We start from the raw sequence: 109,951 nt of genomic DNA, 5'->3' as shown, positions 1-109,951 counted from the left end.
ACCGATTTGAAGACGATTCGTCGCCCGCCCGCCAGAACCCGACCGTGACAGCACCCACCCACAGCCGTAGCCGGGCACGATGATTTCAAGAATTAGGAAGCCCAGAAACGCGGCTTTGCGCGTTTCTGGGCTTTAGAACAAGATTTTTGAAGCGTAACAGGTTATTACGCGAAGCTAACCGAGGGTCCAGGGGGATCATCCCCCTGGCGGGTGCAGGGCAGCGCCCTGCCAGGGTCTGGGACGGAGTCCCAGTATGGCTGGCACGGGCGGAGCCCTCTTTGCCGGCCGGAGGCGTCTTCCCCTCAACAAACAGGATAATTGCCGTGAAACCCAAGCATATACTTCTGGCGCTTGTCGTCGCCGCGCTCTGGGGCTGCAACTTCGTGGTCATCCGCATCGGCCTGGACTCGTTCCCGCCGCTGCTGTTGGCGGCGCTTCGCTTCGTGCTGGCCGCGCTGCCGGTGTTTTTCCTGCCGCGCCCGAACATCTCCTGGGGCCGCATGATTGCGCTGGGCCTGGCCTGGTTCGTGGGGCAGTTCAGCCTGCTGTTTTTGGGCATGGCCTGGGGCATGCCGCCGGGGCTGGCCTCGGTGGTGCTGCAATCCCAGGCGTTCTTCACCGTGGTGCTTGCGGCCGCCGTGCTGGGCGAGACCCCGACCTCGCGGCAGATGACGGGAACCTGCGTGGCCCTGGCCGGGCTTACGTTCCTCTCGCTCACGGCAGGGTCCGGCGGCGTGACCGTGCTGGGGTTCTCGCTGGTGATGGCGGCGTCGTTCTTCTGGGCCATCGGGAACATCATCATGCGCGGCGCGGGCAAGACGGACATGCTGCCGCTCATCGCGTGGCTCTCCATCATCCCGCCGCTGCCGCTGCTTGGCATGTCCTACCTGTTCGAGGGGCAGGAGCGGATCGTGCAGGCCATGACCCACATGAACTGGATGGGCGTTGGGTCGGTGGTGTATCTGACGGTGTTCGCCACATTCATCGGCTACGGCGGTTGGGGCAAGCTCCTGAAGACCTATCCGGCCAGCATGGTGGCTCCGTTCTCGCTGCTGATTCCGGTGTTCGGCACCGTCAGCGCCTATCTGGTCATGGGCGAGACCTTCGGCCCCATGCGCCTGCTCGGGATGGCCCTCATCCTGGCTGGCCTCGCCGTGATCGTCCTGCCGCGCTTCTCCCTCCGCCCTGCCCAAGCCAAACGATAATTCCCGCGTAGCTAACCGAGGGTCCAGGGGGATCATCCCCCTGGCGGGAGAGTCCAGAAGGGGCGGAGCCCTCTCTGGCCGCCGGAGGCATCCCCTCCCCCTCTTACTCTTTCACGCCAGCCATGGCCTCGATGGAGAGTTTCAGGAACTCGTCCAGCTCCAGCCCGGCCTGGGCGCACTCGTGTATGTTCTCGCGCCGGACGCTGCGGGCGAAGGCCTTGTCTTTCATCTTCTTCTTGATGCTTTTGATCTCCAGCCCTTCGAAGCCGGTGGGGCGCATGAGCACTGCCGCCTGGATGATGCCGGTGACGGACTCGGCGCAGCGCAGGGCGTAGTCCAGCTCTGATTCGGGCGCGACGCCGGTCATTTCGCTGTTGTGGGCGGCGATGGCGTGCAGGGCGTCGTCGGGGAGCTTCCCGGCCAGCAGTTCGCGGCTTACCAGGCCGTGGCGTTCGGGCTGGTCCTTGGTCTTGGGGTAGTCCAGGTCGTGCAGCAGCCCGGTGAGGCCCCAGAGTTCCTGGGTGGGTTCGTCCTTGCCCAGGCGCGCGGCCATGGCCCGCAGGATGGCCTGGGACTGGAGGGCGTGGAGCACCATGTGCTTTTCGGGTTCCTGGGAATTGACGAGCGCCAGGGCGTCGCGTGCGTTCATGTGTTCTCCTTGGACGCGGGATGTGTTAGGGAGCGGGTCATGCTGTCGTCAAAAAAGTTGTGCATCATCCACGGAAACTGTCAGGGTGAAACTCTGACGGCGCTGCTTGGGGCATCGCCGGAGTTCATGGCCGGCTATGAGGTGGAGTATTACGTCAACTTCACCCGGCATGCCATACCTGCGCGGAGCCTTGCGCGCTGCGGGCTGCTGTTGCACCAGCATCTGGGCGATGAGTGGGGCGAGCTGTCCTCGGCGAGCCTGAAGGCGGCGCTTGGGCCGGGTGCGCGCAGCCTGTGCATCCCCAACATGCTGTTCAAGGGGTACTGGCCGTTCTGGAGCAGCAAGCCGGGGTTCGATTACTCGGACGTGATGCTGGACAGCCTGCTGGAGCGCGGCCTTGGCAAGGACGAGGCCATGCTGGTGGCGGTGCGCGGCAACCTGGACCAGATGTTCGGCCTGGAGGCGCTGCTGCGCGAGACCCTGGCCGTGGAGCGGGGCAAAGAAAGGCTGTGCGACGTTCAGTATGTGGACATTATTGAAGAACGTTTCAGGAAGGAGAAGCTTTTCATGAGCGTGAACCACCCCGGCAGGACGCTCATGCTGCACGCGGCGGACGCGGTGCTTGCGAAGCTTGGCATGCCGGGGTTGCCGGAGAGCTACCGGCAGGCTTATCCCGAGGTCCAGTACGAATTCGAGCTGCCCATCCACCCGCAGGTGGCCGGGTTCCACGGGCTGGAATTCGTCCCGGAGGGGGCCACGTACACTATTTATGGCCACCCCATGACATATATTGAGTATATCGGGCTGTATCTGGATTGCAAACTGGCCGGGCGAAGCGACTTCATCCGGTATCTGCAGGGAAGATGAGCAACATTTTCACCAGGAGGGCAGGTATGGACGCTCCCAAGACCGTGTTTCCGGACATAATCTCGTCGAGGCTGGAAGACCTCTGGAACGCGCCGATTCCCGGCGAGGAGGCTCCCCAGTATTTCGAATCGTTGCGCAAGGCGGGCGAGAAGCTCCTGGAGCTCGTTCCGGAAGAGAGCACGGCAGAGGCCCAGATCCTCATGAGTGAGATGGAGGGCCTGACGGAGCGCATCCGGCACCTGTACGTGCGCTTCGCGTATATCCAGGGGCTCCAGGACGGCGGCAAGCTCAAGGAAGTGCTGGGCAGCACGGCGCGCTGAGGCGTGACGACGGAAAGCAGGAACATGCGCCGGGGACACGCGCGGCGCTTTTGCCGTGAAAAGGCTGGACGGGCATTGCCACGGGTACGAGGACGGGGCCGAAGCGTCAGCTTGGACGAAAGACGGGGCTCTGGTTGAGCTGGTCCCAGCGCCAGTACTTGTCGCAGACGTGCAGGGAATTCACGAACAGGTTGCGGTAGTCGCTGTCCGGGTTGGTGCAGCGGGCGCGTTCGTTCACCTCGGCGGTGACGCGCTCCTGGCTGAAGGCCTTGCGGGCCCCGGTCCAATAGTGGCAGGTGGCGCAGCAGCGACGTTCCTTGTCGAAGGACATGGCCCGGGCCGGGCGCGCCGGAAAAAGCGCGCCCCCGGACGCACACGCCAGGCAGAAGGACAGGAAGTCGCGGCGTTTCATGCGGTTTGACGCCTGCGGAGACTCCCGGCGCGTTGCGCAGGGTCAAACGTGCGCGCCCGAAGCGCGGCGCATGAGGCGCGAGGCAGGGTCATCCTTGGGCCTTCAGCGCGTCCAGGTCCGCCCGCACCGCTGTGGCCACCTTGTCGGCGAAGGCCAGGGCGATCTTCTGGGCGTCCTCAAGCGACGCGAACTTGTCCTTCAGGGTGCGCTGGCCCACCTGCACCTTCCATCCCGGCGGCGTGAGCCGCTCATAGACCACCGCCACCAAAAGGGCCTTGCCAAGGCTCATGTAGTAGGTCGAGTCGTCGTGCTTGGTCCATTCGATGCTCATGGGCGCTCCTTGATGCTTCCGGGCGGCGTGTACCATGCCCTGTGGGCCTGGGGAAACGGTCCTCTTTTCCCTTTATGTAGACAGGCTGCGTGACAAAACCGTGGTGAAGCGGTCCACGTCGGCGGCGCTGACGAACAGGTGCGGGGCCAGGCGCAGCGTGCCGCCGCGCGGGCTGACGTACACCTTCTCGCGGGCCATGGCCTCCGCGACCGGCTTGGCCGGGCCGTGGGGCAGGCGCAGCCCCAGCATGTGCGGGGCGCGCTCGGCTGCCGGGGTGGGGGTCAGGCCGAAGGCCTGCCCGTGCAGGGCCAGCTTGCGGGTGATTGTGCTCAGGGTTTCGGCGATGTTGGCCACGCCCCACTCGGAGAGGAGGCGCAAAGATTCGGTGGCCATGGGCAAAAGCACCGAGTTGGTCACCTCGCCCAGGTCGTAGCGGCGCGCGCCGGGGCGGTATTGGTTCTCGTATTCGGTCAGGCGCGAATAGTCCTCACTGCCCAGTCGGTTCTTCCAGTTCTCCTCGATGGGTTCGCCTTCGCGCCACTTGGGGGCCACGTAGCAGAAGCCCACGCCGTGCGGACACAGGAGCCACTTGTGGCCCGTGGCGGCCACGAAGTCCGGGCGCGCGGCCTCGAAATCAAAGGGCATGGCTCCAAGCGACTGGGTGGCGTCCACCACCAGATGCGCGCCCACGCGGTCGCAGGCGGCGCGCACCGCGCCCAGGTCGAACACGGTGCCGTCCATCCAGTGGCAGTGCGGCAGGGCCACCAGCCCTATGTCCCCGGTGATGGCCTCGATCACGGCCTCGGACCAGGTGCCCTCCTTGGGGCGCGGCAGGGCCTTCACGCGGCCCGGGGCCATGCGCAGCCAGGGGAACACGTTGGAGGGGAACTCCTCGTGCAGCACCAGCACGTTGCGGTTGGCGTCGAGGGGGAGGTTGCGTGCCGCGACGGCCATGGCGAAGGACACGGAGGGAACCAGGGCCACGCCCTCGGCGTCGCAGCCCAGAATTTTGGCGAACCCGGCGCGGGCGGCTTCCGGGCCGTTCGGCAGGCCCTCAGGCCCGATGAGCCAGGGGGTGCGCTTGAAAGCCATGGCCTCGCGCCCGGCCTGTTCCGCCGAGGCGGGCAAGGGGGAGGTGGAGGCGCAGTTCAAGTAGACGACGTCGTCGGGGATGGCAAAAAGCTGGCGCTGACTGGGAATCATGGCTTCTCCTGGCTGCGTGATGCGGGGCAGGATACCCGGATGCCTGGGAAGTTCAAGCGGGGAAAGCCGGACGGAGCCGCCGGATAGGCTGCGGGAGCGCGTCGGCACTGCCCGCAGCGTGCGATGCGCCTGGAGCGGCTACCAGGAGAGGGTCTTGGTGCCGTCCTTGAACAGTGCCGGGCCGGTGATGTCGGGGCTGGTGATCTTCGCGCCTTCAATCAGGTCCGCCTCGGCCACGCCGAATTTCTTGCTGCACATGGGGCACACGAGGACCGCGCCGCCCTTGGCCGCGATGTCCGAGAGCATCTTCTGCTGCTCGGCGAACTGGGCGGCGTTCTTCCTGCTGGCCACCAGCACACCCTTGTCGTTCAGGTACACGGTGAGCGCGTGCCCGCGCTGCATCTGGGCCTGCCCGAAGCCGATGGCCATGAGCGTGCGGTGCGGGTCGTCGCTGGTGAGGTTTATGAACAGGGGGTCGTCTTTGCCCGCCAGTGCCGGGGCTGCGAACAGGACCAGGGCCAACAGGACGGACAGCACGTTCAGCTTGCGCATGGGGGTCTCCTGTGAATGAGTTATGCCAGGATATACAGAGGCGCACGGCGTGCGGCAAGCTTTGTCTGCCGGGTGGAGGCGACGTCGTCGGGAATGGCGAAAATCTGGCGCATGGCGGCAATCATGGCTTCTCCTGGCTGCGCGCTGCGTGCGGCTTTGCCGCTCCCAGAAAGGCCAGCACGGAGCCGAACAGGCAGGTGCACCCGAAAAGGGTAAGCAGCAGGCGCATGGCCGTGTGATACTGCGCGAACACCTCCGCCCCGAGGGGCCTGTTCCCAACGAAATGCGAGATGACAAGCGTGATCAGCACCATGCCGCAGGTCATGCCCAGGGTGCGGGTCTGGCCGGTGAGGGCGGAGGCTACGCCGTAGCGTTGCGGGGCCACGCCGGACATGACCCCGGCCATGTTCGGCGCGGCGAACAGTCCGATGCCGAGCCCCACCACCGCCAGGACGGCGATGACCGTTCCCTGACCGGACCCTGCGTCCAGGGTGGAGGCCAGAAGCAGTCCGGCGGCCACGAACAATGCCCCGGACCCGGCCATGAGGTGCACGGGAAGCCTGTCTGAAAGCCGTCCGGTGAACGGGGAAACCAGACATTGCACAAGGGGCTGGAAGGCCAGCAAAAGTCCTGCTTCGGACGGATTCATGTTGCGGCCGTATTGCAGGTAAAGGCTCAGCAGGAAGCTCGCGCCGAAGGCTGAGGAATAGATCAGGAACATGGCCGCCATGCCGAGCGAGAAAGCGCGGTTGCCGACGAAGAGCCTCAGGTCGAGCAGCGGAGATGGGCTTGCGCGCTCCACCAGCAGGAAGGCGGCCAGCGTCGCCGCGCCACCGGCCATGGACATCCACCCCGCCATGCTTTCCGTGTGCGCGCTGCCGTACGTGAGCAGGCCGATGCACACGACGCACAGCACCGCGCCCGTCCAGTCGAAGCGCTCGCCCGGCTTGGGCCGCAGCCGCCAGTCCAGATTGCGCAGGCATATGGCCAGCGAAACCAGGCACGGGAGCATGCCCAGATAGAACACCCAGCGCCAGCCCAGGTGCGTGGTTATCACCCCGCCCAGGAAAGGGCCGCCGGAGATGCCCAGGTAGATACCCGCCACGCTGATGCCCAGGGCGCGGCCCCTGGTCTGCGGCGGGAAGGCGTCGTAGAGGAGCGCCAGGCCCGTGGCCAGGGTCATGGCCCCGCCGAACCCCTGCACTGCGCGCAGGGCCAGAAAGCCCGCCATGTCCGGGGCGAAGGCCAGCGACAGCGAACTCGCGGTGAAGATGGCAAGCCCCGCCAGGAAGACGCCTCCGCGCCCCAGAATGTCGGCGGCGCGTCCGAGAGGCAGCAGGAACATGGCGTTGACAGCCAGGAACACGGACTCGACCAGGGTGAGTTGGATGGCCGTGGCGCCAAGATCGCGCCCGATGGAGGGCAGGCAGACACCCACGGCCGACAGCATGAAAGGCACCGCGCACTGGGTAACGACCACGGCGGTAAGGATGGCCCATTGTTTCGATGTATCGGTGTTCACGGCATTCTCGTGTTGGGGAGTTTCCTTTCGGAAACGCTTGCGGATGGTACAGTCCAGGACCGCTGCTGCGGCCGTCTGGTTACCGGATGGAATAAAAAGGCCGCCCGTATCCGGGCGGCCTCCATGCGTTGTGAATCGTCTGAATCGCCTGATCGGGCAGGCTACAGAATGGGCAGGTAGCGCTCGATCTCGTACTCGGTGATCTGCATGCGGTACTTGTCCCACTCGTCGTACTTGTAGTTCACCAGGGCGGCGTGCAGGTGGTCGCCCAGGATGTCCTTCATGAGCGCGGACTTCTCCAGGTTCTCCACGGCCTCGTGCAGGCTGCCGGGCAAGGATGAGATGCCGTGCTTCTTCATCTCGCGCTCGTCCATGTGGAAGATGTTGTCCTCCACGGGCTTGGCCAGCTTGTAGTTGTCCTCGATGCCCTTGAGGCCCGCGCCCAGCATCACCGCGAAGGCCAGGTAGGGGTTGGCGGCCGGGTCGGGCGAGCGCAGCTCGATGCGCGTGGCGGACTCCTTTCCGGGCTTGTACATGGGCACGCGGATCAGCGCCGAGCGGTTGCGCTGCGCCCAGGCGATGTACACGGGGGCCTCGTAGCCGGGAACGAGGCGCTTGTAGGAGTTCACCCACTGGTTGGTGACCAGGGTGAACTCGGGCGCATGCTTGAGTAGTCCCGCGATGTAGGCCTGGGCCTCGGTGGAGAGGTGGTTGGGGGAGGAGGCGTCGTAGAAGGCGTTTTTGGATCCCTTGAACAGCGACTGGTGCACGTGCATGCCCGAGCCGTTCTCGCCGAACAGGGGCTTGGGCATGAACGAGGCGTAGCAGCCGTGCTTGCGCGCCACTTCCTTGACCACCACGCGGTAGGTGATGGCGGTGTCGGCCATGGCCAGGGCCTCGTTGTAGCGCAGGTCGATCTCGTGCTGGGAGGGGGCCACCTCGTGGTGGGAGTACTCCACGCCGATGCCCATGGATTCCAGGGCGAAGATGATGTCGCGGCGCACGTCGTTGGCCAGGTCCAGGGGCGGAGCGTCGAAGTAGCCGCCACGGTCCAGGATTTTGGGCTCGGAGGAGTTGGCGAAGAGAAAGAACTCCAGCTCAGGGCCGACGAAGTAGGTGTAGCCGAGATCCGCCGCGCGCTTGAGCATGCGCTTGAGCACATAGCGCGAGTCTGCGGCAAAGGGCGTGCCGTCGGGGTTTCGCACGTCGCAGAACAGGCGCGCCACCGGGCGGTCGCTGGGACGCCAGGCCACCAGTTGGAAGGTGGAGGGGTCCGGGAAGGCCACCATGTCGGATTCGTGGATCTTGGTGAATCCGGTGATGGACGAGCCGTCGAAGCCCATGCCCTCGTCGAAGGCGGCTTCCAGCTCGCGCGGGGTGATCTGGAAGCTTTTGAGCATTCCCAGGATGTCGATGAACCAGAACTGGACGAAGGAGACGTTATAGTCCTTCACAGCCTTCAGAACATCGTCGGCATTCTTGCATTTGAAAACCGCCATGGCAGTCCTCCATGTGGGGTCGTTTGTTTCGCTCCCCGAAACCGGGGCATGAATTTGCTATTTTTACCCGAAAGGGGGGGGCGCTTCAAGGCGAAAAGGGGGGCGTGAGTAACAAAAATGTAAGAAGGCTTGAAGGCTACTCCAAGGAGCTGATTTCATGTGTTTTCTGGTCTCTTCATCGCGCTTCGGCTGTCAGGCTGAGGCCTGTTCGCCGGTCCAATGTCCGCCTGCGGGGAGAGCGCCGGATGCCGCTGCCGTCCGCTTGAGCGGCCCGGCAGGCAACTCATTGCCTGGAGCCGTCCAGGAAGGCCCGGAGCAGCCGCTCGATCTGCGCGGGCGTGCGTTCGTCGAAGCGGGTGATGCCCGCCTGTTCGGCCTGCTGGCGGGCCTCGCGGAACTCCTCCGGGGTCAGGGGCCGGTCCAGGGGTGGATTTCCGGGGGCCTTGGCGCAGGGGCGGTACTGGTCCATGAGGTTCACGTAGGTGTCGGGCGAAATGTCGCGCGCCAGATACTCCATCCAGTCGCACGTTCCGGCCAGCCCGCCGGGCAGCACAAGGTGGCGCACCAGCAGGCCGCGCGTTGCCAGCCCGTGCGAGTCCAGGCGCAGGTCGCCCACCTGGGCGTGCATGGCCTTCACGGCCCGGCGCGCGGTGGCCGGGTAGTCGGCCACGCCGCACAGGGCGCGGGCGGTTTCCGGGTCCGCGAACTTCACGTCCGGCATGTAGATGTCCACCACGCCCTTCAGCAGGGCCAAAGTCTCCAGGCTGTCGTACCCGCCTGTGTTGTAGACCAGGGGCAGTGCGAGGCCCCCCTGCACGGCCAGGGGCAGGGCCTCGAGCACCTGGGCGGCCACGTGGCTGGGGGTGACCAGGTTGATGTTGGCCGCGCCCTGGGCCTGGAGCGAGAGCATGATGTCGGCGAGCTCGCGCGGGGTGACTTCTTCGCCGCTTTCGGGTTGGCGGCTGATGTCCTCGTTCTGGCAGAACAGGCACTCCAGGTTGCAGCCGCTGAAGAAAATCGCGCCGGAGCCGCCTTGGCCCACCAGGCAGGACTCTTCGCCGAAGTGCGGGGCGTAGCTGGCCACGCGGGCCAGACGCCCCACGCCGCAGGCTCCGGGCTCGCCCTCCAGGCGGTTCACGCCGCACTCTCGCGGGCACAGGCGGCAGGAGCGCATGAGGGCAAGCGCCGCGTGCGCCCTGGGAGCCAGCAGGCCCTGGCCGCTCATGGGGATGTAGGCGGGAAGCATGACTGGACCATAACGCACGCGCAAAAATCAGGGAATGGGTTTTTGCCGGTGCGGGGTGCGTGAACGCCCGAGGTCGCCGCTTTGAAAATCAGAAACCGGTTTTCGGCAATCAAAGCAGTGGTTCTTTTTGATCGGGTTCATGCCCTTCGGGGGTGGATGGTGAAACGCTCCCCTCGCTCCGCACGCAGTTTCTTCCGGCGGATTTTGCGGCATACAAAGCCTTGTCCGCCCGGCGCAGCAGGTCTTCGGCGACGGCGGACGCGCCATCCCATGGCGTTCCTCCCTGGGGTTCCAGCGCAGCACATCCGAAGCTGGCCGTCACCCGCAGCGCCCCGCCCTCGCGCGTGGAGAACTCCGTGCCTTCCAGCGCGGCGCGGATCTTCTCGGCAACGGCGCACGCGCCTTCCATCCCGATGCCGGGCAGAAGCAGCAGGAACTCCTCTCCGCCGAAGCGCACCGCGAGGTCCGTCTCGCGGATGTGCTCCCTCATGAGTCCGGCCAGTCCTGCCAGCACGTGGTCCCCGGCCTGATGGCCGAAAGTGTCGTTGACGGCCTTGAAGTGGTCCACGTCCAGCATCACGGTGCCCACCGGAATTTTGTAGCGGGCGGCCCGCGCCGCCTCCTCCCTCAGGCGCTCGAAGAGGAAGGCGCGGTTGTACAGCCCGGTGAGCGGGTCCGTGAGGGCCATGGACTCGAGTTCCTGCTGGGCCGTGCGCAGCCTGCCCATCAGCTTGAAGATGAATACGTAGAGCGTTCCCAGGAGCAACACCAGCGTGCCCACGCACACCAGTATTATCGCGGTGCCGGACTCGGTCTGGGCGCGGTGAACGCCGCTTATGTCGAAGCGCACGCTGATGCCGCCGCGTACCTCCCCGGCCTTGTAGCCCTGCTTGGCATGGCAGGGCAGGCAGTCGCTCTCCACGTAGAGCGGGGCCATGAAGCGGAAATAGGTTCCGTCCTGCCCTGCCTGCGTGATGGAGACCTCGGTCGCGCCGGACTCGAAGCTTTTCAGGGCTTCGCGCTCGAAGGTGTCCGGCACGTTGGCGGGATTGAGGGGGTTCAGGCTGGTGATGTGGAAGGTGAACATGCCGTGCTTGTCCGCCAGCCCTGAAATCTCGCGGGTCATGAGCGAGGGGTTCTTCAGGGTGAACACCCTGCCGTCGCTGGTGGTCAGGTCCGGGTGCTCCAGGTAGGGGTTCGATTCGACGCCGGGGCCTTTCTCCACGTAAACGCTGCCATACATGGCGTTCCATTCGCGCATGAGTTGCACGTCGTGAATGTGGGCGCGGGCGCGGGTCGTCACCTCGTCGCGCAGGGCGTCGCGGTTGCGTAGGAACAGCACGGTGAAGATCGCCAGCACGATCACGGAAACGGCGAGGCTCACGCTCAGGGTGAAGCGCTTCCAGATTTCAGGCTTCGCGGTGACCGCGCGGGAGGGCGCGGCCTGGGCTGCGGATGCGTGCACGGCGGATACCCTGGCCCGTTTGGAGGTGGACGCCTGTGTGTGGCATCCTCAAAATGAATGTACGTTTATGTGCCGTTCGCGCATCAGCGCGGGCCGTTTTCTATACTTTCGTGGTCCGCATGTCCACGGAGGGCGCGCTTCCCCATTTTCCATCGGCGCTGTTTGTGTTACCGGGTGGACATGCAGGAACCGCAAACCCCCGGCGAGCGCCTGGCGCGCGTGAACGAGCGCATCCTGCGGGCCTGCGCCCGCTCCGGGCGCGATCCGTCCACAGTGTCGCTGGTGGCCGTTTCCAAGACCCACGAGGCCTCCGCCGTGGCCGCCCTGGCCCAGGCCGGGCAGGGGCTTTTCGGCGAGTCCTACGTTCAGGAAGCCTTGCCCAAGATGGAATCCCTGGCCGGGCTGAACCTGCGCTGGCACTTCATAGGCCGCTTGCAGAAGAACAAGGCCAAGTACGTGACCGGGCGCTTCGAGTTGATCCACTCAGTTGATTCGATTGAGCTGGCCCATATGTTGCATAAAAAATCCGGAGCTTTGGGCCTGATCCAGCCGGTGCTTGTGCAGGTCAACCTGGGGGGCGAATCCCAGAAGGCCGGATGCTCCCTGGACGACACGCTGCCCCTGGCCGAGGCCGTGGCCGCCATGGGCGCTCTCGCGCTCAGGGGCGTGATGCTGCTGCCGCCCTGGGACGAGAACCCCGAGGCCAATCGAGGGCTTTTCGCCCAGGCCGAGCGGCTGCGCCAGGATATTTCGGCGCGCCTCGGCATGGCCCTGCCCGAGCTGTCCATGGGCATGTCCCACGACCTGGAGCAGGCCGTGGAGGAAGGGGCCACCCTGGTGCGCGTGGGCACCGACCTGTTCGGAAGCCGAAACACCTGATCTGATTTTTACTGTGGCGTTCTTAAATACGCTCACACAAGTTATGAAGCTGAACCAAGAGAACCATTTTTTTTATTTTTGAAAAACATATTCATGTTTTTCAAAAACGCGACACTAGGAGCCGGAAATGGCCAAGATCGAAGAAGAAGACGACGGCGCAGCGCCGAAAAAGAAAAAAAGCAAGCTGCTGCTCATCATCATCCTGGTGGTGCTCCTGGCCGCCCTGGGCGGCGGCGGCTATTTCGCGTACCTGAAGTTCCTCGCGCCTCCTCCGCCCGAGACTGCCGAGGCCGCGCCCGCCGAGGGCGAGAAGAAGGACGAAAAGAAGAAAGAAGAAAAGAAAGACGAGAAAAAGGACGAGAAGAAAAAGGAAGAGGGCGCCAGCCACGGCAAAAAGGACGACAAGGGCGCCAAGCCCGTGACCACCATACAGAACATCGTCACCAATCTGGCTGATCCGGGCGGCAAGCGCTACGTGCGCCTCTCCGTGGAGTTCGACTTCAAGGACGAGCACGTGGCCCAGGAATTCGGCGAGAAATATCAGGCCAGGATCAAGGACACCATCCTCACCCTCTTGTGGTCCAAGACCAGCGAGGAGCTTTCCAGCGTGGACGGCATGATCGCCTTCCGCACCGAGCTGCAAAGCCGCGTGAACCAGATCATGGGGCCTGGAGCGGTCAAGCAGGTGTTCATCACCGACAGGGTCATCCAGTAGGGAACAGCCATGAGCAAGATTCTCAGCCAGGACGAGGTCGATACCTTACTGCGCGGCCTCACCGGCGGCGAAGTGGAGGCCGACTCCGAGATACTGGAAGACGATTCCGGCATCGTCGCCTTCGACCTGTCCAACCAGGACCGGATCATTCGCGGGCGCATGCCCGTCATGGAGATCATAAACGACCGCTTCGCGCGGCTGGCCACCAACGCCCTGGCCAACGCCATGCGCAAGCGCGTGGACGTGAACCCCATCTCCATCGACATGTCCAAATTCGGCGACTTCATGCGAAGCCTCCCCGTGCCCACCTCCATCAACATCTTCAAGCTGGACCCGCTGCGCGGCAACGCCATCCTGGTGGTGGATTCGCGGCTGGTGTTCGCCCTGGTGGAGAACTTCTTCGGCGGCGCAGGCAGCCAGCCCAAGGTGGAAGGCCGCGACTTCACGCCCATCGAGCAGGCCATCATCCAGAAGGTGGTCAAGATCGCCCTGGCCAACCTGGAGGACGCCTGGAGGCCGGTGCACGAGGTGCACATCGAGTTGATCCGCTCCGAGATCAACCCCCAGTTCGCGGCCATCGTGCCGCCCTCGGACGTGGTGGTCGTGGTCACCTTCGAGGTGGAGCTTGAGAACGCGATCGGATCCATGATCGCCTGCCTGCCCTACGCCACCATCGAGCCCATCCGCTCCAAGCTGTACGCCTCCTTCCAGTCCGAGCGCCTGGAAGTGGACCACGCCTGGATCAGCCGCTTCAAGGAGCGGCTCATGGAGACTCCGGTGGAGGTGGTGGTGGAGTTCGGCAAGACCCAGCTCTCCGGCAGGCAGCTCCTGTCCCTGAAGGAGGGCGACATCATCCTCCTGGACACCGACGCCGAGGACCTCCTGAAGGCCGAGGTGCAGGGCGTGCGCAAGTTCTGGGGAATTCCGGGCAATGTGAAGTCCAACAAGGCCTTCCAGGTGCACCGGGAAGAGGAAACGCATTTCTGACGCTCCGGGGCGCGTATGCGCCTCGCGGCCTGAGGACGGTATTTTGCGGCGCGCCCAGCGCGCCGGCGCACACTTAAGGGGAGGTGGCTCTGATGGCCCCCGACGATATCGATCAGGATCAATTGGCAGCCGAATGGGCCGCCGCGCTTGAAGACGACAAGGGCGGAGGCGACGTCGACCCCTTTGAGGCCGCCATGGGCGCGGTTGCCGCTGGCGCCGGAGGCGGTGGCGACGACGCCCTGGCCGAACAGTGGGCCGCCGCGCTGGCTGGCGAGGAGGAGAGCACGGTCAAGCGCGAGCGCGAGCAGGCCACGCTCTCCGCCAAGAGCCGCGAGGCGTCGTTCAAGGATTTGACGCAGGAGTCCAAGGCTCCGCGCCCCGAAACCGGGCGGCGCGACCTGGACTTCATCCTGGACATCCCCCTGGACGTGTCTGCGGAACTCGGGCGCACCAAGCTCCTCATCAACGAGCTGTTGCAGCTGGGCCAGGGCTCGGTCATCGAGTTGAACAAGCTGGCTGGCGAGCCGCTTGAGATCTACGTCAACGGCAAGCTGGTGGCGCGCGGCGAGGCAGTGGTGATAAACGAGAAGTTCGGCGTGCGCCTGACCGACATCATAAGCCCCATTGAGCGGGTGAAACAGCTTGGCTGACGTCACCGCACCCATTACCGCACCCACGTCGCTGGGCGCGGGCGGCGCGGCCATCCAGATGGCCGTGGCCCTGCTGCTGATACTGTTCGTCATTTTGCTGGCGTATTACCTGCTCAAGCGCTTCGGCCCGCGCCTGGGGCTTGGCGGGGCCGCAAAGGCCCACGGCATGCGGGTGGAGAGCTATCTCACCCTGGGACCCCGGAAGAATATTATGGTGGTCCGCTTCTTGAATAAGCTTTTGGTGCTCGGGGTCACGGACCAGAGCATCAATCTGCTGACAGAGGTGGACGCACACGATGGACAAGAGAATTTCCAAGCCGTTCTCGAGAACGCCAGCCGCAGCCCTGACCCTGGCGGAGAACCCGGCGGTCCTGGCGCTGGCGGCGCTTCTGGGGCTGGCGGCGGTCCTGGCCCTTCCGGCCCTGGTACAGGCGGCTGAGCCCACCCTGACGCTCAATCTGGCAGCCGGGCAGCAGCAGCCCGAAAAGGTCAGCCTGACCCTCCAGATTCTGTTCCTCTTGACGGTGCTGTCGCTTGCGCCGTCCATCATCCTCTGCGTCACGTCCTTCACCCGCATCATCGTGGTGTTCTCGTTTCTGCGCCAGGCCATGGGCACCGGCCAGATGCCGCCCAACCAGATACTGGCAAGCCTCGCCATCTTCATGACCGTGGTCATCATGTATCCCACGGGCAAGCAGATCTACGAGGAAGCGCTCAATCCCTACATGGAGGAGCGCCTGGGCTTCACCGAGGCCCTCAAGAAGGCCGAACAGCCCCTGCGGACCTTCATGTTCAAGCACACCCGCGAGAAGGACCTCTCCGTCTTCTACAGCATCACCAAGATCGACCAGCCCAAGGGCAAGGACGACGTGCCCACGGTGATGCTGGCCGCCGCCTACATGATAAGCGAGCTCAAGACCGGCTTCACCATCGGGTTCCTGGTGTACATCCCCTTCCTGGTGCTGGACATGGTGGTTTCGAGCGTGCTGCTGGCCATGGGCATGATGATGCTGCCCCCGGCCATGGTGTCCATGCCCTTCAAGCTGCTCCTGTTCGTCATGGTTGACGGCTGGAGCCTCATGACGGCCTCGCTGGTCAACAGTTTCGTCTAACGCGCCAAGGAGATAACGTCATGACCCCCGAAGTAGTCATAGGGTTCGCCCGCTCCGCCATCGAGACCACGCTTTTGCTCTCCATGCCCATGCTGGCGGTGAGCCTGGTGGTGGGCGTGGTGCTCTCCGTGCTCCAGGCCGCCACGCAGATCCAGGAGGCCACGCTCACCTTCGTGCCAAAGATCGTGGCCATGTTCCTTGCCATCATCATAGCCTTCCCCTGGCTCATGGACACCATGATCACCTTCACGCGCGACTTGATGCTCAATCTTCCCGCATACATAAAATGACAAAAGCAAGGCCCGGACGGTACGAGAACCGTCCGGGCCTGTATCGAACCCCTCTGGCAGGAGGTGGTGTCGGGCTGGTGACGCCTTGCGGCGTCTGGCGCGGGATGCTTGAAGCGTCCCGCGACTCTTGTTTCAGCAGTTCGTCCTACGACTTTGCGATCAAAATTGCGGCACGCTCTGGATGCGCGTCCGCGAAATCAGTCCGTACAGCCCAGTCGCGCAGACAGGGAAACCCTGTCGCTTTGTTATCCGTTGGAAAGCAAACGCATGCTTTTCCAAGGACGCCCGACAGAGTTTCTCTGAGCATCGCTCGGTATCGCCACATTTCCGCTCTTCCTGAATCCCCGCCGGAATACGCAATAACTATAAGGGATTCCAAAGGGCGCAGCCCTTTGCCCGCCGGAGGCTGTCTTCCGTCAGCCTCGCCGCCCCGCCCCATCACCTACTGGTCGTACTTCTTCGCATAGGCCGCGTCGTTGTACAGGGCCTCCCCGTACTCCGCCTTCCCGAATCCCCGAATGATGTCCTGCCCTTTTTCCGACGCAACAAAGTCGATGAACGCGGCGGCAGTGTCTGCGCCAGCTGTCGCTCCCGCGGGCTGGGCCAGGGCGTGGTAGGTGTTCACCAGCATCTTGTCGCCCTGGAAGAGGATCTTGAGCCCCGGCAGATTCTTCTTCTCGGCCACCCAGGTGCTGGAATCGGTCATGAAGTAGCCGGACTCGGACTGCGCGCGCTTGAGCGTGGCGGTCATAAAATCCTTGGTGACGATGTACCAGGGGCCAGAGGGCTCGATACCTGCGGCCTTCCACACGGCCATCTCCTTCTGGTGGGTGCCGGAATTGTCCCCGCGCGAAAGGAAGGGGGCCTTGGCCTTGGCGATGTCCTGGTAGGCCTGGACGGCGGTCTTGGCTGTGGCGATTTTGGCCGGGTCGGCGGCGGGACCCACGATGAAGAACTCGTTTGAGCCGATGAGCGTCTTCTTAACGGCCCAGCCGTCCTTCACGGCCTGATCCACCTTGGCCGGGGCGTGCACCATGACCATGTCCACGTGTTTGGCCTTGAGGAGGTCCAGCGACTCGCCGGTCCCGGCCTTCAGCCACTTGAGGGTCGCGCCGTTCTGCTTGGCGAACGCCTCGCCCAGTACTTTCAGCAGGCCCAGTTCGCCGGGGCTGCCGGTGGCCAGCGTGAACACCTTGGGGCCGTTGCCGTAGGTCTCGATGGTGGCGGACTGCGCCAAAGCCAGACAGGGGGTCAGGAGCAACAGCAGGGTAGCCAGGAAGGGGCGCGCGAGGTGCATGGGTCGCTCTCCTATGTCAGTGTTGGCATAGATGTAGCCTGGGCCAAGCGGCGGCGTCAAGGCTGGGGCGCATTGTTGGCGCTCCTGGACGGCGGAGTGTGGCACGACGGCCAGCACCGCTGGGCGCTCGGAGCCGCTCGAGTCTTTGACTTTTGCCCCAAAGCGGCTAGGTTGCGCGCATGAAGGTTCCCGCAAACGCCATCAAGCTTCGTGTCGACGTCCAGGAAGAGGACGCGACCAGGACCTTTCCGGGCGATCTGGCCCAGGCCTCCATCGGCGGGGCCTCGGGCAACCTGTTTTTCATCGGCCTGCCCGGCGTGGGACGGCGCGATCTGGCCCGGGCCTCTGCCGGGGCGCTTGGCCTTGCCTTTGTGGACGCCGATTCGCCGCACGCGCTGAAGGCTGTCCTGGGCGGCTCCGGGCAGTCGGTGGCCGTCACGGGCGTCGCCCTGAACGACGCGCTCATCCAGGCCCTGCGCTCCTCCGGCAAGGTGTTCTACATCATGACTGCGGCCCCCATCCTGGCCAAGCGCCTGGGCGACGTCTCGCGCCTGGAGGAGCTGGCCGCCGAGGTGGAGCGGCTGGACCCCGTGTTCATGCGCGCGGCGCACTTCATCATGCCTCTGGCCGCAACGCCCGAGGAGATGCTCGAGGACGTGCGCGAGAAGGCGCGGCTCTGATGCGCATGCTCGGGGAGCTGATCGTGGGTTTCGCCAGCAGGCAGGACGCCGCGACGGGATTCAGGCTGGCCATGCTCTGGCCGCGTTGGCGCGAGGTGCTGGGCGACGCCGCGCCCTATGCCAGGCCGCTCGGACACAGGCGCACGATCCTGCTTCTGGGCGTGGACGATCCCATCGCCATGCAGGAGTGCCAGTACGACGCGCCGCTGGTTCTGGAGCGGGTGAATGCGTTTCTGCGGCAGCAAATCTTTGACAAAGTCCAATTCGATCTGCTACAGGGCAAAACCCCTCTGGATGCAGTACCCGGTACGGCGCCCGCCTTCTGGCGGCCACCGCCGCCGAGGATCGCCCGTCTGGGGGGACTTAGCCTGGATCCGAACACTGCTGTGGGGCGCTCGTACGCGGCCTACGTCCGCCAGTTTGGCCCCGGCAGGTGACAAATCTATTCCCCTTTGGAGGCGGAAAATGGCCGAAGAAATCACTATTGAACTGAAAAAGCCCCTGGACAAGATGACCGCGAAGGAACTTCGCGACCTCATCATCAACCAGCTCCCCATGATTCAGGGCGCATCCGGCATGGACAAGGACGCGCTGGTCGCGGCCATCAAGGAAGTCCTGGGCATCACCGACGAGAAGGGCGCTCCGAACCCCTACAAGGCCCAGATCCTGAACATCAAGGCCCAGATCAAGGAAATGCGCGTCAAGAAGGCCGCCGAGGGCACCACCCGCAAGGAAAAAGACATCCTGCGCCGCAAGGTGAACCGCCTGAAGAAGCGCTCGCGCAACCTGGCCAAGACCGCCTAAGTCTCGCGACGAAAAAGACCGCAGTCTCGACCGCCCGGCCGGATTTCCCGGCCGGGCTTTTTGCGTCGCCGCCAGAGCATCCACCCTTTTACAGTCGCCGTATTCGGTGTATCTCCGCCCTATGGACGCCCAACCCTTCCAGTTGCCGCTCTTCGTGGACCTTGCGGCCGTGTTCCTCATGGCCATCACCGGGGCCATCGAGGCCATCCGCCGCGAGTTCGACATCATCGGCCTGTTCGTGCTGGCCCTGGCCACGGGCGTGGGCGGGGCGCTCATACGCGACGGGGTGTTCCTGCAGAACGGGATATCCCCAATTCTCCTGGACGACCGCTACCTGATGGCCGTGGCCGCTGCCGCCGTGGCCGGGCTGATATTCGGCACCAGGGCGGTGCTCTCCACGCGCCTGATCGCCTGGGTGGACGCCCTGGCCCTGGGAGCCTACGCGGTGGTCGGCGTGGAAAAGACCCTGGCCCTGGGCCTGGGGTTCGTCCCCGCCGTGGTGGTGGGCGTGGTGAACGCCTGCGGCGGCGGCGTGCTGCGAGACATCTTCATCGGCGAGCGGCCCATGGTGTTCCGCCCAGGCCAGTTCTACGCCTTTGCGGCCCTGGTGGGCTGCCTTATCTACGTGCCGCTGCGCACGCACACCGACCTCCCTCCGCTGGCCGTGGCCATGGGCTCCATCGCGGTCACTTTCGGGCTGCGCGTTTTGGCCATCAGCCTGAACTGGAGCACCGTTCCCATCGGCGAGAAGGGCATCCTGCGCAAACGTCCGCGCCGCTGAGGCGTCTGGATGCTTTACGGCGCGACCACCCGAAGCGGGGCGAACCAGCGGGGGTGCTGGCGCACGAAGTCCATGGCTGCGTGGAAAGCCTCGTCCGAGTGCGGCTCGAAGGTGACCGACGGCGTCAGGCCGCGCTGCTCCAGCCCCTCGAAGAAGGCCTGCCAGGGAATATCCCCCTGACCCAACCCCTTGTGCTGGTCGAAGCTGCCGTCGTTGTCGTGCAGGTGCAGGTGGCTTAAGAGCGGCGCGAAGTCGTCAAGCCACGCGTCCAGGTTGCACAGCCTGCATCCCTCGGAGAAGCTGTACCAGTGGCCGATGTCCAGGCACAGGCCCGCGCGCTCGCCGTGGACCTCGCGCAGCGCGCCCACCACGCCGGACACCGTGGCCGGGTCCGGCTCGAAGGTGTTCTCCAGGTACAGCGGCGGATGCTCCGGCCAGCCGGACAGCACCGAGCTCCAGGTGTCCACGGCCCGTTCGCGCCAGAGCGGGTAGGTGTTCATGTACAGCAGGTGGTCGTACTTCACGTGGCCGATCATGTGGGCCGGGGCGTAGATGCGGGCCACGTCCAGGGCGCGCGCCAAGCGCTCACGGCAGGCCTCGCGCACCAGATTGTCGGCGCTGCCGGGCTGGAGGTCGAAGAACGGCAGATGCAGGGACGGCGTCAGCCCCTCGCCGCGCAGGCGCTCGGCCATGTCCCGGTGCCAGGAGTCGTCCACCATGTCCATCAGCACCGGGTCCAGGCCCAGCTCCGGGTTCACGCCGCGCGCAAGGAAGCGGTCCAACACCGTGGAATCCTTGCGGACAGCCCTCAGGTTCAAGTTCACGAAAAACATGTGCGCTCCTGTCGACAATCGTGGAAAATTCACTATTATGGTGTCTTCACTGTGAATACAACCAGGGAGCATCCCATGTCAGAATCCCGCAAGGTCACCTGCCCGCATTGCCACACGCGCAACCGGGTCATTCCAGGCAAGGAAACCCAGGCCACCTGCGGCAAGTGCCGCGAGAGCCTGTTTCCAGGCAAACCCGTCGAACTGACCCAGGACACCTTCGGCAAGCACGTCATGGACACCGACGTGCCCCTGCTGGTGGACTTCTGGGCGCCCTGGTGCGGTCCCTGCCGCGCCATGGCCAACGATTTCGAGAAGGCGGCCCAGCGCCTGGAGCCGGACATCCGCGCCGCCAAGGTGAACACCGAGGCCGAGCAGCTGCTGGCCGCGCAGTTCAACATCAAGAGCATCCCCACGCTGATCCTGTTCAAGAACGGCAAGGCCGTGGACTCAATCTCCGGGGCCATGGACGCCAACAACCTGGAGAGCTGGGCCAGATCGCGGGCCATGTACTGATCCGCCGGGGAACGTGAACGCTCGGGCCGGGAAGAGGAGACTCTTCCCGGCCTTTTTGCGTTCTGGAGGTGGTTGTTTCGGATGGTTTCTCAAAGTCAGTTTTTCCGCTCTGCTCGCTCGGCGCAAGGAATGGCCGGATAATAGACGGTGTCATGAAAATATTTTTTTGGCTTTCGTCGCCCAGGCAGAATATTTGATTTGCAATATTATGGGCGCACGGGTCGGGTGCGTGTTTCCCTACATTGTTGGACGAGTCTCATGAATGGATTGACAGTATTCGTGTGCTCTGAGTATTTTTGTAAAAAATATTGGGGTGTTGTATGAGAATGACGTTGATGTGCTGTGCGATAGTCTCCTTGTTGTCCCTCATGGGGTGTTCAGCCTCCAGCCACAAGGCCGCAGTCCAGAACGACACCACCGACCGCATATCGGTGGGCACCGTCCAGAGAGAGATCCGTGTCGGCATGAGTTCCGCAGACGTCGTCGCCGCGCTTGGCTCTCCCAACATGGTCACCACCGACGACCAGCGTCGCGAGGTGTGGGTTTACGACAAGATTTCGACCGAAGTCAGCTATTCCGCCAGCAGCGGCTACGGAACGCTGCTTCTGGTGGGCGGCACAGTCGGCTCGGGGGCGGCTTCGCGTTCGCAACGCACCCTGACCGTGGTCGTCAAGTTCGACAATGAGCAGAAAGTGCGCGACTTCGCCTATCGCCAGTCCAGCTTCTAGCGGGTGCAGCATGCTGAAGAAGTGTTCTGCCATTGTGCTGTTAGTGGCGATGCTATCCGGCTGCGTGGCCACCAAGGTCCCCAAGCAGGCATTGGTTCTGTCCCAGGAGGATCTTTCGAACAAGCAACTCCAGACCAAGATATTCGATACGTCTGACGAAAAGATGGTGCTCGCCGCTTCGGCTGGCTTGCTGCAGGATCTCGGGTTCAACCTCGATGAAAGCTGCACGGATCTCGGGCTGGTCACCTCCTCGAAGAACCGCACGGCGGTCGATTCGGGCCAGGTGGCAGGGGCCATCGCGATGGCCATCCTGTTCGGGGTCGTTGTGCCCATCGACAAGGAGCAGAAGATTCGGGCATCCCTCGTCACCAGACCGGTCGGCGAGAAAAGCGAGCGCGTGGCGGTCCGGTTGACGGTTCAACGCGTGATCTGGAACGATCAGAACGCCGTGACCAAGGCGGAAACGGTCAACGATCCGCAAATCTATCAGGAATTCTTCAACAAGCTGGCTCAGTCCATCTTTCTGGAGGCGCACGACATATGAAACTGAGCCGTTCTCTCGCACTCCTTCTCGGCATCGTGATGCTGGCGTCCATGTTCGGATGCCAGACCGCATCCAGAAACCAGGTCATGGCCGTGTCCGCTACGCAGGTGGAATTGCGCAACTACCAAAGCCGCAGGTTCGAGACCGAGAACAAGGAGAAAACCCTCCGCACGGTCATCTCCACGCTCCAGGATCTCGGCTTCATCATCGACAAGGCCGACATGGTGCTCGGTTCCGTCAGCGGCACAAAGCTCGGCGGGTACAGCCTGCGCATGACCGTCACGGTCCGCCCCAAGGCCCAGAACCAGATGGTCGTGCGCGCCAATGCCCAGTACAACCTCACGGCGGTGGAAGATCCCGAGCCGTACCAGCAGTTCTTCGCATCCCTGGAGAAATCGATGTTCCTCCAGGCGCACATGGACGAATGACGGCGATCATGAACTGAGAAGCCTTGCCGGGTATTTCCGCCCTTGCCCATGCCTTGAGGAAGTTGGCTCCGCCACCGGAGCAGGCTGCTTTCCGATTCAAAACAGAAGCCCGGCCCCCTCGCGGGGACCGGGCTTCTACGTATCTGTTAGTCCGGCGCTCGCACCGTCAGGCTATCCCTTCAGGCTCTCGATGCGGGCCTTCAGCTCTTCCAGCTTCTCCACCTTGCCGCGCAGCATCTCGTCCTTCTCGCGCTCCTTGGCCACCACCTCGGCGGGGGCCTTGGCCGTGAAGTCCTCGTTGGCCAGCTTGCGGCCCACGATCTCGGCTTCCTTGGAGGTCTTGGCCAGCTCCTTATTGAGGCGCGCCAACTCCGCGTCGAAGTCCACGGCTCCGGCCAGGGGCACGAACACCGCGTTGCCGCCGGCAGCCGCGCTGGCCGAGGCCTTGGGCGCGGTGACGTCGGGGCCTGCGGTGAAGCCGGACAGGCGCGCCATCTGCACGATCATGCGCTCGTTGGCGCGCAGCGTGGCCAGGTCGGCGGCGTCGCCGGTGCGCACCATGCACTCGAGCTTCGCTGCCGGGCTTATGGACAGCTCGGAGCGGATGTTGCGCACGCTGACCACGATCTCCTGCAGGAGCGTCATCTGGGCCACGGCCTCGGGCTTGACGTGCTGGGGACGCGCTTCGGGGTAGAGCACCTTGGAGAGGTCTTTTTGCTCATGCTCGGGCTGCTCGTGGCCGGGCAGGTGGCTCCAGATCTCCTGGGTGACGAAGGGCATGATGGGGTGCATGAGGGTCAGAAACTCGGACAGGACGGTCCACAGGCACTTCTGGGCTGTGGCCTTGGCGTCCTCGTCCTCGCCGTTCAGGTCGGCCTTGGCCATCTCCAGGTACCAGTCGCAGAACTCCAGCCACAGGAAGGAGTAAAGCCCCTGGGCGGCCTCGTTGAAGTGGTAGCCCTCGATGGCCTTGGCCGTGGACTGCTTCATCTCTTCCAGACGGTGCAGAATCCAGGCGTGGTGCAGGGGCAGCTCGCCGTCCAGGGACGCGGCGGGGATGGTCTCGGGCAGGTTCATCATGCTGAACCGGGCCGCGTTCCACAGCTTGTTGACGAAGTGGCGGTAGCCCTCGATGCGGTCCTCGGAGAGCTTGATGTCGCGCCCCATGGCCGCGAAGGCGGTGAGGGTGAAGCGCAGGGCGTCGGTGCCGAACTTGTCGATCATCACCAGGGGGTCGATGACGTTGCCCGTGGACTTGGACATCTTCTTGCCCTCGGCGTCGCGCACCAGGGCGTGGATGTACACGTGCTTGAAGGGGACCTCGTCCATGAAGTGCAGGCCCATCATCATCATGCGGGCCACCCAGAAGAACAGGATGTCGAAGCCCGTCACCAGCACCGAGGTGGGGTAGAAGGCCTTGAGCTCCTTGGTGCTGTCCGGCCAGCCCAACGTGGAGAAGGGCCACAGGGCCGAGGAGAACCAGGTGTCCAGCACGTCGGGGTCGCGCTGGAGCGCGCCGCCGCAGGGGCAGGCGTCCGGGTCCTGGCGGCTGACGATCAGCTTGCCGCAGGCCTCGCAGGTCCAGGCCGGGATGCGGTGCCCCCACCAGATCTGGCGGGAGATGCACCAGTCACGGATGTTGTCCAGCCAGTGGTAGTAGGTGGTGGTCCACTGCTCGGGGATGATCTGGGTCTTGCCGGTCTCCACGGCGGCGCGGGCCACCTCGGCCAGGGGGCCGGCCTTCACGAACCACTGGGGCGACACGTGCGGCTCCACCACGGTCTTGCAACGGTAGCACTCGCCCACGGAGTGGTCGTGCTCTTCCACCTGCACCAGGAACCCGGCGGTCTTCAAGTCCTCCACCACGCGTTTGCGGCAGGCTTCGCGCGAGAGGCCCTGGTAGGCAGGCCCGGCGGCCTCGTTCATGTTGCCTTCGCCGTCCATCACCTTGATGACTTCCAGGTTGTGGCGGCGTCCCAGGTCGAAGTCGTTCATGTCGTGGGCGGGGGTGACTTTCAGCGCGCCGGTGCCGAACTCGCGGTCCACGTAGGCGTCGGCGATCACCGGGATTGTCCGGTCAGTGAGCGGTAACTTGACGAATTTTCCGATGTAATCCTGGTACTTTTCGTCTTCCGGGTGCACCGCCACGGCAGAGTCGCCCAGCATGGTTTCGGGCCGCGTGGTGGCCACCACCAACTCTCCCGAGCCGTCTGCCAGGGGGTAGCGGATCTGGTAGAGCGCGCCCTTCTTGGGGCTGTGCTCCACTTCCAGGTCAGCCAGCGCCGTCTGGCAGCGGGGGCACCAGTTGATGATGTAGTCACCCTTGTAGATGAGGCCCTCTTCGTACAGGCGCACGAAAACCTCGCGCACCGCCTTGGAGAGGCCCTCGTCCATGGTGAAGCGCTCGCGGGTCCAGTCAACGCTGGCCCCCATGCGCCTGATCTGGTTCAGTATGCGCCCGCCGTAATCCTTGCGCCATTCCCATACGCGCTCAACGAACTTCTCGCGGCCCATTTCGTGACGCGAGGAACCCTCGGCAGCCAGGGCGCGCTCAACCACGTTCTGTGTGGCGATGCCTGCGTGATCGGTGCCGGGAACCCACAGGACCTTGCGGCCCTGCTGGCGCATGTGGCGGCAGAGGATGTCCTGCACGGTCAGGTTCAGGGCATGGCCCATGTGCAGGGCCCCGGTGACGTTGGGCGGCGGGATGACTATGGAAAACGGCTCGCCCGGCGCGTCCGGGTCGGCGGTTCCCGCTCCGGTCTCGGCCCAGAAAGTAAGCCAGCGGGCTTCGACCTCTTCAGGTTCGTAGCCCTTGGCCAGTGTGGTCTCGGACATGGATGTCACTCCTTAGCGAACGCGGGCGCAATAGCGTTTTTTGCGGCGATTGTCACCCGGGCCGCAGTGGGGCGGTCCGCGTCTGCGGCACCCACACGGCAAGCACCCTGGAAGAACATCCGGAAATGGCCCGAGGATCGAGCTTCCAGGCGGCGCGGACGGTTGTCAGTGGCGAAGGGATGAGGCACAAGGGGCCATGGTTTTCATCCTGCTGGACGAGGCTCACCTGTGGGGCGTGCTGCTCATCCGCGCCCTGAGTGCGTGGGGGATGCCAGCCCGCATCGTGCGCGCTCATGAGCTGGCCAGGGGACTCCTGGAGGCCGCGCCTCCCGCTGCTTTGGTGACGCCCGGCGGCTTCGCCAGCCGCAAGGCGGCCTGCCTGGGGCACACGGGCCTGGACGCCATCCGGGCCTACGTGCACAGTGGCGGCTCGTACCTGGGGATCTGCGGCGGCGCAGGCCTTGGGCTCACGGTTCCCGGCGGGCTTGGGCTTTGCCCCTGGACGCGCGCTCCCTTCGAGCATCGTTTGCAGCATTTCGCCAGCGGCAACGTGTCGCTTGTGCCCATGGACGGCCCGTTCACGCCTTCGGGCATGGCCGTGGACCAGCGCCCCCTGGCTCCGGTGTGGTGGCCTGCGGCGTTTCGCCCCCAGGGCGGCGACGTGCAGGTGGTAGCCGCCTACGGCCAGCCCGGCCCCGGCTTCATGATGGCCGACATCCCCCTGTCCATGGTGCCTGTGCAGGCCCTGGACGACTGGGAGGCCATGTACGGCGTGCGCCTGGCCCCTGCCTTCTCCGAGGGCGACCCGTGCATCGTGGCCGGACGTTTCGGGCAGGGGCGCTACGTGTTGTCGCACGCCCACCTGGAGACGCCGGGCGCGACAGAGGCCAATCTCTGGCTCGCGCACATTTTGGGCGAGCTGACCGGCGCTAGCGTGGCTTTCGGCGAAGCGCCGGCCTGGGTGATCGGCCATGGAAATACGGCGGAGCCCGTCTGGGACGACCCGGCCCTGAAGCGTGCCATGGACCTGATGCTTGGCGCGGTGGACCTGGGGATCTCCCACGGCCTGCTCAGCTGGCGCGAGCCCTGGCTCCTGGGGTGGCGTCAGGGCTTGCCCGGGGCGCAGCTCTCGGGCATCCTGGCCATGCTGGACCAGACCCTGCGCCTTGAGCCCTCACGGGAATGCCTGAAATTTTTCGAGCGCCGCAGGCAGGAGTTCAGCCGCACCATGGAGCTTCTGGCCACGGGCCTCTCCGGCTATCTGCTGGCGGAGCGCCTGGCCCTGACGCTGTCGCGCGTGGACCCGGAGGCCGTGCCGGAGCGAGGCCTGCGTGAAGCCCGCCTGAACCTGTTCGGCCCGCCACCCGGCGCGGGGGGAAGCGCCGGCGGGCTGTGCGGCCGGGTTCTCGGGGTGTTGGAAGAGTGCATCGCGCTGACCGGAAAAGAGGGGATATCCGCATGGCAGTGTTGAAACTGGTCGTTGGATTTCTGGCCTTGCTGTGGATCGCGGCGGTCGCGTACCTGTACCTCGCGCAGGATTCCATCCTCTACCAGCCGCGCCCCGTGGACGCCATGCAGGAGACCACGCTCATGCAGGACGTGCCCGGCCTGGAGGTCTTCCTGGTGCCCACCAGGGACGGGCAGTCCCTGTCCGGCTGGTACCTGCCCAGGAGGCTTGGGCGGGGCATAGCGCCCGCGTTGGTGTACTTCGGCGGCAACGCCGAGGACGCGACGGACTTCATGAAGCAGGCCAAGAACTACCCGGACGTGTCCATCGTCGCCGTGAACTACAGGGGCTTCGGGCGCTCCACGGGCACGCCGGGCGAGCAGGCCCTGAAGGACGACGCGCTGGCCGTGTACGATCAGGCTGTGGCTGAAACGGGCCGCGCGGCCTTCGTCATGGGGCGCAGCCTGGGGTCAGGCATGGCCGTGCACGTGGCCGCGAACCGGGAAGTGCTCGGCGCGGTGTTGATCACTCCGTACGACTCCATCCTGGCCGTGGCCAAGGAGCATTATCATTTCCTGCCCGTGACCTGGCTGCTGCGCGACCACTACGACTCCCTGCCCGACGCGGCCAAGGCGCTGGCCCCGGCCCTGGTGATCGCCGCCAACCTGGACGGTACGGTCTCCCCGGAGCGGGCGCGCGCCCTGCACGACGCCTGGAAAGGCCCCAAGCGGTTCCTGAACGTGCCAGGCGCCGGACATAACGACATCACCCAGTATCCATCATATCACGGGGCCACGGTGAACTTCCTCAAAGAGCATCTGAAGTAGGGCGCCTGCGGCTGTCCGCTTCATGAAAAATGGAGAATACGACCATGAAATCGCGTTTCCCGGCCATCAGGTTCGCTGCGGCGACCGCAATCGTCCTCGGCCTGTGCCTCATGCAGGCCGCGCCTTCGCCGGCTCAGTCCACCAGCGCGAGCGGGCAGACCCAGACCCAGAACCAGGTGACGCAGCAGAACCTGCCCCCAGCGTCCACCTGTTTCAACTGCGACTGCAACACCCAGGACTTCGCCTGCCGGACCGCCTGCACCGCCATCACCGACTTCACGCGCCGCCAGCAGTGCGAGGCGGCCTGCGGCCAGACCCAGGCCGACTGCCTGTCCCGGGCTCAGCGGTTGCAGCGCGCCCAGGACGAACAGCGCAACCTGACCCAGCAGAGCACAGCCAGCGGGCGTACGAACTAGACCAAAATTTCAAGGGCCTCATCGCATAGGGGGCAAGGTGGCGGGTGCCACGCTGCAGGCGGATGATCTGCGTAGAAACCGTCAAGAACGAATGTCGTACACGTTGTTCTTCCGGAGATCATGCGGAGCAATGTGCTGTTGCGAGTTTCTTTCTGTGCAACGCATATGAAGAATAGTCAGAATTCAGCAAGTCCTGGGCACGGTGCGTCGTCATAAGAAACCCCGCTTCGCACGGGGTAGGGGGGATTCGAATTTGTAGAGACTGACGACGGTATTTGCAGCGATGAGATCAGCAAATTTAGAAGTGTTTCAGTTTAATGTTCAGATCAACAATTGATTTGTGGCTGAGAAAGAACAGGCCTGCAAAACGGGTGAAAGACAATCCTTCCTTGATGGGCTCAATTCACAAGAAACGAAATAGGATAGTCCTGGTTGAACCAAAGCTGACCGGATCCGTGTAGAATGAACTTTAAATAAACTACATGTGAGTCTGGAGAAAAAGTAAATTCACTTCTTGCGTCGATAAATCCTTTCTTGTCATCGTCCGGTGATCCTGTATGCATATATACAGGGTGGAAACTTGTTTTATCAGTAGACCATCCCGCAGTTATCATGTTTCCGTCGCCGATGTGCCTAACTAGTGGAACGAGGGCAACTCGAATAGAATGCATCGTCGTTGTTGATTCAAGTTTAAAGATGAATGTGGCCGTTTGACTTGATTCGTGTTTGGTGAGCGAAAATGCGTTGTACGAGGCGGAGACGTATGATCCCGTAATGTCATCCAGTGTTAGGGTAAGGCCCTCTTGCAAGACAGCTTTGTCGGTAGGGACAGAGTACTTGATAAGGCGTCCTTGGAGTGGCGTACAAATCTTGGTCGCGCCAACGTTGGCGCTCACGGTATAGGAATCGTAGAGGTTCCATTAGAATGAGGGCGCCACAAAGGATGATCCTACGACGACGGCGTCATATTTCCTGTTTCTGATGTCCTCATATAATTGTGATTCGTTTCCTTTCCACAGTTTCGACTGTTCAAAAAAGGAGAGGTCAAATCCGTCGAAAAAGGTGAGCTTGACCCGATCTGCGAGCTTCAGCAGGGTAGAGCCTGCTTCGGAATTGATAAGTACATTGCGATAGCCTGCTGTTTCTATCATGCCGGGAAGTCTCTCGACGGTTTCGTTTTGTATCTTGTGGAGGTCAAACTGGTGTGCGAGAGTGCTGTAGCTTGGCGTTGTCGCGAATAAGAGAATGAGTATCGGTGCTGCATGCAGAGTCCAGCGTTTGTATTTAATGCGTAACTCGCCAAGATAGCAGCCAACTCTGGTGTACATTAAAGCAGTGATTCCCCAGTAGTAATTGTCTGCGGCGCCCCAGTGCATCAATAGCCGGATGACAAAAGGTATGTGAACAAGGATCATCCAGTTTAGCGGATGAAATTTCTTGCGGATGACATCGTGAAGGATGATGGCGAATGTGATGAGCAGTATGCCCATATTTGTTACTGCGAATTGGATCGCTCTTGGTTCGGCGTTTGGCCACGTCGAGATGAGTGGGTTTTTCGCCATGGCAAGGGGATACAGGAGTACATGGGTCAGAAATCCTCCATCTGAGGAGTACTGAACGGCAGCAAATAATGCAGCGCAGATCACTCCGGACAAGAACAAAAGCGCGAGGCATTTTCTCCAAGAAGACCAAGAAATAATACAGGCAGACACGCATCCAATCAGGATTGCCGCCACCTGCTGTTTGATGAATACGCTCGCGCCAAGTAAGGCGGCGGCTGCGTACTGCCATTTGCTGTCTTGTTTCTTGTTGAAAAATAGATATGCGCCGGAGAGTGCAAAAGCCCAGGCCAGGAGATCAGACCTGACATGCACGGCGGAGTTTATCATTACGGGGTTTGATAGGTATCCGATAACAGCAAGAGCGCCTGTCACTGCTGTTCGCGACTCCCCGTATATCCAGAGTGCCATGATAGAGCATATAACTAGGAGTGATAGTCCGTTTACGACAAGTGCAGAAAGATACGTGTTGTTCAAGATTAAGTCGACTGCTGCAGAAAGCAGGTAGTATCCTGGAGTATAAATACTGACTAAATACTGGTATTTGTTGTTTTGAGGGTAGATGTTGATCCCATTTTTAAAAAGCCAGATCTTTACAACTTGGGCTCCGTCCGTCAACAGGTTCTGGCATTCCTTGTAGTTAATGTTGATTAGGCTCGTTACAACGTATGTGGTGGAGGCAACAAAAAGCACACCAGCCAGTGCAAGTAGCCCAATGGAAAGCCATTCTTGTGTATTTCGAAGTTTGTTGGACCGTATTTTGAAAAATGCAAAAGACACTGTGGATAGGCAGATCAGGCCGACATTGGCTCCAAGAAATAAATGTGACGCGGACCAGTAATAGAAAAAAGCTGCAAAAGCACAGCATGCGGCAATGGATGACAATTGGAGGACGATACGGATCGGGTTCACGATTCGTTGTCCCGTGTTGATTTATGCGCAGCGCAGTGTTTATCCCGTATTCCTCGGACATAATACTGTCCGCCGAGAGGAACCCATCCGAGCAAGGGTTCAAGAATGGCGAGGCAGGACAAGACGGGAGGGAAGAATGTGGTGTAGCCGTGTGCTGAGAGGGTGAAACGCCTGCGGACCAGTGCGAGTGACTCCGCCAAAGGGAGCAGGACCGCGTTTCGATCCAGTGGACAGTTCTTTACGACACGTCTGACCAGCGGATTGTAGGGGTTGTGTTCGAACACGATAATCGAGCCTCCAGGGCTCACCATTTCGTAGATCGTGTCCAGCACCTGGTTTCGCTCTCCCGGAGCCACATGGTGGAAGACGTTGGGGACAACTACAGCATCAAAACCTCCCTTGATCGGAGGCTCTTCTGATAGTGAGAAGAAATGGACATCGGGATTGTGGGTGCGAGCAATCGAGAGCGATTCCAGCGAAAGATCACATCCTGCCACAATCGCACGTGGGAACGTCAGCCGCAATTGAGCCACGGTGCTGCCGATGCCGCATCCGAATTCAAGTATGGACCCGACACTGTCACCCATCATTCTCCGCACAAGACGTGACTTCGCCCGTGCATAATAGTCAAGGTCTTTGCCAAGATATCCAAGACTCTGCTTACGTATCTCGTCGTAATTGGCGGCAAATTCGTCGAATTCCGGGCGACTCATCTGGGTGTACCTTGTAGTGGGATGCGGCCTGGGCGGGTCGTAGGCCGCCAGACCTGTCAAATCAACCCTTCGTCGAGGCAATGCTGCAACGTGCGAGGATTGAATTTCAAGTCTCTTTGAGCGGACCGGATATCCGAGCATTTACGGCAGCACAACCTCGGAATCTGGTCGCATACCAATGGGGGGCGCTTGAATCCGAGCATGCGAAAAGCAAGTGCCGCCAAACGAAGCAAGGCAAGTGGCGTGGGGACGAAGATTGGCCTGCGACCGTGGTGGCGCGCGATGTCTCCTGCAATTTCCCGGTACGTCGATTCCTGTGGGCCTGCCAACGTGTATATCTGGCCAATCCCGTTTCCAGTGGTCAGTGCGTTTGTGAACGCGTCGACCACGTCGTCCACGTGGACAGGCGCAAGCAGATGGTTTCCGCTGCCTGGCAGGGGGATTACGACAGATTTCTTTGCCAAGGCAGCCAATGACGTCATAGCCTCTTTCCCCGATGCGCCGAATATCTCTGCCGGGCGTAGGATTGTCCAGCGCAGGTCGCTATGTTGCACGAGTTCTTCGGCTTGAGCCTTGGAGTCCCCATATGCGCCGCATGCGATACCGAGCGCCCTTGTGCTTACGTGCAGAAATCTGCCGGTAAAACCTTGAGATGTGGCCTCATCTACCAGGCGTCTGGTTCCTTCCACGTTGATACGATGATAGGCGCGCGAATCGTTGGAGTGCGTGAGGGCTGCGAGGTGGCATATGGCGTCAGACTCACATATCGCGTGCGCGTATGATTCGGGCTGGAGAATGTCCCCATGCAGATATGTCAATCCGGGACGGTTCGAGGTGAGCGTTGTGCGGGTCAATGCCACGACCCGGAAGCCCATGCCGAGAAAGCGATTTGTCAGGCACGCCCCGATTCCACCCGTTCCTCCGGTAATGAAAATATTCATTTTTTAGAGAAGAATTCCTTCAGCCGCGCAAAAAGAAGGTTGCGAAGGAATTCGAAGATTGCGCTCGGGCACACAAATGATTTCCGGTCAGGGCTTCGGTGGAACACGGTAGGGATTTGCGCTATCTTGACGCCAAGGCGTCTGGCCAGGATCACTATTTCCGCATCAAGGAACCAGTCGTCGGAAGTTAGGACTATTCGGTCGTAAAACGTTCGTCTCAAGGCCTTCGGCTTCGAATTGACATCCATGACGCCGGTGCCTGGGAATAATATGTTGAATATTGAGTTGTAAAGCTTGCTGTTGATGCGACGCAACAGTCCGTCATGTCGCACGCACCTGTAAGTCATCGCAAGGTCGCAGTTCTGGTCCTGGATGAGTTTGTATACGCTTAATACATCTTCCGCCGGCATCTGGCTGTCTCCGTCTATGAAGATAAGTATATCTCCCGAGGCGGCCTCGAGGCCTTTGCGTGCATCCCACCCCATCATTCCGTGTTTTTCAAACGTAATAGCCTTGATCCGATGGTCTGTTGCAGCTATTTCGCGTACGATTTCAGGGGTTCTGTCGGCAGATCCTGCGTGATAGTTGCCAACAAGGATTATTTCCCAGTCGTCAGTCACGGCGCTGATGGAGTCCTGAACTCGTTGTACGTAGGGATAGACTCCCATCTCGGCTTTATAGCATAGTATTACAATGGAAACCATGGCGCCTACTTGGGATTGGAGCGGTGTGGAGCAAGCATTTTGTAAGAATAGTATTCTCTTTACTCGTGAATGCGACCGCTTGTCAACTCTCGCTCCGTGTCACAAGTTCGCAACAAAGCGTGGTTGGCATGCCGATGTCAGTGGCAATCGAACGTATCGCGTAGATGCTATGAGGATTTATACGCAGATCAGTTGCGAATGTTGTATAAATGAGCTCGCATTTTTCAGGCGGATGCCACACGAACCCCCAGCGCCCTCAGGTCGTCCCCCCGCCCGAGTCTTGCAACGGCAACCGGATGACGAAGCGCGTGCCCTGGCCCGGAGAAGACTCCGCCTCCAGCGAGCCGTCGTGGTTGTTGGAGATGATGTAGTAGGACACCGACAGCCCGAGCCCCGTGCCGTCGCCTGGCTTTTTGGTGGTGAAGAAGGGCTCGAAGATGCGTTTGCGTGTGGTTTCGTTCATGCCAGGCCCGTTGTCCTCTATGTCAATGCGGGCCATGTCCCCGTCGCGTCGCGTGCGCAGGGCGATACGCGCGGGCGCAGCGCCCGGTTCACGTTTTGCCATGGCCTGGGCGGCGTTGCGCAGAATGTTCATGACCACCTGTTCTATCTGGGTGGGCGTGCAGGGCACGGGGGGCAGGCTGGTGTCGTAGTCGCGTTCCAGCGCGATGTGGCGGAAATCGTAATTTTTCTGCAGGTCGTAGTCGCTGGCGCACAGTTCGAGTGCCGCGTCCAGGAGCACGTTCAGGTCGAAGGGCATCTTCTCCCCGTCGCCCCGGCGACTGAAATCGAGCATGTTGGCCACGATGCGCGCCGCCCTGGCCGCAGATTCCCGTATGCCGGCCAGCATGTCCAGCACGCCGCGCCGCTCAAGGTACTTGCTCATGGCGTCGAAGTCGCACCCGACGGCCTCAGCCTGGACCCGGTTGGCGTGGAGGTCGTCCTTGAGGCGCAGGCTCATCACCTGGGCGCTTTGCAGGATGCCGCTCAGGGGGTTGTTGATCTCGTGGGCCATTCCTGCGGCCAACCCGCCCACGCTCATCATTTTCTCGTTCTGGACCATGGCCTCCTGCATGTGCCTGCGCTCGGAGATGTCGCGCACGAAGGCCCACAGCCCGACGGGATTGCCGAGCGAGTCGCGCAGCAGGTAGGTGCGCAGCTCCACGGGGATGATGCTCCCGTCCTTGCGGATGTATTCCTTCTCGTAGAAGTCGGAGTAGCCCCGCTTCATGACCAGATCATCGATGATCCGCGCCTCCTGCGCATGCCATTTGGAGGGAGTCAACTGCTGGTAGGTCAGCAGGCGCAGTTCCTCGTCGGAGTATCCGAGCATGTCCCGGTAGGCGGGGTTGAACTCGGTGATGGCCCCCTCCTGGGTTGTGTTGACGTAGCCTTCCAGCATTCCGCCCAAGACCCTGCGAAACTTGGCCTCGCTTTCGCGCAGGGCCGCTTCGGCCTGCTTGCGCTCGGTAAGGTCGGTCAGCACCGTGACCAGCCCGCTGGTGTTGCCGTCGGCGTCCAGGTACGGGGCCTTGTTGAACAGGAAGGTGCGTTCGCCGGAACGTGTTAAGAGCGGCAGTTCGCAGGCCTTTGCGATCCCTGTCGCCAAGATCCCCATGTCGATGGAATGGGCTGTCCGTGCTATCTCGGGCTTGGCCAGGTCGAAGACGGTGCGCCCGACAATTTCATTCCTGGTCAGGCCCAGCAAGGTCTCGAAGGCCTTGTTGCATCCCTTGTAGACGCCGTGGGCATCCTTCAGGAACAGCGGGTTTGGCATGGCTTCCAACAAGGAGTTGACCATGTTGAACTGCCCCTGAAGGCGGCGCTCCGCGTTGCTGCGTCGCATGATATTTACCGCCAGCACCACAAGGCAGATCAGCAGCAGGAAGGTGAACCCAAGATAGCTCCACACCAGGATTCTATTATTCTCGTAAAAGCTGGACGGGTGGTTGATCTCGCGGCTGCCGGGGGGAAGCTGCGACGCATCCACGTTGAAACGGATAAGCGCGTTGTGGTCGAAGATGAACCGGTTGGGGCTGTCGGTCATCACCGGGATGGCGGCGGGGTCCTTTCCGGCCAGGATGTCCTGGGCAATCTTGCCTGCGGCCTGTCCCTGCGCTGTGGAGGAGACCACCTTGCCGCCCAGGGGGCCGTGCCCCATCCAGAAATCCCATCCGGCCAGCACGGGCACGGGGCTTGCGGCGCTTATGCGCGCGGCGGCTTCGGGCAGGGGGAGAAGGCCGTGGTGGTCGCCCGGGCGCACCATGGGCAACACCAGCCACTCCGGGCCGAGCTGCGCCACGCGGGCCTCGATGTCCTCGATTCGGGTGCTGATGAAGTATTGGACCTCGGGGGGAGAAGGCAATCGCGCCAAGGCCTTTTCCAGAAGCGCCCGGTTGGAGCGGAACGTGACGTTGTCCTCGCCGAGCACCAGGAGCTTTGTGGCCAAGGGATACAGGCGCATGCCCGTTTCCAGGGTCTCGGCAAAAGACGGGGCCTCGACCACGCCCGTGACGAGCGCCTGTCCTGCCGTCATCTCGGGCTGGTAATTGTTGACGCCGCAGAACACGAGGGGAACCCCTGGAGCCAGATCCTCCCGGTGCGCCAGGAAGAAGTCCAGGGCGGGGTTGTCCGCCACGATCACCACGTCCACGGGCATGGCCGCGAGTTTGGTCTTGAGCATGGCCAGGAACAGGGGGTCGAACCGGTCGCGTAGTCCGGCGAGCCCCAGGCGGGCCGCATCCAGGTGTTCCGTGACCAGCTCGACGGGGTTGTCGCTTTGGTTCAGGGCATCGAAAACGCCGCTCTGGATGCCTTCGCTCCACTCCAGGTCCTGATGGTAGGAGTGCAACAGCAGGACCCGGTGATCGGCCCAGGCAGGGGGGGACGCTGTTGCGAATGCCTGCACCGTACATATCAGCACAAAAGCCAGGGCGTACCTGGCGAAATTACACCGGCGGAGCACGCCGAGCGTCTTTTGAGCGTTCATGTCGGGGGGCCTCAGGGCGCGTATGGCCACAGCAAAAACGCGCCTGAATATCGTCTACTCGTAAGTGAAGCAACGGGCAAGTGGCTGGCCCGGCTTTGTTGCCTGCGGCCAGCGCTTGGGCTACATTTGCCGCCTGAAGTGAACCTGAAAAGCGAGCCAATCATGAATCATCCGGCACTTTCCGGACCCGTGCGCTTCTTCGGCACCTGTCTGGCTGACGCCGTCTTCCCGGACGCCGGGATGGCGGCCATGCGTATCCTCGATCACCTGGGGTGCTCCGTGGTCTATCCGCTGGAGCAGGGCTGCTGCGGCCAGCCCGCCTACAACTCCGGCTTCCCCGAACAGGCCAGGACCGTGGCCATGCAGCAGGTGCGGGCCTTTCGCGGGGAGGGGCCAATTGTCGTCCCGTCCGGCTCCTGCGCGGGCATGCTCAAGTTCCACTATCCGCGCCTCTTCGCGGACCACCCGCAGTACTTCGAGGTTGCCGCCTTTTCCGAGCGCGTTGTGGAGTACTTCGATTTCCTGGTGAACGTCCTGGACGCCCGCTTCGAGGACAAGGGGCCGCCGGTGCGCGTCACCTGGCACTCCTCCTGCCACGCCCTGCGCGAGACCGGCTCCACCCAGGCGGCCAAGGCCCTGCTGGGCAAACTCTGCAACGTCGAACTGGTGGAGCTCTCCCGCGAGTTCGAATGCTGCGGCTTCGGAGGCACCTTCTCGGTGAAGCGCCCGGAAGTCTCGGCGGCCATGGCGCGCGACAAGGTGGAGGACATCCGGGCCACCGGCGCGCAGGTGGTGCTCACCGCCGACTGCGGCTGCCTCATGAACATCACCGGTACAGCCCGGAAGCTGGGCTACGACATCACAGGCATGCACCTGGCCGAATTCATCTGGGGGCGCATCAATGAAAAGTGATTCCTTCGACTTCACCGCCGCCCTGCAGAAAGCCCTGGCCGATCCCCAGATCGGGGGCAACTTCCGGGGCGCGCTGGACGGGCTGCGCGGCAAACGCCTGGCCCTGTTCAATGATGCAGAAGAGCTCGCCAGCCTGCGGGCCACGGGCAAGGCTCTGAAGGCGCGTGTGCTCTCCAGGCTGCCGGAGCTGCTCACCCAGCTTGAGGCCAACTGCGAAAAAAACGGCATCCGGGTGCACTGGGCCGAGACCACCGAACAGGCCAACCGCATCGTGCTCTCCATCCTGCGCGAATGCGGGGCGGACATGGTGGTCAAGGGCAAGTCCATGGTCTCGGAGGAGATGGGGCTCAACAGGTTTCTGGAGCAGAACGGGGTGGAGCCCGTGGAGACCGACCTGGGCGAGTTCATCATCCAGCTGGCCGTTGAGCCGCCCTCGCACATCACGGCCCCGGCCCTGCACAAGAACAAGCTCCAGGTGGCAGAGATATTCCACCGCTGTGTGCCCGGCGCGCCCTACACCGAGAACGTGGAGGAGCTGAACGCCATCGCCCGGACCACCCTGCGCGAGAAGTTCCGCACTGCCAAGGCCGGGCTCTCCGGCGTGAACTTCGCCATCGCCGAGACCGGCACCCTGGTGCTGGTGGAGAACGAGGGCAACGGCCGCATGTGCACCCACGTGCCGCCGGTGCACATCGCGCTGATGGGCCTGGAGAAGGTGGTTGAGAAGCTTGACGACCTGCCGCCGCTCATGCGCCTGCTCACGGGCTCGGCCACGGGGCAGCTTCTGTCCACCTACGTCAACGCGATCACCTCTCCCCGCGCCGAGGGCGAGTTGGACGGGCCGCGCGAAGTGCATCTGGTGATCCTGGACAACGGGCGCTCCACCATGTTCGCGGACCCGGAGCTCTCCGGAGCGCTGCGCTGCCTGCGCTGCGGCGCCTGCCTGAACAACTGCCCGGTGTACGTGCGCGTGGGCGGCCACGCCTACGGCTCGGTGTATCCCGGCCCCATCGGCGCGGTGATCACCCCGCAGCTGGAGGGCATCGACAACAAGGGCGATCTGGCCGGGGCGTCCAGCCTGTGCGGAGCCTGCGAGGAGGTCTGCCCGGTGAAGATCCCCTTGGCCGGGCACCTGCGGCGCATCCGGGCCGAAGGCCAGGCCGCGCCCGGCGAGGGCTGCGTGCGTGGAGCCGGGGCCAAGCGCTCGCTGGTTGAGCGTCTGGCCTGGACGGCCTGGGCCTACACCGAGACGCACCCGCGCCTGCGCGAGTATCTGCTGCGGGCCGCCGCCCTCATGGGCGACAAGCTCCCAGAGGTCGGCCCCCTGAAGACTTGGACCGCCGCGCGCACCGCCCCCAGGGTCGCGCCCAAAAGCCTGCGCCAGCGCGTGCGCGAGGAGGGCATCCGCCATGAGTAGCACACCCGCCCGCGAGGCGATTCTTACGCGGCTGGCGGCCGCCTGCCGCACCCCCGCGCCCGTGCCCGCTCCCGCCGACATCTGGGACGCGCCGGAGTTGGACGCGCCTAAACGCCTGGAGCTCCTGGCCAAGCGCCTGCAAGCCGTGCGCACCGAGGTGCACGTCACGCCCGAGAAGCAGTGGAAGGCCAAGCTGGCCGAGCTTCTGGCCGCGCGCAAGCCCGCCACCCTGGCCCACGGCACTGGAGCCTGGTTCGCGAAGGACCTGCCGGGAATCTGCAAGAAGCCCGGCATGCCCGCGCTCACGCCCTATTACGAGGACGTGGACCAGTTCAAGGACGCCCTGTTCGGCGTGGAGGCCTCCATCACCACGGCCAGGGCGGGCATCGCCGAGACCGGGGCGCTGCTCCTGACACCGGACGCAGGCGAGCCGCGCCTGCTGTCCCTGGTGCCGCCGGTGCACTTCGTGGTGCTGCGCGCCCGCGACATCGCCGCGAGCTTCGCCGGGGCCATCCGCGACCTCAAGCTGGCCGAGGCCATGCCCGCCAACCTTGTGCTGATCTCCGGGCCGTCCAAGACCGCCGACATCGAACTGACCCTGACCTTCGGGGTGCACGGCCCCAAGGAACTGATCGCGCTGATCCTGACCTAGACCGCAATAAGGGCACTGTCCGCATCACGGGGCAGTGTCCTTTTTTTGCGCGCAATGGTATGCTTCGCAACACATCCCACCCGCCATGAGTAAGCAGGCGCAATTGGGCGAGTTCGCAACCGTCATCCAAGGAATCCACGCAATGAGTTCCATACTGGTCGTTGACGACAGTAAGACGTTCGGGGCGCTACTCAAGCGAATGGTCGAGCGCGAAACCGGCTGTGACTGCGTCTGGGCCAAATCCTACGCGCAATGCCAAAGTGTCCTGGAAGCCGCTGCGGAGCCGTTTGCGGCTGCGCTTCTGGACCTGAATCTCCCCGACGCCCCCAATGGCGAGGTGGTCGATCTGGCCTTGTCCCGCGAGGTGCCGTCCGTGGTCTTCACCGGCGAGCTGTCCAGGGAGTTGCGCGAGCACATCTGGTCCAAGCGGATCGTGGACTACGTGCTCAAGGAAGGCATGCACAACCTCGACTACGTATCGCGCCTGCTGAAGCGACTGCTGCGAAACCGGGGCCTCAGGGCTCTGGTGGTGGACGATTCCAGGGCCATGCGCGCCCAGGTCGTGAGTCTGCTGCGGGCGCACGCCTACCAGGTGTACGAGGCCGGAGACGGTCCCCATGCGCTGGGCATTCTGGATGCCGACCCATCCATCCGGCTGATCTTCACCGACTGCACCATGCCCGGCATGGACGGCGTGGCTTTGACCAAGGCAATCCGCAAGATGGAGACGATGCAGCGCACGGTGGTCATAGGTGTGTCCTCCCTGGACGAGTCCTCCACCACGGTGGGCTTTCTCAAGGCCGGAGCCAACGACTTCATCACCAAGCCCTTCCAGACCGAGGAGTTCTACTGCCGCATCGGACAGAACATCGACATGATGAACATGATCGAGGACATCACCAACATGGCCAACCTCGATTTCCTCACGGGCCTTGGCAACCGCAAGTACCTGTTCGAGACAGGCCGAAAGCTTTTCGCCAGCCAGGAGCGCGGCGGCCTGCATCTGACCGCCGCCATCATGGACCTCGACCACTTCAAGAGGGTCAACGACACCTACGGCCACGAAGCCGGTGACGCGGTGCTCAAGCACTTTTCGACCCTTCTCGCCGGGCGTTTCCGGGAAAGCGACGTGGTGGCGCGCATGGGCGGCGAGGAGTTCTGCGTCGTCACCGTGAACATGAACGCGGAAAATGCCCTGGATGTGTTTGATACTTTCCGGAGGGACGTGGCGAACCGGCCCGCTGTCTACGACGGGCGGGAGATCCCCTGTTCGGTGAGCATCGGGGTATACACCAAAGCCGCCGGAAGCTTCGAGGAGCTCATCAAGGCCGGGGACGACCTGCTCTACCAAGCCAAGGAGCAGGGTCGAAACCGCGTCGTTGTGGGCTGACGAGCACCTCGGGAGGCCGCACGTGCACACACCGGTCGAATATCTCGGGCTCATGGCCCTTGGGCTCGGCGCGGGCGTCTTCGGCACGCTCATCGGCGCGGGCGGGGGCTTCGTGCTCATGCCGCTGCTCATCATGCTCTACCCGAACGACTCCGCCGCCACCCTGACCGCCATCTCCCTGGCCGTGGTGTTCTTCAACGCCCTGTCAGGCTCCGAGGCCTACGCCCTGGCCAGACGCATCGACTACCGCTCCGCGCTGCTCTTCTCTGCGGCCACCCTGCCCGGAGCCGTGCTCGGGGCGTTGAATACCCAGGCCGTGCCACGGCAGACCTTCGATTTCGTGTTCGGCGGGGCCGTCCTGGCCCTGGCCGTGTTCCTGGCCTTCAGGAAGGCCGGGCCAAACTCCCCGAACTCCCCAGACGGTCGACCCCCGGCGGGCGGCGTCACCCGCTGCCTCACCGACGCCCACGGGCAGACCTTCACCTACACCTTCAACCCGGCGCTCGGAGTCGGCCTGTCGCTTGTGGTTGGCTACGTGTCCAGCTTTCTGGGCATCGGCGGCGGCATCATCCATGTGCCGCTGCTGGTGTATCTGCTGCATTTTCCGGTGCACGTGGCCACGGCCACCTCGCACCTCATCCTGGCGTTCATGGCCTTCACCGGCACGCTCACCCACGTGTTGTCCGGCAGCTTCGCCACCGGGGCGCACCGCACAGCCGCGCTGGCCATTGGCGTGGTGGCCGGGGCGCAGATCGGGGCCAGGCTGTCCGAGCGCGTCGGGGGCATGGCCATCGTGCGGCTGCTGGCGGTGGGCCTGGCCGTGCTCGGGGTGCGCATTGTGCTGCTGGCGCTTGGCTGGTGGAATTAATTTTCAGTTTTTTTTCTTCATGTGACGCACGTCACAGGCCGCCGCGCGAGGCGGGCATATTGTCTGCTCACCAACGAGCGGAGGACACAAGAATGAAAGCGACACGCAAGATCGTAGAGATAGACGAAGAACTGTGCAACGGCTGCGGCGAATGCCTGCCCAACTGCGCCGAGGGCGCCATCAGCATCATCGACGGCAAGGCCAAGCTGAAGGCCGACAAGCTTTGCGACGGGCTTGGCGCGTGCCTGGGCCACTGCCCCATGGGCGCGCTCAAGATCATCGAGCGCGTGGCTGACGAGTTCGACGAGGAAGCCGTGCACCACGAACTGGAAGCCATGAAGGCCCCCCAGCCCAAGAAGGCCCACGGCGGCTGCCCCGGTTCCGCGGCCATGACCTTGGAGCGCCCCGCCGCTACGGCTCCCCAGGCCCCCCAGACTTTGGGTTGCGGCTGCCCCGGCTCCAACATGATGACCCTGAACCGCGCCCCGGCTGCCCCTCAGGCTGCCCCCGCTTCGGCCACCCAGGCCCAGGCCTCGAACCTCGGCCACTGGCCCGTGAAGCTGCGCCTCGTCCCGGCGGAAGCCCCCTTCCTGCGCGGCGCGGAAGTGGTCATCGCGGCGGATTGCGCCCCCGTGGCCCTGCCCGATTTCAACCAGCGTCTGGCCGGGAAGGTGGTCATGATCGCCTGCCCGAAGTTCGACGACCCCCAGCCGTACCTGCAAAAGCTGGTGCAGATGTTCACCCACTCCGGCATCAAGAAGGTTCAGATCCTGCGCATGGAAGTGCCCTGCTGCACGGGCCTTTCCGCCCTGGTGCACCAGGCGGCGGAGCTGGCCGGGACCAACATCCCCGTGGAGGACCTGGTGGTCACCCGCATGGGGAAGGCCGTTCCCGCCGATCAGCTGGGCATGATGCGCTAAGCGGCGAGCGCTACACAAATGTGCAGAGGCAGGCAGGGACGGTGCGACCGTTCCTGCCTGCCTCTTTTACGTTGGCTCGTTGCCGGGCTCCGCCCGGACCCGCCAGGGCTCTGCCCTGGACCCGCAAGGGGAGAGGCCTCCCCTTGACCCGGCTTTCCGCTTCGCGTCGTGTGCGGCAATTCGGGCCGGGGCTGGTGGCTGTCCCGCTCGTGTCCTGGCGGGCGGGCTCGAACCGATTTGGAGACGATTCGTCGCCCGCCCGCCAGAACCCGACCGTGACAGCCACCAGCCCCGACCTTCATCGACGACAGCGATTTCAAGCATCAATGAGCCCAGAAGCGCGGCTTTGCGCGCTTCTGGGCTCTAGATTGACAGGAATCTGAACTGTTGCGGGGCGTTACGCGAAGCGGATGCAGGGTCCAGGGGGATGATCCCCCTGGCGGGAGAGTCCAGAGAGGGCGGAGCCCTCTCTGGCCGCCGGAGGCATCAGCCTCTTATCTTCTCTTCACCGCGTAGCCGTACTGCGTGGGCCAGCCCTGTTCGCCGCCCAGCGCCGCCTGGGCTTTCAGCGCCCAGTACGGTTCGCGCAGCATCTCTCGTCCCAAAAGAATCAGGTCGGCCAGCCCGGCTTGCAGGATGTCCTCGGCCTGCTGCGGCTCGGTGATGAGGCCAACGGCGCTGGTCATGATGTCGGCCTGCTTGCGGATGTCGCCCGCGAAGGGCGCCTGGAAGCCGGGGGCCACGGGTATTTTCGCGTGAGGCACCAGCCCTCCGGTGCTCACGTCGATGAGGTCCACCCCGACCTTTTTCAGTTCGCGGGAGAGGGCCACGGACTGGGGCAGGTCCCAGCCTCCCTCCACCCAATCCGTGGCCGAGAGGCGAACGAACAGCGGCATGTCCTTGGGGATGGCGGCGCGGATGGCGGCGGCTGTCTCCAGGGGCAGGCGCATGCGGTTCTCCAGGGAGCCGCCGTAGGCGTCGGTGCGCTGGTTGCTGATGGGTGAGAGGAACTGGTGCATCAGGTAGCCGTGGGCCGCGTGCAGTTCGATCACCTGGAACCCGGCTTTGACGGCCCGGATCGCGGCGTCCACGAAGGCCTGTTTCACGGCCTCGATGCCTGCGGCGTCCAGGGGGGCGGGTGCGGGCTCGTTGTCGGCGAAGGGGATGGGGCAGGGCGCGACTGTTATCCAGCCGCCCTCGTCCGGCGTTGCGAGCTTGGCTCCCCCCTGCCAGGGCGGCTGGCAGCTGGCTTTGCGTCCGGCGTGGGCCAGCTGGATGGCTGCCACTGCGCCCATGCGCTTGATAAACGCGGCCACGGGAGCCAGGGCCTTGGTGTGGGCGTCACTCCACAGGCCCATGTCGCCGGGGGCGATGCGCCCCTGGGGCGTGACGGCGGTGGCTTCCACGAAGACCACCCCGGCTCCGCCCACGGCGCGGCTCCCCAGGTGGACCAGATGCCAGTCGTCTGCCAGCCCGTCCTTGGCGCAGTACTGGCACATAGGGGAAACGCCGATCCGGTTCCGGAAGATGATGCCGCGAATGGCGAAAGGGTCGAGCAGCTTAGGCCCGGACCCAGGTTCGATTCTCTCAGGGGCCATATGAAATCCTCGCGATGTTGGCGGTTGTCAACGGCTCCCGGGTGGGAGCCAGCTGCTTCATAGCACGCCCTCACGTGCAAGGCATCAGGAAACAGCTCCGCGTTGACCCCGGGCGTGGATTTGATTTACGCCAAAAGCTGGACTCCTTGCGCAGCCGCCAGAGTGCGGCGCGCCGGGACCTGTATGGAAAGAATCAAGCCGCGCCAGGCGCGCAAGGAGTGAAGGTTATGGCAAATCCGTTCGTGCATGTGGAACTGGCCACCGACGACCTCGGCAAGGCCAAGGAGTTCTACCAGGGACTATTCGATTGGAAGTACGTGGACATGCCCCAGTTCAACTATACCGGGATCGAGGTTGGGGAAGGAACCGGCGGGGGCATGATGAAGAATCCCGTGCCGGGCGTTCCCTCGCACTGGCTGCCGTATGTGCTGGTGGAGGACGTGCGGGCGTCCACCGAAAAGGCGCGTTCTTTGGGAGCGACCATCGTGAAGGACGTCACGGAGGTTCCGGGGTATGGCTGGTTCAGCGTGCTCATCGACCCCACCGGGGCCGCTTTGGGCATGTGGCAGGCGGCGCAAGGCATGTAGCGGTCATGCTCCCGGCGCAACGCGAGAGGCCGCCCGAAGGCGGCCTCTCTAGTTGGGGGGGGTTATAGGGTTTTGAAGACTATGCTTTCTTCTTGGACTTCTTCATGGACAGGCCGATGCCGTCGAACATGAAGAAGATCGCGTAGCCATACCACATGGTGTAGATCACGTAGAAGATCAGCAGGAAGCTCAGCAGGAAGATGTTCTTGGTAACCGACTCGCCTTCGATGCCGTAGAAGTTGTAGCCGGGTTCCAGAGCCTTCTTCATCACGGCGTCCAGGGCCTTGGCCTCGGCCACCTTGCCTTCCTTCTGCAAGGGCTTGATCAGGGCCGAGAAACCGGTCCACAGGTCCTTGAGGAGCTTGTGGTTGGCCTTGTTCTCGGGGGTTTCAGCGGCAGGGCCGACAACCATGAACACGTCCTTGGCCTTGGTGGCAGCGAAGCTCAGCATGGAGCCCAGGTCGCCCTTCACGTTGAGGACGTTGTCCTTCACGTCCACGGTGGCGCCAGCTGCGGTCAGGGCCTTGGCCACGTCCGCGGCCTTCTTGTTGGCGATGGCGGTCGCCTTGGCCGGGTCGGCCTCGTCCTTCGGGTCGGGCTTGGCGATAGTGGCGGTGACGGCCAGCTGCTTGCCCTTTTGCTTCTCGATGCCGGTCTTGACCTCCTCGAAGTAGTCCGAGGAGTTCTTGGAGAGCCTGTTGAAGAAGTCATCGGAGAATTCCAGGCCGGTCTTGCCGCCGAACAGGGGCGACATGATCAGCATGAAGACAACCAGGAAACTCACCATGAGCAGCACACCCTTCGTGAAGGTGCCCTTATTGACTATCATCATCGCTTATTCCTCCCCACGCAGCATGCCGATGTTGGCGAAGAACTTCCCGAACACCCACACGCCGAAAAGACCCACGCTGACCCAGAATACGATGTTGCCCACATACTCGATGTTGTTGTTCAACTCGGGCGACCAGCCCAGGTAGCCAAGCTCGGTGAGCTTCTTGGGCAGGGTGGCCGCGCGGTTGATGAAGCCGGAGATGATGGACAGGGCGTAGAAACCACGGATGTGCACGCCCTTGACCACCTTGGTGACCAGCGCGCCGACCTGGATGCCCAGCAGCGAGCCGATGAGCATGCCCATGGCCAGGGTGTAGAACACGAAGCCGTACACCGCGTACTGGGTGATGCCCGCGAAACCGGCGGTGAAGATGATCTGGAGGATGTCCGTGCCCACGGTGGTCATGGAGGAGACGCCGAAGACGTACACGAACATGGGGAAGGTGATGAAGCCGCCGCCCACGCCCATGATGGAGGCCAGCGCGCCGACCACGAAGCCGCCAGCGGCCAGCACCCACATGGAGATCTGGCGTCCGCCGGGGACGAAGTCCTCGTCGAAGGTGATCATGGGGGGGATCTTCAGGGCCTGGACCTTCTTGGCCAGGGGAGGCACGCCGCCGCCGGCGGGGCCGCCGTGGGAGTCGCCGCCGTCATCGCCCTTGCGCGACTTCAGGAAGTCGTACGCGCCGTAGAAGCCCAGGAAGCCGAGCAGCACGGCGTAGATGGAGGAGATGAACAGTTCCGACATGAGGGGGTCGGAGTCGTAGAGGGCCTTGTTCAGGTAGCCGCCCGCCACAGCGCCGAAGCCCGAGCCGAGCAGGAAGCCCATGGCCAGCTTCACGCTCACGTTGCCCAGCTTCTTGTGGACGGCGGTGCCCATGATGGCCTTGGCGAAGATGTGGAACAGGTCCGTGCCGACGGCCAGGATGCCCTTGACGCCTGCGGCCATGAGCGCCGGGGTGATGATGAAGCCGCCGCCCGCGCCGATGCAGCCGGTGATCAGGCCCGCAGCCAGGCCCACGCCGATGGAGGCCAGGAAGATGGTGGTGTTGTAGTAGGAGGGCATGTACGCGGTCTTGCCGCCGATCACGTCCGCCGCCTCGACCAGACTGAAGCCCAGGATGGGCAGTGCCAGCACCAGAAGCATCAAGAGTTTTTTGCGGTTCTTGATGATGCTCATGGAGACTTCGTAGTCCCACTTGGCATGGGCTCTCGCCCCTTCCATCATGAATTCATAGACTTCCCTGAAAAATCGCATTCCACTCCACCTCCGTTTCCGTCGTGCGTTTGTCCCTTCGGATTCTCGCATCGAAGCGCAAGCCCTGCGCCTCACCCCTGCCACGTCGTCCGGCCCCACGTTCATGAAAGTCCGGTCATCGTCTGAAAAGCATGCCGCGCACCGCCCGGACCAGCTGCTCCGGATCGTCCCCCTTGTGGACGAAAAACACCTCCGGTTCCTTCAGGCAGGGTGCGGCGTCTTCCTCTTCGTATGCGTATACGGCCACAGGCAGCTTCGGGCGTGTCGTCCTCACCAGTTGGATCACCGAGAGCGCGTCCATATCGGGCAGCTCGGTGTCCACAACCAGCAGGTCGGCCCGGACAGCGGCCAGGCTGGCGGCGAGGCGTCCCAGCCCGCAGCCCTTCACCTCGAACCCTTCGCGGATGAGTTCCCTGGACAGAAGCTCCCGGATGTGCCGGTTGCGGTCGGCCAGGATGACCGTAAAGGATTGTGACGCCGCTGTTGCCATTCCCCTTATTCGCAAACATCGTGCCGGAATGGATAATGTGTAACATGCTGGAATTGTGAATAAAAAAGGCGGCGCGCAAGGGGGCGCGCCGCCTGGGGTGTCCATTTTTTTTACACCCGGTAAAGGATCATGCCCCCAGGGCCTTGGCGCTGGAGGTGCAGGCTTGCTCCTCCAGGCCGCCGATGACGCTGGAGAGTTCGCGCACGTGTCCGGCCATGCCCTGCACGGTCTGGGAGAAGTCGTCCATGCCCTTGGTGAGGTCCTGGGAGAAGCTGCTGATGCCGGACACGGAGCGGGCGATCTCCTCGCTGGCGGTGGATTGCTGCCCGGCGGCCTGGGCGATGCCCCGCACCTGCCCGGTGGTGCGGTCCACCAGCTCCACGATGGAGCGCAGGGCCTCGCCGGACTGTACGGCCAGCTCCGAGGCCACGCCCACGGCCTGGGCGGCCCGGTTCACGTGCTCCACGTTGCGGGCGGTGCCCTCCTGGATGGTGGCGATGGCCTGGCCCACCTCCTGGGTGGAGTGCATGGTCTTCTCGGCGAGTTTTCGCACCTCGTCGGCCACCACGGCGAAGCCGCGCCCGGCTTCCCCGGCACGCGCGGCCTCGATGGCCGCGTTCAGGGCCAGCAGGTTGGTCTGGTCCGCGATGTCGGAGATCACGGTCATCACCTGGCCGATGGCGTGGGCCTGCTCCCCCAGCTGGCTCATGCCCTGTTCCAGCACCTTGGCCAGCTCATCCACCTGGGTGATGGCCCGTCGGGCGTCCTCCACCACGGCCTGCCCGCGCTGGGCTTCGGTCCGGGTCTGGTCTGCGGCCTCGGAGGCTTCGTGGGCGTTGCGGGCCACTTCCAGCACGCTTGAGTTCATCTCGTCCATGGCGGCGGCGGTTTCCGCCGTGGTGGATTCCTGGCCGGTGACGCCCTCGCGCAGGGAGTCTATCTCGCCCAGCAGATCCTTGGAGGCGTCCCCGATTCCCTGCACCACGCCGCGCAGCACGTCCACGGCCTGCAGTATTCCCTCGCACTTGGCCCGCTCGGCCTGGTTCTGGGCCTCTTCGGCCCTGGCCAGGGCGTCCTTGGCCTCCCCGACCGCCTTGTCGGCCAGCGCGTGCTCCTGGCGGGCCTTGCCCAGGCTGTCCTTGAGGGCGTCCACCATGGCCCGCATGTCGTCGGCCATGCGGCCCAGTTCGTCCTGGGAACGCACGGAGAGGTCCGCGTCCAGGGTCCCTCCCGCCACTTCCCGCGCATACGCGCCGCAGGCGAACAGCGGCCGCAGAATCAGGAAGCGCAGGCAGGCCATGATGACGGCCATGAAGGCCAGGGTCAGCCCCCCCGCGATGAGCATGTTCTGGCCGTTCAGGCGCTCCACCATGGCTTGGAGTTCCTGGTGCGGGGCCATCACCACGAAGCGCCAGCCGGTCAGTGCGTCGGCCAGCACCGTGGCCATGCCCGCCTTGCCGTCCTGCGTGAAGGAAATCTGCTCGACGCCCTGGACCTTCATGGCCCGGCGCATCCATTCGGGGGGATTGTCCTCGTTCTTCATGCGTTTGGCCGGGTCGGGGTGGGCCACCACCATGCCGTCGCGGTCCAGGATGAAGGCGAACCCGGTGTCGCCGATCTTGGTCTTGGAGACTTCGTTGGTGAGGTATTCCAGGTCGATGCCTGCGTTCAGCACGCCCACGAGCTTTTTGGCCTTGTCGCGTATGGGCACGGCCAGCACCACCACGGCCTTGCCTACGGTGCGGCTCATCAGGGGCTTGGAGACCACCTTGTCCTTCGCGTCCTTCGAGACAGCCAGGAAATAGTCCCGGTCCGCCACGTTGACCGTGCCCTTCAGGATTTCCGAGGAGACGACGGCGTCGCCTTTCAGGTCGAACACGTTCAGGTAGAGCATGCCCTGTGTGCTTTTGGCCAGGAAGGCCAGCTGGGGCTGCAAGGTGGAGGGCACGTCCACGGAGGCCGCGATCACGACGCTCTCCAGCCCGGCGATGCCTGAAAGCAGCGTGAGCCTGTCCTCCATGCCGCCCACCACGTCGCGGCTCAGGGCCTGTCCCAGGAGCCGCATGTCCTGTCCCATGAGAGTCTCCATGCTGGTGCTGGCCTGCCGGGCGTTCACGATCACCAGGCAGACCATGCCCAGCACGATGGCGGAAAGGGCGGGAACGAGGAATTTCAACTGGAGGGATCGATTCATACAGGCTCCTTGTTACTGCGATGCGCCAGAAGAGGAGCCCGGTCATGAGGTGGCGCGATGCAGAGCCAACCAGCATGAGCGTAACGGCTGAAAGGGACAGGCTCCGATAGGTATGAATACTTACTGTCCCGAAAGACTGGAGAAGTAAAGCGCGGAGTGTGGCCACGTGCGTCCAGGTTGCACCCGTGTGCGCCCGGATACGTGCACGTTTACGCATGCACGCCCGTGTGCGCCCACGGTTCACTGGTTCGCGCTCCCGGAGTGTGTCCGGGCCGGACGCTAAATGACCGGCAGCCTGATGATGGTCTTCAGCTCCTCGGGCGGGGTGGTGGCCGGATCAGTGAGGTATATCTCGTGGTGGCGGCCCACCACGGTCAGGCCCTGCTGCTCCATGAAGGCGTGCATGACGGCCAGGGTTGCGGCTTCCTGGTCGTAGGGGCCGGTGTGGAGCATCTGCACGCAGCGTCCCTCCTCGAAACCGGCCAGGCCGACGCGGGAGACGATCCGGGGCCGCCCCTCGGCCAGCAGTTTTTCCACGATGCGGTCCAGATCGTTCTCGCCGATGATGTCCGGCGTGCGCAGGCACAGGGTCCAGTTCCAGGCGGAGCGGGGCGCGGTGTCGAAGTCGGTGTAGCCAGGGTCCAGGTGCCACATGGCTTCGAGCGAGGCGAGCTCGTAGACGCGCCCGGCCTGGGCGTTGTCCTGGCGCAGGGCTTCGGCCACGGCGTACAGGGCCGCCAGGCAGTCCTTGAACTCGGAGTCGTCGGGGTGGCCTTGGCCGTCTATGGCCAGAAACCAGCCCGAGTCGATATCCACCACGGCGGGCGTGTCGGTGGCGGCGTATTCGTCCTCGGGCAGCGCGAAAATGTCGGCGTGTTCGGTGGTCATGGATTCCTCCTGGCGGACGGCGGCGGACGCGGATGGGCAGGATTCATACCCGGCCCGGGCGCGCATGAAAAGCCCGAATCGTTCGCCGCCAGGGAGTCACGCGCACCCCTGCGGAGTTTCTGCCAGTAGCCCTACTTTGCTGGGAGGTGTTTTGTACTCCTAGGTTTTTTTTCGTCAAAACCTGCAAAGTGTTGACAGTCCTGTTACAGGGGCGCAATAGTCGCCCGGGGCATTCATACGTCTGTTGGGAGGGTGTCGTGGGGCTGTACACACTGTTGTTGTCGTTCGTCGTTCCGTTGTTTCTCGCTTCCTCACTGCTTGTCATTCAGCCAGAGTCCTGCCGGGCAGCCGACGAGCCATCGTATGTAGGCTCCAAGGCATGTTCCCAATGCCACGAAAAGCAGTACGAGAACTTCTCCAAGTATTCCAAGAAAGCTCACGCCTGGGACTCCATCGCCATAATGAAGCCCAAGCTGAAGGAGCAGGAGCTCAAGCAGTGCTACGAGTGCCACACCACGGGCTATGGCAGGAAGGGCGGCTTCGTGAGCAAGGAAGCCACGCCGCACCTGGCCGACGTTGGCTGCGAGAGCTGCCACGGCCCAGGCGGGGAGCACGCCGCCTCCGGCGATCCCAAGCAGATAAGACGCCGCCCTGCGGTCGAGACCTGCACCGCCTGCCATAATCCGCAGCGCGTGGAAGACTTCAACTTCAAGCCGCTGCTCTTCTCGGGCGCCCACTAGGAGATGGACATGAACATCTCCAAGTCCATCAACGCCAAGCTTACCCTGACCATCGCCGCAATCTCCCTGGCGGTCATCGCCGCCATCATGATCATCGAGGGCTACGGCGTTCGCTCCATGATGTCCCAGCAGATCATGCGCTCCGCCGAGGCCGAGGCCGACCTCGCCTACATGGGGCTCGAGAAACCCATGATCGTGGGCGACAACAAGGGAACAATCGCCGAGTTCGCGGCCATCCGGGAGAAGTTCAAGGGGCTCTCCGCCTCCATGACCTCCTACACCGGCAACGTGACCTACAGCACGGACCCCTCCCTGGTGCGCAAGGACTTCGCCGCCGCAGCGGGCAGCGAGGAGTTGGCCAGGCTGCACCAGCGCGGCCTGAAGGAGAACATCCGGCAGTCCATCTTCATCGACCAGGGCGGCAAGCACCTGCTGGCGCGGGTTATCTCCGTGCCCAACCAGCGCAAATGCCATCACTGCCACGGCTCCTCGGAGCCCATCCTCGGCCAGATGGTGCTTATCCAGGACGTGAGCGCCGAGTGGAGCGCCATGCGTTCGCAGCTCATCACCTCCGCCTCGGTGGGACTTGGCGGGCTGGTGCTGCTGGTGGGCGTGTCGGTGTGGGCCATCGGGACGGTGCTCATCAGGCGCGTCAAGCTGCTGGTGTCCGCCACGGAGCAGGTGGCCGCAGGCAACCTGAAGGTGTCCTTCGACGTGCACGGCCAGGACGAGCTGACCGTACTGGCCGGGGACCTGGAACACATGGTGGCCCAGCTCAAGGACAAGCTGGGTTTTTCCGAGGGCGTGCTGAGCGGCATCCCCGTGCCCTGCGGCATCGTGGGGCCGGACTTCACCATGCTCTGGGTCAACCAGCTCATGTGCGACCTGCTGGAAAAACGCGAGGCGCCGCAAGCCTTCATCGGCATGCGCTCCGGCATGTTCTTCCGCAACGATCCCAACAGCGAAGGCCTCTCCGACCGGGCCATCAAGCAGCGCACCCCCCTGTCCGGAGAGACCGAACTGCCCCTGCCCTCGGGCAAGACGCTCCAGATCGCCGTCACCACCACGCCGTTCTTCGACATGGACGGCAACCTGCTGGGCTCCATAACCTTCTGGCGCGACGTGACCGAGCGCCGCGAGCAGCAGCGGCGCATCGAGAACCAGAACGCGGTCATCTCCAAGGCCGCCGAGCAGGCCGAGGGCGTGGCCCATCACTTGGCCGGGACAGCCAAGCACCTGCTTTCGCGCATCGACGAAACCGAGCGGGGCACCGACAACCAGCGCCACCGCATCCAGGAGACGGCCACCGCCGTGGAGGAGATGAACGCCTCGGTGCTGGAGGTGGCACGCAACGCCTCCGAGGCCGCGCGCTTCGCGGAGAACGCCCGCGAAAAGGCCGAGCATGGCCGCAAGGTGACCGAGGATTCCATCGAGGCCATCATGAACGTGCGCGAGCAGACCCGGCGCATGAGCCAGAGCCTGCACGAGCTGGGCGAGAAGGCCCAGGGCGTGGGCCGGATCATGAACCTCATCACCGACATCGCGGACCAGACCAACCTGCTGGCGCTGAACGCGGCCATCGAGGCCGCGCGTGCGGGCGATGCCGGACGCGGCTTCGCCGTGGTGGCCGACGAGGTGCGGAAACTCGCCGAGAAGACCATGGACGCCACCCGGGAGGTCCATGAGGCCGTCAGCGGCATCCAGCTTGGCGCGAAGCAGAACGTGGACCTCATGGAGGCCGCAGGCAAGGACGTGGAACTCGGCGCGGACCTGGTCAAGAATGCCGGAGACGCCCTGCAGGAGATCCTGGGGGCCTCGGTGGCCACGGCGGACATGGTCCGCTCCATCGCCACCGCCGCCGAGCAGCAGTCCGCCGCCTCGGAGGAGATCACCCACACCGTGGACGACGTGAACGCCATCGCGGTCCAGGCTGCGCAGGCCATGAAGGAGCTCGCGGAGACCTCACGCGAGGTGACGCAGGTTGCCTCCGAGCTGCGCGAGGTCATCGGCGCAATGAGCCAGGGAGCGGGCGAGCCAGCGAAACGGCTTGGTTAGTATGGCGTCCACAACGTATCTGACTTGCGGCTGCTGCCCCTGAGATACGCATTCATGCTTTTCAGGGGCGCGGCACGAGGTTCCGCCGGGGCGGGCCAAGCGGACTGGAAGCAGCATTCTTCATTCCATGCGAAAGGGAGGGCATGCCCCTCCCTTTTTTTATGGCCGAGAATGGCGGAGTATGGCAGTCTTTCCGCATAGGCATGAAGTGAAGCACTGGATGTCCGTGAATACACGAACGAATGAGGAGCCCGGAACAATGAAGAAGGTTTTGCTCGCGGTCTGTGTGATGGTGTTGGCGGCGGGAGCCGTTCCTGCGTTCGCAGAATCGAAAATCGCCCTGGTCAACATGCGGGAGGTCCTCTCCAGGTGCGACGCGGGTGCGAAAGCGGTGGGGGAAATGCGCGGCATGTTCTCCGCGAGGCAGCAGAAGCTTAACGAGATGAAGCAGGAGGCCATGGCCTTCCAGGAGCAGCTGAAGGGGAAGGCTCCGGAGAAGTCGCCGAAATCCGCAGAGCTGGAAGCGAAGGTCCGCAAGATTGCCGAGGAAGACGGGCAGCTTCGCAAGGACATCGCCGCCGAGGAGGAAGCCCGCCTCAAGCCAATCGTGGAGAAGGTCACGGGCGTGGTCCGGGCTTACGCGCAGGAGAAGAAGCTTACCGGAGTTCAGGACCGGGCGCTGTTCCTGTATTTCGACCCCGCACTGGACATCACCGAGGAAATCATCAAGCGCGTGAACCAGGCCCAGTAACGCTTTCAGAGTGACGCTCCGTTCAGGGAAACCGGCCTGGACGGAGCGTCCGTTTATCAGCCAGGAGCGCCCGGACGAAGTCTTGCCCGGATCGCCAGGGCTGACGCCTCAGTCTTTCCCGTCTCCCTGCCCTGCCTGTTCCCCCCAGGCGTCGCGGCTTCTGGCGATCTTCTTGCGAACGCCCTGCCAGGTGTCCGTCCTCAGGTAGCTGTCGGGCCAGCGCTCCAGGAAGCGCCCGTACATCTCGTAGGGCACGGTGAAGGTCATCTCGTCGGTTTTCAGGAATTTCCTCTCCGAAGGGTCGAATCCCCCCAGCACGGCCTTGAGCCGTCCCTGCCCCAGGTAATGAAGCGGCCAGGACGTCAGGTAGGAGCAACCGGCTCCGAAAGGCGACATCACGGCCTCGAAGTCGTCCGTCACGAAGCTGGCCAGGAAAACCAGCCCGGACAGGACTTCCGCCCGCCCGAAAAAGGTGACGGTCTCGGGCGTTTCGCCGGGCGCGAACTGGCTCAGGGGCTTGAACACGCAGAAGCGCTTCGGAGCGGGCCTGGGGGCGATCTCCGTGAAGAAGCGCCGCACGGTCTCCGGCGAGCGCAGGTAGCGCTCTCCGTGCACCTGGGTGCCGGGAATGCCCGTGGACACGTAATGGGTGATGAAGTCGAGTTGCGGCTGGTGGAAGCCCAGATAGAAGGAGCCGCCCATGCAGCCGTAGCGTGCGGCCTCGAAATACGCCGCCGTGTTCTTCTTCCTGGCCAGCCAGATGGAGCCGATGACGCAGGAGAATGATCCCCAGACCTCCTGCCAGTTGATGGCCCCGCTCTGTTCGAGCTCCATGGAGAGCGCAGGTCCCGGCTTGGGGGCGAAGCCCGACGGGGGCTCCTGGTCGGTGTAGAACATGCCGAAGGGTTCGCCGTCGTAATCCAGGGCCTCCAGGAATGCGCGCAACGATTCGTCCATGTCTGTGCCTCCCGCTCGCGGGTTGAGGTCTTCAGGACTTTCAGGACAGGGTGTCGCCGATCTTCACCTGGGTCTGCACGGTAAGTCCCAGCTTTTCCATCTTGGCCAGAAGCGTCGGGCGCGACAGCCCCAGGAGCTTCGACGCCTGGGTGCGGTTGCCGCCCGTTATGCGGAGCGCCTCGGCCAGCACCAGGGCGGCGAAGCGGTCCGTGACCTGGCCGAACAGGTCCGGCCCTCCGGCGGCCACGGCCTGGCGCACGTATTCCTCCACGGCCTGCACCGCCTCGGCGCCGATCTCGTGCGGCGCTTCAGGGGAGCGCCCGGCCAGGGCCGCGCGCACGTCGTATTCGCCGATGGCCAGCCCGCGCGAGAAGATGAGCGTCTTCTGGAGCACGTTGGAGAGTTCGCGCACGTTTCCCGGCCAGTCGTGGTCGGCAAGCGCGGCCAGCGCCTGGGGGGTGAGGCCAGGGCTCTGCACGTTCATGGCCGCCGCGTGCAGGCCCAGAAAATGGGTGGCCAGTTGGGGGATGTCCTCCTTGCGCTCGCGCAGCGGCGGCAGCACGATGCGCACCACCTGCAAGCGGTAGTAGAGGTCCTCCCGGAAGCGCCCGTCGGCCATGGCGGCTTCCAGGTCGCGGTTGGTGGCGGCCACGATGCGCACGTCCACGGGGATGGGGCCTTTGCCGCCCAGGCGCTCGATCTGGCGCTCCTGCAAGAGGCGCAAAAGCTTGGCCTGGATGGGCAGCGGCATGTCGCCGATCTCGTCCAGGAAGACCGTGCCGCCCTGGGCCTGCTCGATCTTTCCGGCCCGGCGCTGCGTCGCGCCGGTGAAGGCTCCCTTTTCGTGTCCGAACAGCTCGCTCTCCAGGAGCGTCTCCGGGATGGCCACGCAGTTGACCACCACGAAGGGCCTGGACTTGCGGTCCGAGTAGCTCCACAGGGCGCGCGCGGCCAGCTCCTTGCCGGTGCCGGACTCGCCCTGCACCAGCACGGTGGCGTCCGTGGCGGCCAAGCGTCCCAGTTGCTTGTACACGTCGCGCATGGCGCGGCTCTGGCCCACCAGGGCCACGGCCGGCCCTTCGCCGGGGCTTGGCTGGGCCTTGTGTCCCTTGGCCTGGCGGGACGCGTCCAGGGCCTGGGCGATGAGCCCAAGCATCTCGGGGATGTCGAAGGGCTTCAGGATGTAGTCGAACGCGCCCTTGTTCACGGCCTCGATGGCCGTGTCGGTGTTGCCGTAGGCGGTCATGATGATCACCGGCGTGGCCGGGTCCTTGGCCTTCATGCGGGCCAGGGCCTCAAGGCCCGTCATGCCCGGCATGCGCACGTCCATGACCACCAGGTCGGGGCGGTCGCTCTCCAGGCGGGCGATGCCCTCCTCGCCGTTGGCGGCGGTCAGGGGAACGTGTCCGTCCTGCTCGATGAGCCGGGCGAAGCTGTTGCGCAGGCCCGGATCGTCGTCCACGATGAGAATCAGTGCCACCGCGCGCCTCCCTGGGTCTGCGCGTCGAAGGGCAGGGTGATGGTGAACTTGGCCCCGCCGCCCTTGGCCTGGGTCAGGGACAGGGTCCCGCCATGTTCGGTCACGATGCGCCGCGCGATGGGGAGCCCCAGGCCCGTGCCCTCCTCCTTGGTGGTGTGGAACGGCTCGAACACCCGCTCACGTTCCTGTTCAGGCACGCCCGGCCCGGAGTCGGCCACGGAGATGATCGCCACCCGCCCCATGGGCTCGATGAACCCCTCGCTCTCGGCGATGAACACCTGTCCGGGGCCGTCCAGCGCCTCCATGGAGTTGCTCAAGAGGTTCACCAGCACTTCCTTGAGCTGCTCGGGGTCGATCAGGATGGGGCGCAGGGGGTCTTCGCGCTCCACGGACACGGCCACGCGCTGGGAATCCAGGCGCAGCTGGAGCAGGTTCAGGGCCGCGTCCGTCACGGTGGAGGGGCTCACCCGCGTGAGCGAAAGCTTGGGCGGCTTGGCGTATTCCAGGAAGTTCTGGATGATGAGGTCCAGGTGCTTGATCTCCTGCGAGATCACCTGGAAGTCCTCCTGCTGGTTCTCGCTCAGGGCCAGGGACCGTTGCAGGGAGAAAAGGCGCATCTTCACCGAGGTCAGCGGGTTCCTGATGGAGTGGGCCACGCCCGCGGCCATCTTGCCCACGGTGGCCAGCCGTTCGGTGGCCATGAGGGTGGCCTGGCTCTTCTCCAGCTTGGAGCGGGCCTGCACGGCGCGCTCCAGCAGGCCGTGCATGCGGGTCTCCAGGGCGGCGACTTCGTCCGGGCCGACCAGATCGTCCTCGCCCTGGGCCAGGCGGCGGATGGGGCCGAGAATCTGGCGCGAGATGACCGCCGCCAGGATGAGCCCCAGCAGCAGCGAGACCGGCAGGAAGGCCGTGGCCATGGCGTTCACCAGACGCATGCGCCCGATGCCGTCCTCGCGGTCGCGCTCCAGCCCGCCGCGCAGGGAATCCAGGAACAGCTCGCACTGGGTTATCAGGCCGTCGAAGCGTTTTCGCGCCCCGGCCTGGATGGCGTTCGCCCCGTCCCGGTCGCCCGCGTTCAGGCGCTCCACCACGCGCTCGCGCTCCACGGTGAGGCGCAGGAAGCCTGACTCGATGTCGTTTAAGAGCTTGCGGGCCGCCTCGTCGTCCACGAAGGCGCGCACCTTGTGCAGTTCGCGCTCGAAGGCCGCCTGCTGCTCGGCCAGGCGCGACAGCCAGAGCCGGTCGAAATCCAGCGAGTAGTAGGTGAGGTAGCCGCGCTGGGCGGCCAGGGTGCTCTCCAGGCGCATGGCCGCGTCCAGGGCGTAGACCTGGCGCTCGAACAGGCCGGTGAAGAAGGTCTGCAGGCGCGTCCCGTACCAGAGCATGAACGCTCCGCCCCCCACGGTGGTGGCCATGAGGAGGCCCAGCATCAGGTAGATGCGCAGGCGCAGGGACACGTGCAGCTTCATGGATTGATGGTGCAGCCCTGAGGGGAGGAAGTCAAGCGCGGGCGGGGAGTTGTCCCCTGATTGCGGCTTCCGGGGAACGCGCGGGGGCTAGTACCCGTCGTCCTGCTGCCCCTCGCCGAACATCTCCTTCTTGAGGGGCACAAGCTCCTCCCAAGTGACGTCGGAGAGCCCCATGGCGGAAACGCGCCTGGGCTCCACCATGAGCGCGCGTCCCAGGCGCGAGCTCACCATGTCGTCCACCACCTCGCCGCCAGGGCGTCCGCTGTCGTCCATCCGGTGGATCATCACGGCCACCTCGCCTCCTGCGGCCACGGCCTTGGGCGCGTAGGAGGCCACCAGGGCGGCGGCGTCGGCCAGGGCGGCCTCGTCCCAGAGCGCGCCGGGCATGGGCCGGATGAGCCCCAGCGGGCTCATGTGGTCGCGCACGATGACCAGCGTGTCGCCGGGCCGGGCCAGACGCTCCAGGGCCTCGTTGCCTTCGCGGTTGCGGCCCATGGACAGCCAGTGCGGGCCGCTCCAGAACTGGCGGCCCACGTTGGCCAGGTGGAAGTCGTCGGCGGTGGGGGGCTTGCCGTATTGGAAGAGAAACACATAGCGCTTGGCCGAGTCCATCTCGGTCAGCTTGCAGCCCCCGGCGGACTGCGGAATCTTGGCGATGCCAAGCTCCCGGGCCAGCCGGAACTGGGGTTTCCTGGTGCGTCCGCCGAAGTTGTGCAGGCGCTCGCGGTCCACCAGCCCGATGTCCTCCATGCGGGTGGGGGACAGGTTTTTGGCCGAGAGCGGGCGCAGCAGGACGTCTCGCACGCTGGCCTCGCGGCTTATGATGTCCAGGGCGTCGCGGCGCTGGGACATGGGGCGCTGGCCCTTGACCTCGCCGGTGATGATGAACTTCGCGCCGTACTGCTCCAGCATCAGGCGGCAGCGGCGCAGCATGAGGATCTTGCAGTCCACACAGGGGTTCAGCACCTTGCCCACGCCGTGTTCCGGGCGGGCGAGCATCATGTTCACGTATTCGGGGCCGACGTCCACGGCCTGGATGTCCAGTCCGTAGTCGGCGGACCACTGGGCGATGCGGTCGGGGTGGCCGAAAAAGGGGCTTATGAAGTGCAGGCCCAGCACCGAGAGGCCCTGCGCGGCCACGGTGCGCGCCGCCAGGATGGAATCGAGGCCTCCGGAGAACATGGCCAGGGCGTCGTATTGTTTCGTGGACAGGGTAGGTGTCTCCTTGACGCGAGATGAGGGCGGAGGCGCATCGCTGCGCCGCCCACGGTATTCCTACCAACGAAGGCCGCAAAAGGCGAGACTAGGCCTGCCGTGCCTTGAGGAGGTCGCGGATCTCCGTGAGCAGCACCACGTCCGCAGGCGGAGGCGGCGGCGCGGCAGGCTCCTCGGGCTTTTCCATCCTGCGTTTGAGGGTGTTTATGCCCTTCACGATCAGGAAGATGCAGAACGCGACGATGGTGAAGTCGACCAGCGCCTGGATGAAGTTGCCGTAGTTCAGGGTGGCGCTCTTCATCCCGTCGATGGGGGCGGCGAGGTTGAATTTCAGGCTGGTGAAATCCACGCCGCCGAGCAGCATGCCCACCGGAGGCATGATCACGTCCGCCACCAGCGACGAGACGATCTTTCCGAAGGACGCTCCGATGATCACGCCCACGGCGAGGTCCATGACGTTGCCGCGCATGGCGAATTCCTTGAATTCACGAAGAACGCCCATATGATGCCTCCTGCGAGTTTGCCGGGAACGTATCCCTTCCTGGGTGTCCAGACAAGCTCCTGACGGAAAAATCGTCCAGCAGCGCGCAACAAATGGCCGTTGCCCCGCGCGGGCGCTTTTGCTATGGCCCTTGGGCATTTCACATAAATGATCAAGGATGTGCCTCATGGCCAAGAAATCCGCCGGATCGCCCCAGGACGCGCGCCTGGAGGCCCTCACCACCGCTCTGAGCACCATCGAACGCAAGTACGGCCAAGGCTCCGTGATGCGCCTCGACGAGGAGACCCACGCGGCCATCCCCTCCATACCCACCGGTTCCATCGCCCTGGACCTGGCGCTTGGCATCGGCGGCATCCCCAAGGGGCGCGTGGCCGAGATTTACGGCCCGGAGTCCTCGGGCAAGACCACCCTGGCCCTGCACCTGATCGCAGAAGTGCAGAAGCAGGGCGGCACCGCCGCCTTCATCGACGCCGAGCACGCGCTGGACGTGAACTACGCCAAGCGCCTGGGCGTGAAGACCGACGAGCTGCTCATATCCCAGCCCGACTACGGCGAGCAGGCCCTGGACATCGCCGACCTTCTGGTGCGCTCCGGCGCTGTGGACGTGGTGGTGATCGACTCGGTGGCCGCGCTCATCCCACAGAGCGAGCTTGAGGGCGAGATGGGCGAGACCCAGGTTGGCTCGCAGGCCCGGCTCATGAGCCACGCCCTGCGCAAGCTCACCGGCACCATCCACAAGTCCCACACCTCCGTGGTGTTCATCAACCAGATCCGCATGAAGATCGGCGTGACCGGCTACGGCAGCCCCGAGACCACCACCGGCGGCAACGCGCTGAAGTTCTACGCCTCGGTGCGACTCGACATCCGCCGCATCCAGACCCTGAAGGACAAGGAAGAAGTCTACGGGTCGCGCTGCCGGGTGAAGGTGGTCAAGAACAAGGTGGCCCCGCCGTTCCGCGAGGCCCAGTTCGACATCCTGTACGGCACGGGCATCTCCCGCGAGGGCGAGATCATCGACATGGGCGTGGACGCGGGCATCGTGGACAAGTCCGGCGCGTGGTTCGCCTACGGGACCGAGCGCCTGGGCCAGGGCCGCGAGAACGTGCGGGCCTTCCTGATGGAGCACCCCGAGATGCGCCAGGAGATCGAGGACAAGATCTACGCGCACCTGGGCGTGCGGACGCCCGGCTCCGAGCCTGCGGCCGCCGTTGCCAAGGAAAAGGGCAAGGATAAGGACAAGGACTAACCCAAGCCCCTCCGGGCTTCTGCCTTATGCTTCACGCTCCTTCCCGACATATGCCGGAAACGACGCGAAGCGGAATGAAAGTTTTTGAAGGAGAGCTCGAGAGGAAAACTTTTTCCAAAAAGTTTCCTCTCGAATCTTCGTCTTCAAGGAGAGAGAAACCGTGATCACCGCCACTGAAATCCGCCGCAGATTCCTGGACTATTTCGTCGCCAACGGCCACGCCGAGGTCTCAAGCTCCTCGCTTGTGCCGCGCGAGGACCCATCGCTCCTGTTCACCAACGCGGGCATGGTGCAGTTCAAGAAGGTCTTCCTGGGCCAGGAGAAGCGCGACTACACCCGCGCCGCCACCTCCCAGAAGTGCCTGCGCGTTGGCGGCAAGCACAACGACCTGGAGAACGTGGGCCGCACCGCGCGCCACCACACCTTCTTCGAGATGCTGGGCAACTTCTCCTTCGGCGACTACTTCAAGGAAGAGGCCATCCGCCTGGCCTGGGGCTTTTTGACCGAGGAGATGAAGCTCCCCAAGGACAAGCTCTACGCCACGGTGTTCCGCGACGACGACGAAGCCATCGAGCTCTGGAAGAAGATCGCCAACCAGCCCTCGGAGCGCATCTTCCGCCTGGGCGAGAAGGACAACTTCTGGTCCATGGGCGACACCGGCCCCTGCGGCCCCTGCTCGGAGATCCTGATCGACCAGGGCGAGCACATGTCCTGCGGCCCCAACTGCGGCATCGGCAAGTGCGACTGCGACCGGTTCCTGGAAATCTGGAACCTGGTGTTCATGCAGTACGACCAGATCGAGCCGGGCAACCGCGTGAGCCTGCCCCGGCCCTCCATCGACACCGGCATGGGCCTGGAGCGCATCGCGGGCGTGTGCCAGGGGGTGTACTCCAACTTCGATTCCGACCTGTTCAGCCCGATCATCGCGGCCACGGCGGACCTCGCGGGCGTGAAATACCGCACCGACGAGGAGACCGACACCGCGCTTCGGGTCATCGCGGACCACTCGCGCTCCATGGTATTCCTGATCGCCGACTCCATCCTGCCCTCCAACGAGGGGCGCGGCTACGTGCTGCGCCGCCTGATCCGCCGCGCCTTCCGTTTCGGCCGCCTCATGGGCCTGCGCGATCCCTTCCTGCACCGCGTGGCCCCGGCAGTGGTTGAGGTGATGGGCGTGCAGTACCCCGAGATCGTCGAGGGCATGGACTTCATGACCCGCGTGGTGCGCGAGGAGGAAGAGCGCTTCTCCACCACCCTGGACAAGGGCCTGGACATCCTCGAAGAGGAAATGGCCGCATCCAGAAAGAACAACGTGGCCGTCATCTCTGGCGAGGCCGCCTTCAAGCTGTACGACACCTACGGCTTCCCCCTGGACATCATCACCGACGTGGCGGGCAAGCAGGGCTTCTCCGTGGACGAAGAGGGCTACACGTCCTGCATGGCCGAGCAGAAGGCGCGGGCCAAGAAGGCCTGGAAGGGCTCTGGCGAGTCCGACATCGCCGGGCAGTTCAAGAAGCTTCTGGAAACGGGCGTGAAGTCGCGCTTCGTGGGCTACGACACCCTGGAGGCCGAGTCGCGCGTGATCGGGCTCATGGGCGAGGACGGCCTGCCGCGCGAGCGGCTGGTGCAGGGCGAGGGCGGCTACGCCGTGTTTGCGTCCACGCCCTTCTACGGCGAGTCCGGCGGACAGGCGGGCGACCGGGGCAGCGTGGAGACCATGACCGGCTCCGCCGACGTGCTGGAGACGCTCAAACCCGCAAGCGAGCTGACCACACATCAGGTGTTCGTCAACGAGGGCGAGCTGCTGCTGGACCAGGAAGCCAAGCTCATCGTCAACGAAGAGCTGCGCATGGCCTCGGCCCGCAACCACACCACCACCCACCTGCTGCAGGCGGCGCTTCGCAAGGTGCTGGGCGACCACGTGAAGCAGGCCGGATCGCTGGTGACGCCTGAGCGCTTGCGCTTCGACTTCACCCACATTTCCCAGATCACCCCCGAGGAGTTGGCGCGCATCGAGGACGAGGTCAACCAGGCCATCCTGGCGGACATCGGCGTCACCCGGGAGGTCATGGCTTATGCGCAGGCCCAGGCCAAGGGGGCCACGGCCCTGTTCGGCGAGAAGTACGGCGACGAGGTCTGCGTGGTGGAAGTGCCGGGCGTCTCCTCCGAGCTGTGCGGCGGCACGCACCTGCGCGCCACCGGTCAGGCGGGCGGGTTCGCGATACTCAGCGAGACCGGCGTGGCCGCTGGCGTGCGCCGCATCGAGGCCGCCACCGGCTGGAACATGTTCAGCCAGTTCCAGGCCGCGCGCCAGGAGCTGAATGAAGTTGCCGACCTGCTGCGCGCCAAGCCCGGCGAACTGGCCGAGCGCCTGAAGGCCCTCCAGGCCCAGGTGAAGAGCCTCACCAAGGACAAGGAGCAGCTCCAGGGCAAGCTGGCCTCGGGCCAGGGCCGCGACCTGATGGACTCCGTGGAGGAGATCGCCGGGGTCAAGGTGCTCACCGCCCAGGTGGACGGAGCCACCATGAAGTCGCTGCGCGACACCATGGACGACGTGAGGAGCAAGATGCCCTCCGGCGTGGCCTGCCTGTGCGGCGCGGGCGAGGACGGCAAGGTGGCGCTGATCCTGTACGTCAGCAAGGACCTGCACGGAAAGTTCACGGCCCAGACCCTCATCAAGGACGTGGCCGCCCTGGTGGGCGGCTCCGGCGGCGGCAGGCCGGACCTGGCACAGGCCGGCGGCACGGACCCGGCGGGCGTGGCTGCGGCGCTTGAGAAGGTCAAGGAGCTGGTGGCGAAGGCGTAGAGCGCCCTCCGCTGCCGCGATCATAACGACAACGACTCGCGGGCGTTTCGGTTACGCCGTCAGGCTCATCCGAAACGCCCGCTTTTTTCCTCTCCAGAACGCAACGCGAAGGAGCTCCCCATGCCCATCCAATCCCTGGCCCCCAACCTGATGGTTGAAGACGTGAACCGCTCGGCGGATTTCTGGTGCGGCCTTCTGGGCTTTGGCTTCGCCGGCTCCGTGGACACGGAGCACGACTTCCACAAGGAGCGCCACACCCCGGAAGAGGGCAAGCCTGCCCTTATCTGGGCGCAGTTCATCGTCGGTAAGGCCGAGGTGATGGTGCAGCGGCGCGACAGCCTCACGGAGGAGCTTCCCCTGTTCAAGGACAAGCCCACCGGGGCCACCGCCACCGTCTACCTGGGCGTGGACAACCTGGACGAACTGCACGCGCGCCTGAAGGACGCCGTCCCCACGGTGCGCCCGCTGCAAACGGCCTTCTACGGCATGCGCGAGTGGTACATCCAGGACCCCGACGGCTACGTGGTCTGCCTGGCGCAGCCTGCGTGAGCGCCTCTAGAACTTATTTGTTCCCCAGGTCCAATCATCGCTTACCGTAATGAAGAGTTTGCCCTTAACTCCGCATTTCTTCATGCATGCTAGGGCTTTACTGCGCATGTCTTCTTTGACTGTTTTAATGTCCACTCCATCGAATTGTCCTGCGGCAGTGGTATTTGGCAGTTTATTCTCTTCGTTGCCCAGGATGTTTGCCGTGGTATCGAGTAGTCCAATTTTCTTAAGGCATTCCTTGACACACTGATAATCTTCGGAGTCTGCTTGATGAAGATCGTACGTGACAACAACTAAAAAACTCATATGAACCTCCATTTTTTTTGAAGATACTATTCTTGGCGTTGTATTTCAACATGAATATCGCTTGGGGCGCCATGGCTGGCAGGGTGCCGAACCTGGCCTGGCGCCATGTCAGTGTTTATTTGGCGTGAAACAATATTTTAAAAAGATATAGCTTCTGCGGTTGGTGCGCGCATGCTTTGTTAAGCTATCTCGTCAGCCGGTGCATCTCGGCGACATCCCCTATGGGGAATTTTCTCGAGCTGGCCCAGAACTGGCTCGGCTTGGATGTCGGTGTGTCACCCCGGCGCATGAGGGAGACCGTGTGGGGCGAGCGTTGTGTCACTGGCGACATGGCACAGTGCCTAGCCCGCAATTTTGCAATCTTCGGTGTAGGGCTCCAGATGAATTACGACCTGGATATGGGGATTGTCTTGGGAACGCATCGTACGCGAAGTCTTGTCTGCGACATTCCTGCTAGGCCCGTCCGGGCCTGACTCATCATCCCACGGTGCGCCCGCTGCAGACGGCCTTCTACGGCATGCGCGAGTGGTACATCCAGGACCCGGACGGCTACGTGGTCTGCCTGGCGCAGCCTGCCTAGCGTCGCCTTGTTATCTCGGAACGCCTGAGAGACTCCCGTGGCGGGCGGACGCGCAAGGCGTCCGTCCGTGCGTATTCGCCGTCTGACGCCCGCCGCACTTGCCCGCGCCGCCGCCTCCGGGTATGGACGTTTCTCCCATCTTATCGAAGGAGAAGCGTGCATGTCCCTGTCCTCGACTCTCTACGCCAAGGCCCAGTCCATCATTCCCGGCGGGGTCAACTCGCCCATCCGCGCCTGCAAGGCCGTGGAATCCGAACCGCTCTTCATCGCCAGCGCCATGGGCTCCAAGCTCTATGACGTGGACGGCAGGCAGTACGTGGACTACGTGATGAGCTGGGGCCCCATGCTGCTCGGCCACGCCAACCCCCGCGTGCACGAGGCCGCCAAGGCCGCACTCGACGCCGGGGCCAGCTTCGGCGCGCCCTGCCCCGCCGAGGTGGACCTGGCCCAGAAGATCGTGGACCTGATGCCCTCCATCGAGATGGTGCGCATGGTCAACTCCGGCACCGAAGCCACCATGAGCGCCCTGCGACTGGCCAGGGGCTTCACGGGCCGCGACTACGTCATCAAGTTCGACGGCTGCTACCACGGCCACGCCGATGCCTTCCTGGCCGCCGCCGGATCGGGCGTGGAGGTGCAGGCCGCGCCCGGCACGCCGGGCGTCCCTGCGGCCACCGTGGCCCACACCATCGTGCTGCCCTACAACAATCTGGACGCCGTGAAGGAAGCCTTCCGCCAGAAGGGCAAGGACATCGCGGCCATCATCGTGGAGCCCGCCCCCGGCAACATGGGGCTGGTGCTGCCTGGCCCCGGCTATCTGGAAGGCCTTCGCGCCGTGTGCGACGAGTACGGCGCGCTGCTCATCTTCGACGAGGTCATCACCGGGTTCCGCTGGAGCCTGGGCGGCGCGCAGGCCCGCTACGGCGTGCGCCCGGACCTGACTACGCTGGGCAAGATCATCGGCGCGGGCTTCCCCGTGGGAGCCTACGGCGGCCGCCGCGACGTGATGGAGAAGCTCTCCCCATGCGGCCCGGTGTTCCAGGCCGGGACGCTCTCGGGCAACCCCGTGGCCATGGCCGCAGGGCTCGCCAACCTGCGCGAACTGGAGCAGCGCGACTACGCCGCCCTGGAGAAGCGCACCGGGGAGCTCGCGCGCGAGTTCGCGGACATCGTGCGCTCCAAGGGCGTGCCCGTGCAGCTGAACCACGTGGCCTCGGCCTTCACCATGTACTTCACGGAGCAGCCCGTGAACGACATGGCCGCCGCGCGCACCTCCAACGGCAAGATCTACACCGCCATCTACAAGCAGATGCGCGAGCAGGGCGTGTACCTGGCGTCGCTTGCCTACGAGTGCACCTTCACCTCCTTCGCGCACAGCGAGGCCGACTACGAGCTGACCCTGAACGCGGCCCGGAATCTGAAATTCTGATGACCGGACGGGTCGCGGTCTACGCCTTGACTCCCCAGGGGGCGCGGCTGGGCCGCGCCCTGGCCCGCGAACTTAACGGAGCTTTGGGGGCGGAGCTCTATCTGCCGCGCAAGCTGGCAGATCCAGGTGAGAAGGCCTTCGATTCGCTGCCAATGCTCGTGGCGGACACTTTCCACACGTATGCCGGGCACGTGTTCGTGGCCGCCATAGGCATCGTGGTGCGCGCCGTGGCCCCGCACCTGCTGGGAAAGTCCCGCGACCCCGCCGTGGTTGCCCTGGACCAGGATGGACGCCACGTGGTGAGCCTCCTCTCCGGGCATCTGGGCGGAGCCAACGAGCTGGCCCGGCGCGTGGCCCAGGTGACGGGCGGCACGCCGGTGATCACCACGGCCACGGACACGGCGGGGCTGCCCTCGCTTGATATGCTGGCGCGCGACTCGGGGCTTGCCATTGAGAACCTGGACGCGGTGAAGACCGTGAACGGGGGCCTCCTGGCCGGGCAGGTGGTGCAGGTGTTCGATCCGGAAGGGCATCTGGCGATCCCGCCGGAGCACGGCGCGCGCTTCGAGTGGGTGGCCGCGCCGCACCTCCTGGAGCCGGAACGCCCGGCAGTGGCCGTCAGCTGGCGGGAGGTTTCCGTGCCTTCCGGCACCCTGATCCTGCGGCCCCGCGTGGTGGTGGCCGGGGTGGGCTGCCGCAAGGGCGCGGGAGCGGCTGAGGTCGTGTCGCTCCTGCACGAAATCTTCGCGGCAAAAGCCGTGGCCTTGAAAAGCCTGGCCCTGCTGGCCAGCATCGACGTCAAACGCGACGAGCCGGGCCTCCTGGAGGCCGCGCGCGAACTCGGCGTGGACATACAGTTCTATCCGGCAGAGCGGCTGGCCGGGGTGAAGACCCCGAACCCGTCGCCCATGCCGCTCAAACATGTGGGAGTTGAAAGCGTATGCGAGGCAGCCGCCCTGCTGGCGGCCGGGACCACCCGGCTTCTCGTTCCGAAGATGAAATCGAAAACCGTCACGGCGGCGCTGGCCCTGGCAAGCTGACCGTCATCGGCCTCGGCCCCGGCGATCCGGCCCTGACCGCGCCCCTGGCCGTCCAGGCCCTGGCGGATGCAGGCGTGGTGGTCGGGTATTCCACCTATCTGGACCTTATCCCAGCCCAGCTGCTGGCGGGCAAGCAGGTCGTCTCCACGGGCATGATGGGCGAGGTGGCCCGCTGCAACGCGGCCATCGACGCCGCACTGGCGGGGGGCGACACAGTGGTGGTCTCCAGTGGCGATGCAGGCGTGTACGGCATGGCCGGACTTGTGCTGGAGCTTCTGGAGACGCGCGGGTTGCTGGAGGCCGTGGAGTTCGAGGTGGTTCCGGGCATCCCTGCGGTGATGGGCGCGGCCGCGCTCCTGGGCGCGCCGCTCACGCACGATTTCGCCTGCGTGAGCCTCTCTGACCTGCTCACGCCATGGGAACGTATCGAGAAGCGCCTGGACGCCGCCGCCGGAGCGGACTTCGTGCTGGCGCTGTACAACCCGCGCTCCAAACGCCGCTCGGGCCTTCTGGAGAAGGCCCTGGCCATCATTTCACGCCACCGCGCACCGGAAACCCCGGTGGGCGTGGTGCGACAGGCCTGGCGCGAGGGGCAGTCCGTGCAGGTGGGGACGCTCGAATCCACCGACCCCGAGAGCGTGGACATGCTCACCATCGTGGTGGTGGGCAACTCCCAGACGCGCATCGCGGGCGGGCGGATGCTGACCCCGCGCGGCTACGCCGGAAAGTACGGCCTGGGCGGGTAGAAGAGGAAAATCGGCCCTGCGCCTTGACACGCCGCCGATTCTGGACGTAGATGCTATGTGAATTTTTTCATTCAACTTTTTTTGGTGAGGAGGTGGATGGGAATGAGGAAACCGTTTTTTGTCCTGTTGATGTGTGCGGCTCTGGTTGGCGCTTTCTGCCTGCCGGCGCTGATGGCTGCGGACGCGCCCAAGGGCGCCATGGAACTGAAGGTGCCTGCCGGCGCGACTGCGACCAAGGCTCCTGTCAAGTTCAACCATGAGGGCGCTGGCCACAAGCCCGTGGACTGCAAGGCTTGCCATCACAAGGAAGGCAAGGACATGAAGTGCTCTGGCGCCGGTTGCCACGATGTGGTTGATCCTGCGGACAAGACCAGCGACAAGAGCTTCTACATGGCTTTCCACAAGGGCGAGTCCACGAAGAGCTGCGTCGGCTGCCACAAGAAGGCCAAGGCCGAGGGCAAGAACGCCCCGATCGCCTGCAACGCCTGTCACCCCCAGGCACAGTAGCATCCCCGGACGCGGCGGGAAGATTCCCTGCCGCGTCCGGCTTTCATCGGGCGGAGGGCCCACATGTCCAACTCTCCGGAAGACATCATCGAGCTGACCGACATCATCGAACACGGCCCCGGCACGGACGGCAAAAGCGGTGCTGACGGCGGTGTCGATCTGAGCTTCGAACGGGAATTGGAAGACCTCTTCGCCGAATCCCCCACGGACAAGCCTGCCCAGGGCGCGCAGAAGAGCCCCGGCCTCCCTGATCTTTCCGACCTGCCCGGTCTGGACGACCTGCATCTGCCCGAAGAAAACGCCAAGAGCGGAGCGGGGGACGACATCGACCTGGACGGACTGGACGCCTTGCTGGCCGAGGCCGAAAAGAGCGGCGCAGAGGCCTCCGGCGGCGCTTCCAGTGGCGCTTCCGGCCTGGGCGACCTGCCCGAGCTGAACGACGATTTTCTTTCGGACGCTGCCTCCACGGCGGCAGCGGGCGATTCCGATTCTTCCGATCTTTCGATGTTCGACACCCTGGCCGCACCTGCTGTCGCGGCGGGAGCAGCGGCAGTGGTCGCCGCGAGCCTGGGTGAGCCTGTTTCCGGCCCGGCCCTGGACACCTTGAGCACCCGGCTGGACAGCCTGGAAGAGAAGCTTCAGGACATGGGCGATTCCCTGGCCGCGCTCCTTGCCGCGAGCCGGATGGAGCCCCAGGCCCCGATCGACGAGGCGGCCCTGGCCGAGCGTGTGAAGCAGGAGGTTCTGTCCGCGCTGCCTGAGCCCGCCGCGCAGCCCGAGCCCGTGGACGCCGAAGCCCTGACGGCCCAGGTCGAAGCCCGCGTGGACGAAAAGCTGGCGGACCTTCAGGCCGCGTCCGAATCCCAGGCAGAGTCCCAGCCCGATGTGGCCGCCATGATCGCGGAGCTCAAGGAGAGTCTGGAGCAGCAGAACGAGGACCTGAAGGCCGAGCTGTTCGCCCTGGCGACGCCTGCGCAGGAACCACTCGACGAGGCAGCCCTGGCCGAGCGCGTGAAGCAGGAGGTCCTGTCCGCGCTGCCCGAGCCCGCCGCGCAGCCCGAACTCGTGGACGCCGGAGCCCTTGCCGACCAGATCGCCCAGATCGAAGCCCGTGTGGACGAAAAGCTTGCCGACCTTCAGGCCGCGTCTGAATCCCAGGCCGATCCCGCATCCATGATCGCGGAGCTCAAGGAGAGCCTGGAGCAGCAGAACGAAGCCCTGAAGTCCGAGTTGTCCGCACTGGCGACGCCTGCGCAGGAACCACTTGACGAGGCAGCCCTGGCCGAGCGCGTGAAGCAGGAAGTCCTGGCCGCGCTGCCCACACCTGAGGCCGCAGGAGCAGGCGCAGGCGAGGCCCTGGTGCAGGTGCAGGAGCTCTCGGGCAGGGTCGATGCAGAACTTTCTGAGGTCATGGCCCGCATTGAGGCCATCCCGGCCCCGGCGGACACGGACGCCCTTGCAAGGCAGTTGGAAGACCTGGCCGCGCGCCAGGAACAGATTCAGGCCCGCCTGGACGCGCTGGAAACCAAGCCAGCCGCGCCGGACCTGAGCGGTCTGGTCTCGCGCGAGGAGCTGGCAGCGCTTCGCCAGAGCATCCTGGACGAGATGCAGAAGGCCGTTCCCGCCGTTGCCGCCAGGATAATCCGCGAAGAAATCCAGGCCCTGGTCCGGGAGATGGACTAGACCCGAACAGGAACTCCACCACAGGACGAAACGCTCATGAGTTCGGCTGTGCGCGAAGCCCTGGGGCTGTGCCTGGGCGCGTCGTCCATCGGATTGGTCCGCCTGGCCGCGTCCGACGGCGACGTGCGAATCCTCCATGCCGAGAACCGCTCCCACGGCGGCAATCCCACAGACACCCTGCACGCCATGCTCGACGCCGAGCCCGGCTGGCGCTCCCTTCCCCTGGCCGTCACCGGCAGAAAACTCAGAAACCTCGTCCGCCTGCCCTCGCTCTCCGAACCGGAGGCCGTCGAACTGGCCGCCGCTTTCGTGCTGGGCGCTCAGGTGGGCGGCGTCACGGTCCTCTCCGTCGGCGGCGAGACCTTCATGGCCTACGGCCTGGACGGAGCTGGCCGCGTGCGCGACATCCGCTCCGGCAACAAATGCGCGTCGGGCACCGGCGAATTTCTGGCCCAGCAACTGGGGCGAATGGGCCTCTCCGTCCCGCAGCTCGGCGACCTGGACCAGCAGGCCGACCCGTACGCCGTGTCGGGGCGCTGCTCGGTGTTCTGCAAGTCCGACTGCACCCACGCCCTGAACAAGGGCGCGCCCCGCGACTCCATCGTGGCGGGCCTTGGGCGCATGATGGCCGGGAAATGCCTGGAGCTTCTGCCGGACAAGGCGCGGGGCCGGGTTCTGCTGGCGGGCGGCTGCTCGGCCAACGCCTCCATGGCACGCTTCCTGCGCGATGACATCAGCGACCTGATCATCCCCGAGTCCGCTCCCTGGTTCGAGGCGCTTGGCGCGGCCCTGTGGGCCATGGAACATCGTCCGCAGCCGCCTGGGGACGGTTCGGTGTTCACGGCGCGTCCGGCCAGCTTCACCCTGCTTGCGCCGCTGGCCAAGTCGCTGCATCTGGTCGATTTCAAGGAGCACCCGCGCGGGGAGGCCCAGCCCGGCGACGAGGTGCTCCTGGGCCTGGACGTGGGCTCCACCACCACCAAGGGCGTGGTGCTGCGCTGCAGCGATCTGGCCGTGCTGGCCGGGGAGTACCTGCGCACCGAGGGCGATCCCGTAGGCGCGTCCCGCCTGGTCTACGCGAGCCTTGCCCGCCAGCTTGGCGCGCCGGTGCGCATCGTGGGGCACGGCGTCACGGGCTCGGGGCGGGCCATCGCCGCGCTGCACGGCCAGGCCACGGCGGCCATAAACGAGATCGTGGCCCACGCCGCCGCCGCCGCGCACTACGACCCCCAGGTGGACACCATCTTCGAGATCGGCGGCCAGGACGCCAAGTACACCTTCCTCTCCCAGGGCCACCCCTGCGACTCGGCCATGAACGAGGCGTGCAGCGCGGGCACAGGCTCCTTCCTGGAGGAGTCCGCCCGCGAATCGCTTGGCGTGGACACCCGCGACATTGCGGGCCTGGCCCTGAAGGCCGCCACCACCCCCAACTTCAACGACCAGTGCGCCGCGTTCATAAGCTCCGACATCAAGCTTGCCGTGCAGGAGGGCCTTGCCCTGGAGGACATCCTGGCCGGGCTGGTGCACTCGGTCTGCCTGAACTACGTAAGCCGCGTGAAGGGCAGCCGCCCCGTGGGCCAGCGGGTCTTCATGCAGGGCGGCGTGTGCTACAACCGCGCCGTTCCTGCGGCCATGGCCATGCTCACGGGCAAGCGCATCGTTGTGCCGCCCGAGCCAGGGCTCATGGGCGCGGTGGGCGTGGCCCTGGTCATCGACCAGCGCATGCGCCAGGGGCTGCTGCCGGAGTCGTCGTTCGACCTGGACGATCTGGCCGGGCGTGAGGCCGTATCCAGGGAGCCGTTCACCTGCCGGGGCGGCAAGGGCGGCCAGGAAGGCTGCGACCGGGGCTGCCGCATCGCGCGCATCGAGGTGGGCGGCAAGGTCCACCCCTTCGGCGGCATCTGCAACCGCTTCGAGAACCTGCGCCAGGGCAGGTCGCCGGACGCGGCCAGCCTGGATCTTGTCCAGGCCCGCCAGCGCCGGGTGTATCGCGGCTACGTCCCCCCAGAAGGGTCAGGGAAGCCAGTGGTGGGGCTTTCGCGCTCCTATCTGGTGAACACCTACTTCCCCCTGTTCCGAGGCTTCTTCGCGGAGCTGGGCTATGATGTTGTCCTCCCGGAGCGCGTGGACCCGGCAGGCGTGCAGCGCCGCACCTCGGCCCTGTGCTTCCCGGCGGAGCTGGCCCACGGCTTCATGGGCGATCTGCTTTCCAAAAGCCCGGACGCGGTGTTCCTGCCGCACGTGCGCTCCGTTCCGGGCGCGCCGGGGCAGGACGCCTCCTGCACCTGCGTGCTCCTGCAGGGCGAGCCCTTCTACCTGGGCAGCGCATTCCCGGAGCTTGCCGCGTACGGCCCGCGCCTGCTGGCTCCGGCGTTGGATTTCGCACAGGGTTTGTCCGGCGCGCAGGGTGCGTTCCTGGAGACGGCCCGCGCCCTGGGCGCCGACGCCTTCCGGGCGCGCCAGGCCTTCCAGGCCGGGCTCGAGGCCCAGATCCTCTGTCGCCGCGACATCGCGGACATGGGGCGCGAGGCCCTCACGCGCCTGGAGGACGAGCCGGACCTTATGGGCGTGGCGCTGTTCGGGCGCAGCTACAACGCCTTCGCGCCCGAGGCCAACAAGGCCGTGCCGGAGAAACTGGCCACGCGCGGGGCCATGGTCATCCCCTGCGACATGCTGCCCATCAGCCAGGAAGACGCCGCGATCCCAGCCATGTACTGGGGCCAGGGCCGGGTGATTCTCTCCTCAGCCCGCTATGCGGCGGCCCACCCCAAGCTCTTCGGCGCATACATTACCAACTTCTCCTGCGGGCCGGATTCCTTCCTGCTGGGCTATTTCCGCGACGAGATGGGCGGCAAGCCCTCCCTCACCCTGGAACTGGACAGCCACACCGCCGACGCGGGGCTGGAGACGCGCCTGGAGGCCTTCCTGGACATCGCGGACAACCACCGCAGGCTGGAGCAGCGCGCCGCAAGTTCAAAGCGTGTGGTGCGGCCCGGCTCCAATGGCACTCCCGTGGCCCGCATGGAGTCCCGCAACAGGCAGGCGGGGATCGCCCTCCCTGGCGGCGTGTGGCTGCCCCTGACCCATGAGCGCGTCCGGCTGGCCATCCCCAGCATGAACCCCTACGGAACGGCCCTGGCGGCCAGCGCCCTGTCCGGATGCGGCGTGCGCGCCGTTGCGCTGCCACCCGCAGGCGAGGCAGCCCTGGCTCGCGGGCGCGGCAACTCCAGCTGCAAGGAGTGCCTGCCCCTGCAACTGACGGTGGGCACGCTGCTGGACTATCTGGACGCCCGCCCCGCAGGCGAGGCCACGGCCTACTTCATGCCCGGCGCAAAAGGCCCCTGCCGCTTCGGCCAGTACGGCGAGTTCACCTCGCGGATGCTCAAACGGCTGGACATCCAGGACGTGGCCGTGCTCTCTCCCTGCGCGGACAACGGCTACGCCGGGCTGCCCAGCGTCGTGACCCTGGCCATCTGGCGCGGCACAGTGACCGGCGACTTCTTCGAGGAGATGCGCTCCAGCCTGCTGGCCGGGGCTGCTGATCCCGTGGAGGCCCTGAGCCTGCTGGAAGCATGCCTCAAACGCGTGGAAACGGCTCTTGGCGGCTCCTGGAAGGGTGCGTTGGCCCAGATGCGCCTCGTGGCCGCAGAGCTGTCGCGCATCCCCATGCGCGTCTCCCGCGAGCACATCCCCACCGTGGCACTGCTGGGCGAGATCTACGTGCGTCACGACCCCATCTCCCGCCAGGGGCTGGTTGAACGGCTGGCGGCCAAGGGCGTCGCTGTGCGCACCTCTCCGGTCAGCGAGTGGGTGTTCTACACGGACTGGCTGCAAAATGCCGGAATCACGGCGAAAGCCGGTTTCCAGGGGCGTTTCAAGCAGTGGTTCAAGAAACGCTGTTTCCAGCAGGTGCGCGAAGCGCTCCTGCCAAGCGGCCTGATAAGCCCGCACGCGCCGGAGACGGGCGAGCTGATCCGTGCGGGCGCGCCCTACGTGTCGCCGCTGCTCACCGGGGAGGCCATCCTCACCGTGGGCGCGGCATTCCACGAAATTCTGGCCCCGGCCTGCGGGGTCATCGCCGTGGGGCCGTTCGGCTGCATGCCCACGCGGCTGGCCGAGGCCGTGCTTGCGCGCTCCTTCGACACGGACGCGCTGGCGCAGCTGTACCCCTGGCGCACACGCAAGCTTCCGCCGCAGGCGCGCGGCACGCTGCCGTTTTTGGCGTTGGAAACGGACGGCAACCCCTTCCCGCAGTTGATAGAAGCCCGGCTGGAGGCGTTCTGTTTGCAGGCGCTGAGGCTGCACGCGTATCTGGACTGAGTAAGGGGAGAAGGGCGGGGGAGTGAGCCGGGGAAGAAGCCTCCGGCGGGCAAAGGGCTGCGCCCTCTGCACACCCTTATAGGTCTGCGTGTTCCCGGCGGCGTTGTCGATGGCAGGATGAAAAAGAGAAAGGCTCCCGGACGGTTGCACCGTCCGGGAGCCGTGTTCGTTGCGTGGCGGGGGACTATTTCTTCTTGAGCGAGGCCAGTCGGTCGGCCAGGCTCTGCTGCTGCGGCTGCGAGGTCTCTCCGGCGGCCTCCTTCAGGGCCTGGGCCAGGATGGGGTCCTCGGACTTGGGCGGGGCCAGGAGCTGGGTCTTTTGGGCGGACACCTCGGCCTTGCTCTCCATCTCGTGGGCCTTCTGGGTCATGGCGTCAAAGGCTGTGCCCAGGTTGTTGGCCTGCTGCTTGATGCCGGCCACCACCTTGGCGCGCTCTTCCTGCTCCTGGGCGCGCTCCATGCGCACCTTGGCCACGTCCATGCGCCGCTTGGCGTCGGACAGGCGCTCGCGGGCGGTCTTCAGGCGCTCGGCGGCGGATTTCACGGCCTGGGACAGCTCGTCGTAATAGACCTTGGCCTCGTCGGCTTCGCGCTGTTCGCGGTCGATCTCCGGGACCATCTTTTCCAGCTCGCCCAACAGGTTCGCCAGACTGGCCTCGATCTGGGCCTTTTCCTCGGGGGAGGAGGCAGCGTCGGCCTTGGCCTGGAGGCGTTCAGCCGCGGAGAGGCGCAGGTCGTAGTTCTTCTGGATCTCCTGGGCCTCGCGCTCTTCGCGCGCCCAGGCGTTCTTGGCGTCCACCATCTGCTTGGTCAGCTTGGTCAGCGCCTCGTCCAATTCGGAAATCTCGGCCTCGGAGGCGGTCTCCGGGTCGAATTCGACCAGCAGCTTCACGAACCCGGACTGGGCGTCCTGGGCCTTCTTCACGAAAAAGTGCTTCACGAAATTGATCATTCAAATCTCCTTGAGGGGTCATGCGCCACGTCCGCCGTGGCGGGAGCGCTTGGTTTGACCGGTCAGAGTTGAGAAACGCGAAAAATGCGGGATCAGCCGCGCCTGCGGTTGAACATCCAGAGCGCGCCGCCGCCCAGCACCACCATGGTGGCGATGGGCCAGAACAGCCCGCCCGAGGACTTTCCGGAATCGCCCATGGACTCGTCAATCTTGGGATCGGCCAGGGCGATGTTGGGGTCCACGTCCTTGGGCACCGTGCCGGGTTCCACCGGGACGCCTTCCTTCTTCATGCCGTCCAGCTTGGCGTTCATCTCGTCCAGCTGCTTCTTGAGGTCCGCGTTGGATTCGGCCAGCTTGGCAGCCTCTTCCTTGAAGGCCTTCACGCCGGGATCGCTCTGGTTGTTGTGGAAAAAGCCCGCCCCGGAGGTCAGGTTGGAGAGCATGAACCACATGAACATGGCGTCCCACATGCCGAACCGGGAGAAGCTGTTGAAGGCGTAGCCGGGGGCTGCGTAGCCGCGTCCGGCGTAGTAGTTGTCGCGGTAGCCGTTGTAATCCTTGTAGGAGCCGAAGGTGCGGTTCTGGTTCAGGATGGGCTTGCCGGTGCTCACCTGGCCAGGGACCGCGTTGCCGGACTTGGAATACAGGCCCTGGTAGCCCTGGTAGGAGCTCGTGGCGGCCTGGCGCTTGGCCGCGTCCGCGCCCGAAGACGAGAAGGCCGACGTCCCGGCGGACTTGGAGGCTGCGCCCGACGTCGCTCCGGTCGTGTTGGAGAAGCCGCCGGACGCCGAGGGGGAGCTCTGCGCGGGAGCGCTCGGCTGCCCGGAAGGAGCGGACTGTGTGGGAGCTGGCTTGCTGGTTGACCACCCGGACGAGCCAGACGAGGGAGAAGACGGCGCCGGGGCCGGAGTGCTCGGGCGGCTTGAACTGGACCAGCCCGAGGAGCCGGAACGGCTGCCGCCGGAGGAGAAGGAGCCTCCGCCGCTTTTCTTGGCGAAGACGAGGCCCGTGGGGCCGACAACGAGCATCAGGGCCACGGCCAGGGCCAGAATCGAACTGGGTCGCATGTCTGGTCTACCTCTTGAAACGTTTCATGAACACGGGAAACGGCTTTGGGACGCGTGTCCTTGGGGGCAGCGTCCGTGACACTTTGCAGCGCGAAAATGCTTTCTCAAAATACGTTCATACAGTGTATGAGCCTAAGACAAGAGAACCATGTGTTTTGTTTGTAAAAACATGGTCATATTTTTAAAAACGCGACACTAGAAAATCTTCAGGGCCTGCGGGGTCATCACCACGCCGGTCAGGCAGCGCACCAGGGCCTGGCCTGGCTCCTCGTCTGCGGAGAGGAGCATGAACTCCTGCGTGTCGGCGATCTCGCGGCTGTAGAGCATCATCTTGTGGTTCACCACGATGGGGGCCGAGTCCGGCGCGGTGAAGATCTTCTCCTGCGCGTCGAAGGGCGGGGAGTAGCTCCCGTCGCCCCAGTCGCGCGCGTAGGTCGCTCCCTGGGGGGAGGTCAGGTCCGCGCCGCCGATCAGCCCGCCCTCGCCCAGCCACTGACCCCAGTCGGACTCGCTGCCGGGATAGATTTCCTGAAGCACCTGGAGGCAGTTCACGTCGATGACCGTGCCGTCCTTTTGTTGCTGGAACTGGAACAGCGCCTGGCGCTCGCCGGTTTTCACGTAGGCCCGGATGATGGTGAGGCCGAACAGCTCCATGCCGGAGACCGCCTCCACCACCATCTCGCCCTGTGGCAGGGGCAGGGCCAGGTCCAGGCCCTCATAGCGCAGGGCTTCGCCCGGCTCGATGGACACGATGGCGCCGATGCGCAGGGTGTCTGGCAGGGTGGGAAAGCCGGGATAATTTTTCTTCTCCTTGCTGGTCTTCCAGAACATGCATGCTCCTTGTCTCTTTGGACGCAATTCAGTTTAAGACTCCCGCTGCAAAGCGCAAGGGGGCCGATGCAGGTCGGCGGAGCCGGAAGCAAGGGTAATCACTAGAGCAAACAGGGGCGGGGACAAAATGAAATCCTGTTCATGATTTCACGAGGGTGACGAATAAAACGTCCTGTACCGTCGTTTGGGGCTGGTCGGGACCACTGTCCCGACAGGAAGGGCGGCGCGGCGGACGCTATGCCGGGAAGGTTCGGGACGCTTCGGAAAACGCGGGGGGCAAGGCCCGCGTCAGCAAACCCGCAACCTGGAGGTTCCAGGCGGTCCGGAGTAAGCCCCCGGTCAGGAGGCGTCCGGCACGAAATCGTATGCTCCAACACCCTGCACAAGCAGCACCCGGCAGGGTCCGGGACCCAGGCAGCGCACCCGGTGGGCGCGTCCGGGCGCGACCTCGCGCCAGTCGCCGCATTGCAGGGATGCGGACTCTTCGGGGCCGCGAAAATCGAGGCTCACGTTGCCTTCCAGGCAGAAGGTGGCGTCCGTGACCGTGGTGTGGGTGTGCCAGGGGACTTCCTGGCCGGGGGCGTAGGTCATGAGCGTGACCTTCACGTCCGGGGTGGCCACGATGGGGAGCTTGTCCGCGATGGTGTAGGGGGGCTTGGAATCTGTCATGGCGTCTGCCTCCAAACGCCGGGGTGGGAGGCGTCCCCGGCGGCTTTCGGCAACTCGCGTGCGATGTCCCCTAGCGGCTGGCAATGCCTTGGACAGCGCCCGGGAGTCCTGCGACTGGCGGGGGATACCCCCGACCGGTTCGCCCGTTACGAATTAGGCCCGGCGATGGTGGCGCGGGCGTGGGTGAAGCGGTACACTTCGCCTTCCTGCAGGAAGGGGGTCTCAACGAAGGTCTGCATCTTGGGGGTCTTGTAGCGCAGACGCCCGAATCCGCCGCACAGCGCCGTCAGGTTGACGGTCTTGCGCTGCCAGGGGTTGAAGAAGATGCGTCCCATGGACACGCCGGTGGCCAGGTCTTCGATCTCTACGGCCCTGGGGAAGGAGCTGTGGTTCTCGAGTTCCACGCTCATGACGACTCCGGCGAAGAACTGGGCGTAGTCCATGAGCTTGCCGTAGCGGAACTTGTAGTTCTCGCGCACGACCTCGATCTTGGACGCCAGGTCTTCCACGTCGGCGTCGGAGAGCTGCTTGAAGGTGTTTTTCAGGTGGGTTCGCAGGGTTGTCGCCTCATCCATGTTGAGCCTCCTTAGATAAGCGAGTCGCAGTTTCTCATCCCAAACGGGAGCGTCCTGGGCATCGATTCCGGTTGCGGCCAGGGCGGCCCCAGTCAAGAGCGGCAGTGGAGCCATTACGTACGCCTGATTCGCCTTATGCGGGCTTTCACGGTGAAGAAAAGGGGAGCCGCCGTGTGGCGACTCCCCATCAAACATCACGAAGAGAGCGGATTGTAAAGCCTATTTGCCGTTCACCAGCGAATAGGTCTGGGTGAGCGCGCACAGCCGTCCAGGCGGCTACCTCTCGCCAAACACTTCGGTGAGCAACGTTGGTGTCGGCACCCCGTAAACGCCTGCCCCGTCCAGATTCCAAACATTCCAAAAGCCTGCCCTTTCGCATTTTTGCATAAATATGTAGGCGACATCATCAAAAGAACCGAATGCAACCACATGATAATATAAGCCCTCGGCCGTATTCATCGGGCAAGTGTCCATCTGGATACTTAGCTGACTAAAAAAATCTTTAATTACGTTCTTGTCAGTAATAACAACTGGAAGCTGGCGGTTAAACTCGTCAAGTGTAAGAAACATGCCCCTTTGTCTTGTCCTAACTATAGAAATTTTTTCGACCCTTGCAATGTCAGCATTAGTCGAAAGACTCGACAAGCCTTCAGACCACCCTCGTCTGAATTTCCAGGGGGCCCACCCACTGCATGTGATATCGCCTGACATGACTACTGTTAACAACAAGAATGCGCATAGTGCCGTGAGAGACACTTTGATTTTCATTCATCACCTTCTTTGTGGGATATTGTTCCTTCAAATCTTGTCTCAAAGGGAGTTCCTGGAAGCAGTGCCCCAATTCTAGTTGATACTTCTTTGGGATATGGAAATCCGCCCGGATCACGCTCGCCCCATTCTTGCTTGTCGAAATCAAAAACATCAGGTTTTGCTACGATGTCCCCATTTTCAAGTCGCTCGAGTACGATTCTTCCGACAGGACCATGCGTGTCAAATCCTGTCCGGTTCTTGTCGTTAAATACAACTGGCTCCCCGTGGTAAACATCTTCAATATTCGCAATAATCGGGGCTCCTTCTCCAACAAAATAATGCCACATATGTTTACCCAAGAGAGCTTACCCGAATGCGTGGTTCCGTTGGAGTCGCCTGCCTGGCCCTCATGCCTTGTCTGAGCCTCCCCATGTATCGTACCTGTCTGCCCGTTCGTCTCTCTCTGGGGAACGGAGCTTGCGGCCTTTCCCGCATCCACGAAGCTTTTGACCCGATACACCTCGTTCGACTGGAGCCGCTGCGAGGGACTTCACCCGCTGATCCAGCCATCGGGGCCTTGAGTCCCGGAAGCGCCGGAAAAGTACTTCCCGACGCCGGTTCCCGCGTCGCCATCTTCCGCGCTCTCTGCGCCGGGCGACTGTCCGGCCTTCACGAACTCCAGCACGTTGTTGGCGAAGTTTTCCCTGCGACCTCCGTCATTCGCGTCCGCCAGCAGGTTGCCCAAGCCCCAGCCTTGGCTGGCCGTGTTGTTCTTTCCTCCAAGATCGCCGCCGAATCCCCAGACCATATGCTCCTCCTGTATGCAACCTTGCCGCGTGAATTTCAGGGGATCATATGCAAAGGAAGAAATATTTCACCCCACATAGCGCTATATGGGGTGAATCATATTCCTAATCTGGTATCCTTTCCGGTCAAGCGGCTACGGCCGAAACCCATCCCACAGGAGGATACCATCATGAATTGTCCGCATTGCCGGAGGGAACTTCCCTTCCAAAGGCCGTCCACCGATCCGGCCCGCTGCAAACTCCACGGCCACCATGGCGAAATGGACCTGGACATGGACCAACTTCGGGCCATGGCCGAGTGCGCGGCCAAGTATCAGGCATACGGGCGCGAGATTCGCACCGCCCTGGACATGCTAAGCCGCTACCGGGAGGTGGCCGGGCGCATGGAGATCGACCCGGTCTTCGCCGAGCATGTGCTCTCATACGACGGGGGCGACGGTTGGCGCTGGTTTCCGGGGGCGGCCCGCCAAGCCCGCATCGCGGCCATCAAGGAGCGGTTCGCCTCTGGACGGGCGCGCAAAGACGATTTGGTGCGCTACATGGAACTTGTTGACCCAAGGTGATTCCCTTGGAGGACGAAAAAGGGGAGCCGCCATGTGGCGGCTCCCCATCAAACATCACGAAGAGAGCGGATTGTAAAGCCTATTTGCCGTTGATGAGCGAATAGGTCTGGGTGGCGATCTCCAGCTCTTCGTTGGTGGGGATGATGTACACGGCCACCGGGGAGTCGTCGGTGGAGATCTTGGTGATCTGGCCGCGCTTGAAGCCGTAGTTGCGGTCGCGGTCGATCTTCACGCCCACCGCGCCCAGGGTGTCGCAGGAGAACTGGCGCACGTCGGGGTCGTTCTCGCCGATGCCTGCGGTGAACACCACGGCGTCGCAGCCGTCCAGGGCGGCCAGGTACGCGCCCACGTAGTGCTTCACGCGGTAGCAGAACATCTTGAGGGCCAGTTCGGCCTTCTTGTCGCCCTTCTCGCGCGCGCTGTGGATGTCGCGCATGTCGTTCAATCCGCAGATGCCCTTCAGACCGCTTTCCTTGTTCAGCAGGGTGTCCACCTGGGCGATGGTCATGCCCTTGTTGGCGGCCAGGAAGGCGTGCAGCGAGGGGTCCACGTCGCCGGAGCGGGTGCCCATCATCAGGCCCATGAGCGGGGTCAGGCCCATGGAGGTGTCCACGCACTGGCCGTTCTTCACGGCGGCCATGGAGCAGCCGTTGCCCAGGTGCACGGTGACGCAGCTGGTCTTCTCGAAGGGCTTGCCGATGATCTGGGCCAGCTTCTTGGCGACATAGCCGTGGGAGGTGCCGTGGAAGCCGTAGCGGCGGATTCCCAGCTCTTCATACAGGTCGAAGGGGATGGGGAAGAGGTAGGCGTAGTCCGGGATGGTGCCGTGGAAGGCGGTGTCGAACACGGCGGCCTGGGTCACGCCGGGGAACAGGGCCGTGGCGGCCTCGATGCCCATGAGCCCGGCGGGGTTGTGCAGCGGGGCCAGCGAGCAGAACTTCCTGATGGTGGCCACCACTTCGGGGGTGATGACGGTGGGCTCGCGGAAGGCCTCGCCGCCGTGCACCACGCGGTGTCCGATGGCGCCGATCTCCTCGGGGGTGGCCACGGGGGCCTCGCCGCCGGTGATCATGCCCGCGCAGCGGCCCAGGGCGGCGGTGTGGTCCGCGAAAGGCTCCTCCACGGTGAGCACCTTCTGGTTGTCCGCGCCGGGGAAGGACTTGTGGGTGATCTTGCCCATGGACTCGCCGATGCGCTCGGCAAGGCCGGAGCAGAGCACGGCGTCGGAGTTCATGTCGATGAGCTGGTATTTCAGCGACGAGCTGCCGCAGTTCAGTACGAGAACCTTCATGAGGTCGAATCTCCTTGGGAGGGCTTAGTGTTGCGCCTGGATGGCGGTTATGACGACGGTGTTGACGATGTCCTCGACGGTACATCCGCGGGACAGATCGTTCACCGGTTTGTTGAGGCCCTGCAGGACCGGTCCGATGGCCACGGCCTGGGCGGCGCGCTGGACGGCCTTGTAGGTGTTGTTGCCGGTGTTCAGGTCGGGGAAGATGAACACGGTGGCCTTGCCCGCCACTTCCGAGCCGGGGAGCTTCAGCGCCGCGACTTCGGGGTCGATGGCTGCGTCGTACTGGATGGGGCCTTCGAGCTTGAGCTCGGGGGCCATCTCCTTGGCGATCTTGGTGGCCTCGCGGACCTTGTCCACTTCCGCGCCCGATCCGGACGCGCCCGTGGAGTAGGAGAGCATGGCGATGCGCGGCTCAACGCCGAACGCGGCGGCGGTCCCGGCGGACTGGATGGCGATTTCAGCCAGCTGCTGCGCGTTGGGGTTGGGGTTCACGGCGCAGTCGCCAAACACCAGCACCCGGTCGGAGAGGCACATCAGGAACACGGAGCTCACGATGGACATGCCGGGCTTGGTCTTGATGATCTGGAGTGCGGGGCGGATGGTCTCCTGGGTGGTGTTGATGGAGCCAGACACCATGCCGTCGGCCTGTCCCATCTGCACCATCATGGTGCCGAAGTAGGTGGGGGAGAGCATCTGGTCGCGGGCCATCTCCTCGGTGACGCCCTTGGCCTTGCGCATGCCGTAGTAGGTGGTCCAGTACTGCTCGTAGAACTCCGACTTGGAAGGATCGATAAGCTGCGCGGCGGACAGGTCCAGGCCAAGCTGGGAGATGAGCGGCTGGACCTCGCTCTCCTTGCCCAGGATGGTCAGGTCGGCCACGCCCCGGCGCAGCAGGATGTCGGCGGCCTTGAGGATGCGGGGCGAGGTGCCCTCGGGCAGGACGATGTGCTGCTTTTCCTTCTTGGCGCGGTCGATGAGCGAGTACTCGAACATCTTGGGCGTGATCTTGGAGGACTTCTTGGACTCCAGGCGGGAGCGGAAGTCGTCGCCCTTGACGTGGTGCTCGAAGGTGCCCAGGGCGGACGCGATCTTCTTCTGGTCGTCGGCTTCGATGCGGCCATAGAGGTCCATGAGGATGCGCGTCACCTTGTAGGTGTGGCCCTCGGCCAGCAGCACCGGCAGGGGGATGCCGGTCCAGCCTTCCACCAGTTTCTTCACGTTCTTGTGGGGGTCCAGGCCGCCGGTGAGCACGATGCCCGCGATGTCCTGGTAGGCGGTTGACAGGCGCGAGGCGTAGCAGGCCAGCACCACGTCGGCGCGGTCGCCAGGGGTGATGACCAGCGCGCCCTTCTTGATGTAGTCCATGAAGTTGCCCACCTGCATGGCGGCCACGATGTAGTCGTCCACGGGGGTGTCCAGCTGGTCCTGGCCGTAGAGCACCTGCGCGCCCAGCCACTTGGTCACGTCGCCCACTGTGGGCTTGCCCAGGGTGGCGTCCTCGGGGATGGCGTAGGTCAGGCAGTCCTGTCCGCCGATGTACTTGCAGGTCAGCCCGTCCAGGACCTTCTGCTCGAAGCCGGGGTCCACGCGGTTGACGATGGTGGCGAAGATGTCCAGGCCCTTTTCCTCGAAGGTGTCGATGGCGATCTGGGTGGCGGCCACCAGCTTCTCGGGGGTCTTGTCCAGGCCGTTGGCCACGATGATCACCGGGCAGCCCAGGTTGGAGGCGATCTCCGCGTTGATGTCGAACTCGAAGGCGGAGTCGGTGCCCATGAAGTCGGTGCCTTCGCAGAGCACGAAGTCGTAGCGCGATTCCAGCTCCTTGAACTTGGCCAGGATGTTCTCAAGCATGATGGTGTGCTTGCCCTGGTTGATCATGTCGCGGGCCTGGTCCAGGGTGTAGACGAAGGAGTCCTCGTAGCGCTGGTTCAGGTAGAACTGGGAGAGGATCAGGTTGATGTCGTGGTCGCGCTTGCCCTGGGCGGAGCCGGAGATGATGGGGCGGAAAAAGGCCACGCGCTGGAAATCCTTGAGCAGAAGCTGCATCACGCCCAGGCAGATGGCGGACTTGCCGCTGCGGGCCTCGGTGGCGATGATGTAGAGGTTTTTAGACATGGGCGTCTCCTCGGATGAGTGATTGGTGGGGGGCGCGGGCGGGAAGAGAAGGATGCCGCCTGACAGGAAGAAGAACCTTGGAGCGGGCCGGTTTGCAGCCGCGCGAAACGATATGCTGGCCAGGGCGCGACGATGCGGCCCCGGCCTGGGCGTCATGGAAAGGATGTGGATGACCGGACCGGCGTTGGCCGTCCGGACGTTCAGAGGTGGTCATGTGCGTTCACGCGCTGTTTCACGCCTGCCGGGCTCAGGGCCGCCGGTCAGGCTGGATGGAGGTTCCCTAACAAGGACCGTGCCACGTGTTGCCAAATGTCAATGTCTAGTGATGTAAAGCATTTACTGAGGCGTGTTGTCCAGAGGATATCCCGGTTTTCCAGACAAAACCAGCCTGGAGCGCCTCAAAGAGCAAAAAAAGATGCTGAAACGTATGGAGACCGGGGGCCAAGCGTGCCTGCGTGTTCCCGGCAAAGCAAGCCGGGCCGGGAACTTCATGTCTTCGGGGCGGAGAGGGCGGCGAGGTTGTCTGGAAAAGCGGACAGGTCTGAATTGCGAGACGTCCGCTCCGTCAGCGTCCGCAGGAATTGTTGCCTCTGTGATGGCATAGTGTTATCAACATGGTGTCACGTAAGGGGGCATTATGGGAGTCGCAAGCACGATACGCACGGACGGTGAAACCCTGGTCAGGCTGGACGCCGTCGCAAAGCAGATGGGGCGCAGCCGCAACTGGGCCTTGAACAAGGCCATTGAAGACTTCATCGAATACCACGAGTGGTACATCGCCAAGGTGAATGAGGGCATCAAGGCCGCCGAGGAGGGGCGCTTCGCATCCAAGGACGAGGTGGACGCCGTGTTCGCCGAGTTCGGGGCCGGTTGATGGTCGTCTGGACCGTCACGGCCAAGGAGGACCTGCGCGGACAGCTCGAGTACATCGCCCGAGACGACCCCGAGGCTGCACGGGCCATGGCCGTGCGCATCAAGGCCTCCTGCGGGGTGCTTGGGCAGTTTTCCAGGGTAGGACGGGAGGGCATGGTGAAAGGCACCAGGGAACTGGTGATTCCGGGCTCGCCCTACGTGTGCGTTTACCGCGTGGCTCAGGGCCGGGTGGAGATTTTGCGCCTTTTGCACACCAGGATGATGTGGCCCGCCTAGTGTCGCGGTCAGCGCGACAAGATCGTCTGCGCCTCTTCGTCCGTGAGAGGGCGGCCAAGCCTCTCTCCTTCGGCGCGCACGGCCTGGACCAGGGCTTCCAGGTCGCGCCCGGAGGCGTCCAGCCCGAATTCGGCCAGTTTAGCGGCCACGGCGGCGCGTCCGCTCTTCTTGCCCAGGGCCGTGCGGCGCGTGTGTCCCAGCAAGGCCGGGTCGTAGGGCTCGAACAGGGACGGGTCGCGGGCCAGCCCGTGCACATGCAGCCCGGTCTCGCAGGCGAACTGTCCGGTTCCTGCCACTGCCTTGCGCGGCGAAATCTCGATCCCGGCGGCCCGGGCCACTACGGCGCACAGTCCGGGCAACTCCTCCACGCGATAGTCCAGGCCCCTGCGCATGTGCAGGTACGCGGCCACCTCCTCGAGCGCGGCCAGTCCGGCTCGCTCTCCAAGGCCCAGCACCGAGGCGTCGGCGTAGTCCGCCCCGGCCAGGAGTCCGGCCAGGGCGTTGCCCGTGCCCAGCCCGAAGTCGTTGTGGCAGTGCACGCCCACGGCGATGTCCAGCCAGGATTTCAGGTCCCCCACCAGCCGGGCCACTTCCAGGGGATTCCACACCCCCACTGTGTCCGACAGGCGAACCCGCAGGGCTCCTGCCTCCTGGGCGGCCAGCGCGGCCTGCACCAGGAAATCCGGGTCGGCGCGCGAGGCGTCCTCCAGCCCCAGCGACACCCGCTGCGCTCCGGCCTCCAGGGCCAGCTTCACGTGCCGGGAAAGGTGCTCCAGCAGCTCAGCGGGCGTGAGGCCCAGGCGCTTCTCCATGTGTGCGGCGGACACGGGCAGCCCCAGGTGCAGCCAGTCCGTCTTCAGGGCTGCTCCGGCCAGGATGGAGTCCTCCCGGCAGGCGGCCCACACGGAGGTCTGGGGCGCGTTCGCAAGTACGCGGGCCTGCGCGGCCAGACCGGCAAGCGAGGCGTCGCGCCCGGCAACGCCGAGCTCCACCTCGTCCACGCCAAGGCGCGCAAGGCGCGCCAGGATGTCCGCGCGGATCTCGGGGGCGAGGTACACCCCGAAGCACTGTTCGCCCTCGCGCAGGGTCGAGTCGATGATCTTCATGTGCGCTCCGGTTCCGGCAGCAGATATGCGCCGCGCCGCAGCAGGGCCGCAAACTCCATGGGCGGCACGGGCCGGGCGAACAGATAGCCCTGGAAGCCGTCGCAGCAGTTCAGCGAGCGCAAAAATTCCAGCTGCCTGAAGTTCTCCACGCCCTCGGCCACCACCTGCATGCCCAGGGTGGCGGCGATGGACACCACCGCCGTGACGATGCCCGCGTCGTCCGCGTCGTCGGGCAGTCCGTCCACGAAGGATTTGTCGATCTTGAGCGTGCCGATGGGCAGGCGTTTCAGGTAGGTCAGCGAGGAATAGCCGGTGCCGAAGTCGTCCAGGGCCACGGTGATGCCTGCGGCGGCCAGATCGCCCAGGCAGGTGCGCGCGGTGTCGAAGCATTTGAAGAACACGTTCTCGGTGATCTCCACCTCCAGCTGGAAGGGCGACAGGCCGGTGCGCTCGAGGATCGCCAGCACCCGTGCCGCGAATCCGGGAAGCTCCAACTGGCGCGGCGAGAGGTTCACGGACACCTTGGGCTCGCCAAGGCCCTGCCCGGTCCAGAAGTGCGTCTGGCGGCAGGCTTCCTCCAACACCCATTCGCCAAGCGGCACGATGAGTCCGGTCTCCTCGGCCAGGGCGATGAAATCGCCCGGCCCGACCAGCTGTCCATCCGGGCGCTGCCAGCGCACCAGGGCCTCCATGCCCTTGATCTCGCCGGTGAACACGTCCACGCGCGGCTGGTAGTGGAGGACGAACTCCTCCCGGGTGAGGGCCTTGCGCAGGGCGTTCTCCAGCCTGAGGTTGTGGGAGACGCGCTCGCCCAGGTCCTCGGTGAAGAACTGGAAGTTGTTGCGGCCCTCTTCCTTGGCCCGGTACATGGCTATTTCGGCGTTCTGCAGCAGCTGGGCGGGGTCGATCCCGTCCGTGGGCGCGATGGTAAGGCCCAGGCTCGCGCCGATGTGCAGATCCTGCCCCTGGAGGGACATGGGCTCGGCGAGGCTGGTAAGGACGCGCCCGGCCACGTGCGCTGCGTCCTGCGGGTCGCGCAGTCCGGTGAGCAGCATGGCGAAGGCGTCGCCGGAGAGGCGCGCCAGGGTGTCGGCCTGGCGCAGCAGTTTCGTGAGCCTTACGCCCACCTCGGAGAGGACGATGTCCCCGACCACGTGTCCCAGGCTCTCGTTGACGGCCTTGAAGCGGTCCAGGTCCAGGCAGATGACGCCCAGGGTCTGGCCGTCCTGGCGGGCCTGTCGCAGGGCCATGCCCAGGCGGTCCAGGAAGAGGTCGCGGTTGGGCAGGCTGGTGAGCCCGTCGTGGTAGGCGCTGTGGAGCAGGAGTTCCTTGTGGAGCTTCACGTCGGAGAGGTCGCTGAACACGGCCACGTAGTGCTCGAGGCGCCCCTCGGGCGAGAACACCGCCTGGATGGTGAGGCGCTCGGGGTAGGTCTCGCCGGATTTGCGGCGGTTCCAGATTTCGCCTTCCCAGTGGCCGAGTTCGATCAGCTCGTCCCAGAGGGCGGTGTAGAAGGCTTTGTCGTGGCGTTCGGACTTGAGGATGCGCGGAGTCTGGCCAACGGCTTCGTGCGGTTCGTAGCCGGTGATGGCGGTGAAGGCGGGGTTGACGCGCTCGATGCGTCCGTCCGGGGCGGTGATCACCACGCCGCATGGGTTGGCGTCCATGAGGCCCTCCAGCAGACGGACGGCCTCATGGTCATGCGAGCAGAGGGAGAGATCATTCATGTAAGGCTCCTGAGCATGACGCTCCCTCTACCTGGATTACAGAATCTGGAACAGCATTCTGGTGGCCATGATCAGCAGGAAGGCCGCGAAGACCTTCTTGAGCTTGGCCACGGGCAGCTTGTGCGCGATCTTTGCGCCGGTGGGGGCGGTGAGCATGCTGAACACCACCAGGCCCACCATGGCGGGCAGGTAGATGAAGCCCAGAGAGTAATCGGGCAGCCCGGCCTTGTCCATGCCGCCGAAAATGTATCCCACGGTCCCGGCAACGGCGATGGGGAAGCCGATGGCCGCGCCAGTTCCCACGGCCTGGTGCATGGGGATGTTGCAGAAGGTCATGAAGGGTACGGTCAGGGTGCCGCCGCCGATGCCCACCAGGGCGGAGATGACGCCGATGAAGCCGCCCACGCCGGACGTGGCGCCAAAGCCCGGGATCTCGCGGCTGGGTTTGGGCTTGAAGTTCAAAAACATCTGGGCGGCGACGAAGTACAGGAAGCAGACGAAGAAGCCCTTCAGGAATCCCGAGGACAGCCAGGCCGCCAGCTTGGAGCCAAGCAGCGTGCCGATGACGATGCCGGGGGTGATCATCTTGACCACGTTCCAGCGCACCGCGCCGTGCTTGTGGTGGGCGCGCATGCTGGAGATGGACGTGAACATGATGGAGGCCAGGGACGTGCCCAGGGCCATCTGCATCAGGTATTCCGTGGGAAGCCCCTGCCACACGAACAGAACCGACAGCACCGGCACGATGACGATGCCGCCGCCCACGCCCAGAAGTCCGGCCAGCACTCCGGCCGCAGCGCCCGCCAGGGCGTAGAGCATCAGATACACAAGCATCATGGCAAAAATCTCCTTGTGAGGAAGGCAGTTTGGCCTATGGCGCACACGCGGCGAGCAGGCGCCTGGAAGGGCCGGGTTACCGCCTTTGGCCTGGCTTGTCGACTGGTCCGGGCCGGTGGACGCCCGGTGGACGCACCGCTGTCCGGCCAGCCCCCGCGCGGGAGTCCGCGGCTCTGTCGCGCTGATGCCGGTCAGGATTCCCCGCAGGGCTTCATCTGGCCGGGATGGTCCGTTCCAGGCCGTCCTGCCAGCGTGCTTCCGTGTGGTTCCAGGTCCTGATTACTATTTTGTCATTGTAGAGAAAGATGGAATTGGACCAGATGGTCTTGCGGTTCATGTCCGTGTTGTGAACGCCAACGACGCGGCCATGGTACAGGTTCACATCGGACAGGAAGCTCGGTTGCGCGGGGGGCGTGTGGGTGTGGCCGGAGACCCAGGCCTTGACCTGCGGATTGGCCATGAGCACGTCGTGGATCGCCTGTTCCGGCTGGGCCACGCGCTGGGGGGAGTTTATCTTCTCGCTGTAGGTGTCCAGGGTTCCCTTGAGCGGCGCGTGGAAGAAGATCAGCGTTGGGGAGCCCGGATGCGCCCGGAGCGTGTCGGCCAGCCAGTCCAGTTGGGCGGCCGAGATTTCCGTGAGGAACTCGCCGTCGGTCACGTCCGGGGAGAGAAACACCAGGAGGTACTGGCCGAGCGCGACCGTATAATGAAGTTCCGGCACGCCCAGATCACGCCTGAAGCGTTCGAGCTTGAGGCTGCGTTCCTGAGGAGTGGCCCGGACGAGCTTCCCGCCCTCGGGGGCGTCGGCGTACATGTATTCGTGATTTCCCGCGATCACGGCCTTGGGCTTGCGGATGGCGCGTAGAAAGCGCGCCGCCCGCGCGTACTCCTCTTCGCTGCCGTACTTGGCCACGATGTCGCCGGTCACGGCCACGAGATCGACATCCTCCCACGAGTTCACGTCCTCCACCGCCCGGAGCTTCAGGTCCGGGGACGGCTCTTTCCCGCCGGAAGTGCCGCCGGCCTGGGCGCGCCCGTAGTGGGGGTCGCTCAGGACCACCACTCGCTGGTAGTCGCGGCCTGTTTCGCGGGCGCGCGTGGCCTGCGGCGCGGCGCACGCGGCCAGCAGGAGGGCGAACAAAAGCAGGAGAAGCGGTCTCTTCACGGCAAGCCTCACTTTGGGCCGACACGCTGATGTTACATTTTCGGCCCGCAAAAACTTACAAAATGGGAGACATTTTTGTAGCGTTTCGTGTGTGTCATGTCCTGGGCCAGTGGCCCGCCAGAATCGCCATCCGTCAGCACGCCCCGCCAATGCTCGATATTTTGCAAATTTGCAAAAATCGGCACATTTGGCACGCCGTTTGCCTTTACCTCCGCGTATCCCACAAACAACATCTTCCTTCGGAGGTTATCATGAGAAAGATCGCTATTTACGGAAAAGGCGGCATCGGCAAGTCCACCACCACCCAGAACACCGTAGCCGGTCTGGCCACCCTGGGCCACAAGGTCATGGTCGTGGGTTGCGATCCCAAGGCCGACTCCACCCGCCTGCTCCTCGGCGGCCTTCAGCAGAAGACCGTTCTGGACACCCTTCGCGAGGAAGGCGAGGACGTCGAACTCGAAGACATCCTGAAGCCCGGCTTCAAGGGCACCATGTGCACCGAGTCCGGCGGTCCCGAGCCCGGCGTCGGCTGCGCTGGTCGCGGCATCATCACCTCCATCAACCTGCTGGAGCAGCTGGGCGCCTACAAGGAAGACAAGAAGCTCGACTACGTCTTCTACGACGTCCTGGGCGACGTTGTCTGCGGCGGCTTCGCCATGCCCATCCGTGAAGGCAAGGCCCAGGAGATCTACATCGTCGTCTCCGGCGAGATGATGGCCATGTACGCCGCCAACAACATCTGCAAGGGCATCGTGAAGTTCGCCGAAGCCGGCGGAGTACGCCTGGGCGGCCTGATCTGCAACTCCCGCAAGGTCGACCGCGAAGAGGACCTGATCAACGCCCTGGCCGAGCGCCTTGGCACCAAGATGATCCACTTCGTCCCCCGCGAGAACCAGGTGCAGCGCGCCGAGCTCAACCGCAAGACGGTCATCGAATTCTCGCCCGAGCACGCCCAGGCCGACGAGTACCTGGCCCTGGCCTCCAAGATCCAGGACAACCAGAATTTCGTGGTCCCCAACCCGCTGTCCATCGAAGAGCTGGAATCCCTGCTCGTGAAGTACGGCATCGCCAACTAGGCATCAGCGAAATAATCAAGAAAGGCAGGAGAATACAGCATGTCCCTTATCATGATCCGCTCCATCGTCCGCCCCGAGAAGGCTGACGACGTCATGGCCGCACTCATGGAATCCGGCTTCCCGGCCGCCACCAAACTGGCCGTGGCCGGTCGTGGCAAGCAGCGCGGCATAAAGATCGGCGAAGTGACCTACGACGAAATCCCCAAGGTCCAGATCATGACCGTCGTGTCCGAGAAGGACAAGGACTACGTCATCAAGACCATCGTGGACGCCGCCCGCACCGGCGGAAAGGGCAACTTCGGCGACGGCAAGATCTTCGTCTCCCCCGTTGACGAGATGTTCACCATCAGCTCCGGCGTGAAGGAGACCGACCTGTCTTCGATTGGGGAGGCCAGGCCATGAAGGAAGTCATCGCAGTCGTTCGCATGAACAAGATGAACCAGACCAAGCAGGCCCTCACCGACGCAGGTATCGCGGCCTTCTTCGCCCACGAGGCCTGGGGCCGGGGCAAGGGCCTGGTGAACGCGGAAGTGGCCGCCGCCGCCGCTGCGGGCAACCAGGAAGCCGCCGAGATCCTGGGCAGCAAGGGGAAGCTCTTCGCCAAGCGCATGGTGACCGTGGTCGTCCCCGACGAAAAGGTCGGCACCGTGGTTGAAGCGATAAGCTCCGTCAACAAGACCGGAAAGCCCGGCGACGGCAAGATCTTCATCCTGCCCCTGTCGGACTCGGTGCGGGTGCGCACCGGCGAATCTGGCGCCTGCGCCATCGAATAAACGGCCCAAGCGCCAGCCATCATAAGAGGGAAGCATCATGGACGCCCCGATGAAAGACCACCTGGTCAGCCCGACGCTCGACCCGGAAGAAGCCAAGAAGGAGCTTCTGGCCAAGTACCCGCCCAAGGTCGGCCGCAAGCGCTCCCAGCAGATATTCATCAAGGAAACCGACGGACCCGAGGACCGCGAGATTCTCTCCAACGTCCGCACCGTCCCCGGCATCATCACGCAGCGCGGCTGCACCTACGCGGGCTGCAAGGGCGTTATCCTTGGCCCCACCCGCGACATCGTGAACATCACCCACGGCCCCATCGGCTGCGGTTTCTACTCCTGGCTGACCAGGCGCAACCAGACCGACGCCTCCGCCCCCGGCGCGGAGAACTTCATCCCTTACGCGTTCTCCACGGACATGCAGGATGAAGACATCATCTTCGGCGGCGAGAAGAAGCTGGCTGCGGCCATCCAGGAGGCCTACGACATCTTCAAGCCCAAGGCGATCGCCATCTTCTCCACCTGCCCCGTCGGCCTCATCGGCGACGACGTGCACGCCGTGGCCCGCAAGATGAAGGAGAAGCTCGGCATCAACATCTTCGGCTTCTCCTGCGAAGGCTACAAGGGCGTGTCCCAGTCCGCTGGCCACCACATCGCCAACAACAAGATCTTCACCGAGGTCGTCGGCACCTCCGACAAGCCCGAGCGCACCGGCAAGTACTCCATCAACATGCTGGGCGAGTACAACATCGGCGGCGACGCCTTCGAGATCGATCGCATCATGGAAAAGTGCGGCATCACCGTGAACGCCACCTTCTCCGGCAACTCCACCTACAATGACTTCGCCTCCGCCCAGATGGCCGACCTCTCCTGCGTCATGTGCCACCGGTCCATCAACTACGTGGCCGACATGCTGGAGACCAAGTACGGCATCCCCTGGATCAAGGTGAACTTCATCGGAGCCAACGCCACCGCCAAGTCGCTTCGCCGCATCGCCGCCCACTTCGGCGACAAGGAGCTCATCGACCGCGTGGAGAAGGTCATCGCCGAGGAAATGCCCATCGTCGAGACCGCCCTGGCTCAGATCAAGCCCCGCACCACCGGCAAGACGGCCATGATCTTCGTGGGCGGATCGCGCGCCCACCACTACCAGGAGCTCTTCCATGAGCTTGGCATGACCACCCTGGCGGCGGGCTACGAGTTCGGACACCGCGACGACTACGAAGGCCGTCACGTCATCCCCACCATCAAGGTGGACGCCGACTCGCGCAACATCGAGGAGCTGGAAGTCGAAGCCGATCCCAAGAACTACCGCGCCCGCCTGACTCCCGAGGAGATCAAGGCCCGCGAGGAAGCCGGACTGAAGTTCAAGGACTATGAAGGGCTCATCCCCGACATGCCCAAGAAGACCATGATCATCGACGACCTGAACCAGTACGAAACCGACAAGCTGATCGAGATGTACAAGCCCGACATCTTCTGCGCAGGCATCAAGGAAAAGTACTCCGTGCAGAAGATGGGCGTGCCCTTGAAGCAGCTGCACTCCTACGACTACGGCGGACCCTACGCCGGATTCAAGGGCGCGGTGAACTACTACAAAGACATCGACCGCATGGTGAACAGCAAGGTCTGGAGCAAGGTGAAGGCCCCCTGGCAGTCCGAGGGACCCGAACTCACCGCCTGCTACGTGGCCAGCTAGGAGGATAGGATCATGGCACTCTTACGGCATACCCCGAAAGAAATAACGGTGGAGAGGAAGGCCCTCTCCATCAACCCGGCAAAAACCTGTCAGCCCGTCGGCGCCATGTACGCCGCCCTGGGCATCCACGGATGCCTGCCGCACTCCCACGGCTCCCAGGGCTGCTGCGCCTACCACCGCTCCGCCCTCACCAGGCACACCAAGGAGCCCATCAGCGCCGCGACCAGCTCCTTCACCGAAGGTTCCTCGGTGTTCGGCGGGCAGGCCAACCTGCTCACCGCCATCCAGAACATCTTCGAGGTGTACGAGCCCGAAGTGATCGCGGTGCACACCACCTGCCTCTCCGAGACCATCGGCGACGACATGAACCAGATCGTCGAAAAGGCCCGCGTGGACGGCAAGGTGCCCGCCGGCAAGAACGTGATCTACTGCAATACCCCCTCCTACGTGGGTTCGCACGTCACGGGCTACGCCAACATGGTGGGCGGCATGGTCAAGAACCTGGCCAAGTCCACCGGCGAGAAGAACGGCAAGTTAAACATCATCCCCGGCTTCTGCGAGCCCGCCGACATGGCGGAGATCAAGCGCCTGGCCCTGGAGATGGGCGTTGCCGCCAACGTCTTCCCCGACACCTCGGGCGTGCTGAACGCGCCGCTTACCGGCAAGTTCGAGATGTACCCCAAGGGCGGCGCCAAGGTCGCGGACATCGTCTCCTCCGGCGATGCCATCGGCACCATCGGCCTGGGCGAGTGGGCCACCGCCCACGCGGCCAAGATGCTGGACTCCGAGCACAAGGTCCCCTGCCAGATCATGGGCCTGCCCATAAGCCTCGGAGCCACCGACGACTACATCATGGCCCTGCACAAGATGTCCGGCAAGGCCGTGCCCGAGATCATCGACTTCGAGCGCGGACAGGTCGTGGACGTCATGAGCGACTACAACCAGTACTTCTTCGGCAAGCGCGTGGCCCTGGCCGGAGACCCCGATCAGCTGATCGGCCTTACCAAGCTGTGCATCGAGCTGGACATGATCCCGGCCTACGTGGTCTCGGGAACCCCCGGCAACAAGTTCGAACGCACCATCAACGAAATCATCAAGGGAACCCCTGCTGAAGGCGTCACCAAGGTGAAGTGCCCCGGCGACATGTTCATCCTCCACCAGTGGATCAAGCAGGAGCCCGTGGACCTCATCATCGGCAACACCTACTGCAAGTACATCGCCCGTGACGAGGACATCCCGCACCTGCGCCACGGATTCCCCATCGTGGACCGCATGGGACACACCTACTTCCCCACCGTGGGATACAAGGGAGCCCTGCGACTGATGGAAAAGATGCTCGACCTCTTCCTGACCCGGCGCGACCGCGACGAGCCGGAAAGCTCCTTCGAGTTGGTGTACTAGGGATACAACGAGGAGAGGCAGGAGAATGCCTCCGGCGGCCAGAGAGGAAACTTTTTGAAAAAAGTTTCCTCTCTGGACACTCCTTCAAAAACTTTTAGGTAGCTTCGCATTCGAGCGCGTTGGAATGAAGTTCTGGAACAGTGGTTACTTGCGCTGCTGGAGTGAACCGACAGTATATCAGCCTCGTGTTCGAACGCGACTGACTGGAGTTTCGGCGGGGTTGGGGGTTGTCACGGTCGTGCCCTGCGCGACGGGCGACGAATCGTCTTCGCATCGGTTCTAGCCCGCCGCGCAGGGCACGGACGGGACAGCCCCCAGCCGCCGCACCCAGCACCCGGTCGCGAAGCCAACTGAGGGTCCAGGGCAGAGCCCTGGCCGGGTATGGGGCGGAGCCCCATCTTCATCAAGAAGCCAAATGGAGTTCACGAAATGGTCAACAAGCCGAAGCATCACATATTGGTCTGCAACAGCTTCCGCGCCAAGGGCGAACCAAAGGGCGTCTGCTTCAAGCAGGGCGGAAGCCTCCTCCAGTACATGGAGACCGAAATCCTGGATCGCGGGCTGGACGTCCTGATCACGGGTTCGGGCTGCCTGAAACAGTGCGAGGACGGCCCGGTGATGATTGTCTATCCCGAAGCCTGGTGGTACGGAAAAATCGATAGCGAAGAAAAAGTCGACGAGATCCTCGACGCCCTGGAGAATGGCCAGGCCGCCGAAGACCTCTTGCTGTAAGACGAAAACTGTCTCCTGCCTGCCTCTGTCTGCCTTGGGTGGCCGTCCGGGTTAATCGCCTGGGCGGCCATTCCGGTTTTGGAATCAAGTGGAAGCCAAAACAATAAAAAGTTATTGTTGCACAATCATTTTTTATTGTTTAGTCCGACGTTGCCTGCCTCGGCTGGGGGCGGCCGCCGGGGTTCCCGGCGCAACCACGATCGGAGGACGAATCATGCGAGCGCTCACTCTTTCGCTTACCGCGATCATGCTGGTATCACTAGTGTTTGTGTCTGGATGCGCGGTCAACAAGGCCAGGAATCTGGTTGCCAGGGGATCGGCAACTGAGGGTAACAACTGGGGCAAAACCATCCTGGTGTGCGAGGTCGACTATCCGGCGCAAACAGAAGATGAGCGCCAGAAGATAGGTAGGATCACCACCCTGGTGGAGCAGGCGGTTGCCGCCAGGCAGGGAGTGGAGCTTGTCGGGCCGGACGCGCTTTCCTCGCGGTTGGGGGGGCGCTCCCTCATGGCCGCCAGCGACGGGGAGCTGGCAGCCGCCGCCCTGGACGCCGGAGCGGACACCGTGGTGCTGGTGCGGGTGCTGGGGTACGGCGGCGAGCTGACCATATCACTGCTTCCACCATACTGGTCTACAGGCACGGACTTCGCCTACCATGCGCGGGTAATTGACGCCCGGACCGGCGCGCTATACCTGGATGCCCACCGGGGCCATAAGAAGAGCGGCGCATTCAGCGCGCATACCGCGCGTGAACTCGGCGAGGACTTCGGGGCCGATCTCAGCGCTCTTTTCAGCAGCACGGCCACCGGCGCTCCTGTCCTGAACGGCAGCGGCTCCTGACCCGGCAACAGAGGTGACCCCATGGACAACCTGACACGCATCAAACGGATGAGCGCCATCCTCGCGAAGGCCTCGGCGCTTCTGCTCTGGGCGACGCCCCTCTGTTGCGCCGCGTACTGGTTCCTTTTCAACAGTTTTCCGGACGTCATGAAAACCCAGCTGCCGGTTCCGGGCCGCATGGAGCTGTCAGCGTTCAACCGCGCCCTGTGCTTCCTCTCTGCCATGCTTCCGGCGGGGGTCGCCATGTACGGCTTCAAGACCCTGCGCGAACTGTTCGGGCTGTACGCCGCCGGGGAAATCTTCAGCCAGCGCAACGTGGCCTGCTATCGCAGCCTGGGACGCACGCTCCTGTACTGGGCTGGGGCGATATTCCTGCATACCCCCCTGCTGTCCCTGGCGCTGTCGGTCGGGATGCCTGAAGGGCAACGGCACGTGGTGGTCGCGTTTGGGTCCGTGGAGTTGGCGGCCCTGTTCGGGGGGACGGTCGCCCTGGTCATCTCCTGGGTGATGGACGAGGGGCGGGGCATCGAGGAAGAGCGGGCTTTGACCATCTAGGCGGTTTCGTGGGCATACTTGTGAATCTGGACGTCATGCTGGCCAGGAGGAAGACCTCCTCCAAGGCCCTGGCAGAGGCGGTGGGCATCACCGCCCAGAACCTGTCCATCTTGAAGACGGGCAAGGCCAAGGCCATCCGGTTCTCCACCCTGGAGGCCATATGCCGTTTTCTGGACTGCCAGCCAGGGGACATCCTGGAATACGTCCCGTCAGACCCCGATGCGGACGCCTCGGACGAGGAAAAAGCGTAGCACGGGGACCGCGAGGCACGGGCCGCTGCGTCTTATACAAAAAGGCCGCCCGGATGGTGAATCCGGGCGGCCTTCTACTTAATTAGCGCCCCCGTCTGCCGGGGGGCAGCGCCGCCTGCGCGCCGCCGTGCGAGTTCATGGCCACCACCAGGTCGCTGAGCACCCGGGCCTGTTCGGACATGTCCTCCACGGCTTCGGCGGAGCGTCGCATGTTGTCCTCGGTCTCCGAGGTGATCTGGGCGATGTCGTCGATGCTGCGGTTTATCTCGCGGCTGGCCGAGGATTGCTCCTCCGAGGCCCTGGCGATGGCCCGCACCTGCGTCTCCACCAGCCGGACCTGTTCGAGTATCCCCGCCAGCGCCCGTCCCGACTCCCCGGCCAGTTCGTTGGCCGTGTCGATGGTCTGCGCGGCGGCGTCCACGCTGGCGATGCTCTTGCTGGTGCCCTGCTGGATGTCCTGGATGGCTGAGCCCACTTCGCGGGTGGCGTGCATGGTCTTTTCGGCAAGCTTGCGCACCTCGTCGGCGACCACCGCGAAGCCACGCCCGGCGTCGCCCGCGCGTGCGGCCTCGATGGCGGCGTTCAGCGCCAGAAGGTTGGTCTGGTCGGCGATGTCGGAGATCACGTTCATGATGCGCCCGATGCCTTCGGCCTGCTTGCCCAGCTCGCCCATGTCACCCTTGAGGGACAAGGCCTGTTCACGCACCTTGGCGATGCTGTCCGAGGCTCTGGTGACAAGATCCGCGCCAGCGCCTGCCTGGGTCCTGGCCTTGTCGGTGGAGTCGGCCGCTTCGGCGGCGTTGGCGGCCACGGCCCCCACTGTGGCGTTCACGTGATCCATGGCGGACACCGTGTCGCGCACGCGTGCGGACTGCATCTGGCTGCCGTTGCGGGCCTGCTCCACCAGGGAGAGCAGGGTGTCGGTGGTGGCGGCTACAACAGAGACCACCTTCTCGATGTTTCCGGCTGCTTCGGCCATGCCTTCGGACCTGGCGTTCTCGGCCATCAGGGTTGCGGCCTCTGCCTGCTCGGTGGCTTCCTTGGCGCGGCGGGCCTCGTCGGCGGCCTCGGTGGTCTTGCGGTCGGCCTCGGCGATTTTTGATTTCAGCGTGGCGACCATGGTTTCGATGTTGCCGCCAAGCACCGAGAACTCGTCGTCGCCCTGGCGGTCCAGGCGGGCGTCGAGGTCGCCGGAGCTTACCGCATTGGAAAATCCGATGATCCTCTTCATGGGCCTGGATATGGACAGGATGCAGAGAACGCCGCTCAGGATGCCGATGACCAACCCGCCGAACAGGGACACGACCTGCATGGTGCGCATGGAGGATGAGACTGCGGCCATGGTGACGCCTTTTTCCGCCACCATCCTGCGCCCGGCCTCCTGAATGGCCGCGAGGGATTTCTCGTAGGTGTGGAAGGAGTCCTTTCGGGTCGCGATGGCTTCGTTGGCCTGCTCAGCCGTAATCTGGCCTTTCTTGCCGGAGATGAGTTCCTCGAGATACTTCGTGACGAACGCGTCATACGTCCTGAAGTTGTCCAGCATGGCCCGCGCGGTGTTCCTGTCTGATTCGCTCAGTTCCCTGTCGGCGGCCACGTGGGCCGCCAGCTCGGTTGCCGCCTTCGTCAGCTTGTCCGAGTCGGCGCGCAGCTGGTTCAGGTAGGTCTGCTGCTTGCCGGGGTTGCCGATGTTGAGCAGGATGTCTTTTTCTGAACGCCTGAAGCTCTGCCCGAGCATCACGATGTCCTGGGTGGTGTTCAGGACCGGGAGGTCCTCGGTCATGAGTTCCTCCATTGCGTCTGCCTGGCGACCGGAATAGATGCCGCTCAGCAGGTTGCTCGCGACAATGATGAGGATAAGGGTCGAAAAACCAGCGATCAGCTTGTTCCTGACTGACAACATACGAAACCTCCGCGCCCGGTCCTCCGGGGTGTGTCCATGATGGGAATCCCCTGGTGAGGCCATGGGGATTCGTGCTTGCGCGATAGAGAGTGAAGGTAACCGATAGCAGGGCGGTGTGTTCCTGACAACACAAGAAGCGAAAAAGAAGGATGCGTTTCAGAAAGGGCGTCGAAATGACGGGTACTTGTTGGCGAGAAAGAATGAAAAGCAAACACGCCCGGCAATTGCCTGGGTGGCTGCGGCGAGGCGGAGGCGGATAAGGCCGCCCGGATTCACCATTCGGGCGGCCTTCCGATTACTTGAACATGCGCTTGCGGTACACGTGAGTGTGCCGCAACAGAAGCGCCACGAAAACTCCCCCGGCCAAGTAGTGCGTTCGCTCGCTCTTGAAGACCAGGGCAGTCAGTGCCGCGCCCAGGCTCAGGAGCATGCCCTTTTTCACGGTCTTCATGGCGGGCCAGGGGATGTTCACGCCATTGGCCAGCTCCGACATGCGCGCCATTCCCGAACAGATGGAACCGGCGGGTTTTGCCGCCTCGGGCGACATGTTCGCCTCCACCACCTTGAGCACGGCCACGTCGCGTTTGGGGCCGGGCTGCCAGCTCACCAGCAGGCTGCCGCTGCGCGGGTTGTACTCCATGCAGGAGCCAGCCGCAGCCTTGTCCAGGGCCGCCCGGATGGCGGCCTGTGTCTCGGCGGGGAGGCCCTGGGGCAGCCGTGCGCGGATACGTCCGGGAAGAACGCTTTCAAGCATGTCGCTACTCCTTGTTGCCGCCTCGCGGCAGGGCTCGCCGCGCGGAAAGCGGGCGAAGCGCGTTGACTGCGGCGGCGATTGTCGCGCCGTTGTGCATCAGGGCCGACAGCTGCGGCGTGAGCCGGCCGATGAGGCCCCCGGCCAGAAGGACCGTGTTCACGCTCACGATGAGCAGGTAGTTGTACTTGATGCGCTTGAGAGCCGCCTGCGCCAGGGCGCGGCTGCGGGCCAGGGCGGTCAGGTCGCCGGTGGTGAGCACCACGTCGGCCACCTCTCGGGTCACGTCCGCTCCCTGGTGCATGGAGATGCCCACCGAGGCGCGGGCCAGGGCCGGGGCGTCGTTCATGCCGTCGCCCACCATGGCCACGGTGTGGCCCTCGGCCAGGAGCTTCTCGATGACCCGGTGCTTCTCGTCGGGCAGAACCTGGGCGATCCACTCGGTGATGCCGATCTGCTTGGCGATGCGCGCGGCCATGCCGTCCAGGTCGCCGGTGAGCATGATGATGCGCTTGATGCCCGAATCGCGCAGCTGGCGGATGGCCAGGGCGGCTTCGGGGCGCAGCGGGTCGTCCAGGGTGATGATTCCGGCCAGTTCGTCGCCGATGGCCAGATACAGGAGCGAGTGCCCTTCCTCGGCCAGGGCCGAGGCGATCCCGGCGGCGTCGCCCAGGGGAACTTTCTCGTCCTCGTGGATGAAGTGGCGGCTGCCGAGCATGACGCGCTTGCCCTTGAGCCAGCTGGCCACGCCGTGGGCGGCCACGTATTCCACGCGGGCGTGCTCCTCCTGGTGGATGATGTCCTCGATCTTGGCCTGTTGCACCACCGCGCGGGCCACGGGGTGTGGGAAGTGTTCCTCCAGGCAGGCGGCCACGCGCAGCACTTCCTCGCGGGAAAAGCCTGAGAAGGGGATGACGTCGCGCACGGTGGGTTCGGCCATGGTCAGGGTGCCGGTTTTGTCGAACACGAACACGTCGGCCTTGGCCAGGTTCTCCAGCGGCTGCCCGCCCTTGACCACCACCCCTTCGGAGGCCATCTGGCGCATGGCAGCCAGCACGGCCAGGGGCGTGGCCAGCTTGATGGCGCAGGAGTAGTCCACCAGCAGCACGGAGGCGGCCCGCCTGGGGTCGCGCGTTGCCGCGTAGACCGCGCCGGAGAGACCCAGCGAGAAGGGGACCAGGTTCCCGGCCAGCTTCTCGGCCTGGCTCTGCACCCCGGCCTTGCTCTTCTCGGCCTGCTCCACCAGGGACAGCATGCGCCGCCAGCGGGTGGCGTCTGCGGAGCCGGTGGCCTTGACCACCACCTCGCCTTCCTCCACCACGGTGCCCGCGAACACGGCGGAGCCGGGGCGCTTGGGCACGCCGCTGACCTCGCCGGTCATGGCGCTCTGGTTCACCAGGGCTTCGCCCTCCTCCACGACGCCGTCCACGGGAGCCACCGCGCCCTGGCGGATGACCACCAGCTCGCCGGGCTTCACGGTGTTCGCGTCCACCTGTTCTTCCTCGGACCCCCTCTTCACCCAGGCCCACACGGTCTGGGAAGCCAGGGTGGCGGCCAGGCTCTCCTCGGAGCGCTTGCGGGTCCAGTGCTCCAGGAACTCGCCGGCCGAAAGAAGCAGGGTGATGGTGCCAAGCGACCTGAAGTCGCGGCGTATGAAGCAGATGGCCAGGGCCGTTGCATCCAGCACGTCCACCGAGAGCTTGCCCGAGGTGAGCGACACCAGCCCGCGCCACAGGCGGGGCAGGGAGCTCCTGAAGGCCAGGGCCAGCTGGAACACGGGAGGCAGGATAGGGCGCATGATGACCGGGGCCAGGATGCCCAGCAGGCTCGGGCTTTTGTGTTCATCCTCGCTGACTGGGGCTGTGCAGGGGCCGCCCCGGTGATGGAGGGCGGGGTCGGCGTGGGCCGGGGGCAGGAGTTCGCCCGTGACGGGGCCTTGCGCCTGCGGCTCTTTGGAGGCTGCGCGCCCGCGCCGCTTCCGGACCCCTTCTTTCAGAAGCCCGGAAGGAGCGGCCGCGCCTGCGGGGAGGCTCTCGGAGAAGATGCCCAGGATGGCCTCGCGCAGGTGCGCCTGGGGGGCATAATGGACCAGCACCGAGCCGCTGCGCGGGTTCACGGAGACCGAGTCCACGCCCTTAAGGGCGTGCGCCTTTTCCAGGCGTGAAGCCAATTGCCCGGCGAGGGCGGGAGGCGCATAGCGCAGCCTCAGCCTGCCGGGCATATCGTGTACGACGCGTGGGGTCACGACTGCTTGCTCTCCTCGGCAGGGGCTGCGGTCGCTGCGGCGTCACGTCCCTTGCGGGCGTGCTCGGCCTCGGCCATCAGGTCTTCCATGTTCTCCTTGGCCTGATCGACCACTCCCATGAGCTTGTCCTTCAGGTTGAGTCCGCCAGCCATCACATCGGCCAGCAGGGGCTTCAGGTTGGAGTTGCCGCGGGTCAGCGCGTAAACGGCCAGAGCGCCAAGGGCGGCGCCGCCAACGAAAAGCAGAGCACCTTTGGAATTGGTGTTCATGATGTCCTCCTGAGATGATTGACTTTAAGCATGTGCTTGCTTGAAGCCGAATTGTCAACGAAATGAAACGAAAAAGTCATTCTGATGAGATTCCAGGCGGATCCTTAAGGGCCGCGAGCAGTTTGGCGAGCATCTGATCCGGTCCCAGGCTTTGGGCCATGTCGCAGGCCATCAGGTGGTGGGGATAGTTGGAGCGGGGGATGCCCCGGCAACGGCACAAGCGTTCGCGCAGCCCCTGCCAGTGCCGCGTGAGGCGCTCCTGCCCGGCGGCGCCCACCAGGCAGCCGGGCATCAGGAGGAAGCGCCCGTCTCCCGGATCGCCCAGGGCGTCGTAGCCCGGCCAGTCCGGCCCGGAGGCCACGGCCATGGCTTTCTGGCCGCCGCTCCTGTCGCGCAGGGCGCACAGGGCCTGCTCCCTGTGCTTTTCAGGCACTAGGCGGGCCTGGACCGAGGAGGCGGTCAGGAACAGGCCGATGATCGGCGGGTCCTTGGGCGCATCGCACCGGGCCGGGTCTTTCTGGCGGGCCAGGGTGTCCCGGAAGATCTGGTAGTAGCGGTTGGCCGTGTTGCGGTTGACGCCGAGCGCCTTGGCGGCCTGGCTTGCGGTCTCGCCCCTGACGAAGGCGCTGGCCATCTCAAGAAGCATCGCCTGGTCGATCTTGGCGTGGGCGGCGTACGGATTCTTGCGGGCAACGGGGCGAGGAAATTTCGGGTACGGATTGGTGGTCATGCACAGAACCTTCGCGATTTTGATTCTCGTTATCAGTGTCAGCACGTGTCGTAAAGTGGGTATCTGGGCTTGTGGCACTCGATGAGATCAGGCGCCGGGTTATGTCCTTACCGGGCGTATCAAGGCTGGACGCCCAGGCGTCGCGCGTTTATCCTGCCGTCATCACGTGATGCCGGGAGAAGCCCATCCATGGACCAGATAGCCCCTCTGTTTGAAAAGGAACGCCAGGTCGTCGAGAAGGCCAGGCAGGCGCTTGGCGCGCCTGAGCCTGGGGACGCAGTCCCGGCGGCGTCTTTTCAGGAGCTTCTGGCCGAGTACGAGCTGCTTCTGGGGCGCGCCGGGCGCGTGGCGGATCTGGCCAACCAGGTGCAGATGGACCTGGAGGCGGCCATGTCGCAGGTGGCGCAGCTCTCCCAGGTGGACGGCCTGACCGGGACCCTGAACCGCCGCGCCTTCGAGAAGCTCCTCTCTCGCGACTGGGCTCAGGCCCAGCGGGAAGGAACGCCCGTGTCGCTGCTGGTGGTCAACGTGGACAACTTCCGGGCCTACAATGACGTCTACGGCTCCCTGACCGCAGACGACTGCCTGAAATCCGTGGCCCAGGCGGTCATGCGCAGTCTGTACCGCGAGGTGGACGCCATGGGGCGCATGGAGGGCGACACCTTCGCGGCGCTCCTGCCCGGCGCGGACGCCCAGGGGGCCGCTGTGGTGGCCGGGCGCATGCTGGAGGAGGTCGCGGGGCTTGCGATCTCGCACCTGGAATCCCCTCACGGCGGGGTGGTCACCGTGAGCATCGGGTACTCCACCGTGACGCCCACGCGCGGGGACGCGCCCATGGTTCTGGTGCGCCTGGCCCAGGCCGCCCTTGGCGACGCCAAGACCCAGGGCCGCAACACTGCGGTGTATTTCTCTCCTGAATAGCGGCTGGAGCCTCTTCCCGCCCGAGCCCGTTTCCCTCCTTTTTCCCCCTCGCGCCGGTTACGCGGGCGTTTCTTTCCAATCCCTCAGTCATCCTTGATCTGTCGCGGGACGGTCCCGCATCCGTCACACGGGGCCGATAGGTCTTCCCCCGTGGTCGGGCCGATCGTTCAGCCGTGAATATCGCCGGGGTCGGCGCTGCAACCCGGAGCAGTTCGCGGGCGTCTGTTCATCATGTGCGTCGTCGCAAAATAGTTGTTGAATGTGATTCTCATTTTCACTAAAAGAAGCCTACCCCACCGGGGAAGTCCTGGATCGTCCGGGGAGGTTTTGAGATTACGGAGGTTTATTCAATGCGTCTGTTCAAGGAAATGTCCGTGGCCCTGTTCATGAGCCTCAGCATCCAGGGCGTACTGTACCTGTACTGTCTCGAAACCCTCGCCAGATAGCCTTTCAGGCAATTCCCTAACGCCCCTTCCCTCCACAGCAGGCCCGGAACCGCACCAAACGGTTCCGGGCCTCGCTGTTTTCAGGGGACGCTCTGTTTCTGCGTCCCGAACGCGAGGCGCATACTGGTTTTGACCTCCGGGCATCTGCGGACCACCCTGCTTACAGTGTGGCTCTCAGGTTCACACCCCGGCCTGCGCTCGACGCTCGACAAGTCGGGCGCGCCCGTTGATGGACGTACACCCTCCACCCTTCTTGAACATCCTTGCGCACGTGAAGTCCCTCGGCAGCCAGACTCGGGGCATCCCGGAACAGGGCAGATGATCGCTGTTGGAGCCCTCTCGCGCGTGTCGATGCCGCAAATCCCGAACGGAACTGTGCAGAGTCTACAATTGTGTAGATGTCCTTGCGTTTTTGTATGCTTTCGCGCGGCAATTGCGCCGCTTCTCAATAATAAGTCAATAAAATCATTATATTATGGCATGGCACGGGAATTGGATGTAGGCTTGTGACCACGTGCAGTTCACCCAGGGCCGGGCGCGCGAATCACGAGCCAGCCCGGACCGGACATAACAGGAGGCCGACATGGACATTACCAACGCCAGCATCGCCCGGGCAATGTTCACCACCCTGGTCGTCAGCCTCGCCATCCAGGCGGGATATTACTTCTGCTGCCTGAAGAGCCTGGCCCTGTAACACGCTGATTTCAAAAGAGGCGCACCGTGTCTGACAATATTTTCGAAGAACGCAGGGACCAGATCCACGTCAAGGGCGACGGACCCTTCAAGCTGGCCTGCAACCGCGACTCCCTGGCCGGCGCGGTCAGCCAGAGGGCCTGCGTGTTCTGCGGCTCGCGGGTGGTGCTCTATCCCATCGCAGACGCCCTGCACCTGGTGCACGGCCCCATCGGCTGCGCGGCCTACACCTGGGACATCCGGGGCGCGCTGTCCTCCGGGCCTGAGCTGCACCGCCTGTCCTTCTCCACCGATCTCCAGGAGACCGACGTCATCTTCGGCGGCGAGAAGAAGCTGTACGCCGCCCTCATCGAACTGATCGACCGCCACCAGCCCAAGGCCGCCTTCGTGTACTCCACCTGCATCGTGGGCATCATCGGCGACGACCTCCAGGCCGTCTGCAAGAAGGTGTCCGCCGAGAAGGGCATCCCGGTGATCCCGGTGCAGTCCGAAGGCTTCAAGGGCAACAAGCGCGAGGGCTACCTGGCCGCGTGCAAGGCCATGTTCACCCTGGTGGGCACGGGCGACACGTCGGACGTCTCACCCTTGTCGCTGAACATCCTGGGCGACTTCAACCTGGCGGGCGAGATCTGGATCATCCGCGAATACTTCGAGCGCATGGGCATCCAGTGCGTGGCCAACATCACCGGCGATGGCCGCGTGGGCGACATCGCCAAGGCCCACGGCGCGGCGCTGAACGTGGTGCAGTGCTCCGGCTCCACCATGGATATGGCCAAGATGATGAAGGACACATACGGCACGCCCTTCGTCAAGGTCTCCTATTTCGGCATCGAGGACATGGCCGAGGCCCTGTACTCCGTGGCCCGCTTCTTCAAGGACAAGGACCCGGACATGCTGGCCCGCACCCAGGCCCTGGTGAAGGAAGAGCTGGCCGTGCTGTATCCCAAGCTGGCGGGCTTCCGGAAGGACCTGGAAGGCAAGAAGGCCGCCATCTACGTGGGCGGCGCGTTCAAGGCCTTCTCGCTGATCAAGGCCTTCCGCCATCTGGGCATGTCCGTGGTGATCGCCGGTTCCCAGACCGGCACCCCGGAGGATTACGAGGAACTTGCCTCCATCTGCGACCCCGGCACCATCATCGTGGACGACGCCAACCCCCTGGAGCTGTCGGCCTTCCTCAAGGAGAAGGACGTGGACATCTTCGTGGGCGGCGTGAAGGAGCGCCCCATCGCCTACAAGCTGGGCGTGGGATTCTGCGACCACAACCACGAGCGCAAGGAAGCCCTGGAAGGGTTCGTGGGCATGTACAACTTCGCCCTGGAAGTGCACCGCACGGTGATGAGCCCGGTGTGGCGCTTCGTGCCCCGGCGCACTGGCCCGGTGCTGGCGGCGAACCGGGACGACCTGCCCAAGGAGTGCGTGTTATGAGCTGCCCGACAAACTTTGCCGACACCGGCGACAAGGCCGTGTGCGCGTTCACGGGCGATATCGCCGCCGGAGCGGTCGCCGAGGCTTCTCCCGTGACCGCCAACGCCAAGCCCATAAAGCCCAAGGTGGAGCCGTTCGTGTCCACCACCAACGCCTGCAAGCTGTGCAAGCCCCTGGGCGCGACCCTGGTGTTCAAGGGCATCGAGGGCGGCGTGCCCTTCCTGCACGGCTCCCAGGGCTGCGCCACCTACATGCGCCGCTACATCATCAGCCATTTTCGCGAACCCATGGACATCGCCTCCAGCTCGCTCGGCGAGAAGCAGGCCATCTACGGCGGCGCGGCCAACCTGAAGAAGGGCCTGCTGACCGTGATGGACAAGTACGGAGCGGGCATGATCGGCGTGGCCACCACCTGCCTCACCGAGACCATCGGCGACGACGTCCCCGGCATCCTGCTGGAATTCAGGAAAGAGTTCGGCGACCTGAACGTGGCTCCGGTGGTGCAGGTCTCCACGCCCAGCTACTCCGGCACGCACATGGAGGGCTTCACCGCCGCCGTGCGCGCCGTGGCGGACCAGCTGGCTACGGCGGACGTGAAGACGGACATGGTGAACTGCTTCCCCGGCTTCGTCTCCTGCGAGGACATCCGGCACCTGAAAGACGTGTTCGCGAGCTTCGGCCTGAAGGCCGCCATCCTGCCGGACTACTCCGAGACTTTGGACGGCCCTGCCCTGGAAGATTACGAAAAGCTGCCCTCCGGCGGCACCCCCGTCGCGGACATCAAGGCCATGGGCGGAGCTCCGGCGTCGTTCGAGTTCGGAGCCACCCTGTCGCCGCCCGCCGAGGCGGCCACCGCTGGCGGGCTTCTGGCCTCGCGCTTCGGCGTGGCGCTTCACCGCCTGGGAATGCCCATAGGCATTCGCGAATCCGACGCCTTCTTCCAGGCCCTGGAGTCCGTGTCCTGCAAGCCCACGCCCCGCCGCCATGCCCTGGAGCGCGGCCGCCTGGTGGACGCCCTGGTGGACGGCCACAAGTACGTCTCCCAGAAGCGCTGCGTGATCTACGGCGAGGAGGACCTGATCGTTGGTCTGACATCCTTCATGGCCGAGATCGGCGTGATTCCCGTGCTGGTAGCCGGCGGCGGCAAGTCCGGCCGCCTGAAGGCCGCCATCGAGGCAGCCTGCGAGGGGCTGATGCCCGAGATGCCCGAAGTGGCCGAGGGCGTGGACTTCTACGACATAGCCGACCGCGCCAAGGAACTGGCCCCGGACTTCTTTCTGGGCCACTCCAAGGGCTACCGCACGGCCCGCGAGATGAACGTCCCCCTCATCCGGGTGGGCTTTCCCATACACGACCGCTTCGGCGGCCACCGGCTGCGCCACCTCTGCTATCTGGGCTCCCACGAGCTTCTGGACCGCGTGGTGAACGCCATGATCGAAAAGAAACAGTCAGATTCCGACATCGGGTACGGATACATTTAAGGAGTTTCCCATGGCCATGGACCTCTCCAAGCACCCCTGTTTCAATAAGGACGCCAAGGGCTCCTGCGCCCGCATCCACCTGCCGGTCGCGCCCAAGTGCAACATCCAGTGCAACTACTGCAACCGGAAGTACGACTGCGTGAACGAGTCGCGCCCTGGCGTCACCTCCTCCGTGCTCTCGCCTGCCCAGGCCATCAAGTACATGGAAGAGGTCATGAAGGTGGAGACGCGCCTGACCGTGGTGGGCATCGCAGGCCCCGGCGACCCCATGGCCAACGCCAAGGAAACGCTCGAGACCATGCGCCGCATCAAGAATAAGTGGCCGGACATGATCCTGTGCCTGTCCTCCAACGGGCTGGAGCTGCCCGAGCACGTGGACGAGCTGGCCGAGATCGGCGTGTCCCACGTCACCGTGACCGTGAACGCGGTCGATCCCGAGATCGCGGCCAAGGTGTACTCCTGGGCGCGGGTGGGCAAGGTGCTGTACCGGGGCGCGGACGCGGCGCGCATCCTGCTGGAAAAGCAGGAGGAGTCCATCCGCCGCTTGAAGGAGAAGGACATCATCGTCAAGGTGAACACCATCATCATGCCCGGCATCAACGACCACCACATCGAGGATATCGCCAAGAAGATGAAGTCCATGGGCGTGAATCTGCTCAACTGCATGGCGCTCATCCCCAACAAGGAAACCAAGTTCGAGCTGGTTCCCGAGCCCAGCAAGGCCGATGTGGAAGCCATCCGGGCCATGGCCGAGACCTATCTTCCCCAGATGCGCCACTGCCAGCGCTGCCGCGCCGACGCCGTGGGCCTTCTGGAGAAGGACTGCTCGCGCGACTTCTCGGGGCTCATGCAGGCCTGCTCCACCATCGTGCCCGAGGTGGACGAGTCCCGCGCGTATGTGGCCGTGGCCACCATGGAGGGCATGCTGGTGAACATGCACCTGGGCGAGGCCGGGAGCTTTCAGATCTGGGGTGAGGACGGCTGCGGCGGCTACAAGATGGTCGAAGACCGCCCCGCGCCGCCCACCGGCGGCGGTCCCAAGCGCTGGTACACCCTGGCCAAGTCCCTGTCGGACTGCCGCGCCGTGCTGGTGTCGGGGGTAGGCGACACGCCCCAGGCCATCCTGGAGGAAGAAGGCGTGAAGGTGGTGGCCATGTCCGGGTTCATCGCCCAGGGGCTGGACGCCGTGTTCAAGACCAAGAAGTTCGACCACCTGCGCGCCAAAGGCGGCGGAGGGTGCAAGGCCGGGGGCTGCTCAGGCGGCAGCGGCGAGGGGTGCTAGTGTCGCCGTGCTGAAAAACATGAACATGTGAGGAACATGCAAAATTTGCAGTTGGGGAACGCCTCCGGCGGCCAAAGGGCTGCGCCCTTTGGAATCCGCAGTTATCCCGACTTGTTACCGACTCGTCCATTTCTTCGGGTGGCGGCTGGCGATGAGTTTTGCAAGAGCCTCATGTTTTTTAGCCCGGAAAAGAGTTGGTTCTCTTAGAATGGCGGTGATGCTGATCAGGAGGAGAGGCCGGAAGATCATGTCGGCCTGCTGCAAGAAGAGAAACTGATTGATTTCAACGGGCGGTTTCCGGTTGCCGGGAGCCGCCCTCCGTTTTTGTAGGCATGCGTAACGCTCAGCACTCGCGCCAGAGCGCCCGCCCGGCCCACACGGCCCCGGCCAGGCAGCACAGCCCAAGGATGGTCACGGCCAGGGGCGCGCCCAACCACTGGGCCAGAAGTCCCGCGATCAGCGACCCGAAGGGGGCCATGCCCATGTACAGCATGGTGTAGAGCGACATCACCCGCCCGCGCATCTCGTCGGGCGCGGCCAGCTGGAGCATGGTGTTGCAGCTGGCCATGAGCGCCATGAGCGCGAACCCCGTGGGTATCAGGAACGCCCCCGCGCCCCAGAAGAAAGGCGTCTGGGCAA

Annotated in this window: 106 protein-coding genes (1 of these 106 cut by a window edge); 56 read left to right on the top strand and 50 right to left on the bottom strand. The window is 64.2% G+C overall.

Annotation, left to right across the window (positions count from 1 at the left end):
• The first annotated feature begins 323 nt into the window (after positions 1–323).
• Positions 324–1,205: an EamA family transporter gene (locus G453_RS0111400; protein ID WP_027191179.1), complete on the top strand. Its 882-nt coding sequence runs from the start codon at positions 324–326 to the stop codon at positions 1,203–1,205.
• Between the two features lie 103 nt (positions 1,206–1,308).
• Here G453_RS0111400 and G453_RS0111395 read toward each other — a convergent pair whose 3' ends face one another.
• Positions 1,309–1,854 (bottom strand): HD domain-containing protein, encoded by a 546-nt coding sequence (locus G453_RS0111395; RefSeq protein WP_027191178.1) that lies wholly within the window; start codon positions 1,852–1,854, stop codon positions 1,309–1,311.
• Between the two features lie 39 nt (positions 1,855–1,893).
• Between G453_RS0111395 and G453_RS0111390 the strand changes: the two genes are divergently transcribed.
• The gene (locus tag G453_RS0111390) at positions 1,894–2,721 is read left to right on the top strand and encodes a WcbI family polysaccharide biosynthesis putative acetyltransferase (RefSeq protein WP_027191177.1); all 828 of its coding nucleotides are present in this window, start codon (positions 1,894–1,896) and stop codon (positions 2,719–2,721) included.
• Positions 2,722–2,747: 26 nt separating this feature from the next.
• Complete coding sequence (locus G453_RS0111385) at positions 2,748–3,041, top strand: hypothetical protein (RefSeq protein WP_027191176.1); 294 nt, start codon at positions 2,748–2,750, stop codon at positions 3,039–3,041.
• A gap of 106 nt (positions 3,042–3,147) precedes the next feature.
• Here G453_RS0111385 and G453_RS0111380 read toward each other — a convergent pair whose 3' ends face one another.
• From G453_RS0111380 to G453_RS23575, 8 genes are all read right to left on the bottom strand, one after another.
• Positions 3,148–3,453 (bottom strand): hypothetical protein, encoded by a 306-nt coding sequence (locus tag G453_RS0111380; RefSeq protein WP_027191175.1) that lies wholly within the window; start codon positions 3,451–3,453, stop codon positions 3,148–3,150.
• Between the two features lie 88 nt (positions 3,454–3,541).
• On the bottom strand, positions 3,542–3,784 hold the full coding sequence (locus G453_RS0111375; protein WP_027191174.1) for a hypothetical protein: 243 nt from the start codon (positions 3,782–3,784) through the stop codon (positions 3,542–3,544).
• Between the two features lie 72 nt (positions 3,785–3,856).
• Positions 3,857–4,987 (bottom strand): aminotransferase class V-fold PLP-dependent enzyme, encoded by a 1,131-nt coding sequence (locus G453_RS0111370; RefSeq protein WP_027191173.1) that lies wholly within the window; start codon positions 4,985–4,987, stop codon positions 3,857–3,859.
• Positions 4,988–5,125: 138 nt separating this feature from the next.
• Positions 5,126–5,539 carry a DsrE family protein gene (locus tag G453_RS0111365; RefSeq protein WP_027191172.1) on the bottom strand — a complete coding sequence of 138 codons (414 nt, stop codon included), beginning with the start codon at positions 5,537–5,539 and terminating at the stop codon, positions 5,126–5,128.
• Between the two features lie 121 nt (positions 5,540–5,660).
• A complete protein-coding gene (locus G453_RS23585; RefSeq protein WP_051272330.1) occupies positions 5,661–7,061 on the bottom strand; it encodes an MFS transporter in 1,401 nt (466 codons plus the stop codon).
• A 161-nt stretch (positions 7,062–7,222) separates the two neighbouring features.
• Positions 7,223–8,560, bottom strand: coding sequence for a glutamine synthetase family protein (locus tag G453_RS0111350; protein ID WP_027191171.1), 1,338 nt, complete (start codon positions 8,558–8,560; stop codon positions 7,223–7,225).
• Between the two features lie 283 nt (positions 8,561–8,843).
• Entirely contained in the window at positions 8,844–9,806 is a 963-nt protein-coding gene (locus G453_RS23580) for a radical SAM protein (RefSeq protein ID WP_043645454.1), read from the bottom strand.
• A gap of 109 nt (positions 9,807–9,915) precedes the next feature.
• Positions 9,916–11,271, bottom strand: a complete 1,356-nt coding sequence (locus G453_RS23575) for a diguanylate cyclase (RefSeq protein WP_051272329.1) — start codon at positions 11,269–11,271, stop codon at positions 9,916–9,918.
• 180 nt (positions 11,272–11,451) lie between these two features.
• On the opposite strand from G453_RS23575, the gene G453_RS0111335 reads away from it, so the two are divergent.
• From G453_RS0111335 to fliQ, 7 genes are all read left to right on the top strand, one after another.
• Positions 11,452–12,150 (top strand): YggS family pyridoxal phosphate-dependent enzyme, encoded by a 699-nt coding sequence (locus G453_RS0111335; protein ID WP_027191170.1) that lies wholly within the window; start codon positions 11,452–11,454, stop codon positions 12,148–12,150.
• A 127-nt stretch (positions 12,151–12,277) separates the two neighbouring features.
• Positions 12,278–12,865 (top strand): flagellar basal body-associated FliL family protein, encoded by a 588-nt coding sequence (locus tag G453_RS0111330; protein ID WP_027191169.1) that lies wholly within the window; start codon positions 12,278–12,280, stop codon positions 12,863–12,865.
• Positions 12,866–12,874: 9 nt separating this feature from the next.
• Positions 12,875–13,852: a flagellar motor switch protein FliM gene (gene fliM / locus G453_RS0111325; RefSeq protein ID WP_027191168.1), complete on the top strand. Its 978-nt coding sequence runs from the start codon at positions 12,875–12,877 to the stop codon at positions 13,850–13,852.
• A 92-nt stretch (positions 13,853–13,944) separates the two neighbouring features.
• Complete coding sequence (gene fliN / locus G453_RS0111320; protein ID WP_027191167.1) at positions 13,945–14,502, top strand: flagellar motor switch protein FliN; 558 nt, start codon at positions 13,945–13,947, stop codon at positions 14,500–14,502.
• Positions 14,495–14,941: a flagellar biosynthetic protein FliO gene (gene fliO, locus G453_RS27205; protein ID WP_235731743.1), complete on the top strand. Its 447-nt coding sequence runs from the start codon at positions 14,495–14,497 to the stop codon at positions 14,939–14,941. The genes fliN and fliO overlap by 8 nt, the downstream gene beginning before the upstream one ends.
• The gene (gene fliP, locus G453_RS0111315) at positions 14,847–15,614 is read left to right on the top strand and encodes a flagellar type III secretion system pore protein FliP (RefSeq protein ID WP_043645534.1); all 768 of its coding nucleotides are present in this window, start codon (positions 14,847–14,849) and stop codon (positions 15,612–15,614) included. The genes fliO and fliP overlap by 95 nt, the downstream gene beginning before the upstream one ends.
• 20 nt (positions 15,615–15,634) lie before the next feature.
• A complete protein-coding gene (gene fliQ / locus G453_RS0111310; RefSeq protein WP_027191165.1) occupies positions 15,635–15,904 on the top strand; it encodes a flagellar biosynthesis protein FliQ in 270 nt (89 codons plus the stop codon).
• Between the two features lie 442 nt (positions 15,905–16,346).
• Here fliQ and G453_RS0111305 read toward each other — a convergent pair whose 3' ends face one another.
• On the bottom strand, positions 16,347–17,201 hold the full coding sequence (locus G453_RS0111305; protein WP_027191164.1) for a substrate-binding domain-containing protein: 855 nt from the start codon (positions 17,199–17,201) through the stop codon (positions 16,347–16,349).
• Positions 17,202–17,380: 179 nt separating this feature from the next.
• Here G453_RS0111305 and G453_RS0111300 point away from each other — a divergent pair, with 179 nt between their 5' ends.
• The 4 genes from G453_RS0111300 (at position 17,381) to G453_RS0111285 (ending at position 19,466) form a co-directional block, all read left to right on the top strand.
• Positions 17,381–17,881, top strand: coding sequence for a nucleoside/nucleotide kinase family protein (locus tag G453_RS0111300; RefSeq protein WP_027191163.1), 501 nt, complete (start codon positions 17,381–17,383; stop codon positions 17,879–17,881).
• Positions 17,881–18,318 carry a DUF721 domain-containing protein gene (locus tag G453_RS0111295; protein ID WP_027191162.1) on the top strand — a complete coding sequence of 146 codons (438 nt, stop codon included), beginning with the start codon at positions 17,881–17,883 and terminating at the stop codon, positions 18,316–18,318. The genes G453_RS0111300 and G453_RS0111295 overlap by 1 nt, the downstream gene beginning before the upstream one ends.
• A 28-nt stretch (positions 18,319–18,346) precedes the next feature.
• Positions 18,347–18,685 (top strand): hypothetical protein, encoded by a 339-nt coding sequence (locus G453_RS0111290; protein ID WP_027191161.1) that lies wholly within the window; start codon positions 18,347–18,349, stop codon positions 18,683–18,685.
• A 121-nt stretch (positions 18,686–18,806) separates the two neighbouring features.
• Positions 18,807–19,466: a trimeric intracellular cation channel family protein gene (locus G453_RS0111285; protein ID WP_027191160.1), complete on the top strand. Its 660-nt coding sequence runs from the start codon at positions 18,807–18,809 to the stop codon at positions 19,464–19,466.
• Positions 19,467–19,480: 14 nt separating this feature from the next.
• Here the strand turns inward: G453_RS0111285 and G453_RS0111280 are convergent, their stop codons facing one another.
• On the bottom strand, positions 19,481–20,299 hold the full coding sequence (locus tag G453_RS0111280) for a sugar phosphate isomerase/epimerase family protein (RefSeq protein WP_043645451.1): 819 nt from the start codon (positions 20,297–20,299) through the stop codon (positions 19,481–19,483).
• Between the two features lie 75 nt (positions 20,300–20,374).
• Between G453_RS0111280 and trxC the strand changes: the two genes are divergently transcribed.
• The 4 genes from trxC to G453_RS0111260 all read left to right on the top strand — a co-directional run bounded on the left by trxC (position 20,375) and on the right by G453_RS0111260 (position 22,512).
• A complete protein-coding gene (gene trxC, locus G453_RS0111275; protein ID WP_027191158.1) occupies positions 20,375–20,812 on the top strand; it encodes a thioredoxin TrxC in 438 nt (145 codons plus the stop codon).
• 335 nt (positions 20,813–21,147) lie between these two features.
• Entirely contained in the window at positions 21,148–21,540 is a 393-nt protein-coding gene (locus G453_RS0111270; RefSeq protein ID WP_235731742.1) for an outer membrane protein assembly factor BamE, read from the top strand.
• Positions 21,541–21,550: 10 nt separating this feature from the next.
• Positions 21,551–22,084 carry a hypothetical protein gene (locus tag G453_RS0111265; RefSeq protein WP_027191156.1) on the top strand — a complete coding sequence of 178 codons (534 nt, stop codon included), beginning with the start codon at positions 21,551–21,553 and terminating at the stop codon, positions 22,082–22,084.
• Positions 22,081–22,512 carry a hypothetical protein gene (locus G453_RS0111260; RefSeq protein WP_027191155.1) on the top strand — a complete coding sequence of 144 codons (432 nt, stop codon included), beginning with the start codon at positions 22,081–22,083 and terminating at the stop codon, positions 22,510–22,512. The genes G453_RS0111265 and G453_RS0111260 overlap by 4 nt, the downstream gene beginning before the upstream one ends.
• Before the next feature lie 171 nt (positions 22,513–22,683).
• On the opposite strand, the gene G453_RS0111255 is transcribed toward G453_RS0111260, so the two are convergent.
• Complete coding sequence (locus tag G453_RS0111255; protein ID WP_027191154.1) at positions 22,684–25,350, bottom strand: valine--tRNA ligase; 2,667 nt, start codon at positions 25,348–25,350, stop codon at positions 22,684–22,686.
• 196 nt (positions 25,351–25,546) lie between these two features.
• Here G453_RS0111255 and G453_RS23570 point away from each other — a divergent pair, with 196 nt between their 5' ends.
• The 3 genes from G453_RS23570 to G453_RS0111240 are packed head-to-tail and all read left to right on the top strand — an operon-like array spanning position 25,547 to position 28,040.
• The gene (locus G453_RS23570; protein ID WP_043645449.1) at positions 25,547–26,821 is read left to right on the top strand and encodes a BPL-N domain-containing protein; all 1,275 of its coding nucleotides are present in this window, start codon (positions 25,547–25,549) and stop codon (positions 26,819–26,821) included.
• Positions 26,809–27,624: an alpha/beta hydrolase gene (locus G453_RS0111245; protein WP_027191153.1), complete on the top strand. Its 816-nt coding sequence runs from the start codon at positions 26,809–26,811 to the stop codon at positions 27,622–27,624. The genes G453_RS23570 and G453_RS0111245 overlap by 13 nt, the downstream gene beginning before the upstream one ends.
• Before the next feature lie 44 nt (positions 27,625–27,668).
• Positions 27,669–28,040 carry a hypothetical protein gene (locus G453_RS0111240; RefSeq protein ID WP_027191152.1) on the top strand — a complete coding sequence of 124 codons (372 nt, stop codon included), beginning with the start codon at positions 27,669–27,671 and terminating at the stop codon, positions 28,038–28,040.
• A gap of 920 nt (positions 28,041–28,960) precedes the next feature.
• On the opposite strand, the gene G453_RS0111235 is transcribed toward G453_RS0111240, so the two are convergent.
• From G453_RS0111235 to G453_RS26300, 5 genes are all read right to left on the bottom strand, one after another.
• A complete protein-coding gene (locus G453_RS0111235; protein ID WP_169725319.1) occupies positions 28,961–30,511 on the bottom strand; it encodes a hypothetical protein in 1,551 nt (516 codons plus the stop codon).
• A complete protein-coding gene (locus tag G453_RS27200; RefSeq protein ID WP_169725318.1) occupies positions 30,508–31,224 on the bottom strand; it encodes a methyltransferase in 717 nt (238 codons plus the stop codon). The genes G453_RS0111235 and G453_RS27200 overlap by 4 nt, the downstream gene beginning before the upstream one ends.
• Before the next feature lie 56 nt (positions 31,225–31,280).
• Positions 31,281–32,165: an NAD-dependent epimerase/dehydratase family protein gene (locus G453_RS26305; protein WP_027191150.1), complete on the bottom strand. Its 885-nt coding sequence runs from the start codon at positions 32,163–32,165 to the stop codon at positions 31,281–31,283.
• Complete coding sequence (locus G453_RS0111225; RefSeq protein WP_027191149.1) at positions 32,162–32,869, bottom strand: glycosyltransferase family 2 protein; 708 nt, start codon at positions 32,867–32,869, stop codon at positions 32,162–32,164. The genes G453_RS26305 and G453_RS0111225 overlap by 4 nt, the downstream gene beginning before the upstream one ends.
• A gap of 256 nt (positions 32,870–33,125) precedes the next feature.
• The gene (locus G453_RS26300) at positions 33,126–35,858 is read right to left on the bottom strand and encodes a PAS domain S-box protein (protein WP_156920885.1); all 2,733 of its coding nucleotides are present in this window, start codon (positions 35,856–35,858) and stop codon (positions 33,126–33,128) included.
• Positions 35,859–36,020: 162 nt separating this feature from the next.
• Between G453_RS26300 and G453_RS0111215 the strand changes: the two genes are divergently transcribed.
• The 6 genes from G453_RS0111215 to G453_RS0111190 all read left to right on the top strand — a co-directional run bounded on the left by G453_RS0111215 (position 36,021) and on the right by G453_RS0111190 (position 42,017).
• On the top strand, positions 36,021–36,770 hold the full coding sequence (locus tag G453_RS0111215; protein ID WP_027191148.1) for a (Fe-S)-binding protein: 750 nt from the start codon (positions 36,021–36,023) through the stop codon (positions 36,768–36,770).
• Positions 36,760–38,187, top strand: coding sequence for a LutB/LldF family L-lactate oxidation iron-sulfur protein (locus G453_RS0111210; RefSeq protein WP_027191147.1), 1,428 nt, complete (start codon positions 36,760–36,762; stop codon positions 38,185–38,187). The genes G453_RS0111215 and G453_RS0111210 overlap by 11 nt, the downstream gene beginning before the upstream one ends.
• Complete coding sequence (locus G453_RS0111205; protein WP_027191146.1) at positions 38,180–38,839, top strand: LutC/YkgG family protein; 660 nt, start codon at positions 38,180–38,182, stop codon at positions 38,837–38,839. The genes G453_RS0111210 and G453_RS0111205 overlap by 8 nt, the downstream gene beginning before the upstream one ends.
• A 142-nt stretch (positions 38,840–38,981) precedes the next feature.
• Entirely contained in the window at positions 38,982–40,229 is a 1,248-nt protein-coding gene (locus G453_RS0111200; RefSeq protein WP_027191145.1) for a GGDEF domain-containing response regulator, read from the top strand.
• Positions 40,230–40,251: 22 nt separating this feature from the next.
• The gene (locus G453_RS0111195) at positions 40,252–41,097 is read left to right on the top strand and encodes a sulfite exporter TauE/SafE family protein (RefSeq protein WP_027191144.1); all 846 of its coding nucleotides are present in this window, start codon (positions 40,252–40,254) and stop codon (positions 41,095–41,097) included.
• A 92-nt stretch (positions 41,098–41,189) separates the two neighbouring features.
• Positions 41,190–42,017: an ATP-binding protein gene (locus G453_RS0111190; protein ID WP_027191143.1), complete on the top strand. Its 828-nt coding sequence runs from the start codon at positions 41,190–41,192 to the stop codon at positions 42,015–42,017.
• 494 nt (positions 42,018–42,511) lie between these two features.
• On the opposite strand, the gene G453_RS0111185 is transcribed toward G453_RS0111190, so the two are convergent.
• On the bottom strand, positions 42,512–43,615 hold the full coding sequence (locus tag G453_RS0111185; protein WP_051272326.1) for an NADH:flavin oxidoreductase/NADH oxidase: 1,104 nt from the start codon (positions 43,613–43,615) through the stop codon (positions 42,512–42,514).
• Positions 43,616–43,842: 227 nt separating this feature from the next.
• Between G453_RS0111185 and G453_RS0111180 the strand changes: the two genes are divergently transcribed.
• A complete protein-coding gene (locus G453_RS0111180) occupies positions 43,843–44,202 on the top strand; it encodes a VOC family protein (RefSeq protein ID WP_027191141.1) in 360 nt (119 codons plus the stop codon).
• A gap of 79 nt (positions 44,203–44,281) precedes the next feature.
• Here G453_RS0111180 and G453_RS0111175 read toward each other — a convergent pair whose 3' ends face one another.
• The 5 genes from G453_RS0111175 to G453_RS23545 all read right to left on the bottom strand — a co-directional run bounded on the left by G453_RS0111175 (position 44,282) and on the right by G453_RS23545 (position 49,863).
• Complete coding sequence (locus tag G453_RS0111175) at positions 44,282–45,034, bottom strand: hypothetical protein (protein WP_027191140.1); 753 nt, start codon at positions 45,032–45,034, stop codon at positions 44,282–44,284.
• A 3-nt stretch (positions 45,035–45,037) separates the two neighbouring features.
• Complete coding sequence (locus tag G453_RS0111170) at positions 45,038–46,291, bottom strand: sulfite exporter TauE/SafE family protein (protein ID WP_027191139.1); 1,254 nt, start codon at positions 46,289–46,291, stop codon at positions 45,038–45,040.
• Positions 46,292–46,406: 115 nt separating this feature from the next.
• Positions 46,407–46,781: a response regulator gene (locus G453_RS23555; protein WP_027191138.1), complete on the bottom strand. Its 375-nt coding sequence runs from the start codon at positions 46,779–46,781 to the stop codon at positions 46,407–46,409.
• A 127-nt stretch (positions 46,782–46,908) separates the two neighbouring features.
• The gene (locus G453_RS23550) at positions 46,909–48,975 is read right to left on the bottom strand and encodes a methyl-accepting chemotaxis protein (protein WP_051272325.1); all 2,067 of its coding nucleotides are present in this window, start codon (positions 48,973–48,975) and stop codon (positions 46,909–46,911) included.
• Between the two features lie 279 nt (positions 48,976–49,254).
• Positions 49,255–49,863 (bottom strand): GyrI-like domain-containing protein, encoded by a 609-nt coding sequence (locus tag G453_RS23545; protein ID WP_169725317.1) that lies wholly within the window; start codon positions 49,861–49,863, stop codon positions 49,255–49,257.
• A gap of 257 nt (positions 49,864–50,120) precedes the next feature.
• Between G453_RS23545 and G453_RS0111150 the strand changes: the two genes are divergently transcribed.
• The 3 genes from G453_RS0111150 to G453_RS0111140 all read left to right on the top strand — a co-directional run bounded on the left by G453_RS0111150 (position 50,121) and on the right by G453_RS0111140 (position 53,409).
• Complete coding sequence (locus G453_RS0111150; RefSeq protein ID WP_407635553.1) at positions 50,121–50,603, top strand: multiheme c-type cytochrome; 483 nt, start codon at positions 50,121–50,123, stop codon at positions 50,601–50,603.
• Between the two features lie 9 nt (positions 50,604–50,612).
• Positions 50,613–52,658: a methyl-accepting chemotaxis protein gene (locus G453_RS23540; protein WP_051272324.1), complete on the top strand. Its 2,046-nt coding sequence runs from the start codon at positions 50,613–50,615 to the stop codon at positions 52,656–52,658.
• A 259-nt stretch (positions 52,659–52,917) separates the two neighbouring features.
• Complete coding sequence (locus tag G453_RS0111140) at positions 52,918–53,409, top strand: OmpH family outer membrane protein (RefSeq protein ID WP_027191136.1); 492 nt, start codon at positions 52,918–52,920, stop codon at positions 53,407–53,409.
• Between the two features lie 108 nt (positions 53,410–53,517).
• On the opposite strand, the gene G453_RS0111135 is transcribed toward G453_RS0111140, so the two are convergent.
• The 5 genes from G453_RS0111135 to mscL all read right to left on the bottom strand — a co-directional run bounded on the left by G453_RS0111135 (position 53,518) and on the right by mscL (position 59,032).
• Positions 53,518–54,366: a DUF169 domain-containing protein gene (locus tag G453_RS0111135; protein ID WP_027191135.1), complete on the bottom strand. Its 849-nt coding sequence runs from the start codon at positions 54,364–54,366 to the stop codon at positions 53,518–53,520.
• A 40-nt stretch (positions 54,367–54,406) separates the two neighbouring features.
• Positions 54,407–55,846, bottom strand: coding sequence for a sigma-54-dependent transcriptional regulator (locus G453_RS0111130; protein ID WP_027191134.1), 1,440 nt, complete (start codon positions 55,844–55,846; stop codon positions 54,407–54,409).
• Positions 55,837–57,315 carry a sensor histidine kinase gene (locus tag G453_RS0111125; RefSeq protein WP_027191133.1) on the bottom strand — a complete coding sequence of 493 codons (1,479 nt, stop codon included), beginning with the start codon at positions 57,313–57,315 and terminating at the stop codon, positions 55,837–55,839. The genes G453_RS0111130 and G453_RS0111125 overlap by 10 nt, the downstream gene beginning before the upstream one ends.
• Before the next feature lie 87 nt (positions 57,316–57,402).
• On the bottom strand, positions 57,403–58,527 hold the full coding sequence (locus G453_RS0111120; RefSeq protein WP_027191132.1) for an adenine nucleotide alpha hydrolase family protein: 1,125 nt from the start codon (positions 58,525–58,527) through the stop codon (positions 57,403–57,405).
• 91 nt (positions 58,528–58,618) lie between these two features.
• The gene (gene mscL, locus G453_RS0111115; RefSeq protein ID WP_027191131.1) at positions 58,619–59,032 is read right to left on the bottom strand and encodes a large-conductance mechanosensitive channel protein MscL; all 414 of its coding nucleotides are present in this window, start codon (positions 59,030–59,032) and stop codon (positions 58,619–58,621) included.
• Positions 59,033–59,198: 166 nt separating this feature from the next.
• Here mscL and recA point away from each other — a divergent pair, with 166 nt between their 5' ends.
• The 3 genes from recA (at position 59,199) to G453_RS0111100 (ending at position 63,633) form a co-directional block, all read left to right on the top strand.
• On the top strand, positions 59,199–60,278 hold the full coding sequence (recA, locus tag G453_RS0111110) for a recombinase RecA (RefSeq protein ID WP_027191130.1): 1,080 nt from the start codon (positions 59,199–59,201) through the stop codon (positions 60,276–60,278).
• A 160-nt stretch (positions 60,279–60,438) separates the two neighbouring features.
• Entirely contained in the window at positions 60,439–63,084 is a 2,646-nt protein-coding gene (gene alaS, locus G453_RS0111105; protein ID WP_027191129.1) for an alanine--tRNA ligase, read from the top strand.
• Between the two features lie 120 nt (positions 63,085–63,204).
• On the top strand, positions 63,205–63,633 hold the full coding sequence (locus tag G453_RS0111100) for a VOC family protein (RefSeq protein ID WP_027191128.1): 429 nt from the start codon (positions 63,205–63,207) through the stop codon (positions 63,631–63,633).
• 6 nt (positions 63,634–63,639) lie between these two features.
• Here the strand turns inward: G453_RS0111100 and G453_RS0111095 are convergent, their stop codons facing one another.
• Positions 63,640–63,939 carry a hypothetical protein gene (locus G453_RS0111095; RefSeq protein WP_027191127.1) on the bottom strand — a complete coding sequence of 100 codons (300 nt, stop codon included), beginning with the start codon at positions 63,937–63,939 and terminating at the stop codon, positions 63,640–63,642.
• Positions 63,940–64,679: 740 nt separating this feature from the next.
• On the opposite strand from G453_RS0111095, the gene hemL reads away from it, so the two are divergent.
• The 6 genes from hemL to G453_RS0111055 all read left to right on the top strand — a co-directional run bounded on the left by hemL (position 64,680) and on the right by G453_RS0111055 (position 74,244).
• The gene (gene hemL, locus G453_RS0111080; RefSeq protein ID WP_027191126.1) at positions 64,680–65,948 is read left to right on the top strand and encodes a glutamate-1-semialdehyde 2,1-aminomutase; all 1,269 of its coding nucleotides are present in this window, start codon (positions 64,680–64,682) and stop codon (positions 65,946–65,948) included.
• A complete protein-coding gene (locus G453_RS0111075) occupies positions 65,948–66,988 on the top strand; it encodes a cobalt-precorrin 5A hydrolase (protein WP_027191125.1) in 1,041 nt (346 codons plus the stop codon). Before hemL ends, G453_RS0111075 begins: the two co-directional genes overlap by 1 nt.
• Positions 66,889–67,734: a precorrin-3B C(17)-methyltransferase gene (cobJ, locus tag G453_RS0111070; RefSeq protein WP_043645443.1), complete on the top strand. Its 846-nt coding sequence runs from the start codon at positions 66,889–66,891 to the stop codon at positions 67,732–67,734. The genes G453_RS0111075 and cobJ overlap by 100 nt, the downstream gene beginning before the upstream one ends.
• 102 nt (positions 67,735–67,836) lie before the next feature.
• Positions 67,837–68,241 carry a cytochrome c3 family protein gene (locus G453_RS0111065; RefSeq protein WP_027191123.1) on the top strand — a complete coding sequence of 135 codons (405 nt, stop codon included), beginning with the start codon at positions 67,837–67,839 and terminating at the stop codon, positions 68,239–68,241.
• 63 nt (positions 68,242–68,304) lie between these two features.
• Positions 68,305–69,924, top strand: a complete 1,620-nt coding sequence (locus tag G453_RS0111060) for a hypothetical protein (protein WP_027191122.1) — start codon at positions 68,305–68,307, stop codon at positions 69,922–69,924.
• Between the two features lie 36 nt (positions 69,925–69,960).
• Entirely contained in the window at positions 69,961–74,244 is a 4,284-nt protein-coding gene (locus G453_RS0111055; protein ID WP_043645441.1) for an acyl-CoA dehydratase activase, read from the top strand.
• Positions 74,245–74,428: 184 nt separating this feature from the next.
• Here the strand turns inward: G453_RS0111055 and G453_RS0111050 are convergent, their stop codons facing one another.
• The 8 genes from G453_RS0111050 to G453_RS0111010 all read right to left on the bottom strand — a co-directional run bounded on the left by G453_RS0111050 (position 74,429) and on the right by G453_RS0111010 (position 79,896).
• Complete coding sequence (locus tag G453_RS0111050; RefSeq protein WP_027191120.1) at positions 74,429–75,196, bottom strand: hypothetical protein; 768 nt, start codon at positions 75,194–75,196, stop codon at positions 74,429–74,431.
• 92 nt (positions 75,197–75,288) lie between these two features.
• On the bottom strand, positions 75,289–76,263 hold the full coding sequence (locus tag G453_RS27940) for a hypothetical protein (RefSeq protein WP_156920884.1): 975 nt from the start codon (positions 76,261–76,263) through the stop codon (positions 75,289–75,291).
• Positions 76,264–76,458: 195 nt separating this feature from the next.
• Positions 76,459–77,094 carry a DUF2491 family protein gene (locus G453_RS0111035; protein WP_027191117.1) on the bottom strand — a complete coding sequence of 212 codons (636 nt, stop codon included), beginning with the start codon at positions 77,092–77,094 and terminating at the stop codon, positions 76,459–76,461.
• A gap of 339 nt (positions 77,095–77,433) precedes the next feature.
• Positions 77,434–77,763 (bottom strand): cupin domain-containing protein, encoded by a 330-nt coding sequence (locus G453_RS23530; protein ID WP_051272323.1) that lies wholly within the window; start codon positions 77,761–77,763, stop codon positions 77,434–77,436.
• A gap of 146 nt (positions 77,764–77,909) precedes the next feature.
• Entirely contained in the window at positions 77,910–78,338 is a 429-nt protein-coding gene (locus G453_RS0111025; protein WP_027191116.1) for a hypothetical protein, read from the bottom strand.
• Positions 78,339–78,614: 276 nt separating this feature from the next.
• Positions 78,615–78,908, bottom strand: a complete 294-nt coding sequence (locus G453_RS0111020; protein WP_027191115.1) for a hypothetical protein — start codon at positions 78,906–78,908, stop codon at positions 78,615–78,617.
• 194 nt (positions 78,909–79,102) lie between these two features.
• Complete coding sequence (locus G453_RS27935; protein WP_156920883.1) at positions 79,103–79,435, bottom strand: hypothetical protein; 333 nt, start codon at positions 79,433–79,435, stop codon at positions 79,103–79,105.
• Between the two features lie 203 nt (positions 79,436–79,638).
• Positions 79,639–79,896: a hypothetical protein gene (locus G453_RS0111010; RefSeq protein WP_027191113.1), complete on the bottom strand. Its 258-nt coding sequence runs from the start codon at positions 79,894–79,896 to the stop codon at positions 79,639–79,641.
• Between the two features lie 168 nt (positions 79,897–80,064).
• On the opposite strand from G453_RS0111010, the gene G453_RS0111005 reads away from it, so the two are divergent.
• Positions 80,065–80,457 carry a hypothetical protein gene (locus G453_RS0111005; protein ID WP_027191112.1) on the top strand — a complete coding sequence of 131 codons (393 nt, stop codon included), beginning with the start codon at positions 80,065–80,067 and terminating at the stop codon, positions 80,455–80,457.
• 79 nt (positions 80,458–80,536) lie between these two features.
• Here the strand turns inward: G453_RS0111005 and G453_RS0111000 are convergent, their stop codons facing one another.
• Positions 80,537–81,748 carry an acetate kinase gene (locus tag G453_RS0111000; RefSeq protein WP_027191111.1) on the bottom strand — a complete coding sequence of 404 codons (1,212 nt, stop codon included), beginning with the start codon at positions 81,746–81,748 and terminating at the stop codon, positions 80,537–80,539.
• A gap of 24 nt (positions 81,749–81,772) precedes the next feature.
• Entirely contained in the window at positions 81,773–83,866 is a 2,094-nt protein-coding gene (gene pta / locus G453_RS0110995) for a phosphate acetyltransferase (RefSeq protein ID WP_027191110.1), read from the bottom strand.
• Positions 83,867–84,503: 637 nt separating this feature from the next.
• Between pta and G453_RS0110990 the strand changes: the two genes are divergently transcribed.
• Positions 84,504–84,740: a CopG family ribbon-helix-helix protein gene (locus G453_RS0110990; protein WP_027191109.1), complete on the top strand. Its 237-nt coding sequence runs from the start codon at positions 84,504–84,506 to the stop codon at positions 84,738–84,740.
• Positions 84,740–85,015 (top strand): type II toxin-antitoxin system RelE/ParE family toxin, encoded by a 276-nt coding sequence (locus G453_RS0110985; RefSeq protein ID WP_051272322.1) that lies wholly within the window; start codon positions 84,740–84,742, stop codon positions 85,013–85,015. Before G453_RS0110990 ends, G453_RS0110985 begins: the two co-directional genes overlap by 1 nt.
• Before the next feature lie 8 nt (positions 85,016–85,023).
• Here the strand turns inward: G453_RS0110985 and G453_RS0110980 are convergent, their stop codons facing one another.
• The 5 genes from G453_RS0110980 to G453_RS28415 form a co-directional block, all read right to left on the bottom strand.
• A complete protein-coding gene (locus G453_RS0110980) occupies positions 85,024–86,121 on the bottom strand; it encodes a LeuA family protein (protein WP_043645439.1) in 1,098 nt (365 codons plus the stop codon).
• Positions 86,118–87,848, bottom strand: a complete 1,731-nt coding sequence (locus tag G453_RS23525; protein ID WP_051272321.1) for a putative bifunctional diguanylate cyclase/phosphodiesterase — start codon at positions 87,846–87,848, stop codon at positions 86,118–86,120. Before G453_RS23525 ends, G453_RS0110980 begins: the two co-directional genes overlap by 4 nt.
• Positions 87,849–87,884: 36 nt before the next feature.
• Positions 87,885–88,682, bottom strand: a complete 798-nt coding sequence (locus G453_RS0110970) for a sulfite exporter TauE/SafE family protein (protein ID WP_027191106.1) — start codon at positions 88,680–88,682, stop codon at positions 87,885–87,887.
• A 214-nt stretch (positions 88,683–88,896) separates the two neighbouring features.
• On the bottom strand, positions 88,897–89,850 hold the full coding sequence (locus G453_RS26295; protein WP_051272320.1) for a metallophosphoesterase family protein: 954 nt from the start codon (positions 89,848–89,850) through the stop codon (positions 88,897–88,899).
• 32 nt (positions 89,851–89,882) lie between these two features.
• Entirely contained in the window at positions 89,883–90,074 is a 192-nt protein-coding gene (locus G453_RS28415) for a hypothetical protein (protein ID WP_169725316.1), read from the bottom strand.
• Between the two features lie 27 nt (positions 90,075–90,101).
• Here G453_RS28415 and nifH point away from each other — a divergent pair, with 27 nt between their 5' ends.
• The 9 genes from nifH to G453_RS0110920 all read left to right on the top strand — a co-directional run bounded on the left by nifH (position 90,102) and on the right by G453_RS0110920 (position 97,169).
• Positions 90,102–90,926 carry a nitrogenase iron protein gene (gene nifH / locus G453_RS0110960; protein WP_027191105.1) on the top strand — a complete coding sequence of 275 codons (825 nt, stop codon included), beginning with the start codon at positions 90,102–90,104 and terminating at the stop codon, positions 90,924–90,926.
• A 39-nt stretch (positions 90,927–90,965) separates the two neighbouring features.
• Positions 90,966–91,328, top strand: coding sequence for a P-II family nitrogen regulator (locus tag G453_RS0110955; RefSeq protein ID WP_027191104.1), 363 nt, complete (start codon positions 90,966–90,968; stop codon positions 91,326–91,328).
• Positions 91,325–91,699 (top strand): P-II family nitrogen regulator, encoded by a 375-nt coding sequence (locus G453_RS0110950; protein WP_027191103.1) that lies wholly within the window; start codon positions 91,325–91,327, stop codon positions 91,697–91,699. Before G453_RS0110955 ends, G453_RS0110950 begins: the two co-directional genes overlap by 4 nt.
• Before the next feature lie 37 nt (positions 91,700–91,736).
• The gene (gene nifD, locus G453_RS0110945; RefSeq protein ID WP_084502248.1) at positions 91,737–93,389 is read left to right on the top strand and encodes a nitrogenase molybdenum-iron protein alpha chain; all 1,653 of its coding nucleotides are present in this window, start codon (positions 91,737–91,739) and stop codon (positions 93,387–93,389) included.
• 12 nt (positions 93,390–93,401) lie between these two features.
• Positions 93,402–94,790, top strand: coding sequence for a nitrogenase molybdenum-iron protein subunit beta (gene nifK / locus G453_RS0110940; RefSeq protein ID WP_027191101.1), 1,389 nt, complete (start codon positions 93,402–93,404; stop codon positions 94,788–94,790).
• A gap of 429 nt (positions 94,791–95,219) precedes the next feature.
• Positions 95,220–95,522 carry a (2Fe-2S) ferredoxin domain-containing protein gene (locus G453_RS0110935; protein WP_027191100.1) on the top strand — a complete coding sequence of 101 codons (303 nt, stop codon included), beginning with the start codon at positions 95,220–95,222 and terminating at the stop codon, positions 95,520–95,522.
• A 214-nt stretch (positions 95,523–95,736) separates the two neighbouring features.
• Positions 95,737–96,363 carry a hypothetical protein gene (locus tag G453_RS26290; protein ID WP_051272319.1) on the top strand — a complete coding sequence of 209 codons (627 nt, stop codon included), beginning with the start codon at positions 95,737–95,739 and terminating at the stop codon, positions 96,361–96,363.
• A gap of 21 nt (positions 96,364–96,384) precedes the next feature.
• Positions 96,385–96,918: a DUF2975 domain-containing protein gene (locus tag G453_RS0110925; protein WP_027191099.1), complete on the top strand. Its 534-nt coding sequence runs from the start codon at positions 96,385–96,387 to the stop codon at positions 96,916–96,918.
• 8 nt (positions 96,919–96,926) lie between these two features.
• Positions 96,927–97,169 (top strand): helix-turn-helix domain-containing protein, encoded by a 243-nt coding sequence (locus G453_RS0110920; protein ID WP_027191098.1) that lies wholly within the window; start codon positions 96,927–96,929, stop codon positions 97,167–97,169.
• Between the two features lie 82 nt (positions 97,170–97,251).
• Here G453_RS0110920 and G453_RS23510 read toward each other — a convergent pair whose 3' ends face one another.
• The 5 genes from G453_RS23510 to G453_RS0110895 form a co-directional block, all read right to left on the bottom strand.
• Positions 97,252–99,069 (bottom strand): methyl-accepting chemotaxis protein, encoded by a 1,818-nt coding sequence (locus G453_RS23510; RefSeq protein ID WP_051272318.1) that lies wholly within the window; start codon positions 99,067–99,069, stop codon positions 97,252–97,254.
• A gap of 295 nt (positions 99,070–99,364) precedes the next feature.
• Positions 99,365–99,823, bottom strand: coding sequence for a hypothetical protein (locus G453_RS0110910; protein WP_027191097.1), 459 nt, complete (start codon positions 99,821–99,823; stop codon positions 99,365–99,367).
• 4 nt (positions 99,824–99,827) lie between these two features.
• Positions 99,828–102,065, bottom strand: a complete 2,238-nt coding sequence (locus G453_RS23505; protein ID WP_156920882.1) for a heavy metal translocating P-type ATPase — start codon at positions 102,063–102,065, stop codon at positions 99,828–99,830.
• A complete protein-coding gene (locus G453_RS0110900) occupies positions 102,062–102,334 on the bottom strand; it encodes a DUF6110 family protein (protein ID WP_027191096.1) in 273 nt (90 codons plus the stop codon). Before G453_RS0110900 ends, G453_RS23505 begins: the two co-directional genes overlap by 4 nt.
• Positions 102,335–102,410: 76 nt before the next feature.
• A complete protein-coding gene (locus G453_RS0110895) occupies positions 102,411–103,064 on the bottom strand; it encodes a hypothetical protein (protein WP_027191095.1) in 654 nt (217 codons plus the stop codon).
• Positions 103,065–103,253: 189 nt separating this feature from the next.
• On the opposite strand from G453_RS0110895, the gene G453_RS23500 reads away from it, so the two are divergent.
• The 4 genes from G453_RS23500 to nifB all read left to right on the top strand — a co-directional run bounded on the left by G453_RS23500 (position 103,254) and on the right by nifB (position 109,312).
• Positions 103,254–103,985, top strand: coding sequence for a GGDEF domain-containing protein (locus tag G453_RS23500; RefSeq protein ID WP_051272317.1), 732 nt, complete (start codon positions 103,254–103,256; stop codon positions 103,983–103,985).
• A gap of 1,166 nt (positions 103,986–105,151) precedes the next feature.
• A complete protein-coding gene (gene nifE, locus G453_RS0110875) occupies positions 105,152–106,549 on the top strand; it encodes a nitrogenase iron-molybdenum cofactor biosynthesis protein NifE (protein ID WP_027191094.1) in 1,398 nt (465 codons plus the stop codon).
• The gene (locus G453_RS0110870) at positions 106,546–108,030 is read left to right on the top strand and encodes a nitrogenase component 1 (protein ID WP_084502245.1); all 1,485 of its coding nucleotides are present in this window, start codon (positions 106,546–106,548) and stop codon (positions 108,028–108,030) included. The genes nifE and G453_RS0110870 overlap by 4 nt, the downstream gene beginning before the upstream one ends.
• 10 nt (positions 108,031–108,040) lie before the next feature.
• The gene (gene nifB, locus G453_RS0110865) at positions 108,041–109,312 is read left to right on the top strand and encodes a nitrogenase cofactor biosynthesis protein NifB (RefSeq protein ID WP_328285396.1); all 1,272 of its coding nucleotides are present in this window, start codon (positions 108,041–108,043) and stop codon (positions 109,310–109,312) included.
• A 343-nt stretch (positions 109,313–109,655) separates the two neighbouring features.
• Here the strand turns inward: nifB and G453_RS23495 are convergent, their stop codons facing one another.
• A protein-coding gene (locus G453_RS23495) for an MFS transporter (protein WP_051272316.1) crosses the window boundary here: on the bottom strand, positions 109,656–109,951 show its 3' portion. The gene runs 910 nt beyond the window's last position; only the last 296 of its 1,206 coding nucleotides appear in the window; its start codon lies off the right edge, out of view; it ends in the stop codon at positions 109,656–109,658.

The sequence above is a fragment of the Fundidesulfovibrio putealis DSM 16056 genome, assembly GCF_000429325.1.
In the GTDB taxonomy this organism is placed as follows: Bacteria; Desulfobacterota; Desulfovibrionia; order Desulfovibrionales; family Desulfovibrionaceae; genus Fundidesulfovibrio; species Fundidesulfovibrio putealis.
Note: the sequence above shows the minus strand (reverse complement) of the source record. Positions and strands in the feature narration are given on the sequence as shown.

Coding starts and splice junctions, on each gene's coding strand:
- G453_RS0111395 (WP_027191178.1), bottom strand. CDS start 1,854: ATGAACGCACGCGACGCCCTGGCGCTCGTCAATTCCCAGGAACCCGAA.
- G453_RS0111095 (WP_027191127.1), bottom strand. CDS start 63,939: ATGAGTTTTTTAGTTGTTGTCACGTACGATCTTCATCAAGCAGACTCC.
- G453_RS0111010 (WP_027191113.1), bottom strand. CDS start 79,896: ATGGTCTGGGGATTCGGCGGCGATCTTGGAGGAAAGAACAACACGGCC.
- G453_RS23530 (WP_051272323.1), bottom strand. CDS start 77,763: ATGACAGATTCCAAGCCCCCCTACACCATCGCGGACAAGCTCCCCATC.
- G453_RS0110980 (WP_043645439.1), bottom strand. CDS start 86,121: ATGAAGATCATCGACTCGACCCTGCGCGAGGGCGAACAGTGCTTCGGG.
- G453_RS23550 (WP_051272325.1), bottom strand. CDS start 48,975: ATGAATCGATCCCTCCAGTTGAAATTCCTCGTTCCCGCCCTTTCCGCC.
- G453_RS0111055 (WP_043645441.1), top strand. CDS start 69,961: ATGAGTTCGGCTGTGCGCGAAGCCCTGGGGCTGTGCCTGGGCGCGTCG.
- G453_RS0111205 (WP_027191146.1), top strand. CDS start 38,180: ATGAGTAGCACACCCGCCCGCGAGGCGATTCTTACGCGGCTGGCGGCC.
- G453_RS23540 (WP_051272324.1), top strand. CDS start 50,613: ATGAACATCTCCAAGTCCATCAACGCCAAGCTTACCCTGACCATCGCC.
- G453_RS23510 (WP_051272318.1), bottom strand. CDS start 99,069: ATGTTGTCAGTCAGGAACAAGCTGATCGCTGGTTTTTCGACCCTTATC.
- G453_RS0111065 (WP_027191123.1), top strand. CDS start 67,837: ATGAGGAAACCGTTTTTTGTCCTGTTGATGTGTGCGGCTCTGGTTGGC.
- G453_RS0110925 (WP_027191099.1), top strand. CDS start 96,385: ATGGACAACCTGACACGCATCAAACGGATGAGCGCCATCCTCGCGAAG.
- G453_RS0111335 (WP_027191170.1), top strand. CDS start 11,452: ATGCAGGAACCGCAAACCCCCGGCGAGCGCCTGGCGCGCGTGAACGAG.
- G453_RS23545 (WP_169725317.1), bottom strand. CDS start 49,863: ATGACCACCGAACACGCCGACATTTTCGCGCTGCCCGAGGACGAATAC.
- G453_RS0111100 (WP_027191128.1), top strand. CDS start 63,205: ATGCCCATCCAATCCCTGGCCCCCAACCTGATGGTTGAAGACGTGAAC.
- G453_RS0110935 (WP_027191100.1), top strand. CDS start 95,220: ATGGTCAACAAGCCGAAGCATCACATATTGGTCTGCAACAGCTTCCGC.
- fliN (WP_027191167.1), top strand. CDS start 13,945: ATGGCCCCCGACGATATCGATCAGGATCAATTGGCAGCCGAATGGGCC.
- G453_RS0111285 (WP_027191160.1), top strand. CDS start 18,807: ATGGACGCCCAACCCTTCCAGTTGCCGCTCTTCGTGGACCTTGCGGCC.
- G453_RS0110985 (WP_051272322.1), top strand. CDS start 84,740: ATGGTCGTCTGGACCGTCACGGCCAAGGAGGACCTGCGCGGACAGCTC.
- G453_RS0110895 (WP_027191095.1), bottom strand. CDS start 103,064: ATGACCACCAATCCGTACCCGAAATTTCCTCGCCCCGTTGCCCGCAAG.
- G453_RS0111265 (WP_027191156.1), top strand. CDS start 21,551: ATGCTGAAGAAGTGTTCTGCCATTGTGCTGTTAGTGGCGATGCTATCC.
- G453_RS0111175 (WP_027191140.1), bottom strand. CDS start 45,034: ATGATGATAGTCAATAAGGGCACCTTCACGAAGGGTGTGCTGCTCATG.
- G453_RS0111370 (WP_027191173.1), bottom strand. CDS start 4,987: ATGATTCCCAGTCAGCGCCAGCTTTTTGCCATCCCCGACGACGTCGTC.
- G453_RS0111365 (WP_027191172.1), bottom strand. CDS start 5,539: ATGCGCAAGCTGAACGTGCTGTCCGTCCTGTTGGCCCTGGTCCTGTTC.
- G453_RS0111390 (WP_027191177.1), top strand. CDS start 1,894: ATGCTGTCGTCAAAAAAGTTGTGCATCATCCACGGAAACTGTCAGGGT.
- G453_RS23570 (WP_043645449.1), top strand. CDS start 25,547: ATGGTTTTCATCCTGCTGGACGAGGCTCACCTGTGGGGCGTGCTGCTC.
- hemL (WP_027191126.1), top strand. CDS start 64,680: ATGTCCCTGTCCTCGACTCTCTACGCCAAGGCCCAGTCCATCATTCCC.
- nifH (WP_027191105.1), top strand. CDS start 90,102: ATGAGAAAGATCGCTATTTACGGAAAAGGCGGCATCGGCAAGTCCACC.
- G453_RS0110970 (WP_027191106.1), bottom strand. CDS start 88,682: ATGCTTGTGTATCTGATGCTCTACGCCCTGGCGGGCGCTGCGGCCGGA.
- G453_RS0111035 (WP_027191117.1), bottom strand. CDS start 77,094: ATGTTCTGGAAGACCAGCAAGGAGAAGAAAAATTATCCCGGCTTTCCC.
- G453_RS0111300 (WP_027191163.1), top strand. CDS start 17,381: ATGAAGGTTCCCGCAAACGCCATCAAGCTTCGTGTCGACGTCCAGGAA.
- G453_RS23555 (WP_027191138.1), bottom strand. CDS start 46,781: ATGGCAACAGCGGCGTCACAATCCTTTACGGTCATCCTGGCCGACCGC.
- trxC (WP_027191158.1), top strand. CDS start 20,375: ATGTCAGAATCCCGCAAGGTCACCTGCCCGCATTGCCACACGCGCAAC.
- G453_RS0111135 (WP_027191135.1), bottom strand. CDS start 54,366: ATGGACGAATCGTTGCGCGCATTCCTGGAGGCCCTGGATTACGACGGC.
- G453_RS0111255 (WP_027191154.1), bottom strand. CDS start 25,350: ATGTCCGAGACCACACTGGCCAAGGGCTACGAACCTGAAGAGGTCGAA.
- G453_RS27200 (WP_169725318.1), bottom strand. CDS start 31,224: ATGAGTCGCCCGGAATTCGACGAATTTGCCGCCAATTACGACGAGATA.
- G453_RS0110955 (WP_027191104.1), top strand. CDS start 90,966: ATGTCCCTTATCATGATCCGCTCCATCGTCCGCCCCGAGAAGGCTGAC.
- G453_RS0111000 (WP_027191111.1), bottom strand. CDS start 81,748: ATGAAGGTTCTCGTACTGAACTGCGGCAGCTCGTCGCTGAAATACCAG.
- G453_RS0111245 (WP_027191153.1), top strand. CDS start 26,809: ATGGCAGTGTTGAAACTGGTCGTTGGATTTCTGGCCTTGCTGTGGATC.
- nifK (WP_027191101.1), top strand. CDS start 93,402: ATGGCACTCTTACGGCATACCCCGAAAGAAATAACGGTGGAGAGGAAG.
- G453_RS27940 (WP_156920884.1), bottom strand. CDS start 76,263: ATGCGACCCAGTTCGATTCTGGCCCTGGCCGTGGCCCTGATGCTCGTT.
- mscL (WP_027191131.1), bottom strand. CDS start 59,032: ATGGGCGTTCTTCGTGAATTCAAGGAATTCGCCATGCGCGGCAACGTC.
- G453_RS0111210 (WP_027191147.1), top strand. CDS start 36,760: ATGAAAAGTGATTCCTTCGACTTCACCGCCGCCCTGCAGAAAGCCCTG.
- G453_RS0111350 (WP_027191171.1), bottom strand. CDS start 8,560: ATGGCGGTTTTCAAATGCAAGAATGCCGACGATGTTCTGAAGGCTGTG.
- G453_RS0111260 (WP_027191155.1), top strand. CDS start 22,081: ATGAAACTGAGCCGTTCTCTCGCACTCCTTCTCGGCATCGTGATGCTG.
- G453_RS0110870 (WP_084502245.1), top strand. CDS start 106,546: ATGAGCTGCCCGACAAACTTTGCCGACACCGGCGACAAGGCCGTGTGC.
- cobJ (WP_043645443.1), top strand. CDS start 66,889: ATGCGAGGCAGCCGCCCTGCTGGCGGCCGGGACCACCCGGCTTCTCGT.
- G453_RS0111375 (WP_027191174.1), bottom strand. CDS start 3,784: ATGAGCATCGAATGGACCAAGCACGACGACTCGACCTACTACATGAGC.
- recA (WP_027191130.1), top strand. CDS start 59,199: ATGGCCAAGAAATCCGCCGGATCGCCCCAGGACGCGCGCCTGGAGGCC.
- G453_RS0111385 (WP_027191176.1), top strand. CDS start 2,748: ATGGACGCTCCCAAGACCGTGTTTCCGGACATAATCTCGTCGAGGCTG.
- G453_RS0111225 (WP_027191149.1), bottom strand. CDS start 32,869: ATGGTTTCCATTGTAATACTATGCTATAAAGCCGAGATGGGAGTCTAT.
- G453_RS23580 (WP_043645454.1), bottom strand. CDS start 9,806: ATGCTTCCCGCCTACATCCCCATGAGCGGCCAGGGCCTGCTGGCTCCC.
- G453_RS0111180 (WP_027191141.1), top strand. CDS start 43,843: ATGGCAAATCCGTTCGTGCATGTGGAACTGGCCACCGACGACCTCGGC.
- G453_RS0111190 (WP_027191143.1), top strand. CDS start 41,190: ATGAAAGCGACACGCAAGATCGTAGAGATAGACGAAGAACTGTGCAAC.
- fliM (WP_027191168.1), top strand. CDS start 12,875: ATGAGCAAGATTCTCAGCCAGGACGAGGTCGATACCTTACTGCGCGGC.
- G453_RS0111295 (WP_027191162.1), top strand. CDS start 17,881: ATGCGCATGCTCGGGGAGCTGATCGTGGGTTTCGCCAGCAGGCAGGAC.
- G453_RS26290 (WP_051272319.1), top strand. CDS start 95,737: ATGCGAGCGCTCACTCTTTCGCTTACCGCGATCATGCTGGTATCACTA.
- G453_RS0111125 (WP_027191133.1), bottom strand. CDS start 57,315: ATGAAGCTGCACGTGTCCCTGCGCCTGCGCATCTACCTGATGCTGGGC.
- G453_RS0110910 (WP_027191097.1), bottom strand. CDS start 99,823: ATGCTTGAAAGCGTTCTTCCCGGACGTATCCGCGCACGGCTGCCCCAG.
- G453_RS0111170 (WP_027191139.1), bottom strand. CDS start 46,291: ATGCGATTTTTCAGGGAAGTCTATGAATTCATGATGGAAGGGGCGAGA.
- G453_RS0111060 (WP_027191122.1), top strand. CDS start 68,305: ATGTCCAACTCTCCGGAAGACATCATCGAGCTGACCGACATCATCGAA.
- G453_RS0111215 (WP_027191148.1), top strand. CDS start 36,021: ATGAATCATCCGGCACTTTCCGGACCCGTGCGCTTCTTCGGCACCTGT.
- nifB (WP_328285396.1), top strand. CDS start 108,041: ATGGCCATGGACCTCTCCAAGCACCCCTGTTTCAATAAGGACGCCAAG.
- nifD (WP_084502248.1), top strand. CDS start 91,737: ATGGACGCCCCGATGAAAGACCACCTGGTCAGCCCGACGCTCGACCCG.
- G453_RS0110950 (WP_027191103.1), top strand. CDS start 91,325: ATGAAGGAAGTCATCGCAGTCGTTCGCATGAACAAGATGAACCAGACC.
- G453_RS0111025 (WP_027191116.1), bottom strand. CDS start 78,338: ATGGATGAGGCGACAACCCTGCGAACCCACCTGAAAAACACCTTCAAG.
- fliQ (WP_027191165.1), top strand. CDS start 15,635: ATGACCCCCGAAGTAGTCATAGGGTTCGCCCGCTCCGCCATCGAGACC.
- G453_RS0110990 (WP_027191109.1), top strand. CDS start 84,504: ATGGGAGTCGCAAGCACGATACGCACGGACGGTGAAACCCTGGTCAGG.
- G453_RS0111140 (WP_027191136.1), top strand. CDS start 52,918: ATGAAGAAGGTTTTGCTCGCGGTCTGTGTGATGGTGTTGGCGGCGGGA.
- G453_RS0111280 (WP_043645451.1), bottom strand. CDS start 20,299: ATGTTTTTCGTGAACTTGAACCTGAGGGCTGTCCGCAAGGATTCCACG.
- G453_RS0111330 (WP_027191169.1), top strand. CDS start 12,278: ATGGCCAAGATCGAAGAAGAAGACGACGGCGCAGCGCCGAAAAAGAAA.
- G453_RS23500 (WP_051272317.1), top strand. CDS start 103,254: ATGGACCAGATAGCCCCTCTGTTTGAAAAGGAACGCCAGGTCGTCGAG.
- G453_RS0110900 (WP_027191096.1), bottom strand. CDS start 102,334: ATGAACACCAATTCCAAAGGTGCTCTGCTTTTCGTTGGCGGCGCCGCC.
- G453_RS0111290 (WP_027191161.1), top strand. CDS start 18,347: ATGGCCGAAGAAATCACTATTGAACTGAAAAAGCCCCTGGACAAGATG.
- G453_RS0111005 (WP_027191112.1), top strand. CDS start 80,065: ATGAATTGTCCGCATTGCCGGAGGGAACTTCCCTTCCAAAGGCCGTCC.
- G453_RS26300 (WP_156920885.1), bottom strand. CDS start 35,858: ATGAACGCTCAAAAGACGCTCGGCGTGCTCCGCCGGTGTAATTTCGCC.
- G453_RS0111200 (WP_027191145.1), top strand. CDS start 38,982: ATGAGTTCCATACTGGTCGTTGACGACAGTAAGACGTTCGGGGCGCTA.
- G453_RS26305 (WP_027191150.1), bottom strand. CDS start 32,165: ATGAATATTTTCATTACCGGAGGAACGGGTGGAATCGGGGCGTGCCTG.
- pta (WP_027191110.1), bottom strand. CDS start 83,866: ATGTCTAAAAACCTCTACATCATCGCCACCGAGGCCCGCAGCGGCAAG.
- G453_RS0111380 (WP_027191175.1), bottom strand. CDS start 3,453: ATGAAACGCCGCGACTTCCTGTCCTTCTGCCTGGCGTGTGCGTCCGGG.
- G453_RS27935 (WP_156920883.1), bottom strand. CDS start 79,435: ATGTGGCATTATTTTGTTGGAGAAGGAGCCCCGATTATTGCGAATATT.
- G453_RS0111020 (WP_027191115.1), bottom strand. CDS start 78,908: ATGTTTCTTACACTTGACGAGTTTAACCGCCAGCTTCCAGTTGTTATT.
- G453_RS0111270 (WP_235731742.1), top strand. CDS start 21,148: ATGTGCTGTGCGATAGTCTCCTTGTTGTCCCTCATGGGGTGTTCAGCC.
- G453_RS0111185 (WP_051272326.1), bottom strand. CDS start 43,615: ATGGCCCCTGAGAGAATCGAACCTGGGTCCGGGCCTAAGCTGCTCGAC.
- G453_RS0111240 (WP_027191152.1), top strand. CDS start 27,669: ATGAAATCGCGTTTCCCGGCCATCAGGTTCGCTGCGGCGACCGCAATC.
- G453_RS0111305 (WP_027191164.1), bottom strand. CDS start 17,201: ATGCACCTCGCGCGCCCCTTCCTGGCTACCCTGCTGTTGCTCCTGACC.
- G453_RS0111075 (WP_027191125.1), top strand. CDS start 65,948: ATGACCGGACGGGTCGCGGTCTACGCCTTGACTCCCCAGGGGGCGCGG.
- G453_RS0111050 (WP_027191120.1), bottom strand. CDS start 75,196: ATGATCAATTTCGTGAAGCACTTTTTCGTGAAGAAGGCCCAGGACGCC.
- G453_RS23525 (WP_051272321.1), bottom strand. CDS start 87,848: ATGAATGATCTCTCCCTCTGCTCGCATGACCATGAGGCCGTCCGTCTG.